At 70.7% G+C, this 101,343-nt stretch carries 95 protein-coding genes and 2 pseudogenes; 42 read left to right on the top strand and 55 right to left on the bottom strand.

Annotated features, from left to right (window positions below; all coding sequences use genetic code 11):
- Window positions 1–105: 105 nt before the first annotated feature.
- The 4 genes from ACWGJB_RS39115 to ACWGJB_RS39100 form a co-directional block, all read right to left on the bottom strand.
- On the bottom strand, window positions 106–414 hold the full coding sequence (locus tag ACWGJB_RS39115; RefSeq protein WP_453384795.1) for an SCO5918 family protein: 309 nt from the start codon (window positions 412–414) through the stop codon (window positions 106–108).
- Window positions 415–464: 50 nt separating this feature from the next.
- Complete coding sequence (locus ACWGJB_RS39110) at window positions 465–869, bottom strand: CBS domain-containing protein (protein ID WP_453384794.1); 405 nt, start codon at window positions 867–869, stop codon at window positions 465–467.
- 45 nt (window positions 870–914) lie between these two features.
- Complete coding sequence (locus ACWGJB_RS39105) at window positions 915–2,408, bottom strand: DEAD/DEAH box helicase (protein WP_453384793.1); 1,494 nt, start codon at window positions 2,406–2,408, stop codon at window positions 915–917.
- A 345-nt stretch (window positions 2,409–2,753) separates the two neighbouring features.
- Window positions 2,754–2,957: a cold-shock protein gene (locus ACWGJB_RS39100; protein WP_023586116.1), complete on the bottom strand. Its 204-nt coding sequence runs from the start codon at window positions 2,955–2,957 to the stop codon at window positions 2,754–2,756.
- 1,132 nt (window positions 2,958–4,089) lie between these two features.
- On the opposite strand from ACWGJB_RS39100, the gene ACWGJB_RS39095 reads away from it, so the two are divergent.
- The gene (locus tag ACWGJB_RS39095; protein ID WP_453384792.1) at window positions 4,090–4,368 is read left to right on the top strand and encodes an AAA family ATPase; all 279 of its coding nucleotides are present in this window, start codon (window positions 4,090–4,092) and stop codon (window positions 4,366–4,368) included.
- Between the two features lie 46 nt (window positions 4,369–4,414).
- Here ACWGJB_RS39095 and ACWGJB_RS39090 read toward each other — a convergent pair.
- Window positions 4,415–4,549, bottom strand: a pseudogene (locus ACWGJB_RS39090) (GrpB family protein); the annotation flags it as partial.
- Window positions 4,550–4,728: 179 nt separating this feature from the next.
- Window positions 4,729–5,718: a carbohydrate kinase family protein gene (locus ACWGJB_RS39085; protein WP_453384791.1), complete on the bottom strand. Its 990-nt coding sequence runs from the start codon at window positions 5,716–5,718 to the stop codon at window positions 4,729–4,731.
- Between the two features lie 352 nt (window positions 5,719–6,070).
- On the opposite strand from ACWGJB_RS39085, the gene ACWGJB_RS39080 reads away from it, so the two are divergent.
- The 9 genes from ACWGJB_RS39080 to ACWGJB_RS39040 all read left to right on the top strand — a co-directional run bounded on the left by ACWGJB_RS39080 (window position 6,071) and on the right by ACWGJB_RS39040 (window position 19,255).
- Window positions 6,071–7,069, top strand: a complete 999-nt coding sequence (locus ACWGJB_RS39080) for an aldo/keto reductase family protein (protein ID WP_168500012.1) — start codon at window positions 6,071–6,073, stop codon at window positions 7,067–7,069.
- A gap of 237 nt (window positions 7,070–7,306) precedes the next feature.
- The gene (locus tag ACWGJB_RS39075) at window positions 7,307–8,329 is read left to right on the top strand and encodes a LacI family DNA-binding transcriptional regulator (RefSeq protein WP_453384790.1); all 1,023 of its coding nucleotides are present in this window, start codon (window positions 7,307–7,309) and stop codon (window positions 8,327–8,329) included.
- 74 nt (window positions 8,330–8,403) lie between these two features.
- Complete coding sequence (locus tag ACWGJB_RS39070) at window positions 8,404–10,083, top strand: ABC transporter substrate-binding protein (protein WP_453384789.1); 1,680 nt, start codon at window positions 8,404–8,406, stop codon at window positions 10,081–10,083.
- 82 nt (window positions 10,084–10,165) lie between these two features.
- Window positions 10,166–11,143: an ABC transporter permease gene (locus ACWGJB_RS39065; protein WP_093595270.1), complete on the top strand. Its 978-nt coding sequence runs from the start codon at window positions 10,166–10,168 to the stop codon at window positions 11,141–11,143.
- A 14-nt stretch (window positions 11,144–11,157) separates the two neighbouring features.
- Entirely contained in the window at window positions 11,158–12,078 is a 921-nt protein-coding gene (locus ACWGJB_RS39060) for an ABC transporter permease (protein ID WP_067385377.1), read from the top strand.
- 3 nt (window positions 12,079–12,081) lie between these two features.
- The gene (locus ACWGJB_RS39055) at window positions 12,082–13,035 is read left to right on the top strand and encodes an ABC transporter ATP-binding protein (RefSeq protein ID WP_453384788.1); all 954 of its coding nucleotides are present in this window, start codon (window positions 12,082–12,084) and stop codon (window positions 13,033–13,035) included.
- Window positions 13,032–14,075 carry an ATP-binding cassette domain-containing protein gene (locus tag ACWGJB_RS39050; protein WP_405883817.1) on the top strand — a complete coding sequence of 348 codons (1,044 nt, stop codon included), beginning with the start codon at window positions 13,032–13,034 and terminating at the stop codon, window positions 14,073–14,075. Before ACWGJB_RS39055 ends, ACWGJB_RS39050 begins: the two co-directional genes overlap by 4 nt.
- Window positions 14,072–15,604, top strand: a complete 1,533-nt coding sequence (locus tag ACWGJB_RS39045) for a glycoside hydrolase family 32 protein (protein ID WP_453384787.1) — start codon at window positions 14,072–14,074, stop codon at window positions 15,602–15,604. The genes ACWGJB_RS39050 and ACWGJB_RS39045 overlap by 4 nt, the downstream gene beginning before the upstream one ends.
- 81 nt (window positions 15,605–15,685) lie before the next feature.
- Window positions 15,686–19,255: a GH32 C-terminal domain-containing protein gene (locus ACWGJB_RS39040; protein WP_453384786.1), complete on the top strand. Its 3,570-nt coding sequence runs from the start codon at window positions 15,686–15,688 to the stop codon at window positions 19,253–19,255.
- A gap of 387 nt (window positions 19,256–19,642) precedes the next feature.
- Here ACWGJB_RS39040 and ACWGJB_RS39035 read toward each other — a convergent pair whose 3' ends face one another.
- Window positions 19,643–19,861 (bottom strand): SAV_6107 family HEPN domain-containing protein, encoded by a 219-nt coding sequence (locus tag ACWGJB_RS39035; protein ID WP_453384851.1) that lies wholly within the window; start codon window positions 19,859–19,861, stop codon window positions 19,643–19,645.
- Between the two features lie 12 nt (window positions 19,862–19,873).
- On the opposite strand from ACWGJB_RS39035, the gene ACWGJB_RS39030 reads away from it, so the two are divergent.
- Both ACWGJB_RS39030 and ACWGJB_RS39025 read left to right on the top strand, forming a co-directional pair.
- On the top strand, window positions 19,874–20,155 hold the full coding sequence (locus tag ACWGJB_RS39030) for a hypothetical protein (RefSeq protein ID WP_453384855.1): 282 nt from the start codon (window positions 19,874–19,876) through the stop codon (window positions 20,153–20,155).
- Between the two features lie 632 nt (window positions 20,156–20,787).
- Window positions 20,788–21,981, top strand: a complete 1,194-nt coding sequence (locus ACWGJB_RS39025; RefSeq protein WP_453384785.1) for a PP2C family protein-serine/threonine phosphatase — start codon at window positions 20,788–20,790, stop codon at window positions 21,979–21,981.
- A gap of 249 nt (window positions 21,982–22,230) precedes the next feature.
- Here the strand turns inward: ACWGJB_RS39025 and ACWGJB_RS39020 are convergent.
- The 4 genes and pseudogenes from ACWGJB_RS39020 to ACWGJB_RS39005 all read right to left on the bottom strand — a co-directional run.
- Window positions 22,231–22,458: pseudogene (locus ACWGJB_RS39020) on the bottom strand (STAS domain-containing protein); the annotation flags it as partial.
- A 121-nt stretch (window positions 22,459–22,579) separates the two neighbouring features.
- Complete coding sequence (locus ACWGJB_RS39015; protein WP_453384784.1) at window positions 22,580–22,717, bottom strand: hypothetical protein; 138 nt, start codon at window positions 22,715–22,717, stop codon at window positions 22,580–22,582.
- A 312-nt stretch (window positions 22,718–23,029) separates the two neighbouring features.
- Window positions 23,030–23,401, bottom strand: coding sequence for a fibronectin type III-like domain-contianing protein (locus ACWGJB_RS39010; RefSeq protein ID WP_453384850.1), 372 nt, complete (start codon window positions 23,399–23,401; stop codon window positions 23,030–23,032).
- 345 nt (window positions 23,402–23,746) lie between these two features.
- Window positions 23,747–24,214, bottom strand: coding sequence for an ATP-binding protein (locus tag ACWGJB_RS39005; protein WP_453384783.1), 468 nt, complete (start codon window positions 24,212–24,214; stop codon window positions 23,747–23,749).
- A 550-nt stretch (window positions 24,215–24,764) separates the two neighbouring features.
- On the opposite strand from ACWGJB_RS39005, the gene ACWGJB_RS39000 reads away from it, so the two are divergent.
- Entirely contained in the window at window positions 24,765–25,727 is a 963-nt protein-coding gene (locus tag ACWGJB_RS39000; protein ID WP_453384782.1) for a helix-turn-helix domain-containing protein, read from the top strand.
- 424 nt (window positions 25,728–26,151) lie between these two features.
- Here the strand turns inward: ACWGJB_RS39000 and ACWGJB_RS38995 are convergent, their stop codons facing one another.
- Window positions 26,152–26,397 carry a hypothetical protein gene (locus tag ACWGJB_RS38995; RefSeq protein ID WP_453384781.1) on the bottom strand — a complete coding sequence of 82 codons (246 nt, stop codon included), beginning with the start codon at window positions 26,395–26,397 and terminating at the stop codon, window positions 26,152–26,154.
- 384 nt (window positions 26,398–26,781) lie between these two features.
- Window positions 26,782–26,913 carry a hypothetical protein gene (locus tag ACWGJB_RS38990; RefSeq protein WP_453384780.1) on the bottom strand — a complete coding sequence of 44 codons (132 nt, stop codon included), beginning with the start codon at window positions 26,911–26,913 and terminating at the stop codon, window positions 26,782–26,784.
- A gap of 138 nt (window positions 26,914–27,051) precedes the next feature.
- Between ACWGJB_RS38990 and ACWGJB_RS38985 the strand changes: the two genes are divergently transcribed.
- The gene (locus ACWGJB_RS38985) at window positions 27,052–27,585 is read left to right on the top strand and encodes a TetR/AcrR family transcriptional regulator (RefSeq protein ID WP_453384779.1); all 534 of its coding nucleotides are present in this window, start codon (window positions 27,052–27,054) and stop codon (window positions 27,583–27,585) included.
- A 177-nt stretch (window positions 27,586–27,762) separates the two neighbouring features.
- On the top strand, window positions 27,763–28,014 hold the full coding sequence (locus ACWGJB_RS38980; RefSeq protein ID WP_453384778.1) for a hypothetical protein: 252 nt from the start codon (window positions 27,763–27,765) through the stop codon (window positions 28,012–28,014).
- Here the strand turns inward: ACWGJB_RS38980 and ACWGJB_RS38975 are convergent.
- From ACWGJB_RS38975 to ACWGJB_RS38940, 8 genes are all read right to left on the bottom strand, one after another.
- Window positions 28,011–30,320, bottom strand: coding sequence for an SWIM zinc finger family protein (locus tag ACWGJB_RS38975; protein WP_453384777.1), 2,310 nt, complete (start codon window positions 30,318–30,320; stop codon window positions 28,011–28,013). The genes ACWGJB_RS38980 and ACWGJB_RS38975 overlap by 4 nt on opposite strands.
- The gene (locus ACWGJB_RS38970) at window positions 30,317–33,127 is read right to left on the bottom strand and encodes an SNF2-related protein (protein ID WP_453384776.1); all 2,811 of its coding nucleotides are present in this window, start codon (window positions 33,125–33,127) and stop codon (window positions 30,317–30,319) included. The genes ACWGJB_RS38975 and ACWGJB_RS38970 overlap by 4 nt, the downstream gene beginning before the upstream one ends.
- Window positions 33,128–33,224: 97 nt before the next feature.
- Window positions 33,225–33,806, bottom strand: coding sequence for a sugar kinase (locus tag ACWGJB_RS38965; protein WP_453384775.1), 582 nt, complete (start codon window positions 33,804–33,806; stop codon window positions 33,225–33,227).
- Entirely contained in the window at window positions 33,803–34,948 is a 1,146-nt protein-coding gene (locus tag ACWGJB_RS38960; RefSeq protein WP_453384774.1) for an ROK family glucokinase, read from the bottom strand. The genes ACWGJB_RS38965 and ACWGJB_RS38960 overlap by 4 nt, the downstream gene beginning before the upstream one ends.
- Before the next feature lie 143 nt (window positions 34,949–35,091).
- Complete coding sequence (locus tag ACWGJB_RS38955; protein WP_453384773.1) at window positions 35,092–35,859, bottom strand: ATP-binding cassette domain-containing protein; 768 nt, start codon at window positions 35,857–35,859, stop codon at window positions 35,092–35,094.
- On the bottom strand, window positions 35,856–36,896 hold the full coding sequence (locus ACWGJB_RS38950; protein WP_453384772.1) for an ABC transporter permease: 1,041 nt from the start codon (window positions 36,894–36,896) through the stop codon (window positions 35,856–35,858). The genes ACWGJB_RS38955 and ACWGJB_RS38950 overlap by 4 nt, the downstream gene beginning before the upstream one ends.
- Window positions 36,893–37,897: a sugar ABC transporter substrate-binding protein gene (locus ACWGJB_RS38945; protein WP_453384771.1), complete on the bottom strand. Its 1,005-nt coding sequence runs from the start codon at window positions 37,895–37,897 to the stop codon at window positions 36,893–36,895. The genes ACWGJB_RS38950 and ACWGJB_RS38945 overlap by 4 nt, the downstream gene beginning before the upstream one ends.
- Window positions 37,898–38,097: 200 nt before the next feature.
- Window positions 38,098–38,835: a GntR family transcriptional regulator gene (locus ACWGJB_RS38940; protein WP_453384849.1), complete on the bottom strand. Its 738-nt coding sequence runs from the start codon at window positions 38,833–38,835 to the stop codon at window positions 38,098–38,100.
- Window positions 38,836–38,965: 130 nt separating this feature from the next.
- Here ACWGJB_RS38940 and ACWGJB_RS38935 point away from each other — a divergent pair, with 130 nt between their 5' ends.
- Window positions 38,966–39,976 carry a Gfo/Idh/MocA family protein gene (locus ACWGJB_RS38935; RefSeq protein ID WP_453384770.1) on the top strand — a complete coding sequence of 337 codons (1,011 nt, stop codon included), beginning with the start codon at window positions 38,966–38,968 and terminating at the stop codon, window positions 39,974–39,976.
- Window positions 39,977–40,006: 30 nt separating this feature from the next.
- Here the strand turns inward: ACWGJB_RS38935 and ACWGJB_RS38930 are convergent, their stop codons facing one another.
- The 3 genes from ACWGJB_RS38930 to ACWGJB_RS38920 form a co-directional block, all read right to left on the bottom strand.
- Complete coding sequence (locus tag ACWGJB_RS38930; RefSeq protein WP_453384769.1) at window positions 40,007–41,188, bottom strand: cytochrome P450 family protein; 1,182 nt, start codon at window positions 41,186–41,188, stop codon at window positions 40,007–40,009.
- Window positions 41,189–41,263: 75 nt separating this feature from the next.
- Window positions 41,264–41,926 (bottom strand): response regulator, encoded by a 663-nt coding sequence (locus tag ACWGJB_RS38925; protein WP_453384768.1) that lies wholly within the window; start codon window positions 41,924–41,926, stop codon window positions 41,264–41,266.
- Window positions 41,927–41,988: 62 nt separating this feature from the next.
- Window positions 41,989–43,251: a sensor histidine kinase gene (locus ACWGJB_RS38920; RefSeq protein ID WP_453384767.1), complete on the bottom strand. Its 1,263-nt coding sequence runs from the start codon at window positions 43,249–43,251 to the stop codon at window positions 41,989–41,991.
- Between the two features lie 170 nt (window positions 43,252–43,421).
- On the opposite strand from ACWGJB_RS38920, the gene ACWGJB_RS38915 reads away from it, so the two are divergent.
- A complete protein-coding gene (locus tag ACWGJB_RS38915) occupies window positions 43,422–43,622 on the top strand; it encodes a hypothetical protein (protein WP_453384766.1) in 201 nt (66 codons plus the stop codon).
- Between the two features lie 66 nt (window positions 43,623–43,688).
- On the opposite strand, the gene ACWGJB_RS38910 is transcribed toward ACWGJB_RS38915, so the two are convergent.
- From ACWGJB_RS38910 to allB, 5 genes are all read right to left on the bottom strand, one after another.
- Window positions 43,689–44,084, bottom strand: coding sequence for a ribonuclease (locus ACWGJB_RS38910; protein WP_453384765.1), 396 nt, complete (start codon window positions 44,082–44,084; stop codon window positions 43,689–43,691).
- Window positions 44,085–44,213: 129 nt separating this feature from the next.
- Window positions 44,214–44,840 carry a dihydrofolate reductase family protein gene (locus tag ACWGJB_RS38905; RefSeq protein WP_453384764.1) on the bottom strand — a complete coding sequence of 209 codons (627 nt, stop codon included), beginning with the start codon at window positions 44,838–44,840 and terminating at the stop codon, window positions 44,214–44,216.
- A gap of 100 nt (window positions 44,841–44,940) precedes the next feature.
- The gene (locus tag ACWGJB_RS38900) at window positions 44,941–45,750 is read right to left on the bottom strand and encodes an AIM24 family protein (RefSeq protein WP_453384763.1); all 810 of its coding nucleotides are present in this window, start codon (window positions 45,748–45,750) and stop codon (window positions 44,941–44,943) included.
- Window positions 45,751–45,864: 114 nt separating this feature from the next.
- On the bottom strand, window positions 45,865–46,977 hold the full coding sequence (gene alc / locus ACWGJB_RS38895) for an allantoicase (protein ID WP_453384762.1): 1,113 nt from the start codon (window positions 46,975–46,977) through the stop codon (window positions 45,865–45,867).
- Between the two features lie 53 nt (window positions 46,978–47,030).
- Entirely contained in the window at window positions 47,031–48,371 is a 1,341-nt protein-coding gene (allB, locus tag ACWGJB_RS38890) for an allantoinase AllB (protein WP_453384761.1), read from the bottom strand.
- Window positions 48,372–48,656: 285 nt separating this feature from the next.
- On the opposite strand from allB, the gene ACWGJB_RS38885 reads away from it, so the two are divergent.
- Window positions 48,657–49,448 carry an IclR family transcriptional regulator gene (locus tag ACWGJB_RS38885; protein ID WP_453384760.1) on the top strand — a complete coding sequence of 264 codons (792 nt, stop codon included), beginning with the start codon at window positions 48,657–48,659 and terminating at the stop codon, window positions 49,446–49,448.
- A gap of 121 nt (window positions 49,449–49,569) precedes the next feature.
- On the opposite strand, the gene ACWGJB_RS38880 is transcribed toward ACWGJB_RS38885, so the two are convergent.
- The gene (locus ACWGJB_RS38880) at window positions 49,570–49,884 is read right to left on the bottom strand and encodes a DUF5955 family protein (protein ID WP_453384759.1); all 315 of its coding nucleotides are present in this window, start codon (window positions 49,882–49,884) and stop codon (window positions 49,570–49,572) included.
- Window positions 49,885–50,041: 157 nt separating this feature from the next.
- On the opposite strand from ACWGJB_RS38880, the gene ACWGJB_RS38875 reads away from it, so the two are divergent.
- Together ACWGJB_RS38875 and aceB are read left to right on the top strand one after the other, a co-directional pair.
- On the top strand, window positions 50,042–50,641 hold the full coding sequence (locus ACWGJB_RS38875; RefSeq protein WP_453384758.1) for a nucleotidyltransferase family protein: 600 nt from the start codon (window positions 50,042–50,044) through the stop codon (window positions 50,639–50,641).
- Between the two features lie 184 nt (window positions 50,642–50,825).
- On the top strand, window positions 50,826–52,448 hold the full coding sequence (aceB, locus tag ACWGJB_RS38870; protein WP_453384757.1) for a malate synthase A: 1,623 nt from the start codon (window positions 50,826–50,828) through the stop codon (window positions 52,446–52,448).
- A 29-nt stretch (window positions 52,449–52,477) separates the two neighbouring features.
- Here aceB and ACWGJB_RS38865 read toward each other — a convergent pair whose 3' ends face one another.
- The 5 genes from ACWGJB_RS38865 to ACWGJB_RS38845 all read right to left on the bottom strand — a co-directional run bounded on the left by ACWGJB_RS38865 (window position 52,478) and on the right by ACWGJB_RS38845 (window position 56,618).
- Entirely contained in the window at window positions 52,478–52,753 is a 276-nt protein-coding gene (locus ACWGJB_RS38865; protein ID WP_453384756.1) for a SelT/SelW/SelH family protein, read from the bottom strand.
- Window positions 52,750–53,655: a HipA family kinase gene (locus ACWGJB_RS38860; RefSeq protein WP_453384755.1), complete on the bottom strand. Its 906-nt coding sequence runs from the start codon at window positions 53,653–53,655 to the stop codon at window positions 52,750–52,752. The genes ACWGJB_RS38865 and ACWGJB_RS38860 overlap by 4 nt, the downstream gene beginning before the upstream one ends.
- A 590-nt stretch (window positions 53,656–54,245) precedes the next feature.
- The gene (locus ACWGJB_RS38855; protein WP_453384754.1) at window positions 54,246–54,506 is read right to left on the bottom strand and encodes a non-oxidative hydroxyarylic acid decarboxylases subunit D; all 261 of its coding nucleotides are present in this window, start codon (window positions 54,504–54,506) and stop codon (window positions 54,246–54,248) included.
- A gap of 37 nt (window positions 54,507–54,543) precedes the next feature.
- Window positions 54,544–55,965, bottom strand: coding sequence for a non-oxidative hydroxyarylic acid decarboxylases subunit C (locus ACWGJB_RS38850; protein WP_453384753.1), 1,422 nt, complete (start codon window positions 55,963–55,965; stop codon window positions 54,544–54,546).
- A gap of 32 nt (window positions 55,966–55,997) precedes the next feature.
- Window positions 55,998–56,618: a non-oxidative hydroxyarylic acid decarboxylases subunit B gene (locus ACWGJB_RS38845; RefSeq protein ID WP_453384752.1), complete on the bottom strand. Its 621-nt coding sequence runs from the start codon at window positions 56,616–56,618 to the stop codon at window positions 55,998–56,000.
- Between the two features lie 92 nt (window positions 56,619–56,710).
- Here ACWGJB_RS38845 and ACWGJB_RS38840 point away from each other — a divergent pair, with 92 nt between their 5' ends.
- A complete protein-coding gene (locus tag ACWGJB_RS38840; RefSeq protein ID WP_453384751.1) occupies window positions 56,711–57,643 on the top strand; it encodes a helix-turn-helix domain-containing protein in 933 nt (310 codons plus the stop codon).
- Between the two features lie 256 nt (window positions 57,644–57,899).
- On the opposite strand, the gene ACWGJB_RS38835 is transcribed toward ACWGJB_RS38840, so the two are convergent.
- From ACWGJB_RS38835 to ACWGJB_RS38825, 3 genes are all read right to left on the bottom strand, one after another.
- Complete coding sequence (locus tag ACWGJB_RS38835; RefSeq protein ID WP_453384750.1) at window positions 57,900–59,042, bottom strand: PP2C family protein-serine/threonine phosphatase; 1,143 nt, start codon at window positions 59,040–59,042, stop codon at window positions 57,900–57,902.
- Between the two features lie 167 nt (window positions 59,043–59,209).
- A complete protein-coding gene (locus ACWGJB_RS38830; protein WP_453384749.1) occupies window positions 59,210–59,608 on the bottom strand; it encodes a nuclear transport factor 2 family protein in 399 nt (132 codons plus the stop codon).
- Window positions 59,609–59,668: 60 nt separating this feature from the next.
- Window positions 59,669–60,556 (bottom strand): helix-turn-helix transcriptional regulator, encoded by an 888-nt coding sequence (locus ACWGJB_RS38825; protein ID WP_453384748.1) that lies wholly within the window; start codon window positions 60,554–60,556, stop codon window positions 59,669–59,671.
- Between the two features lie 225 nt (window positions 60,557–60,781).
- Here ACWGJB_RS38825 and ACWGJB_RS38820 point away from each other — a divergent pair, with 225 nt between their 5' ends.
- Window positions 60,782–61,687: an MBL fold metallo-hydrolase gene (locus ACWGJB_RS38820; protein ID WP_453384747.1), complete on the top strand. Its 906-nt coding sequence runs from the start codon at window positions 60,782–60,784 to the stop codon at window positions 61,685–61,687.
- Window positions 61,688–61,748: 61 nt separating this feature from the next.
- Window positions 61,749–62,402, top strand: coding sequence for a TIGR03086 family metal-binding protein (locus tag ACWGJB_RS38815; protein ID WP_453384746.1), 654 nt, complete (start codon window positions 61,749–61,751; stop codon window positions 62,400–62,402).
- Window positions 62,403–62,431: 29 nt separating this feature from the next.
- Here ACWGJB_RS38815 and ACWGJB_RS38810 read toward each other — a convergent pair whose 3' ends face one another.
- The 3 genes from ACWGJB_RS38810 to ACWGJB_RS38800 all read right to left on the bottom strand — a co-directional run bounded on the left by ACWGJB_RS38810 (window position 62,432) and on the right by ACWGJB_RS38800 (window position 65,044).
- Entirely contained in the window at window positions 62,432–62,566 is a 135-nt protein-coding gene (locus ACWGJB_RS38810; RefSeq protein WP_453384745.1) for a hypothetical protein, read from the bottom strand.
- A gap of 10 nt (window positions 62,567–62,576) precedes the next feature.
- Window positions 62,577–63,398, bottom strand: a complete 822-nt coding sequence (locus ACWGJB_RS38805; RefSeq protein ID WP_453384744.1) for an SDR family NAD(P)-dependent oxidoreductase — start codon at window positions 63,396–63,398, stop codon at window positions 62,577–62,579.
- A gap of 95 nt (window positions 63,399–63,493) precedes the next feature.
- Window positions 63,494–65,044, bottom strand: a complete 1,551-nt coding sequence (locus ACWGJB_RS38800; protein ID WP_453384743.1) for an IucA/IucC family protein — start codon at window positions 65,042–65,044, stop codon at window positions 63,494–63,496.
- 93 nt (window positions 65,045–65,137) lie between these two features.
- Here ACWGJB_RS38800 and ACWGJB_RS38795 point away from each other — a divergent pair, with 93 nt between their 5' ends.
- The 3 genes from ACWGJB_RS38795 (at window position 65,138) to ACWGJB_RS38785 (ending at window position 68,846) form a co-directional block, all read left to right on the top strand.
- A complete protein-coding gene (locus tag ACWGJB_RS38795) occupies window positions 65,138–66,670 on the top strand; it encodes an IucA/IucC family protein (protein WP_453384742.1) in 1,533 nt (510 codons plus the stop codon).
- 107 nt (window positions 66,671–66,777) lie between these two features.
- Entirely contained in the window at window positions 66,778–68,043 is a 1,266-nt protein-coding gene (locus tag ACWGJB_RS38790; protein WP_453384741.1) for a VWA domain-containing protein, read from the top strand.
- A complete protein-coding gene (locus tag ACWGJB_RS38785; protein ID WP_453384740.1) occupies window positions 68,043–68,846 on the top strand; it encodes a hypothetical protein in 804 nt (267 codons plus the stop codon). Before ACWGJB_RS38790 ends, ACWGJB_RS38785 begins: the two co-directional genes overlap by 1 nt.
- Window positions 68,847–68,897: 51 nt before the next feature.
- Here ACWGJB_RS38785 and ACWGJB_RS38780 read toward each other — a convergent pair whose 3' ends face one another.
- A complete protein-coding gene (locus ACWGJB_RS38780; RefSeq protein WP_453384739.1) occupies window positions 68,898–69,524 on the bottom strand; it encodes a winged helix-turn-helix transcriptional regulator in 627 nt (208 codons plus the stop codon).
- A gap of 81 nt (window positions 69,525–69,605) precedes the next feature.
- Here ACWGJB_RS38780 and ACWGJB_RS38775 point away from each other — a divergent pair, with 81 nt between their 5' ends.
- From ACWGJB_RS38775 to ACWGJB_RS38755, 5 genes are all read left to right on the top strand, one after another.
- The gene (locus tag ACWGJB_RS38775) at window positions 69,606–70,814 is read left to right on the top strand and encodes a pyridoxal phosphate-dependent aminotransferase (RefSeq protein ID WP_453384738.1); all 1,209 of its coding nucleotides are present in this window, start codon (window positions 69,606–69,608) and stop codon (window positions 70,812–70,814) included.
- Between the two features lie 39 nt (window positions 70,815–70,853).
- Entirely contained in the window at window positions 70,854–71,384 is a 531-nt protein-coding gene (locus ACWGJB_RS38770; RefSeq protein WP_453384737.1) for a hypothetical protein, read from the top strand.
- A 3-nt stretch (window positions 71,385–71,387) separates the two neighbouring features.
- Window positions 71,388–71,996 carry a histidine phosphatase family protein gene (locus ACWGJB_RS38765; protein WP_453384736.1) on the top strand — a complete coding sequence of 203 codons (609 nt, stop codon included), beginning with the start codon at window positions 71,388–71,390 and terminating at the stop codon, window positions 71,994–71,996.
- Between the two features lie 148 nt (window positions 71,997–72,144).
- The gene (locus ACWGJB_RS38760; RefSeq protein ID WP_453384735.1) at window positions 72,145–72,783 is read left to right on the top strand and encodes a hypothetical protein; all 639 of its coding nucleotides are present in this window, start codon (window positions 72,145–72,147) and stop codon (window positions 72,781–72,783) included.
- A gap of 85 nt (window positions 72,784–72,868) precedes the next feature.
- Complete coding sequence (locus ACWGJB_RS38755; RefSeq protein ID WP_453384734.1) at window positions 72,869–73,291, top strand: acyl-CoA thioesterase; 423 nt, start codon at window positions 72,869–72,871, stop codon at window positions 73,289–73,291.
- 55 nt (window positions 73,292–73,346) lie between these two features.
- Here the strand turns inward: ACWGJB_RS38755 and ACWGJB_RS38750 are convergent, their stop codons facing one another.
- Window positions 73,347–73,748, bottom strand: coding sequence for a winged helix-turn-helix transcriptional regulator (locus ACWGJB_RS38750; protein ID WP_360475189.1), 402 nt, complete (start codon window positions 73,746–73,748; stop codon window positions 73,347–73,349).
- Window positions 73,749–73,881: 133 nt separating this feature from the next.
- Here ACWGJB_RS38750 and ACWGJB_RS38745 point away from each other — a divergent pair, with 133 nt between their 5' ends.
- Entirely contained in the window at window positions 73,882–75,336 is a 1,455-nt protein-coding gene (locus tag ACWGJB_RS38745; protein WP_453384733.1) for an MFS transporter, read from the top strand.
- Between the two features lie 40 nt (window positions 75,337–75,376).
- Here ACWGJB_RS38745 and ACWGJB_RS38740 read toward each other — a convergent pair whose 3' ends face one another.
- Window positions 75,377–76,231, bottom strand: coding sequence for an NAD(P)H-binding protein (locus tag ACWGJB_RS38740; protein ID WP_453384732.1), 855 nt, complete (start codon window positions 76,229–76,231; stop codon window positions 75,377–75,379).
- 102 nt (window positions 76,232–76,333) lie between these two features.
- Between ACWGJB_RS38740 and ACWGJB_RS38735 the strand changes: the two genes are divergently transcribed.
- A complete protein-coding gene (locus ACWGJB_RS38735) occupies window positions 76,334–77,128 on the top strand; it encodes a helix-turn-helix domain-containing protein (protein WP_453384848.1) in 795 nt (264 codons plus the stop codon).
- Window positions 77,129–77,337: 209 nt separating this feature from the next.
- On the opposite strand, the gene ACWGJB_RS38730 is transcribed toward ACWGJB_RS38735, so the two are convergent.
- From ACWGJB_RS38730 to ACWGJB_RS38700, 7 genes are all read right to left on the bottom strand, one after another.
- Window positions 77,338–78,684, bottom strand: coding sequence for a nucleobase:cation symporter-2 family protein (locus ACWGJB_RS38730; protein ID WP_453384847.1), 1,347 nt, complete (start codon window positions 78,682–78,684; stop codon window positions 77,338–77,340).
- Between the two features lie 331 nt (window positions 78,685–79,015).
- Window positions 79,016–80,392 (bottom strand): 8-oxoguanine deaminase, encoded by a 1,377-nt coding sequence (locus ACWGJB_RS38725; RefSeq protein ID WP_453384731.1) that lies wholly within the window; start codon window positions 80,390–80,392, stop codon window positions 79,016–79,018.
- Between the two features lie 120 nt (window positions 80,393–80,512).
- Window positions 80,513–81,460, bottom strand: a complete 948-nt coding sequence (gene pucL, locus ACWGJB_RS38720; protein ID WP_453384730.1) for a factor-independent urate hydroxylase — start codon at window positions 81,458–81,460, stop codon at window positions 80,513–80,515.
- 3 nt (window positions 81,461–81,463) lie between these two features.
- Window positions 81,464–81,859 carry a hydroxyisourate hydrolase gene (gene uraH / locus ACWGJB_RS38715; protein WP_453384729.1) on the bottom strand — a complete coding sequence of 132 codons (396 nt, stop codon included), beginning with the start codon at window positions 81,857–81,859 and terminating at the stop codon, window positions 81,464–81,466.
- 4 nt (window positions 81,860–81,863) lie between these two features.
- Window positions 81,864–82,376: a 2-oxo-4-hydroxy-4-carboxy-5-ureidoimidazoline decarboxylase gene (uraD, locus tag ACWGJB_RS38710; RefSeq protein ID WP_453384728.1), complete on the bottom strand. Its 513-nt coding sequence runs from the start codon at window positions 82,374–82,376 to the stop codon at window positions 81,864–81,866.
- 126 nt (window positions 82,377–82,502) lie between these two features.
- The gene (locus ACWGJB_RS38705; RefSeq protein ID WP_360475216.1) at window positions 82,503–82,871 is read right to left on the bottom strand and encodes a helix-turn-helix domain-containing protein; all 369 of its coding nucleotides are present in this window, start codon (window positions 82,869–82,871) and stop codon (window positions 82,503–82,505) included.
- The gene (locus ACWGJB_RS38700; RefSeq protein WP_360475219.1) at window positions 82,868–83,122 is read right to left on the bottom strand and encodes a hypothetical protein; all 255 of its coding nucleotides are present in this window, start codon (window positions 83,120–83,122) and stop codon (window positions 82,868–82,870) included. Before ACWGJB_RS38700 ends, ACWGJB_RS38705 begins: the two co-directional genes overlap by 4 nt.
- Before the next feature lie 456 nt (window positions 83,123–83,578).
- Between ACWGJB_RS38700 and ACWGJB_RS38695 the strand changes: the two genes are divergently transcribed.
- Window positions 83,579–84,046 carry a zinc-binding dehydrogenase gene (locus tag ACWGJB_RS38695; protein ID WP_453384727.1) on the top strand — a complete coding sequence of 156 codons (468 nt, stop codon included), beginning with the start codon at window positions 83,579–83,581 and terminating at the stop codon, window positions 84,044–84,046.
- A gap of 58 nt (window positions 84,047–84,104) precedes the next feature.
- Here ACWGJB_RS38695 and polX read toward each other — a convergent pair whose 3' ends face one another.
- Window positions 84,105–85,844 carry a DNA polymerase/3'-5' exonuclease PolX gene (gene polX, locus ACWGJB_RS38690; RefSeq protein WP_453384726.1) on the bottom strand — a complete coding sequence of 580 codons (1,740 nt, stop codon included), beginning with the start codon at window positions 85,842–85,844 and terminating at the stop codon, window positions 84,105–84,107.
- Between the two features lie 132 nt (window positions 85,845–85,976).
- Between polX and ACWGJB_RS38685 the strand changes: the two genes are divergently transcribed.
- The 4 genes from ACWGJB_RS38685 to ACWGJB_RS38670 all read left to right on the top strand — a co-directional run bounded on the left by ACWGJB_RS38685 (window position 85,977) and on the right by ACWGJB_RS38670 (window position 90,017).
- Window positions 85,977–86,816, top strand: coding sequence for a TIM barrel protein (locus tag ACWGJB_RS38685; protein ID WP_453384725.1), 840 nt, complete (start codon window positions 85,977–85,979; stop codon window positions 86,814–86,816).
- Window positions 86,817–86,858: 42 nt separating this feature from the next.
- On the top strand, window positions 86,859–87,767 hold the full coding sequence (locus ACWGJB_RS38680) for a 2-hydroxy-3-oxopropionate reductase (protein WP_453384724.1): 909 nt from the start codon (window positions 86,859–86,861) through the stop codon (window positions 87,765–87,767).
- Between the two features lie 173 nt (window positions 87,768–87,940).
- Entirely contained in the window at window positions 87,941–89,398 is a 1,458-nt protein-coding gene (locus tag ACWGJB_RS38675; protein ID WP_453384723.1) for a catalase, read from the top strand.
- A 373-nt stretch (window positions 89,399–89,771) separates the two neighbouring features.
- Window positions 89,772–90,017 carry a hypothetical protein gene (locus ACWGJB_RS38670; RefSeq protein WP_453384722.1) on the top strand — a complete coding sequence of 82 codons (246 nt, stop codon included), beginning with the start codon at window positions 89,772–89,774 and terminating at the stop codon, window positions 90,015–90,017.
- 223 nt (window positions 90,018–90,240) lie between these two features.
- Here the strand turns inward: ACWGJB_RS38670 and gcl are convergent, their stop codons facing one another.
- Window positions 90,241–92,025 (bottom strand): glyoxylate carboligase, encoded by a 1,785-nt coding sequence (gene gcl / locus ACWGJB_RS38665; protein WP_453384721.1) that lies wholly within the window; start codon window positions 92,023–92,025, stop codon window positions 90,241–90,243.
- A 198-nt stretch (window positions 92,026–92,223) separates the two neighbouring features.
- On the opposite strand from gcl, the gene ACWGJB_RS38660 reads away from it, so the two are divergent.
- Window positions 92,224–92,895 carry a hypothetical protein gene (locus ACWGJB_RS38660; protein WP_453384720.1) on the top strand — a complete coding sequence of 224 codons (672 nt, stop codon included), beginning with the start codon at window positions 92,224–92,226 and terminating at the stop codon, window positions 92,893–92,895.
- 45 nt (window positions 92,896–92,940) lie between these two features.
- Here ACWGJB_RS38660 and ACWGJB_RS38655 read toward each other — a convergent pair whose 3' ends face one another.
- Both ACWGJB_RS38655 and ACWGJB_RS38650 read right to left on the bottom strand, forming a co-directional pair.
- Window positions 92,941–94,560 (bottom strand): AMP-binding protein, encoded by a 1,620-nt coding sequence (locus tag ACWGJB_RS38655; protein ID WP_453384719.1) that lies wholly within the window; start codon window positions 94,558–94,560, stop codon window positions 92,941–92,943.
- Complete coding sequence (locus ACWGJB_RS38650) at window positions 94,557–96,227, bottom strand: AMP-binding protein (RefSeq protein ID WP_453384718.1); 1,671 nt, start codon at window positions 96,225–96,227, stop codon at window positions 94,557–94,559. The genes ACWGJB_RS38655 and ACWGJB_RS38650 overlap by 4 nt, the downstream gene beginning before the upstream one ends.
- 128 nt (window positions 96,228–96,355) lie before the next feature.
- Between ACWGJB_RS38650 and ACWGJB_RS38645 the strand changes: the two genes are divergently transcribed.
- The 3 genes from ACWGJB_RS38645 (at window position 96,356) to ACWGJB_RS38635 (ending at window position 101,143) form a co-directional block, all read left to right on the top strand.
- Complete coding sequence (locus tag ACWGJB_RS38645) at window positions 96,356–97,189, top strand: response regulator transcription factor (RefSeq protein ID WP_453384717.1); 834 nt, start codon at window positions 96,356–96,358, stop codon at window positions 97,187–97,189.
- A 143-nt stretch (window positions 97,190–97,332) separates the two neighbouring features.
- Window positions 97,333–100,149, top strand: coding sequence for a helix-turn-helix transcriptional regulator (locus ACWGJB_RS38640; RefSeq protein WP_453384716.1), 2,817 nt, complete (start codon window positions 97,333–97,335; stop codon window positions 100,147–100,149).
- A gap of 202 nt (window positions 100,150–100,351) precedes the next feature.
- Window positions 100,352–101,143 (top strand): S1 family peptidase, encoded by a 792-nt coding sequence (locus tag ACWGJB_RS38635; protein ID WP_453384715.1) that lies wholly within the window; start codon window positions 100,352–100,354, stop codon window positions 101,141–101,143.
- The last annotated feature ends 200 nt before the right edge of the window (window positions 101,144–101,343 follow it).

The raw sequence follows: 101,343 nt of genomic DNA, 5'->3' as shown, positions 1-101,343 counted from the left end.
GGGGGCGCGGCGGCGGGCGTCCCCAGGCCGCGGGCGGCGCGCGGGCCCGCGCGCCCCCCCCCCCCACACTGCTGGTCAGGTGTCGGCTTGTGTCTGTTTACCCGGTCAGACCGTGACGGGGGCGCCGAGCATCGCGGAGGCGTGCTGCACCGCGCTGAGAATGCCCAGCGGCGCTGCCTTGGGAACGGCGCGGCAGGTGAAGCCGAGCTGAGCCATGGCCCGCAGGACTTCGGCGGCGCTGAAGTCACGACGGTCCTGGCGCGTGATGACCTCGCCGACCTGCTTGACGGGGTAGTGGCGACGACCGATGATCACCGATTCACCGGTGACCGGCTCGGGCTTGATGCCCTTCATCGATTCCAGCACGCCGCCCTTGGTGAGCTCGAAGGGGAAGCGGGCGATGACGCAGCGCATGTGGCCTCACAGAGAGAAGGAAAGAACGGCTCGACCAGGGGCGAGGTGCTTCAGCGGGAGAGGGCGAGGATGCCCAGGGCGCTGCCTTGCTCGTCGACCACCGGCAGGACACCGAGCCGACGGGTGCGCATCGCGTGCTCGGCTTCGGCCATCGTGGTCACGGGTGAGGCGAACGAACCGTGGTCGCCGAGGATGTCGCGCAGGCGGACACGGTCCGTGTAGTCGGAGTTGTCACGGACGGCGGCGAGTTCGGTCCGGCTGACCAGGCCGGTGCACTGGCCGTCCTGGTCACAGACGACCAGCCGGTCCGTGCGGGCGGCGGCCATGACGGCCAGCGCCACCTCGACGCTCATGTCGTCACAGACCTGCGGTCCGGCCGCGTCCATGACCTCCGCCGCCGTCCTGTGCACCGAATCGGCGTCCTCCGGGCGGGGCTGCGTCTGAACCAGCGTCAAAGGTGCCTCCTGCAGAGATGGGCCGGATTCCTGATCACGAAGGGCCTAGGCCGCCGCGCCGACGACAGACCGGCGCACGGGCGTGCGCCGGGTCGCCGAGGCGGGGCTGCGTCGGCCTCGGGAGGTGGCACCGCGCTTGGGGCGTTCGACCACCGGTGCGGTGATGACGACCGGGATGCCAGAGGGGGCCTGCGCGCCGGTGATCCGGTTCAGGGCCTCATCGCCCGCGCGGACCTGGGTGGTCTGCGGCCGGATTCCGGCGTCCGACATCAGACGGACCATGCCTCGGCGCTGGTTCGGCGTGACCAGGGTGACGACGCTGCCGGACTCGCCGGCGCGGGCGGTACGGCCGCCGCGGTGGAGGTAGTCCTTGTGGTCGGTCGGCGGATCGACGTTGACGACCAGGTCGAGGTTGTCGACGTGGATGCCGCGCGCCGCGACGTTGGTCGCCACCAGCACGGTGACGTGCCCCGACTTGAACTGCGCCAGCGTGCGGGTGCGCTGGGGCTGCGACTTGCCGCCGTGCAGCGCGGCGGCCCGTACCCCGCTGTTGAGCAGGTCCTGGGTCAGCCGGTCGACGGCGTGCTTGGTGTCCAGGAACATGATCACGCGACCGTCCCGGGCGGCGATCTCCGTCGTGGCGGCGTGCTTGTCGGCGCCGTGGACGTGCAGGACGTGGTGCTCCATCGTCGTGACCGCACCGGCCGACGGGTCGACGGAGTGCACGACGGGGTCGGTCAAATAGCGGCGTACCAGCAGGTCGACGTTGCGGTCCAGGGTGGCGGAGAACAGCATCCGCTGCCCCTCCGGGCGCACCTGGTCGAGCAGCGCGGTGACCTGGGGCATGAACCCCATGTCGGCCATCTGGTCGGCCTCGTCCAGCACCGTGATGCCCACGTGGTTCAGCCGGCATTCGCCTCGGTCGATGAGGTCCTTGAGCCGACCCGGCGTCGCGACGACGACCTCCGCTCCGCCGCGCAGCGCGCTGGCCTGCCGGCCGATCGACATGCCGCCCACCACGGTGGCCAGCCGCAGCCGCACGGAGCGGGCGTACGGGGTCAGCGCGTCGGTCACCTGCTGTGCCAGCTCACGCGTGGGTACGAGGATCAGCCCCAGCGGCTGGCGGGGCTCGGCACGCTGACCAGCGGTGCGGGCGAGTAGAGCGAGGCCGAAGGCCAGGGTCTTACCGGAACCGGTGCGGCCGCGTCCCAGGACGTCACGGCCCGCCAGGGAGTTCGGCAGCGTCGCTCCCTGGATCGGGAACGGTGCGGTCACACCCTGCCTGCCGAGTTCGGCCAGTAGTTGCTCGGGCATGTCGAGATCGGCGAAGCCCTCGACGGCGGGCAGCGCGGGGGTGATCGTCCTGGGCAGCGCGAACTCACCCTGCACTGGGGCGGGCCGACGTCCGTAACCGCCGGAACGGGCAGGCCCGCCGGAACGGCGCGATGTCTGCGAGCCGTAGCCGCTGCCGCCCCTTCCGGCATCGGCACGGCCGTCACGGGTGCGGGTGGAGCGATCTTTCGTGTACGTGCGGTTCATGCGGAACCTTCCTCGATGTGGCACATATCAAGGAATTCCCGCTGCGATGAACGGCACGGAAAATTACAAGTATGGACCGGTGGCAAAAGAAAGCAGATCTGGCCGGCCGAAATCTCCGGGGGCGCAGGTGCTGGAATTGGTGACGCGAGGGGGACCTTGAGATCCAGGCGCCGGCTGTGGGGCAGCCCTTCAGGATGCGCCTACGCTCTGAGGGAGGAACCGCTTGTGGTGGTACTGCGGATTCCTCCGGGAGCGTCCCGCGGGTGAAAGCCGCTGCGGAAACGCGTGCAGCTGGGGCCCGCACCCCGGAGGATGCGGGCCCCAGCTACAGATGGTGCGTGAGCGTCAGGCGGGAACGATGTTCTCGGCCGTCGGGCCCTTCTGGCCCTGCGCGATGTCGAAGGTCACCTTCTGGCCCTCGAGCAGCTCACGGAAACCCTGCGCAGCGATGTTCGAGTAGTGGGCGAACACGTCTGCGCCGCCACCGTCCTGCTCGATGAAGCCGAAACCCTTTTCCGCGTTGAACCACTTCACGGTACCAGCAGCCATGTCATATCTCCTTTGGGGCAGTGCATCGGCGTCCGCACTGCGCGAACGCCATGTCGCCGCGATGATTACCCCGCCCGGAAACGACCGGAAATACAAAAGCGCTCCCGACCGGCAGAAGCCTCGCGGGGGCACTTGAAGTTTTGGGAACCACAACTGCAACTGAGATGGACAATAGCACGCCGGAACGGCCCATGCACGTTGGATAATTCCGCTCTGCTCTTCGCGGCAAAAATTCCCGCTGCATGGCCCTCCAAAAACTGATCCCTCGGGAACAGATATTGATTCACTCGGCGTTCAACGCCTCAGGAAGGGTGGCCAATCGGCGCGCTGCGCGACGGCCGGGGAAAAGCAGCTGCCGCCAGGAAACGCAGCTGCGAGACTGTGGGGATGACCACGCAGCGGACGCCGTTCCCGGTCCCCCGTGAGCGAGCCCACCTGTTCAGTGTGGGTGAGGCGCCCGGTCATGACGGTGGACGGCCCGGGTGATCAGGCTCTCGCGGTGCTGGGATGAGCCGTTCGCACTCCCGCGCATGCCGACGGGACGCCTTCGAGTACTACTCCGACAGAGTGGCCAGGCAGGCCGGCGGTGGGACGTGTGCTGATGACCGTCAACTGAAGCGTCCGTACGCATCACATTCCGACAACCGGGCCGATAGGCCAGGACGCTTCTTCCAACGTTTGTTCGATCCAGATGGGGCGTATTCCTGCGACGATGGCGGCCGCCTTCAGCGCCTCCAGCCGTGCCTTCACGCACACCGCCGACGCCCATACGTCGGGCGGGCCGCTGCCCAGCTGCCCGTGTCGCCTCGCGGCAGGGCCGCTTCGGCGAGCACCACCACGCCACCGCCATCAGGTGTGTCGGTGACGGTGTGTCCAAGCTGGACCAGCAGTCCTACTACTGCGGTCTGCACAATCACTCTCATGCTGTCGTTGCTCGCTGCACGGCCCGCCTGGTCACGGGCGAGCGCGGTGAACCCGTCCGAGGCCGCCCAGCTGACCAAAGCCCCCGCAGAAACCTCGGTCACCCGCAGCCCCGGAACCCCGCTGTTCGCGTCGCCCAACACCTCAAAGCCGGCCTGGACCAGGCAAGAGCTCACCCGGGAAACGAGATCAGCCGGGGCCCCCAGGCAAAGTGCAACTGGTCAGAGCACACATCACCAACTACCGGTCCGTCGAGGACTCCGACATATTCGACGTCGAGAGTGACGTCACCTGCCTCGCCGGCCAGAACGAGTCGGGCAAAACGACCCTTCTCCAGGCGCTCCTCCGGGTCAACCCCGTGGAGCCCACCACCTTCGACGAGGTGGTCGACTTCCCCGCCCGCAAGATCCGCGACCGCAAGCAGCTCCGGCCGGCAAGAAGATCCCCGTGGTCCAGGCGACCTTGCGCCAGGAAATCAACTCCGACATGACGGCCTCCTCGGACACCACAATGTCGAGGTCGATGATCGGTTTGGCGGCGCACCCGGGCACGGCCGTACTGCCGACATGCTCGATGGACACAGCCAGATCCGCGACGTGAGGTGCCAATCGCCGCCGCAGTTCCTCGAACCGCTCGGACCATCGGGGGGCGTAGTCACTGACCACGATCATGCCAGTCATGTCGGCAGTCTCGCAGGATCGCCGGGACCCTCGCATCCGGCGGAGATCCCTGGCTATCGCGTACCGAGCCGTAACGTCTGGCAGGGCGCCGGCCCGTCCGGTTGTTCCGAGCGACGGATGGAAGGACGCCCGTTCCCGCAGTCATCGCGGCGGGAACAGGTACGCCGCGTTCAGGCATGTGGCAGTAGCCGTTCGATGCCGGTCTTCAGTGACGGTTCGCCTGCCCAGGGCGGGTTCGCACCGGCGACGGAACAGGTCAGGGCTGCGACGCGGGCGGCGAAGGCGCAGGCTTCGGTGACGTCTTGGAGGCTCAGCCGGTCGAGCCGCCCGCCCAGGTGGCCAAGTGCGGCGAGTCGGTGCAGCAGGCCCGCGGTGAAGGAGTCGCCGGCGCCGACGGTGTCGACGACGTTGACGGCCGGAGCCGGGACGGTGACGCGAAGGCCGTCGAGGGAAGCGAGCGCGCCGCGTGAGCCGAGGGTGATGACGACGAGGCCTGCGCCGGCGGCGTGCCAGGTGTCGCAAGCCTCTTCAGGGCTGGCGCCAGGGAGGAGCAGGGCGAGGTCGTCCTCGCTGAGGCGGAGGATGTCAGCGAGGGCACACCAGCGTGGGAGCCGGTCGCGGTAGGCGGGGGGCGGTACGAGCAGGGGTCGGACGTTGGGGTCGATGGACACGGTGACGTGCTCGTGTGCCTTGGCGAGGTGGTCCTCGATGCGGCTGCCGCCGGGTTGACGTATCAGTGCCAGGGAGCCGGTGTGCAGGCAGACGGTGCCGTCGTGTTGGGTGGCGGAGAGTTCGTCGGCGGTCCACTGCCAGTCGGCGGTGCTGTCGGCGTGGAAGGTGTAGGTGGCCTGGCCGGTCTCGTCGAGGGTGGCGACGGCGAGGGTGCTGGGCTCGGGGGCGGTCACGCTGCCGCTCAGGTCGACGCCGGAGTCGCTGAGGCGGCTGCGGAAGAGCGTGCCGAAGACGTCGTGGGAGAGCCGCCCGAGGAAGCGCGTGGGAGTACCGAGCCGGGCAAGGGCGACGGCGGTGTTGGCGGGGCCGCCACCGGGCAGGGCGCGCAGGGCGAGTTCGCTCGGGCCGGACAGGGCGGGGTCGGTGAAGGCGTCGGCGACGCACTCACCGAGGACGGTGACACCGCTGGGGGACTCGAGTCGAGCCATGGGACGGTCTGCCTCTCTGGGAAAGCGCGCGGGGCTGCCGCGGTCCGCGCATGGGCTTTGGTGGCCGGTGCCAGGCGGCCCGGGCGTACGTACGGGCGAAGGGACACCGCACGGTGGCCTAATGCAGGCCCATGCCTAGGTATTGACATGCCGTGCGAAACGCCCGTAACTTCCTGGCAACCTACCACTAACGCGCGTTATTAAAGCGCGAAACTAGAGGCAATGTCGCGCCTCCTGTGGCTTACCGGACACGAGAAGTAGCCACGGGCGAGACACGCCGTGTGGTCATGAGCGAGGGTGCGGGTGCCTCGCTGGCCACGGTCTCCTACGTCTCCAGAAAGGAACACCGAGCGTGGAGCATCGCCATCTGGGCGGCAGCGGCATGCTGGTCAGCGCCATCGCCTACGGGAACTGGGTCACCCATGGCTCGCAGGTCGACCAGGACGCGGCCACGGCCTGTGTACGCGCCGCTCTCGACGCCGGCATCACCACCTTCGACACCGCCGACGTGTACGCGGAGACCCGGGCGGAGGAGGCACTGGGCGCCGCCCTCAAGGGCGTGCGCCGTGAGGGTGTCGAGATCTGCACCAAGGTCTACTTCCCGACCGGCCCGGGCAAGAACGACCGCGGCCTGTCCCGCAAGCACATCATGGAGTCGATCAACGGCTCGCTGCGTCGCCTGGGCACGGACTACGTGGACCTCTACCAGGCTCACCGCTACGACTACGCCACTCCACTCGAGGAGACGATGGAGGCCCTGGCCGATGTCGTCCACTCGGGCAAGGCGCACTACATCGGCGTCTCGGAGTGGAAGCCGCAAGAGATCAGGGCCGCGGCGCAGCTGGCCCGGGAGCTGAAGATCCGTCTGGTGTCCAACCAGCCGCAGTACTCCCTGCTGTGGCGTGTGATCGAGCCGGAGATCGTCCCCGTCTGCCAGGAGCTGGGCATCGGCCAGATCGTGTGGTCCCCGCTCGCCCAGGGCGTACTGACCGGCAAGTACAAGCCGGGAGCGCAACCGCCGTCCGGGTCCCGTGGCACCGACACGAACGGTGGCAGCGACGCGGTGGCCGGATGGCTGCGCGACGAGGTCCTCGCCCGGGTCCAGGAACTGGTTCCGCTCGCTGCCGAAGCAGGCATGTCGCTGGCGACCCTGAGCCTGGCGTGGGTGCTGCGCAACACGAATGTCTCCGCGGCCATCGTCGGAGCATCCCGCCCCGAGCAGATCGCTGAGAACGCCAAGGCGGCGGACGTCACGCTGGACGACGCGTTGGTCAAGCGCGTCGACGAGATCCTCGATCCCGTCATCGAGCGCGACCCCGAGCGCATCGACGTGTTCGCCAAGCGACCCTGAGCCGCATCCCTCGGCGCGCTCGCCGGTGAGTCACAGCCATGCCGTGACCTTGGCCGTCTCGCGCGATGTCGATGGCACCGAGGAGGCGTGTGGTTCCGTCCCTCTTCGTTACCGGCGTGTATTGACATGCCGCATAAGGCGGCCGTAACTTCCCAGCAACACTGAAGTAACGCGCGTTATTAAAGCGCGAAACCGGAGGGGCCACAGCGCACCTCCACCGACCGAAGGGGACTGAAAGTGGCCACGAACAAGACGCAGCGCGTGACCATGAGCGATGTGGCTCAACGCGCGGGTGTCTCGCGGACCACGGTCTCCTTCGTCCTCAACGACAAGCCCGGCGCCGCCATCCCTGACGAGACCCGTCGGCGGATCCTGGAGGCGATCGAGGAGCTCGGCTACCGGCCCAACGCCGGGGCGCGGGCGCTGGCCGCCAACCGCAGCGGCTGGTTCGGTCTGATCACCGAGATCGTGACCGGCCCCTTCGCGGCGGAGGTGATCACGGGCGCGCAGAGCCGCGCCTGGGGTGACCGGAGGTTCCTGCTGATCGCCGCGAGCGAGGGCGATCCCGTGCAGGAGGCCGCCGCGCTCGACCAGATGCTGGAGCACCGCGTGGAAGGGCTGCTGTACGCCACGACCTGGCACCGGGCCGTCAGCCTGCCGAAGGCCGCCCGCGAGGTGCCGACGGTGCTCGTGAACTGCTACGACGCGGCAGGAGAGCTGCCGTGCATCCTGCCCGACGAGGTGTCGGGCGGATACAAGGCGACCCGCCGGCTCCTGGACGCCGGTCACACCCGCATCGGGTTCATCAACCTCGACCCGGCGATCCCGGCCGCCATCGGCAGGCGCGACGGGTACGAACGTGCCCTGCGCGAGGCCGGGATCACCCCCGACCCCTCCCTCGTCATCCCCGGCTGGGCCACCGCCGACGGCGCCTACACCGCCGCCTGCGAACTGCTGGACCGTCCGGCCGCCGATCGGCCGACCGCTCTGTTCTGCGGCAACGACCGGATGGCGATGGGTGCGTACGACGCGATCAAGGAACGTGGACTGCGCATCCCGCACGACGTGGCCGTGGTGGGGTTCGACAACCAGGAACTCATCGCCGCCTATCTGCGGCCGAAGCTGACGACGCTCGCCCTGCCCTTCGAAGCCATGGGCACCAAGGGCGTCGACATGCTCGCCGCCCTCGCAGCGGGGCAGCCGCTCGACACCCACCGGGTGACGATCGACTGCCCGCTGCTCGAACGCTCGTCGGTCTGACTGCGAATCAGTCCGCCGAGTAATCCCATCCCGTCTTCGTCCTGTGTGTTGAAGAGAGGAAAAGAGTCTCCATTATGGCACCCTCCATCGCCCCGCGGCGGCTTCGGCCCGCCCTGAGAGCGGTCACCGCGACCGCCGCCGCAGCCCTGGTCCTGTCCGCCTGTACGGGTGGCTCGGGCGCCGCCGGCGCCGGTGACACCTCCGGCAACCAGCTGCTCACCATCCCGCGCGAGGACCTGGCGACGTTCACGCGCAACTTCAACCCGCTCTCCCCGCAGGCCGCCCCTATGACCCTGCAGGCGGTCTACGAGCCGCTGGCGGTGCACAGCATGGCGGATGCCAAGGACACGCCGTGGCTGGCCACCAAGTGGGAGCAGGCCAAGGATGGCAAGTCCCTCACCTTCACGTTGCGCGACGGCGTCAAGTGGTCGGACGGCAAGCCGCTCACCGCCGACGACGTCGTCTACACCTTCGAGCTCCAGAAGAAGGTGCTGGGCGGCTTCGACTACCTCGACACGGTCACCGCGGTCGACGCCCACACGGTGAAGTTCTCCTTCAACAAGGCGTTCTCGACCGCCTTCTACGAGATCAGCGGCCACTACATCCTGCCGAAGCACATCTGGTCCAAGGTGAAGGACCCGGCGAGGTTCACCAACCCGAACCCGGTCGGCACCGGCCCGTACACCAAGATCGAGAAGTTCCAGAGCCAGTCCTACGAGCTGCGCAAGAACCCCGACTACTGGCAGCCGGACAAGCAGCAGATCGCCGGCATCCAGATGCTCGCCTTCTCCGGCAACGACAGCGCCAACATCGCCTTCACCAACGGCGAGGTGGACTGGACGCAGTCGTTCATCCCGGACATCGAGAAGTCCTTCGTCGCCAAGGACAAGAAGCACAACCACTACTGGTTCCCGGCCACCGGCGCCATGATCAACTGGCAGCTGAACACCACCAAGGCGCCGTTCAACGACCCGGCCGCGCGCAAGGCGCTCAGCATGGCCGTCGACCGCGACCAGATCACCAAGGTCGCGATGAACGGCTACGCCGAACCCGCCGACTGCACGGGCCTGGCCCACACCTACGACAAGTGGCGTGACACGTCGCTGGCCGCCTCCTGCACCTGGACGAAGTACGACACCGACGCGGCAGCCAAGGCCCTCGACGCGGCCGGCTACAAGGAGAGCGGCGGCAAGCGGAAGCTGAAGAACGGCAAGAACTTCACCCTCGACATCTCCGTCGGCTCCGCCTCCTCCGACTGGATCTCCGTCGCCAACATCATCAAGCAGGACCTGGCGAAGGTCGGCATCACCGCCACCGTGAAGACGCCCGACTGGTCGGCGGTCTCGTCCTCGTACAACACCGGCACCTTCGACACCGGCATCGTGTGGAGCAACAACGGCGCCACCCCGTACGAGTACTACCGCGGCGTGATGTCGACCAAGATGGTGCAGCCGGTCGGCAAGCAGGCCACGGAGAACTACCACCGCTTCGGCGACAAGAAGGCCGACAAGCTCATCGACGCCTTCGCCGCCGCCACGGACGAGAAGACGCAGCGCGAGCAGACGAACGGCCTGCAGGAGCTGTACAACAAGGACGCGCCCGTCGTCCCGCTGTTCACCGGCCCCGAGTGGGGCGCGTACACGGACGCCCGCTTCACCGGCTGGCCCACCGAAGAGAACCCGTACGCCACCCTCGGCAACCGCAACGGCAGCACGATCCTCGTGCTCACCTCGCTGAAGCCCGTCAAGAGCTGACGCACGGATCGGCGGCCGTCCTCCTCCCCGGACGGCCGCTCCCCACCGCACCCCCGCACCCCCTACGACAGGAGCACGACCCGTGCGTCTCATCCTGCGCAACCTGGGGTTCTATCTGCTCGCCTTCTGGGCCTCCCTCACCCTGAACTTCGTGCTCCCGCGCTTCATGCCGGGCGACCCGGTCTCCCGGATGTTCGCGCAGGCCCAGGGCACGATGCAGCCCGACCAGATAGCCCAGTTGCGGAAACTCTTCGGCCTCGACCACCGCCCCCTGTGGGAGCAGTACCTCAGCTACATCAAGAGCGTCTTCACCGGCGACCTCGGCATCTCCATCACCCGCTTCCCCACCCCGGTCACCGACGTGATCGGCTCGCAGATCGGCTGGACCCTGCTCCTCGGTGGCGTCGCGCTCGTCATCGCGGCCGTGCTCGGCAACCTGCTCGGCATCGTCGCCGCCTGGCGGCGCGGCGGCGTCCTCGACTCCGCCTTCCCGCCCCTGCTGATCTTCGTCGGCTCGTTCCCCTACTTCTGGCTGGCCATGGGCGCGCTGTACCTGTTCGGGGTGAGCCTCGGCTGGTTCCCCATGCGGCACGCCTACGACGTCGGACTGACCCCCGGCTTCAACGGCGAATTCCTCTCCAACGTCGCCACCCACCTGGTGCTGCCCGCGCTGACCATCGTGCTGGTCTCCATCGGCGGCTGGATGCTCGGCATGCGCAACACCATGATCGCCACTGCGGCCGAGGACTACATCACCATGGCCGAGGCGAAGGGGCTCAGCCCCTCGCGGATCATGTTCCGCTACGCCGCCCGCAACGCGCTGCTCCCCTCCGTCACCAACTTCGGCATGGCGCTCGGCTTCGTCGTCGGCGGCGCGCTGCTCACCGAGGTCGTGTTCGCCTACCCCGGCATCGGCTACCAGCTGCTGATGGCCGTCCAGGGCCTGGACTACCCGCTGATGCAGGGCATCTTCCTGACGATCACGGCGGCGGTGCTGATCGCGAACTTCCTCGTCGACCTCGTCTACGTCCGCCTCGACCCGCGCGTCCGCGTCCGCTGAAGGGGGCTGCCGACATGACCGCCATCGAGATCGCGACGGCCACCACGCCGACCACCCCCGCACGCACCTCCCGCCGACGCGGACTGGTGCGCCAGCTCATCGACAGCAAGAAGGCGTTGACCGGTCTGATCCTGCTCGCCGTCTTCGCGCTGCTGGCCCTGCTCGCACCCGTCCTCGCACCGGGCGACCCGTCGCTCATCAACTCCACGGGCAGTCAGGCCCCCTCGGCCGCACACTGGCTCGGTACGACCGCCAAGGGTCAGGACGTGCTCGCCCTCACCCTGTGGGGTGCGCGCAGTTCGCTCTTCGTCGGGTTCACCGTGGGGCTCGTGGCGACGGGCGTCGCCATCGTCGTCGGCCTCGCCGCCGCGTACTTCGGCCGCATCGTGGACGACGCGCTGACCCTGGTCACCAACGTCTTCCTGCTGCTGCCTGGCCTGCCGCTGCTCATCATCCTGGCCGCGTTCCTGCCGCCCGGGACCTCCACCGTGATCCTGGTGCTCGTCGTCACCGGCTGGGCGGGCTCGGCCCGGGTCCTGCGGGCGCAGGCCAAGTCGATCCGGGGCAAGGACTTCGTGGCCGCGGCCGTCGTCACCGGGGAGCGCCCGCTGCGGATCATGTTCCTCGAGATCCTGCCCAACATGGCGTCCGTGGTGATGACCACGCTGCTCGGCTGCGTGATCTTCGGCATTGGCGCCCAGGCCGGCCTGGAGTTCCTCGGCCTCGGCGACAGCAGCGTCGTCAGCTGGGGCACCAACCTGTACTGGGCCAGCAACGACGGCGCGCTGATGACCGGCACGTGGTGGGCCTTCGTCCCCTCCGGACTGTGCATCGCGCTCGTCGCCTTCGCGCTCGCGCTGGTCAACTACGCGGTCGACGAGATCACCAACCCGAGGCTGCGCAACCGCCGTGCCCGACGTGAGAGGAGGGGCTGAGCCATGGAACCCGTACTTGAGGTGAGCGGCCTGCGCGTCGAATACCGCAGCGACGGACGCACCGTCGTGGGCACCGACGACGTCTCCTTCTCCATCGGCGCCGGAGAGATCTTCGGCCTCGCCGGGGAGTCCGGCTGCGGCAAATCGACCATCGCCAACGCCGTGATGCGGCTGCTGAAGCCCCCGGCGGAGATCACCGCCGGCAGCATCCGCTTCCAGGGCAGGGACGTCCTCGCCCTGGACCCACGGGAGCTGCGCGCCTTCCGGTGGCAGGAGATCGCCATGGTCTTCCAGTCGGCGATGAACTCCCTCAACCCCGTCCTGACCATCGGCGAGCAGATCGTCGACATCTTCACCACCCACGAGAAGTTGAAGAAGCGGCTCGCGCGGGAGCGGGCCGGCGAGCTGCTTCAGCTGGTCGGCATCGACCCGGGAAGGCTGAAGGCGTACCCGCACCAGCTCTCCGGCGGCATGCGCCAGCGCGTGGTCATCGCCATGGCCGTCGCACTCCACCCCCGGCTGCTGATCATGGACGAGCCGACCACCGCGCTCGACGTGGTCGTGCAGCAGGAGATCATGGCGCAGATCCGCGACCTCCAGCGGGAGCTGGGCTTCTCCATCCTGTTCATCACCCACGACATGTCCCTGATGATCGAGCTGTCGGACCGCATGGGCGTGATGTACGGCGGACGGATCGTCGAACTCGCCGACGCCAAGGACCTGTTCGCGGGGCCGCTCCACCCCTACACCGAAGCGCTGATGAACGCCTTCCCGCCGCTGACAGGCCCGCGCCAAGAGCTCACCGGCCTCTTCGACGCCCCGCGCACCGCCGACAGCTGCGGCTTCCACGTCCGCTGTCCCGAGGACCGCTCGGACTGCTCCATGAACATCCCCGACCTGCGCGAGATCGCCCCCGGCCGGTGGGTGGCCCAGAGTGCCCAGGGAGCCCCGCGATGACCCAGCCCCTGCTGTCCGTACGCGGTCTGACCAAGGACTTCCAGGTCGGCACCGTCTTCTCCCGGCGCCGCGTCCGTGCCGTCAACGACGTGTCCTTCGACCTGCCGGCCGGCCGGATCACCGCCCTGGTCGGCGAGTCCGGCAGCGGCAAGTCCACCATCGCCCGCTGCCTCGCCCGCCTCGAACAGCCCTCCGCCGGACAGGTACTGCTCGACGGCCAGGACATCCTGCGCACCGAGCCGCGCCGGGCATCACGGGCGTACCGCCGCAAGGTCCAGATGGTCTTCCAGGACCCCTTCGGCTCACTCAACCCCGTCCACCGCATCGAGCACTTCCTCACCCGGGCCCTCGTCCTGCACGGCCACTCCGCCACACCAGAGGCGCTGCGCGAGCTGATAAAAACGGTCGGCCTGACCGAGGACATGCTCCAGTCCTACCCGCACGAACTCTCCGGCGGCCAGCGTCAGCGCGTCTCCATCGCTCGCGCGTTGGCGGTGGACCCGCGCCTCATCCTGGCCGACGAACCGACGTCGATGCTGGACGTCTCCGTGCGTGTCGGCGTGCTCAACCTGATGCGGCGCCTGCGCGACGAGCGGGACATCGCCATGCTCTACATCACGCACGACCTGGGCTCCGCCCGCTACCTCGCGGACACCACGATGGTCATGTTCGCCGGCGAACTCGTCGAGGGCGGAGACGCGTTGGCGGTCATGGACGCCCCCGCCCACCCCTACACCCGTCTACTGCTGTCCGCCGTACCCGACCCCGAACGGGCCGGCAGCTACGACCCCGTCGAGCGCGCGAGGCTCCGCGAGGCGATCCTCAACCCCACGTCCTGCCCCTACGGCGACGACGGCGCGTGCAGCCGCACCGAGCCCGTCCGCCACATCGTCGGTGAAGACGACGGACAGCCCCACTGGGTGCGCTGCCATCTGCGCGCACCCGCCTCCGACATCGCCCGCCGCGTCCTGAAGGCCACCGACCGGCCGGACGGCGAGGCCACCGACGACACCGAGAAAGCGGAGACCACCGCCGCATGACCCACGACCTCACCCTCCCCGCCGGCAGTCCCACCGCCGAGGGGCTGGCCGAGCGCGCCCTGCGCGACCCCCACCGCCCCTGCTTCCACTTCACCTCGCCCGGCGGCTGGCTCAACGACCCCAACGGGCTGAGTCACTGGAACGGCGTCTACCACCTCTTCTACCAGTACAACCCGCTCGCCGCCGCCCACCACCGCATCCACTGGGGCCACGCGACCAGTACCGACCTCGTGCACTGGGCCGATGAGCCAGTCGCCCTGGTGCCAGGCTCGGACGGCCCGGACCGCGATGGCTGTTGGTCCGGTGTCCTGGTGAACGACGGGGGAGTGCCTACGCTCGTCTACTCGGGCAGGCACGGAGACCACGAACTCCCCTGCGTGGCCAGGGGATCGGCCGACCTGCGGTACTGGACCAAAGACCAGGCCAACCCGGTCATCACCGCTCCGCCCGAGGGCGTCGACATCACGGCCTTCCGCGACCACTGCGTCTGGCGGGAGGGCCAGGTGTGGCGCCAGCTGGTGGGCTCGGGCATCCGGGGCGTCGGCGGAACGGCCTTCCTGTACGAATCCGACGACCTGCGCAGCTGGCGCTACGTCGGCCCCCTGCTGACCGGCGACGCCTCGCAGAACCTGGGCGAGCTCGACTGGACCGGCACGATGTGGGAGTGCGTCGACCTCTTCCGGCTCGGCGAGGACGAGGAGGCCGGCAGTACCGACGTGCTGGTCTTCTCCGCCTGGGACGAGGGCACCACCCACCACCCCCTGTACTGGACCGGCCGCTACGAGGGCGACACCTTCACCACGACCGCCCTCCACCGCCTCGACTACGGCGGCCGCTACTTCTACGCCCCCCAGTCCACCCGTGACGAGCACGGCCGCCGCATCATGTTCGGCTGGCTCCAGGAGGGCCGGACGGACGAGGCGAACGCGCAGGCCGGGTGGTGCGGCGTGATGTCCCTGCCGAGGGTCGTCACGCTCGCCACGGACGGCGGCCTGCATCAGGCCCCGGCGCCGGAGCTGACCGAGCTGCGGCGGGAACGCGTGGAGGGGGCGCCGGGCCCGCTGACGGACGCGTACACCCCGCTGCACGCCGTGCGCGGAGACCAGGTGGACATCGAGACGACCCTGCGCCTCGCCCCCGGAGCCACCGCCCGGCTCGTGGTCCGCGAAACACCGGACGGCGCGGAACGCACGGTCGTGGAGGTGAGCAGGGCCCACGACGGAACAAACGGCACCCTCCGTCTGCACCGCGAGAACAGCAGCCTCGACCCGACCGTCGACACCGAACCCAGGTACGGCGACCTGCCGTTGGGCACCGACGGCCGGGTGGACCTGCGCGTCCTCGTCGACCACTCCGCACTGGAGATCTTCGCGAACGGGCGGCCCCTGACCGCCCGCGTCTACCCCACCCGCCCCGACGAAGCCGTCGGCGTCGGCATCGGTGCCGACGGCGACGTGACCCTGGAGCGGTTCGACGCCTGGCAGATGGCGTCGGCCTTCACCGACGGACCCCGGCCGCTCTGGCCGTGACGGTCTTACAGCCGGCTACGGCCCGGGGGGACGTCCCCCCGGGCCGTGGCCCACCCTCCCCTGCTCTCCTCAGGAGCTGCCATGAGCGTGTCCCGCCGTACCCTCCTGCTCGCCGGAGGAACCGCCGCCACCCTGCTGCCTCTCGGAGGCATCCTCCCCGCAGCACAGGCCGCCCCGAGCGCCGCCGGAGCAACGCCCGCCGCCACCCCGATTCCCGACCCCATCCCCGTCACCGGCACCTGGACCCGCACCTCCGACGGCGGCCAGAAGGCGACCGCCGGCCGTCGCGGGCCCGCCCTCTCCCTGTCCGAGCAGCAACTCGCGGCCAAGGGCACGTACGCGGCCCGCGTCACGGCCCAATCCTCCTCCGCCGTAGGCGCGTTGGTGTTCCGGGCAGCCCTGGACGGCTCGACCGGATACGCGGTCGCCCTCGACCCCGGCCGCGCCCGCATACGGCTCTACGACCTGGCCGGCGGCGACACACTCGCCACCGCGCCGCTGCCGGGCGCGCGGACCGCAAGACCCTATGACCTCGAAGTGGCAGTCGACGGATCCGAGCTGACGGTGCATGTCGACGGCAAGCGGCTCCTCCACACCGAGGACCACCGCCACGACACCGGCTCGGTGGGCCTGCTCGCCCAGGGCGGCACGGTCACCTTCGGCCCGCCCTCCCTCTCCTCAGTCACCACCAACCTCACCGGCTGGACCACGAGCGGCGGCACCTGGACGGCGAGTCCGCTGGGCTGGCGCGCGGCCCCAACCCAGAAATCTACCGCCCGCGCCATCACCACGACCAGGACCTACGACACCGCGCTCCAGGCCGACCTGCTCCTGCACGACGCCTCCGCCATCGCCTCACTGCTGGTGCGCACCGACGCCACGGCCACGCACGGCTACGGCGTCCAAGTCGACGCGGACCAGGGCAGGCTGCGGCTCTACCGCATCGACGGCAACGTCACGCTCGGCACCTACGCGACCACCATCAAGGCCGACACGGTCTACCGCCTGCGCGTCGAAGCCGAACACGACGAACTGCGCGTGCACTGGCAGACCAACTTCCTCTCTCCCGACGGCTACAGCCCCGTCATCACCGCCCAGGACTCCACCCACACCAAAGGCCGACTCGCCGTCACGGCATCGGCCGGAGCGGTGTCCTTCGAGAACATCGCCGGGGCCGATCTCGCCACCGGCCTCCAGGGCTGGACGGCCCGCTCCGGCACCTGGACCCCCGACCTGCGCGGCATCCGCGGCGAGAACGGCCTGCGCACGGCCCCCTTCACCGACGGCGACCTGGTGGCGAGAGCCGACATCACACCCGGCGGCCCCTCCTCCTCGGCCGGCCTCGTCCTGCGCGCGTCCGCGAACGGCTCCGGCGGCTACGAAGCCCGCCTGGAAGCCGGCCGCAATGCCGTCGTCCTGCTGGACCGCTCCTCCGGCGCCCGCCTCGCCTCCGCCTCCGGCCCGGTCCGGCGCATCGCGTCCGGCGGCACGTACCGCGTCGAGGCCCGCGCGACGGGCAGGACGATCGAGGTGTACGTGGACGGTGTACGGGCGCTGAAAACCCGCGTGTCCCGCACCACGGGCGCCACCTTCGGCACCACGGCCGCGCACAGGGCGTCGTACTTCCAGAACGTCGAGGTCCGCAGCACCGCCGACTACTTCACCGAGCCGTACCGCCCCACATACCACTACTCCCAGCTCACCGGCTCCACCAGCGACCCCAACGGCCTGGTCTACTACGACGGCGAATACCACCTCTTCCACCAGGACCAGGGCCGCTGGGCGCACGCGGTCAGCACCGACCTCGTCCACTGGCAGGCCCTGCCGATCGCTCTGCCCTGGAACGCCTACGGCAACTGCTGGTCGGGCTCGGCGATCGTCGACGCCGACGACACCTCCGGCCTCTTCGACGGCGGCTCGGGCCTGATCGCGTACTACACCAGCTACCACCCGGACAAGCCGGGCGGAAACGCCAGCGTGCGCATCGCCTACAGCAAGGACAAGGGCCGCTCGTGGCAGTGGCACGGCGGCTCAAATCCGGCCGTGCAGAACCCGGGAGGCCCCGACGCCGGCTGGACCTTCCGCGACCCGAAAGTCATCCACGACGAGGCTCACGACCAGTGGCTGATGGTCGTCTCCGGCGGCGACCACATCCGCTTCTTCACCTCCGCCGACCTCCTCACCTGGACCCAGGTCAGCTCCTTCGGCTACGGCGACTGGGCCACGCCCGGCGTCTGGGAGTGCCCCGACTTCTTCCCGCTGCCGGTCGACGGCGACAAGGACAAGGTGAAGTGGGTCCTCACGCTGAGCACCGGTGCCGTACGCGCCACGAACGGCTCGGCCGCCCAGTACTTCACGGGTGAGTGGAACGGCACCGGTTTCACTCCCGACCAGAAGGCCGGCACGGTCCTGCGCGCCGACTCCGGCCGTGACTACTACGCCGCCATGTCCTTCTACGGTCTGCCCGACGACCGCCGCGTCTGGCTCGGCTGGATGAGCAACTGGGACTACCCGTTCAGCGCCCCGACCGGCGGCTGGAACGGCCGGCTGAGCACCCCCCGCGAACTGACCCTCACGGACACCGCCGACGGCGTACGCCTGGCGCAACGCCCGGTCCCGGAGCTGGTCACGCTGCGCACGTCCACCACAACTCGCAAGGACCTCGCCGTCGGCCCCGACTCCGCGAACCCGCTCGCGGGCGTCACTGGCATCGCCTACGAGATCGAGGCCGAGATCACCCTCGGCACCGCCACGGAGATCGGCTTCCAGCTCCGGACCGACGACGACGAGCACACGACAGTCGGATTCGACGCCGAGGCGCAGGAACTGTTCGTGGACCGCTCGGCATCGGGTCTGAGCGACTTCACGCAGTACTTCGCGGGCCGCACGACCGCGCCGATGAAGACGACCGACGGCCGCGTGACCCTGCACGTGTACGTCGACTCGTCCTCGGTCGAGGCATTCGGCGCGGACGGCCGGGCCGCCGTGACCAGCCTGATCTTCCCCACGCCGGACGCCAGCGGCATGGCCTTCTACGCCAAGGGCGGCACCGCGCACATCGACTCGCTCAAGGTGCACAAGCTGGACAGCACCTTCCGCCTGGTGGATCGGGTGAAGCCGCTGGTGGCCGCCCCGACCGGCGGTGAATTCCGCTCGGACCTCGGCAAGTTGACGATCACCCCCGCCGGCCGCTGGTCGACGGACAGCGCGGGCCGCGCCGGAAGCTTCGACAAGGACTCCAACGCGATCTCGTCCCGTATGGCGGCGGACTTCGACCTCACCACCCTGGTCCGGCTCGGCGGCTCCGACCCGGACACAGGCGGCGCCCTCTCCCTCCTCTGGCGCGCCTCCTCCGACGGCACCGATGCCTACTGCCTCAACTTCGACCCCGACCTACGCGTGATCCGCCTGGTCGCCAAGGCCAACGGCTTCTTCGACGACGGCGCCGCCCTCGCCCGCGTCCCGGCCCTGCTCCGCCGCGGCACGACCTACCCCGTCCGCATCCTCACCGAGGGCGACCGCATCCAGGTGTTCCTCAACGGTGAGCGGATCGTCGATGTGACGGACACGACGTACACGAGCGGACACATCGGCCTCAACGTGTTCGGAGGGAGGGCGGCGTACCAGGACACCTACGCGAAGGAGCTGTGACCGCCGGAATACCTAGCCAGGAGAGTTACTCCTCGTCCGGTTCATCACGCTCGGGCGGCTGGTCGTAGGCGCTCAGGAGCCCTTCGCATCGTGCGCGCCAGCGCAGCCGATCTCACTGCGACGCCGCGCCGGAGCGCTCCGGCGCGGCCTCGTGGTCTCACGGCTCCGCACAGAGGTCCCGTCAGGATGGTTCCCGGCGGGGCTTCGCCGTATCACAGCCCCTATGAGCGGGGTCCTGGCTGTAGCTGTTTGACCAGGTGGAAGACCGCCCGGGCCGCGTAGCGTTTGAGGCAAGGGACGATTTCGCGACGGGACTTACCCTCCTTGATCGGCGCTCGTAGTCGTCCTGAGCGCGTGGGGTCGACGGCCCCGCAGGAGCGATCACCATCACCATCCGCCGAGCATCCCCGCGGGGGCGCGGGGTCGACGCGGCTGATCAAAACTACGGTCGACGTGTACGGGCACCTCGTCCCATGCGCTGCGGATCCGCCTGCGGCGTCCATCGCTCGCGCCTTCCGGCGGCCGCCCTCGGGCAGCAAGCACGGCGGCGGCGGTGCGTAGTGCTGCCAGATGAGCCGTGGCGAAACGACCATTCGCAGACTCCATCGCAGATGCCTCTTGCAGTTCAGCCTCTGCCTGGGCCAGCAGCTCCAGCGCAGGACGAGGAACGGTCCCCTGACGCCTGCGGGCTCTCGCAGCGAGATCCATCAACTCTCGAAGGCGAGATATCAGCGCCTCTGGGACGCTGGTGGCTGCCAAAGCGTCATCCAGCTGGTGTGCGACCGTTCCAACCGTTCGTTCCGCATCGGCGATCTCGTCGAACGCGCGGTATACGAGCGCCACAGCCTCAACGGTCTGGGCGTCCGCACCAGCCGCGAGGTGGAGGCGAATTTCCGCTAGGCACTGTGCGACTGCCGTAGAGGTCCCAGCGACGTCATTGACGTCCTTCCCATAGGTGAAACGGATAACGGTGCCGCCATGGCCATCCGAAACAGCACCCTCTTTGACCGCAGATCGTCGACCATTGCCCGACGCCATCACACCCCCGAAGCCAACACGAATGTTGCACACGGCGCCCTCACCAGTGGTGGCGTAAGGCCGCGCGATCCGCCCGAGGTTATCGCGCGGGGAACCTCCAGGACCCGTGCGAGCCGGACATGCGACGCGGGCACTCACCGCAGGTTCCGCCGGCGGGCACCATTGCGGGACGGTGGCATACAAGCGGCCTCGTCCGAAGGGCCAGGTGCAACCGCGACTGCTCTGGTAGATACCGGAAGAGCGCGGCCTGGTACGCGACCCCGTACAGCGCATCGGCCCGTTCCCGGATCGCTCGCCATGCAGTCGACATGCTGTTTCCTCTGTATCCAGGGCCGCCGACGCACTGGCCGCACGACTGCCCACGGGCGCCGCCTGACGGACCCGGGACCTGCTCGTACCGATCTGGCCCGCTGCCCTGACCAGGAGAAATGGGCAGATCAGGTGATGCTGCGCAGACTCGGGGAAGAAGGTGCGGCAACCGACAGGAGGTTGCTGTGAAGGGTGGAGATCTGGAACTGGGCGAATTGCTGGCCGCTGCGGAAGCGGCCCCGCCCGGTGAGTCCGTCGACGTCGTGGCACACGACCTGCAAAAGCGTTTCGGTGCCGAGCACGCGTCCTTCCTGTTCGTCGACCTCATCGGCCAGCGGCTGGTACGCCTCGCCGCGGCCGGCGATGAGGCCGCCGACCCTGGCGAGCCGATCGCCTTGCAGGGCAGCGTCTACGACAGCGTTCTGCAGAGCCAGCGCCAGCATGTGGAACCGGACGGACAGGGCGGGCGGCGCGTCATCACGCCGGTCACCAACCGCGGCGACTGCATCGGCGTCCTGGAGGTGACCCTGCAGTCCGCCGACGACACCGTGCTCCGACAGGTCCGCGACGCGGCCCACGCACTGGCCTACATCATCGTCACGGACCGCCGCTTCACCGATCTGTACCACCTGGGCCGGCGCACCACCAGGACCAGCCTGGCCGCGGAGATCCAGCACCAGCTGCTTCCCTCGGCCCCCTGCTGCGAGGCGGCCCAGTTCACCCTCGCCGCCGGGCTGGTCCCGGCCGACGATATCGGCGGCGACACCTACGACTACACCCTCGACCGCGACACCCTGCACCTGTCCATCACCGATGCCATGGGCCACGACACCAACTCCGCTCTGCTGGCCACCTTGCTGGTCGGCGCGCTGCGGCGGGCACGTCGCAGCGGCTGTGACGCCCTCAAGCAGGCCCGCCACGCTCACGAGACCCTGCTGAGTCACAGCCGCGGCCTGGCCACCGGGCAGTTGCTGTGCGTCGACCTCGAAACGGGTTTGTGCGAACTGGTCAACGCCGGCCACCCCCGGCCGCTGCTGCTGCGTGACAACGCCGTCGAAGAGGTGAAACTCGCCGTCAACCTGCCCTTCGGGGTGGCGGAACCCACCACCTACCTCCTACAGGAACTGCACCTGCGTCCCGGGGACCGCCTGGTCCTGCTCACCGACGGAATGCAGGAGCGCGGTGCCGCGGCCGTCGACCTGGCCTCGGTCGTTCACGACACCCGGGCGCTGCACCCGCGAGAAGCCGTCCGGACCCTGACCGCCGCGGTGCTCGACGCCTGCCACGGCAGCCTCAAGGACGACGCTACGGTCCTGATACTGGACTGGCACGGCAATCGCAGCCGGCCAGCCGAGACCAGACCCGACCCGCAGCGATGAGCCGCAACGGCCTGCTCCTGAGTCCCTACTGAGAGCGGCGCCAGGTGACGTACCCCGGAGAGCGTCTTGAACGCGGCCGTTGGCCGTACGAAGCGAGTGTGAGCTGGGACGGGAGGGCGACTCGGCGGCAGGGGGTTGGGGAAACAGCCACTCGGGCTCTTCGCTGTCCCACAGCCGGCGAAGAGCCAGACGACCTCCCGCGCGCAGCGGCCCTCGCCCGACGCAAGACGTGACGATTCCACCATCGCCGTTCAGGGCCTGCTCGACGGTGGGGTGGCAGGGGATGAGCTCGTCGATGCCGACCAGTTGCAGCAGACGCATGACGGACCCCTGAGCTCCCGCGATGCGCAGCCATCCCTGAGCGTCGCTCACGCGCCGGTGGGCGGCCACGAAGACGTTGATCCCGCTGGAGTCCATGGAGGTCACGCCGCCGAGGTCTGCCACGATCCGGGGCGGCGGCGTGCTGTCCCCGGACATCTCGTGGCACGATGTGGTCCGCCTTTGTGCAGGCCCCCGCTATAGGGGCTTCGTGAGACGACGGAGCCCCTGTCCTCGGCGCGGACGGGCGCGTGACCTGGGCCTCTCGGGCGAGGTTCTCCTAGAGCGGGTGCTCGACGTTCCCGTCACCGAGACTGAACGTGAGCGTCTGACCGACCCTTTCGTACTCCTCCACGCCGGGCGCCTGGAAGAGGTCGAGCCGGGCCGTCTTCGTCAGCAGGTCAGTGAGCTTCCCCACGCCGGTCCCCTGGGCAGGAGCGACTTCCCCGATGGGCGCCATGGACTGAGGATCAACGCCGCCTTCCTTTGCGTATTCGGACGAGCTGACAATCTGCGGTCAGCTACCGACGCCACCGCCCGTTCAACTGAGTAGGGGCACTTCACCAGAGGGCCGAGTAGCCCCTCAGGGCCGTTTTCTCTCGGGGCCGCTTCCTTGGCGCCTATCGGCCATCGCCAGACGCACTCTGTCGCGCCTATGCAGGTCAGACAACTATTGGTCAATACGGGTCACGTCCTCAGTCGTGGTGTAGCCGATCACGACCGATGCCGCTCACGATTCCTCGCGGGCGTGCGTCGGCCACGGGCGCCTCGCTTGGCGGGTGTCAGTGCAGGAGTGAGGGTGCGAGCTTGATGGTCCGGGTCGGGCCGTCCTCGTCGAGGGCATGCGCCCCGATGCAGACCTCGTAGTCGCCGCGCCCGCGATGCTGAACGCGCCCTCGATTTCGTCCCATCGGGCGAGGACGCGGGGTTCTAGGCGCAGTTCGACCGAGCGGCTCTGGCCGGCTTCGAGGTGCACCCGGTCGAACGCGGCGAGACGCGGGACGAAGTCTGCGCCGTCCTGGCAAGCACGGCCGACGTAGACCTGGGGCACGGCCGCCCCGGCCCGCGTCCCGACCTGGCCGAAGAGGCCCGACAGGCCCATCCGGCCCTGCTCGACCACGGCACACATGGCTCCTGTGCGAACTGTTCCTCAACCACCAGCCCGGCGCCGAATACCCCGACGACCGCGCCCTGCTCCTCGCCCGCACGCACTCGCGCCGCTGACCCGCCCCACAGACGTGGCGCGAGCCGGGCGACCCAACACCTCAGGGATGGAGCCGGGCGTACCCGTCATCCGCGGCGTTTCACGCACCACGTCAGCCTTGTCCCAGCGGGTGCCGGTCTGGGGCCGCGGCTCGGGAACTTGCCGCTCGATCTCCAAAAGACGCGCTTGGGTCGAAGCGGTCGATCTTGCCCAACGATCCAGTGGTCGGCAGGACTCTTCCGCTCAGCAGCGGACGGTGTCGCTGCTGGCCGTGTCGGACAGGGCGAGGCGGGCCGTGATGCGTTTGCCGACCGGCTCCTGTTCGGTGAAGAGGTCCTGGGCGACGGCTTTGACGATCTCCAGGCCGTGCTGTCCGATCCTGTCGGGATCGGCGGCCCGGGCAGCGGGCACGGTGGGGCCGCTGCCCCACACGACGACGTCCACAGTGTGGGCGGTGATGCGCAGTTCCACCAGGACGGGGCCGGGGGCGTATTTGAGGGCGTTGGTGACCAGCTCACTGACCACCAGCTGCGTGAGGTCTCTTGCGCGAGCGGGCACGGGCAGGCGGTGATCGGCGTGGGCCTGGTCGAGGAAGGCGACAGCGTGGTGGCGGGCGTCGGCTATGCAGCCGTCGCCTCCGTCCAAGGCGTAGCCGGCTCGCATCAGGTACTGATCTCCGGTGGAGCCGACACCGTCGGCATGGGATCCCACGTATCTCGCCCTCACTCCCCCGCTGACGTGGGCAAGTACCCGCGGCAGCGTCATGCATGTCACCGGAGGTGTTGTCCGGCAGGGCTGCCTGGGCGCATACCGCCGCGGCGGTGGCGCAGGATCGTCCGGGCATGCCCTGAGTGGGCAAGCCTAGGCGCAGCCGAGGAGACGTGAGCGACATCCGCAAGGATGACCGGCCAGGCCGGCTCTCCATCCAGCAAACACTCTCAGAGTGAAGCGAGATCGCATGGAGACTGCGGGAGGAGGGCCGGTCTCCCCGATCCCTCCAAGTCGTCACCAGGGGCGAGTACCACCTGCCGCACCGACGACGGCACGACGAACCACTCCTGGAAGGGGGGGATAACCCCTCAGTCCTGTTTTCGATCCCTCGCGGTGAAACGCCGGGCGGTTCCTTCAGTGAGGCAAATTACAAGGGCAGATTCCGTTTCGGCTTCCCCGCGACACGACGGCACGGCACACGATCAACAAGTCTTGTCCCATGGCAACCTGCGGTCCAGCACGACGACTTGGAGCCGGAGGTACACCGCTCGTGGCGGCGAACATTAATCCCACTGTGAGGAGACGCCGTCTGGGCGCCGAACTCCGCCGGCTCCGCATGGCCAGTGGGCTGAAGAGCACAGAAGTGGCCGGGCGGCTCATGGTCTCCCAGCCAAAGATCAGTCACCTGGAGAACGGCAACCGTGCCATCAGCCCGCGCGACGTGCGCGACCTGTGTGCGCTCTACGGGGTGACGGACCAGCAGGTCATCGATGCTCTGATGCAGATGGCCAAGGAATCCGGACAGCAGGGCTGGTGGCATGCCTACGGCGACATCCCCCAGAGCGTCTATATCGCCCTGGAGACTGACGCCGCCTCTCTCCACACCTACGAGCCCATGGTGATCCCCGGGCTGCTACAGACTCCCGCCTACGCCCACGCGGTCATCGAGGAAACGATCCCCCAGCTCACTGTCGAACAGGTCGCCACGCGCCTCAAGGTGCGGCTGCGCCGGCAGCACCGGATCTACACCCCGGCCTGCCCGTTGCGCCTGTGGGTCGTCCTGGACGAATCGGTACTGCGCCGCGTCGTCGGCAGTCCCGACATCATGCGCGAACAACTGGATCATCTGAACGCGCTCGGCGCCGAGCCGCACATCACCGTGCAGATGCTCCCCTACACCGTGGGTGCCCACCCGGGCCTGTCAGGACATTTCTCCATCCTGCAGCTCACCGACGGCCCCGAGGCAGGGGTGGTGTACCTGGAACGGTTCACCAGCGACCTCTACCTGGAGAAGCGATCTGACGTACAGCACTACAGCATGCTGTACGACCACCTCCAGGCCCAGGCCCTCAGCCCCGACAGCACCCGCGATCTCATCACCGACGCCGCCAGGACATACTTCGACGCGGCAAGCCGCCGTGAGTGCAGTTTGCGAAGCTCCGGTGAGCATTTGCCCAGCTCAGGATCCGAACGCTGCGGAGGCGGGCCGGTGGCTGGAGTGAGGATCCGCTGACAGGCTTCGTCTGGCAATCGGTGAGAGCGCTGCACAGTTCGGGGCCCGTGTAGAGGTCCAGTTCGCCGAAGACGCCCGTCAAGGCCGTGTCACCGTCACGGAGAACCAGGTGGTGATACCTCCTGCGCATCTCATCGGGCGCCTCCCTTGTTCGCAGCGGCACCGGCAGGCACGGCGTCGGCCTTCGGCCGGCGAACTCCCCGGTACAGATGTGATCCGTGGACACACTGGCCCGACCCGCTGACAAGCCGGTTTGTGTCGTCATGTGGTGTGGTGGTGCGCATGCGCCCGAACATGCCGCTCACCTGCCCCGGCATTTGGCCTCGCCGCCTTCATGCTATCGGCAGCCGTGAGAAGTGCCTCGCCGAAAGCACACCGAGCGAGAGGGTGTACGGCTGCTGCGGGGTGGGGGTGGCAGGTGTGGTCATCGCCCCTCCTTCGGGCTAGCCACCCAGGCGATGCCGGGGCTGGTGCGGGCAAAGGTGACCACGGGCACGGTGGCGACCTGCTGGACGTCGTCCTCGCCGATCCACGTGATCTCTTCTTGGGGGTGGTCGTCGAACACGGTGGTGAACCGGAAAGCTCGACGGCCTACCTCAAGATCAGAAGAATCCATGATCCGGTTGGGTTTACTGTCGGAATTCCAGTCGCAACGGATGGTGCTGCTCATGCTCGCTGGTTGCGGCACTGTGTACGTCGCCTTCGAGCACCCGTCGTTCGGTACCCCCCTCGTCGTCGGTGTCGCCGTGGCTACTGCAACCGGAACGACCACCGCTCAATCGGGCCCGTCCCCGTACGCGGAGACCCCCGCCGGATCAAGCCGACGGGGGCCACATCGGTCACACCTGTCACGCGCGTGTCACCAACAGCCTCGACGCTCCTGAACCACAAGGCCCTGAACAGGACAAACGCTCCCGACTTGGACCACGTAGACGCCAGAACCGACCATTGTGGCGACTTCGCGAAGCTTCCCGATGGCCGGTTTCACATATCCCTTCTTTATGGCGTTCGCATTCCCGTGCGGGTCAGGCACGGCCGCCGAACCCGGCGGCGTTCACGCCGGGTTCTCCGCGACACCGGCCGCGACCACTACGAGGCCGAGGGGGTACGGACCGCCATCGCCGCTCGCGCCGTCGCGGACGACCGGACCGGTGGTGACGGCGATGCCGCAAGATGGACCCAGCATGGACCCAGCACAGGGCGGCGAACCGTACACCCGGAACCAGGGAGCGACGCGGTCGCCGGTCGACAGGAGGGCAGTACGCTGAGCGGCCGGATCGACCCGCGCATCACCCGGACCACCCAGGCCTTCGAGCGGGCCATCGTGGAACTCGCTTCGGAGCGGCCGGTCTCCCAGATCAGCGTCGCCGAACTGGCCGACCGCGCCGGGGTCACCCGAGCCACCTTCTACAACCGCTACAGCACTCCGCTGGAACTGCTCATCCAGGTCCTCGACGCCGACCTGGACCGTGGACACCGACTGGAGGACAAGAGGGCGCGGCACGGGCACCCGGCTGGCGATCTGCTGCGGCTGACCACCGCTGAAGTGGGCAACCACGTCGAACGGTTCCGGGCGGTCTACCGGCTCTCCCTCGACGATCCGGCGGCCAGCGGGGTCTACGACGCGCTCGTGCGCCACTTCAGCGAGTACGCCCTGGCGTTCATGGCACGCGGTGACCGCTCCGCGCTGCCCGACGCCAACCCGCAGGTGATCGCCCAGTTCATGGCGCACGGTTTCGCCGGTGCCATCAAGGCCTGGCTCAACGACCCCTCGGTCACCAAGGACGACATGGTCGACGCGGCCGTGGCGTGCGCTCCGGCGTGGTGGGCACCCGGGTATCTACCACGTTCGTCCTGACCCGGGCTCGGGGCACCCCTTCCCGTGATCGCCGTGCAGTGTCACCGAGCGATGGCCAATGGGTTGCCGTTCGCCTCAACTCTGGTTCCGGCGGGCTCTGTTGATACGGGATGGCGCCAGCGTTCGCCGTGCGGTCGCCGGCGAAGGGGCCGTACGACAGCCCGCTGGGGGGCGAGCGTGAGGGGACGCGGACCGGTCCTGTGCGCGACGGCGACGGCACCGCTGCTCACGGCGTGCACGGACGGCGGACAGAGCGACAAGGACGACGGCACGACGCCGAAGGCCGCGGCGAGCGCGTCGGGCGGCGCGAACGCGAGCGCCTCTCCGACCGCGGAGAGCGAGCCGTACACGCTGGCCGAGGCGGTCGCGCCCAGGACGCGGGACGAGGCGGTCGCGTTCGTGCGCGGGTCTGGCTCCCTGGGCCTCTAGAGGTCGTCCGGCGTCCCCAGTCCCGTCAGCGCGCCCACCGGGTCCAGGTCGGGGGTGCCTCTGGGCCACCAGTCGTCGTGGCCCGGTTCGGACTCGTAGGCGTACCACAGCCCGTCGCGGCCCAGCCGGAGCTGGACATGGCCGCCGGGGTGGGTCAGGTGGTTGCGCCAGGGCCGGAAGGCCGGGAGGTCGGCGGCCAGGAGCAGGGGTCTGGCCCGGTCGAAACGGCCGGCCGGCGGATCCCAGGGCTCCTCCAGCACGGCCAGCCCCTCCGGGCCGCCCTGCCGCCAGGCGGCTACCGCGCGGGCCAGGTCGCCCGGGGTGCGGCCGACGGCGTCCGCGAGCGAGGCGTAGAGGGCGCGGGTGGACGCGGTCAGGCCGGAGCCGGGGCGGGCCGCGGCGAGGCGTACCGCGTCCTGCCAGAGGGTCAGTCCGCCGACCGGGTCGCGTCCGGTGGCGAGCAGGGCGTGGGCGCGGGCGGCGGCGTCCGTGGCGAGCTGATCCAGCGTGAGGGCGTCGGGCCCGCCGGGCACGCCCGGGTACACCGGGGGCTGCTCGGGGTGTGACGGCACCGGCAACGGGGGTGGCAACGGCGGGAGTTGACGCGGCGCCAGGGCCTCGGTGGCACGGACGCCGGGCAGGGACACCGGCTGCCGCTCGCGGGCCGCGCGGGCGGCGTTGCGCCGGGACAGGGCGTCGAGGACCTCGCGCTCGCCGCGGCCGCGCAGCAGAAGCAGCACGAACGGGTCGGCGTCCAGCAGCCGCGCGGTCTGGTAGCAGAGGGCGGCCGCGTGCTTGCAGGGGTGCCCGAAGTCCGGGCAGCTGCAACGGGGTTCGAGCTCGCCGGGCCCCGGCAACAAGGGCACCCCGCTCTCGGCGAGGGTCTGCGGAAGCTCCTTGTCGAGCAACGCGGCGATGTCTCCTGGCCGGTCGGCGGCGGCCGCCAGGAACCGCTCCCACTCGTCCGCGCCGAAGGTGCGCAACCGCACCTGCACGCGATACGGCCGCGGCCGGCTCCCCTGCACATACGCCAGAACCAGCCCCGGCGTCACGGTGATGGCGTCCACGTGCCCCCGCTCGGCATAACCCCGCCCCCGCACCAGCCGCTTCACGTCCAATGCCCCCTCTTCCAACGCCCGCACCCAGGCGTTCCCCCACCAGGTCCCGGCAAAGTCCGCCCCGGATGCGCCGACCCGGGAGGGAAGTGAGGGAAAGGTCCGCCGAAGCTCGCTGTCGCGGTGGGGGGTGGCCATGGTGCGGGGCAGGCGGGGAGCGGTGGGGGCGCCCTCCGGCTCCGGGTGACCGGAGGTCGGGGCGGAGCCGGTCGGATCCGGAGGGCGAGGGACCGTGGCGGAGGCGGAGGAGAAGATCGGTTCCGGGGGGCCGGGAGGGGCGGTGGGTGCGAGGGTGTGCGGTTCCGGGGGGCCGGGAGGTGCGGTGGACGCGGGTGTGTGCGGATCCGGGGAGCCGAGGGGCGCGAGGGGCGCGGCAGCCGTCGGATCCGAGTGGTCGGGAGACGTGACGGACGCGGGGGTGCCGGACTGCGGACGCTCGGAGGCGGCAGGCGCCGGGACCGTCGGCTGCGGACGGTCGGTCGACGCAGTGGACGCACTGGACGCACTGGACGCGGCCGGAGTGGGATTCGTTTCGGAGTGTTGCGATGCCGTGGGTCGTGCCCCGTCTTCGTCGAGGTGCGCCGTGGAAGTCGCTCGGTCTGCCGGGGCGTCGGCCGGTGCCGGCTCGTTCGGCTCGGGTTCCTCTTTCGGCATCCTGAACGCGGTCGCCAGGAACTGCCTCAGGTCGTGGGCGGTGCGACCACGACCCGGCTCCGCCGGGGTCGGCGACGGCAGCCGGCGTACCGCGCGAACCGACGCTCCTTCCGAGGCTTCCGCCGCTGCCGCCTCGGCGCGCCGGGCCTCCGCGCGGGCCGCACGCAGCGCCTCGCGCGCGACGTCACCGGGGCGGGCGCCCGGTCGTCCGGCAGCGGGGGCCGGGCCGCCGGCGTCCACCGGCCCGGCGTCGGGGACAGCGGCACCACCATCCACGTCGGCCCGGCCCGCGTCGGCCCCGGCTTCGGCGTCCCGCCGCTCCACCTCCTTCGAGGCGGCGGCCGCCCGCAGCGCCAGTCGCGCCGCGTCGGACGCCCTGGATACCCGCTGCTCGGCGTCCGTACCCGGCGCGGCGGCGCCTCCGGGCCGCGCCCCGGCCGCTGCCGACTCGTCTCCCCCGGTCTCCGCACCGCGTCCCCGTGCCGCCCGCAGCGCCCGCCGTGCCGCGTCGCCCGGCCGCTGCTCGTCCTCGCTCATGACGTCCTCCGCAGCGACACCAGGTCCGACAGCTCGCGGTCCGTCAGTTCGGTCAGCGCGGACTCGCCGGAGCCCAGGATCGCGTCGGCGAGGGCGCGCTTGGCCTCGAGCATCTCGGCGATGCGGTCCTCCACCGTGCCCTCGGTGACCAGGCGGTGGACCTGGACGGGCTGGGTCTGGCCGATGCGGTACGCGCGGTCGGTGGCCTGCTCCTCCACCGCCGGATTCCACCAGCGGTCGAAGTGGACGACATGGCCCGCGCGGGTGAGGTTGAGGCCGGTGCCCGCGGCTTTCAGTGACAGCACCAGGACCGGGGTCGCGCCGCTCTGGAAGCGGTCCACCATGCGCTCCCGCTCCGGTACCGGTGTGCCGCCGTGCAGGAGGTCGACCGGGACCGCGCGGGCCTGGAGGTGCGCGGTGATCATGCGGGCCATGCCGACGTACTGGGTGAAGACCAGCACCGAGCCGTCCTCGGCGAGGACCGTGTCCAACAGTTCGTCGAGCAGGGTGAGTTTGCCGGAGCGGGCGGCCAGACCGTCGGCGCGCGTCTCCTCCTTGAGGTAGAGCGCGGGGTGGTCGCAGATCTGCTTCAGGGCGCCGAGGAGCTTGAGCACCAGGCCCCGGCGTGCGATGCCCTGCGCCGCCGTCTCGATGGCGAGCATCGACTCGCGGACCACGGCCTCGTACAGCGCGGCCTGTTCGCGGGTGAGGGGGACAGGGTGGTCGGTCTCGGTCTTGGGCGGCAGCTCGGGGACGATGCCCGGGTCGGACTTCTTGCGGCGCAACAGGAAGGGGCGGACCAGTCGGGCGAGCCGGGCCACCGCCTCCTGGTCCTCGCCGTTCTCGACGGCGCGCGCGTGCCGGGCACGGAAGGACTTCAGCGGGCCGAGGAGTCCGGGGGTGGTCCAGTCGAGCAGGGCCCAGAGTTCGGAGAGGTTGTTCTCCACGGGGGTGCCGGTGAGGGCCACGCGCGCGGGGGTCGGGATGGTGCGCAGCGCCTTGGCGGTGGCCGAGTAGGGGTTCTTGACGTGCTGTGCCTCGTCGGCGACGACCATGCCCCAGCGCTGGTCGGCGAGCCTGGCCGCGGTGGCGCGCATGGTGCCGTAGGTGGTGAGGACGAAGCCGCCGTCCAGGCCGTCCAGGGTGCGGTCGGGACCGTGGAAGCGGCGGACGGGGACGCCGGGCGCGAACCGGGCGATCTCCCGCTGCCAGTTGCCGAGCAGCGAGGCGGGACAGACCACCAGGGTCGGTTCGGTGCGGGCCCGCTTGAGGTGCAGGGCGATGACCGTGATCGTCTTGCCGAGGCCCATGTCGTCGGCGAGGCAGCCGCCGAGGCCGAGGGAGGTCATGAGGTCGAGCCACGCCAGGCCCCGCAGCTGGTAGTCGCGCAGGGTGGCCTGCAGGGCGGCGGGCGGCTCGGCAGGCCGGACGCCGGCCGTGAGGCGGTCGCGCAGGGCCGCGAGGAGGCCGACGGGGACCGCCTCGACGGTCTCGCCGTCCACCTCGGCCTCGCCGGTGAGTGCCACGGAGAGCGCGTCGACCGGGTCGAGCAGGCCCAGTTCGCGCTTGCGGGCCTTGCGGACCAGGGCCGGATCGACGAGCACCCAGCGGTCCCGCAGCCGTACGACCGGACGGTGGGCCTCGGCCAGCGCGTCCATCTCGGCGTCGCTGAGCGGGTCCCCGCCGAGCGCCAGCTGCCAGCGGAACTGGAGCAGTTCCTCACCCTCGAAGAAGCCCGTTCCGTCGGTCGCCGAGCCGGGGGCGGAGCGGATCACGGCGGCCGCGGTGAGGTCCTGGGCCAGGTCCCGGGGCCAGTGCACGGCGACCCCGGCCGCCGCGAGCCGGGTCGCGGCCACGCCGAGCAGATCACCCAACTCCTCCTCGGAGAGGGCGAGTACGTCCGGCACGTCCTGTGCGGCCAGCCGGTCCAGTGGTGGCCACACCCGCGCGGCCCGGCGCACGGCCAGCGCCGCGTCGACCCGCGCGCGGGGACCGAAGGCGGCGTCGGACCGTCCCGCCCACAGTGCCGCCGCGTCGGTCACCAGGGTGGGGTCGGCCAGGCTGTGCACCTGGACGATCGCCGCTCCCGCGCGCTGTGCTCCCTCGTCGTCGTCGAACAGGTCGTAGGCCGACAGGTCGAGGCGCAGCGAGATGCGCACGCCCGCGTCCATGCCGGCGGCGACCTCCGCGGCCCACTCCTGGGCGTCGGGCAGCCGCTGGGCCTCGCGGGCGGCGAACGGCCTGCCCGAGGTGTGCGGCGCGGCCGGGGTGCGGGGCAGGGTGTCGGCGACCGCGTCCAGGAAGGAGCGGACCAGCGCCTCCGGCTGGGGCAGCCGGAGCGGGCCGGGGCCGGGCAGCGGGACGGCGTGGCCCTCGGCGGGCAGGGCGGCGGCCACCGCGCGCAGGTGGGCGATGTCGGCGGGCTCCAGGGGCCCGGCGCGCCAGGCGTCGTGTCCGGCCGGTGTGAGGCCGGGCAGCAGGCGGCCCCGGGCGGCGAGCCGCAGCGCGTGCTGGGCGGCGGCGCCCCAGCAGGCGGTGGCGGGGTGGGCGGCCGGGTCGCGGCGGGCCCGCACGAGCAGGGGAAGGGCCTCGCCGAGTGGCAGGGTCAGCGCGGGGACCTGCCGGCGGCGGACACCGGCGCCGTGCCGTCGTACGACCGTCAGGTCCTCGGTCGTGGCGGCGGGCAGCGGGTCGCCGTCCGGGTCCCAGAAGGCGATGCGGCCCTGGCGCGGGAGGTCGGCGGGCAGATAGACCGCCGCCAGGCGCAGCGGGACGCCGTCAGGGGTCTCGGTCTCCGTGCCGCTCATACGTTCTGCCACCTCCCGCCCACATGTCGGATCAGACGTCTTCGACTGTACGGGCGGGGTCTGACAATCGGCCCCGGCGACCGGCCGGGGGCCGTGCTCACGGAACGGTGCGGGAGACGACGTAGATCATCGGGTAGTTCGGGTCGGCCGTGTTCACGACCACGTCCTGGGTGGGCGCCGGGTTCTTCTGCTTGTGCGTCAGGCCCGACCAGGGGCCGGGGCCGTTGAACTTCCAGCCGGTGATCTTCTGGTCGCGGGAGCTGATGCTGATGTCGTCCTTCTTGAGCGCGTCCCGGTTGACGCCCATGCCCTCAAGGAAGCTGTCCAGGCCGGCGCTGTTGGTCCGGAACTGGACGTAGAGACGGCTGGTCTTCCAGTTGTTCGTCTCGTAGTACGCGATCCTGTCGGCCGGGTGCGGGACCGGCACCTGGTAGAGCCGCCGCTGCACCTTCGACGGCCAGCCCTCGGTGAGGCCGGTCGCGGAGTACTTGGACTCCTTGTCCTTGCCGCTGTTGCGGCTCTGGGCGGCGGAGATCACCAGATAGCCGGCCGGTACGCCGATGAGCAGCCCGATGATCAGGAGCGTCAGCGCCCGGCGCTTGGCCTTGTGCCCCGGGGTCTCGGGCGGTCGCTTCGGTTCCTCCGGGGACGCGGCCTGGCGGGGCAGCGAAGCGGTCATGCGGTGTCCCGGGTGCGGCGGGCCTCCGCGAACCGCTCGTAGCGCTCGTACCGCTCGACCCGGCGCCGCTTGGCGCGCCGGAAGCGGCGGGCGACCAGGCGGGCGAGGTCGGCGGCGCCGACCATGCCGGCCTCGGGGCCCAGCTGGGCGCGGGCGATCCGGGCCTCGGGGCGGTAGCCGCGGCCGGTGAGCTGGCGCTTGAACGCGTCCCGCGCGGGGCCGATCAGCAGGTCGTCCGCGGCGCTCACGCCACCGCCGATGACGAAGCAGGACGGGTCGAGGGCGGCGGCGAGGTTGGCGATGCCGACGCCGAGCCACTGGCCGATGTCCTGGAGCAGTTCGATGCACATCGCGTCGCCCTCGCGGGCCAGCTCGGTGATCATCGGGCCGGTGATCTCGCCGATGTTGCCCTTGACGTGCTCGATGATCCCGTACGCCACCGGGGAGTCGGCCGCGGCCAGCTCCTTGGCCTCGCGGACCAGCGCGTTGCCGGAGCTGTACTGCTCCCAGCAGCCGCGGTTGCCGCACGCGCAGCGGTGACCGCCGGGCACGACCTGCATATGGCCGAACTCACCGGCGACGCCGTACTTGCCGCGCTTGACCTGGCCGTCCTCCAGGATGGCGCCGCCGATGCCGGTGCCGAGCGTGATCATGACCAGGTGGTCCTCGCCGCGGCCGGCACCGAACCGCCACTCCGCCCAGGCGGCGGTGTTGGCGTCGTTGTCGACGAGGACGGGGACCGAGAGCCGGCCGGAGAGGCGGTCACGCAGCGGTTCGTTGCGCCAGGACAGGTGCGGGGCGAAGAGCACGCGGTTGCGGTCGGCGTCGACCCAGCCGGCGGCGCCGATGCCGACGGCGTGCACGTCGTGCCGGTCGGACAGGTCCAGGACCAGCTCGACGATCGTGTCCTCGACGACCTTCGGGCTCTTGGACTTGTCCGGGGTCTCCGTACGGAGCTTCTCCAGGATGTTGCCGTCGGCGTCCACGACGCCCGCCATGACCTTGGTGCCGCCGATGTCGATGCCGACGGTGGGGACACGGGGGGCCGTCAGGTGGGACCGGCGCTCCCGTGTGCCGACCGTTCGCAGAACGGGGGCTCGGCGGGAGCCTATGGGGGCGGTGAGGTCGCGGTAGGTGCTCATCGGGCTTGATTCTGCCGCACGGGGAGGGGTGGCGCCGTTCGGGGGAGATAAGGAGGGGTGCGCGCCATTGCCGGGTGCGGGTGCGTCGCGGCTGGTCGCGCCCACGCGGCGGAGCCGCAAATCAACACAGCCCCGCGCCCCGCTCAGGAGCGCTGCAGCTCATGGCGTAGAGCGTCCAGGTCGCTTCCGCCGGCCATCTGGCCGGTCAGTTCTTCGAGTGTGATCTGGTCACGTGTGTGGCTCCCCACCATCGTGCCCCGCTTCAGCAGTACGAAGCGGTCGCCCACCAAGTACGCGTGATGCGGGTTATGGGTGATCAACACAACACCCAACCCCTGGTCGCGTGCCGCTGCCACGTACTTGAGGACCACACCTGACTGCTTCACTCCCAGTGCCGCCGTCGGCTCGTCCAGGATCAGGACCTTCGCGCCGAAGTAGACGGCCCTCGCGATCGCCACGCACTGGCGTTCGCCGCCCGACAGGGTGCCGATGGGCTGGTCGACGTCCCGCAGGTCGATGCCCATGCGGAGGAGTTCGGCGCGGGTGGTGCGGCGCATGAAGTCGACGTCCAGGCGCTTGAGCACACGGCCCTTGCGGGGTTCCGAGCCGAGGAAGAAGTTGCGCCACACCGGCATCAGCGGCACGACCGCCAGGTCCTGGTACACCGTGGCGATGCCACGGTCCAGGGCCTCGCGCGGGGAGGTCAGCGTCGTCTCCTCGCCCTCGACGACGAGCGTGCCGCCGTCGTGCCGGTGCAGGCCCGCGACGATCTTGATCAGGGTGGACTTGCCGGCCCCGTTGTCGCCGAGGACACAGGTGATCTCGCCGGCGTGGACCTCCAGGGAGACCCCCTCCAGGGCGCGGACGGTGCCGTAGTGCTTGCTGACGTCGGTCAGCCGGACGAGGGTCATGCGGTGGCCTCCGCGCGCTTGCGGACCCAGGTGTTGAGCAGGGTCGCGAGGAGCAGCATCGCTCCGAGGAAGAACTTGAACCAGTCGGGGTTCCATTCGGCGAAGACGATGCCCTTGCTGGTCATGCCGAAGATGAGCGCCCCGACAGCCGAGCCGACCGCGCTGCCGTAGCCGCCGGTGATCAGGCAGCCGCCGATGACGGCCGCGATGATGTAGATCAGCTCGTTGCCGACACCCTCGCCGGACTGGACGGCGTCGTACGAGAAGAGCAGGTGCTGGCCGGAGATCCAGGCGCCGAGCGCCACGCCCATGTAGAGGGCGATCCTGGTCCCGGTGACGGGGACGCCGACCGCGCGGGCCGCGTCCTGGTTGCCGCCGACCGCGAAGATCCAGTTGCCGGCGCGGGTGCGCAGCAGGATCCAGGAGGCGATCGCGACCAGGGCGAGCCACCAGAGGATCGTGATCTTGAAGTCGACGCCGCCGACGGTGAGCGTCGAGGCGAAGACCGCGTGGGCGGACGGGAAGCCCTCCATGTCGGCGATCGTCTTGGTGGAGACCGTGCCGTCGATCAGCTTGGTGAAGCCGAGGTTCATGCCGGTCAGCATCAGGAAGGTGCCCAGGGTGACGATGAAGCTGGGCAGCTTGGTGCGGGTGAGCACGAAGCCGTTGAACGCGCCGATGGCGAGGGTCACGACGAGCGAGACTCCTACGCCGACCCAGGTGTTCGCCGTCATCTGGTAGCTGAACATCGAGGAGATCAGCGCGGCGGACGTCACCAGGACCCCCGCGGAGAGGTCGAACTCGCCGCCGATCATCAGCAGCGCCACCGGTACGGCCATGATGCCGATCGTCGAGGAGGCGTAGAGGACCGTGCTGATGCTGGACGCGCGCACGAAGCCGTCGGCGGCCACGGCGAAGAAGAGGAAGACGGCGAGTGCGCCGACGACCGAGCCCAGCTCCGGACGGGAGAGGAGATTCCGCAGCGGAGAGGTCTGCAGAATCCTTTCATCAGGTGAGTGTTCCAAGGTGGCGCTCATCGGGTGCCCCGCTCGGTGTACTTCGCCAGCGCGGTCGCCTGGTCCTTGGTGATGATCTGCGGGCCGGTGAGCACCGGCTGCCCGCCGCCGAGGACGTCGCCGTTGTACTTGTAGAGCCACAGCAGGTCGACCGCCTGGTAGCCCTGGAGGTACGGCTGCTGGTCCACGGCGAAGCCGAGGGTGCCGTCCGCGAGCTCGGCGGCGACCTTTGCGTTGAGGTCGAAGGTGTCGACCTCGGCCGTGCTGCCCGCGTCCGTCTTCGCCTTCACGGCGGTGTCGGCATACGGCGCCCCGAGCGTGACGACGGCGTCGATCGACCGGTCGGCCTGGAGCTTCGCCTCGATCGAGGACTGCACGTCGGGCATGTTGGTGCCGTTGACGTAGAGGTTCTCGACCTCGCCGTCGAAGTTCTTGGCGACGCCCGCGCAGCGCTGCTCGTGGCCGACGTTGCCCTGCTCGTGCAGGACGCACAGGGCCTTCTTCCTGCCGCGCTCGTTCAGCTCGTCGCCAACCGCCTGACCCGCGATGGTCTCGTCCTGGCCGATGTGCGCGAGGGCACCGAAGGCCTTGGACTCCTCGGAACCGGAGTTCACGGTGATCACCGGGATGCCGGCCTTCTCGGCGCGGGCCACGGCCGCCTTGAGGGCGTCCGGCTTGGCGAGGGTGACGATGATCCCGTCGACCTTCTTGTCGACCGCCGCGTCCACGAGCTCGGCCTGCTGCTGGGCCTCGTCGTCGTGCGAGTACAGGAAGTTGATGTTGTCCTTGCGGGCGGCCTGCTTCGCACCGCTCTGCACGATGTCCCAGAAGGTGTCGCCGTCTCCCGAGTGAGTGATCATCGCGAAGGTCCAGCGGGGAGTGTTCACCGCCGCCCTCCCCTGGGCCGCCGCGGCGTTCCGGGCGTCCTCCGCCCGCTTGCCGCCGGTACTGCTGCATCCGGTGAGGGTGACGCCGAGCGCCCCCGCCACCGCGATGCCCACCCAGGTCCGAATCCGTGCCACGAGGCCGTGCCCTTCTTGCCGTGCTCATACGTGCGAGAGGGGCGGGCGAAGCTCACCGTGGGTGACCACCGACGGCGACCTCGCCTGCCCCAAAAGCCTCAGTATCGAACATGGGGTACACCCCTGACGGCGGCGGGCGGCACTCTGTGCTCACCTTGTCCGGACATTGCGACTAACGGAACGTCGGAAACGGGCCGCGTTCAGGACCGCACGAGCAGCTGGAACTCGAAGGAGTAGCGGGTCGGCCGGTAGATGTGGTCACCGAACTCGACGGCGCGGCCGGTGTCGTCGTACGTGGTGCGCCGCATGGTGAGCAGCGGGGCGCCCTCCGGCTCGGCGAGCCGCTCACCCTCGGCGGCCGTGGCGCCGCGCGCGCCGATGGACTGGCGGGCGCTGTGCAGGGTGATCCCGGCGGCCCGCATCAGGCGGTAGAGGCCGGTCGCCTCCAGCTGCCCGGTGTCCAGGTCGAGCAGGCCGGGCGGCAGGTAGTTGGTCAGGTACGCCATCGGCTCGCCGTGCGCCAGCCGCAGCCGCTCGATGCGGTGCACCTCGGTGTCCTCGGCGACCGCGAGCGCGGCGGCGATCTCGGCGGACGCCGGGACGACGGTGTTGACCAGTACCTTCGTCGCGGGGCGCTGACCGGCCGACTCCAGGTCGTCGTAGAGGCTGCTGAGCTCCAGGGGGCGTTTGACCTGGCTGTGCACGACCTGGGTGCCGACACCCCGGCGACGGACAAGGAGGCCCTTGTCGACGAGGGACTGGATGGCCTGACGCACGGTCGGGCGGGACAGGCCGAGCCGTGCGGCGAGCTCGATCTCGTTGCCCAGCAGGCTGCCGGGGGTGAGCGAGCCGTGCTCGATGGCCGCCTCCAGCTGCTGCGCGAGCTGGAAGTACAACGGCACCGGCGAGCTCCGGTCCACGCTGAGGTCGAGCGGCACGGTCGGGTCCACATCTGGTTTCGGCACGGGCCCGAGCGTATCCCCGTGACGGGTTGACGGGAAGTTGTGTAGTTCGATTGTCCGGACATACGGATTGACAGCGCACGGGGTGCACCCGCACCTTGTTCCCATGCGCATCGGGGTCATCGGTACGGGCCGCATCGGAACCATTCATGCGAACACGCTCAGCCGCAATCGTGAGGTCGGGTCACTGATCCTGACGGACGTGGATCCGGCGCGGGCCCAGGATCTGGCACACCGCCTGGGGGAGACGGCGGCACCCGGGACGGACGAGATCTTCAAGTGGGGCGTGGACGCCGTGGTGATCACCACCGCGACCTCGGCGCACGCCGACCTGATCGGCCGGGCCGCACGCTCCGGGATCCCGGTCTTCTGCGAGAAGCCGATCGCCCTCGACCTGCCGGGCACCCTGCACGCCCTGGCCGAGGTGGAGAAGGCCGGGACGGTGCTGCAGATGGGCTTCCAGCGGCGCTTCGACAAGGGGTACGCGGGCGCCCGTGAGGCCGTGCGCTCGGGCCGGCTCGGGCGGCTGCACACCGTGCGGGCGCTGACCTCCGACCAGTCGCCGCCTCCGCCGGAGTGGCTGCCGCTGTCCGGCGGGCTGTTCCGGGACACCCTGATCCACGACTTCGACGTGCTGCGCTGGGTGACCGGCCGCGAGGTCGTCGACGTGTACGCGACCGGTTCGGACGCCGGGCCCGCCATGTTCCGCGAGGCCGGTGACGTGGACACCGGCGCGGCCCTGCTCACCCTGGACGACGGCATGCTGGCCACCGCCACCGCGACCCGGCTGAACGGCGCCGGGTACGACGTGCGGATGGAGCTGGCCGGGGAGCTGGACACCGTGGTGGTCGGCCTGGACGACCGTACGCCGGTGGCCTCCACCGAGCCGACCGGACCGCCGCCCGCGGACAAGCCGTGGCCCGGCTTCCTGGAGCGGTTCGGACCCGCCTACGAGGCCGAGCTGTGCGCCTTCGTCGACGTGGTGCGCGGCGGGCTCGCCAACCCCTGCGACGGGCGCGAGGCGCTCCAGGCGCTGCGGATCGCGGAGGCGTGCGAGGTCTCCCGGCACGAGCGGAGACCGGTGGCCCTCACCGAGATCCCGGACCGACTGGGCTGACCGCGGCGCCACCGGCCGGCAGCCCACCGGCTACCAGCGCACCGGAAGGTTCCGCACCCCTCTCATCAGCGTGCCCGGCAGCCACTCGCCGTGCGGGCCGTCCAGGGCCAGGTCCGGGGCGCGCTCCAGGAGGGCGCGCAGGGCTGTGCGGCTCTCCAGGCGGGCCAGGGGTGCGCCCAGGCAGTAGTGGATGCCGTGGCCGAAGGCGAGGTGGCCGCGGTGGTCGCGGCGGATGTCGAAGCGGTCGGGCTCGGGGTAGCGGGCGCCGTCGCGGTCGGCGGCGGTGAGGCCGATCATCACCGGGTCGCCCCGCTCGATGGCGGTGCCGGCGATCTCCAGGGGCTCGGCGGCGTACCGGTACGTCGCGTTCTCCACCGGGCCCTCCCAGCGCAGGATCTCCTCGACCGCGCCGTCCAGGAGGCTCATGTCGGCGCGCAGGGACGCGAGTTGGGCTGGGTGGGTGAGCAGGGCGAGGACGCCGTTGCCGATCAGGTTGACGGTGGTCTCGTGGCCGGCGATCAGCAGCACGTAGGCCATGCCGCGCAGTTCCTCGACGGAGAGCCGGTCGCCGTCCTCGGTGGTGGTGCGGATCAGGTCGCTGAGCAGGTCGTCGCTCGGGCCCGCGCACCGCTTGTCCTCGATCAGCTCCTTCAGATAGTCGGCGAGCTCGGCGAACGCGTCGTACTCGTTGGCCGGACGGGCGGAGCCGACCACCTCGTTGGAGAGCTTCCGGAACCGTGCGCGGTCCAGCTCGGGGACGCCGAGCAGTTCGCTGATCACCGTGATCGGCAGCGGGTAGGCGAGGGCGTCTATGAGGTCGGCGCGGCCTCGCGGGAGCATCTCGTCGAGCAGGCGGTCGGTGATCTCCTGGATCCGCGGCTCCAGTGCGGCCACCCGGCGGGCGGTGAACGCGCGCGTGATGAGCCCGCGCAGCCGGGTGTGCCGGGGCGGGTCGGCGGCCAGCAGGTGCTTGCCGATCCGCTCCTCGTCGAGGAACCTGAAGCCGATCTTCTCGGTGTCCTTGGCCAGTCTGGGGTCGGCGAGCGCCGCGCGGGCCTCCTCGTACCCGACGACCAGCCAGGTCTCGTGGTACGCGTCGGGCAGCGGCCACCGCACCCGGTGCACCGGGCCGCGCTCGCGCAGCTGGGCGTAGACCGTGTGCGGGTCCGTGCGCAGACCGTCGCCGTACTCGCCGAGGTCGGTCACCTGCATGCTGTGCTCCCCCTTCAGGAGGTCCCCGAGGCCGTCCCGTACCCGGAGAACGTTCGGGGCGCCCGACTGGTGCCCCTACTCCTCCAGCACTCCCGCGTCGTATGCCAGCAGCGCGATCTGGACGCGGTTGTTCAGTCCGAGCTTGGCCAGGATGCGGGAGACGTGGGTCTTGACGGTGGCGACACTCATGAACAGGCCGGTGGCGATCTCGGCGTTGGCGAGGCCCTGGCCGACCGCGACGGCGACCTCGCGTTCGCGGTCGTTGAGGGCGGCGAGCCGGTCACGCGCGCGTGCCTGCCGGGTGTCGGCCCGGGTGCCCGCCGCGTGCCGCATCAGCTGGCGGGTGACGGCGGGCGACAGCACGGGGTCACCGGCCGCGACCCGGCGCACCGCGTCCACGATCTCGGCGGGCGGGGTGTCCTTGAGGACGAACCCGGCGGCCCCCGCGCGCAGGGCGTGCAACACCTGTTCGTCGGCGTGGAAGGTGGTCAGGACGACGACCTGCGGGGCGTCCGCACGCGCGCGCAGCCGCTCGGTGGCGGTGAGCCCGTCCACGGACGGCATCCGGATGTCCATCAGGACGACGTCCGGGTGGGTGCGGTCGACGAGCGCCTCGACCTCGTCGCCGTCGGCGCCCTCCCCGACGATCTCGATGTCCCCGGCCCCGCCCATCATCAGGGACAGGCCCGCCCGCACCAGGGGGTCGTCGTCGACGAGCAGCAGTCTGATCGCGGTCATGTCTCCTACGAAAGCACGCGGGTACGACATCACGTGGTCCTTCAGGCGACGGGCACGGGGGCTCAGGCGGCGGCCCCCCAGGGCAGCCAGGCCCGCACCTCGAAGCCGCCGTCGCCGGTGGCCCGGTGCTCCAGCCGTCCTCCGGCCAGCGTCGCGCGCTCGGTCAGGCCGATCAGACCCTGGCCCGAGCCGGGGACGTGCGGGGCGTCGGCCTCCGGGGCGGGGTTGTGCACGGTGATGTCCAGGCCGTCGCCGGGGGCTCCGGTGACGCGCACGGTGACCTCGGCGCCGGGGGCGTGCTTGCGGGCGTTGGTGAGGCCCTCCTGGGCGATGCGGTAGGCGGTGCGGCCGACGGAGGCGGGGACGGCTGCCGGGTCGCCGACGTGGTTGTCGAGGGTGACCTTCATGCCGGCCTGGCGGGACTCGCTGACGAGCGCGTCGAGGGCGGCCAGCGTGGGCTGCGGCCGGCCGCCCGCCTCGTCGCCGTCGGCGGCACGCAGGACGCCGATGATCTCGCGCAGGTCCTGGAGGGCCTCGTGGGCGCTCTCCCGGATCACCCCGGCCGCCCGCGCGATCTCCGCCTGGGGCGCGTCGGGACGGAACTCCAGGGCCCCGGCGTGCACGCTGAGCAGGGTCAGCCGGTGGGCGAGGACGTCGTGCATCTCCCGGGCGATGGCCTCCCGGGCCAGCCGCTGGGCCCGCTCGGCGCGCAGACCCGCCTCGGTCTCGGCCCGCTGCGCACGGTCGCGCAGGCTGACCATCAGCTGCCGCTTGGAGCGCACGAACATGCCGACGCTGATGACCAGGAGGGTGAAGAGCACGACCAGGATGACGACGGCCAGGTAGGGCAGGTCGGGGTCGGGACGCAGCCAGTAGAAGATCGGGACCAGCGCGAGGTTGACGCCGGCGATCCAGGCGACGTACCGGAACGGGCGGTGTACGGCGAGCGTGAACAGGGCGACCATGGCGGCGCCGCCCGCGGTGTCGGAGGCGAAGCCGACCGGGACCATGGCGATGGCCAGGCCCGTCGGCCAGCGGCGGCGCAGCCAGACCGCGGCGCAGGCCAGACCGCCGATCAGCTGGTCGGCGATCGCGAGGCCGTGGGAGACGTTCGGGTCCTGCCGCATGGTGTTCGCGGCGGCCACGCCCAGCAGGACGGCGAGCAGGAAACAGCTGAAGTCGACGAGCCAGTCCCGCGCGGTGCGCTTGGGCCGCCGGCCGGCCGGGCCAACTTCGGGATCGAGTTCATGGATCACGGCGGACGGGAAAAGCCACCGCCGCCGTTCGAACGTCCGTACCGAGATGTCACCGCTCACGGTCGACAAATCTACGCAGGACCCATCGGTGCCACCTCCCCGAGCACGGGATCGTCGACCAAAGTTGGGCTCGCGTGGACTTTCGGCACAGCACGCGCGCGTGCGCAGCGACTTCCGGCGGGCACGGCTCGCCCCGCGGCCGATGGCATGGGGGGAGGCCGCGGGGCGAGAGTCGTGCTGTGAAACAGCTGCTGGAACTGCTCGGATTCGTCGCTCTGGTGCAGGGTGCGCTGGGCCTGCTGCACGAGTTCACCCACTGGCACGTGGGTCTCGTGCAACGGCTCGGCTTCCTCGACGGCTACGGCGTCTACGCGAGCGTCGCACTCGTCGTGCTGGCGATCGCGCTGTTCGCCGTCGCGGAGAGCCGGAGGTCAGGCTGAACGCGGACCGGACCTCCGGCTGGTCGCGCCGTTCCTGGCGGTCGGCCGTTCGACTCGGCCGGGAACTCAGCAGCCGAAGTTGACCAGGTCGAACGTCACGTAGTGGTCCGCCGTGTAGTAGTCCTCCTGGGTCTTCTTGCCGGTCACGATGCGACGTGCTCCGCGCGTAGAAGAACCGGGCGTCTTCACGGTGTACTCGTGGTAGTAACCGCTGGCCTGGCTGGGCAGCACGCCCTCCTGGTTGCGGAAGACGACGCCGTCCTGCGAGTACGGGAACGGGCCGCCCGACGCGATCAGGTCGAGGGTGTCGTACGCCTGCGACGGCAGGTCGCTGTAGCAGATGCTGCCGACCGAGGCGGCCGCGGCGTCCGCCGTGGTGGCGGTGACCGTACCGCCGACGAGCAGGGCGCACAGGACGACGCCGGCGGCGCCGGTGCGGGTGATTCGTGGGGGGAATCTCATGGCTCCATGATGACGCGCGTAGACAGTGGCATGTCAATGACAAGTCTGAAGAATTTTCCGGCAAGTCCCGTGAGTTTTCAGGGAGTTAACCTGGGGCCCGCGGCCTTCACGGGGCGGGCCCCGGCCGCGCTAGGCGTTCGCGTCGGCGATGTAGGAACCGTAGTCGGGTCGGCCCGCCAGGTCGTACGACTGGATGGAGACGCCCGCCGCGGTGACCCGGCCGCCGGTGTGCCGGAACTTCGTCGGCACGGCGCCCTCCGCGAAGAAGCGGCGGCCGCTGCCCAGCACGACCGGGAACGTCAGCAGGTGGAGGGTGTCGACCAGGCCCAGGTCCAGCAGGGAGCGGACCAGCGCGCCGCTGCCGTGCACCTGGAGCTCGCCGTCGGTGCGCTCCTTGAGGGCCGTGACCTCCTTGGCGAGGTCGCCGCCGAGGACTGTGGTGCCGGACCATCCGGGGCCGGTGAGGGTCGCGGAGGGAACGTACTTCGGGAGCCCGTTGAGCCTGGCCGCGATCGGGTCGGCGGGGTCGGTGACCTTCGGCCAGAACGAGGCGAAGATGTCGTACGTACGGCGGCCGAGCAGGAAGGCGCCGACCCGGTCGAAGACCTCGGTGACGAACCCGCCGAATTCCGCGTCGCCGTAGGGGTGGCTCCAGCCGCCGTGGGTGAAGCCGCCGCTGGGGTCCTCCTCGGGGCCGCCGGGCGCCTGGTAGACGCCGTCGAGGGTGACGAACATGGTGGAGACGAGCTTGCCCATGAGGGGTGCCTGCTTCCTGGGGTGCCGTGCGGTCTGCTGTCGTCAGCTCAGACCCGGCGGGCGCCCGCAACTCATCGGCCGTGATCGTCCCTACGACGGCTCACCCCGCGTGCGTCGAGAACAGTCCGCCCGTCGGGCCCTGCTTGTCGCCGCCCTGGGCCTTCTTCAGGGCGTTGGCGAGGCTCTCGATGGTGAGGGACTGCAGGATCACCCGGCCGTTGCCCTCCAGGGTGGCCAGGGAGAGGCCCTCGCCGCCGAAGACGGCGTTCATGAGGCCCTGGCGGTTGAGGCCGCCGACGCGCTGGACGCCGTACTGGATGCCCTCCTCGAAGGCGACGACACAGCCCGTGTCGACCTCTATACGGCCGCCGAAGTCGGCGGGGTTGAGGTCGATGAAGTTGCCGGCGCCGGCGATGATCACGGTGCCGTGGCCGGTGAACTTCTCCAGGATGAAGCCCTCGCCGCCGCTCATGCCGGTGCGGCCGCCCTGGAAGGCGATGCCGAACTCGACGGTGGACTCGGCCGCCACGAAGGCGTCCTTCTCGGCGAACCACGCGCGTGTGCCGTTGAGCTCCAGGGCGCGCATCTCGCCGGGCAGCACGCCCGCGAAGCCGACGGTGCCTTCACCGCCCTGTGCGCTGAAGTACTGGAAGGCCAGTGACTCGCCGGCGAGCATGCGCTGGCCGACCTGCATGGCGGTGCCCATGGCCTGGCGCAGCATGCCGCCCATGCCACCGCCACCGCCCTGGGGCTGCCCGCCGCCGTTCGGGCCGCTGAGCCGGGTCTCCATGGTCACGTTCGTGGTCTTGAACAGGAACTTTCCGGCTTCGCAGTAGACGGTCTGGCCGGGGTGCAGGTTGACGACCGCCATCTGCATGGCGTTGCCGACGATTTCTTGCTGAAGGGTCACGGGAAAAGAACGTAGCCGACGCTTCAGCGGTTCCCTCGCCCGCCCACCCGACTCGTTGCCCGAGCGGCGAGCTCGAAAGGCGACCGAGTCGGGTGGGCAGGCGGGAAAGGCGGGTCAGGACAGTTCGCGGTGCCTCGCCGTCAGGGTCGCCGATCCCGTCTCTGTCGGCGTTCCGAACAGCCGCAGGCGGGAGATTCCGCCGTCCGGGAAGATGTCCACGCGCGCGTGCGTGCCCACAGCGGGGGAAGCCAGGACGAAGCGGTGGCTGGTGTCCGGCTGGAGGCGGGTGCGCGGGAGGATCTCCCGCCAGTCGCCGTCCTCGCCGTCCCGCACCGACACCGACGCCCAGCCCGCGCTGTTGCCCTTCAGGTACGCCGTGTCGATCTCGATCGCCCGGATCTGGGACTGGGCCACCAGCCGGTAGCGGATCCAGTCGTTGCCCTGGTCGCGGCGCCGGCGCGTCTCCCAGCCGTCGTCCATCTTGCGGGAGCGGCCCGGCTGGATGGTGTTGGTGGCCGGTGAGTAGAAGAGGTCGGAGGCGTCCTCGACCTGACCGCCGTTCTCCAGGGCGAGCACGTCGAAGGTGCCGAGCGCGGCGAGCCAATCGGGGTCCGGGGCGACCTCGCCGTACACGCGCAGGCGGGCGATGCCGCCGTCGGGGTGCTGGTTGACGCGGAGGTGGGTGAAGCGCTGTTCGACGGAGACGGCGAAGCCGTTCGCCGCGTGGCCGCCCACCCGCGTGCGCGGGACGAGCGTCGTCCATTTCACGTCGTCGCCGAGGAGTTCCTCGGGGGACGGCGAGCCCGGCGCCGACGTGCCCTCGACCGACACCGCCTGCGGGTAGTTGCCGCGGAAGTGGGCCGTGTCGACGACGATCCCGCGGACGACGCCGGGGGCGCCGAGGCGAACCAGCGCCCAGTCGTGGTCCTCGGCCGTCGGCCAGGGGTGCCCGGCCGAGACTCCGCGGCGGCGGCGCGTCTCCCAGCCGTCCATGATCTTGCCCTTGTGCCCGAAGTGCTCGGGGTCGAACTCGGGCCGCCCGGGCACCAGCAGGTTCTCCCGCTGGGCGAAGAACTCGTCGTTGGCGGCGATGACCCCGGCGCCGAGCTGCCGGTCGGCGAGGTTGGCGTACTGGGTGAAGGGGAGGTCGGCGGTGCGGTAGTCGGCGTACGGGTCGCCGCCGGAGTAGGGGTTCGCGTCGCCGGTGAAGGTCGGGATCGCCGTCAAAGAAGGTCTTCCTCTCAGGTGTCGGCCGCTGCGGGTGCGGAAGCGAGCGGTGGTCAGGGGGTGCGGGTCAGCAGGCGTCCCTTCGGGGCCGTGAACGCGCCGTCCGCGACGATGCGTTCGCCGCGCAGCCAGGTGGACCTCACGACGCCGTACAGGGTCTTGCCCGCGTACGCGGTGACCCGGTTGCGGTGCTGGAGGTCCGCCGGGTCCACGGTGAAGGTCGCGTCGGGCGCGAGGACGGCGAAGTCGGCGTCCCGGCCCGGGGCGATGGCGCCCTTGCGGTCGTCGAGGCCGACGAGCGCGGCCGTGCGGGCCGACATCCAGCGGACCACGTCCTCAAGACCGTGGCCGCGCCTGCGGGCCTCGGTCCACACGGCGGGGAGGCTGAGCTGGAGGCCGGAGATGCCGCCCCACGCGGTCGCGAAGTCGGCGGTCTTCAGGTCGGCGGTCGAGGGCGAGTGGTCGGTGACCACACAGTCGATGGTGCCGTCGGCCAGTGCCTGCCAGAGCAGGTCCTGGTTGGCCGACTCCCGGATGGGCGGGCAGCACTTGAACTCGCTGGCGCCGTCCGGGACTTCCTCGGCGGTGAGGGTGAGGTAGTGCGGGCAGGTCTCGACGGTGATCCGTACGCCGTCCCGCTTGGCCTCGGCGATCAGCGGCAGCGCGTCCGACGAGGACAGGTGCAGGACGTGCACGCGCGCGTGGAGGCGTTTCGCCTGCGCGATCAGCTGCGCGATCGCCGTGTCCTCCGCGTCGCGCGGACGCGAGGCCAGGAAGTCGGCGTATCGGGGGCCGCCGTGCTGCGGGGCGGCGGCCAGGTGGTGCGGGTCCTCGGCGTGCACGATCAGCAGGCCGCCGAAGGAGGTGATCTCCGCCAGGGACCGCGCGAGCCGCTCCTGGTCGAGATGCGGGAACTCGTCGACGCCGGACGGCGACAGGAACGCCTTGAAACCGAAGACCCCGGCGTCGTGCAGCGGGCGCAGGTCCTTGACGTTGTCGGGCAGCGCGCCGCCCCAGAAGCCGACGTCCATGTGCGCCTTGTCGGCCGCGACCTCCTGCTTGACCCGGAGGTTGTCGACGGTCGTGGTCGGCGGGAGGGAGTTGAGCGGCATGTCGACGAGGGTGGTGATGCCGCCGGCCGCCGCCGCGCGCGTGGCGGTCCAGAAGCCCTCCCACTCGGTGCGCCCCGGGTCGTTCACATGCACATGGGTGTCGACCAGGCCGGGCAGCAGCACGTCGTCGCCGAAGTCCTCCCGGCGGGCGCCCGCCGGGACGGGGGCGTCGTACGGCAGTACGGCGGTGATCGTCCCGGCGGACACGGCGACCGAAGCGGCCCGTGTCCCCTCCGGGGTGATGACGCGCGTCGAGCGCAGCACCAGTTCAGCGTCGGACACCCGGACCCCTCTCTCTGCCGCCGTTTTACTTCCGGGAAACGGGATTTACACCCATGTAACGGAATTCAACGTTCTGTTGAAGGAGTCTTCACTCCCGCCCCCGCGCCGTCAAGGGCACGCCGCTTCCCGGGGCCACACGGGCTCACACTCTGGACGTTTCCACAAAGTGGAATTATAATTCCGCCAAGTAGAACGTAGCTACGCACAAGAAGGGCGTCAACCGGCCGCCGGGTAGGCTTCTGCTCTTCTGCCCGGTCCGAAAGGCAGCCCCGAAAGGAACGCGCCGTGCCGACGTCCAGCGCCAGCACCACCGACTCCGCCAAGTCCAACGGCGGCGGCGTCCAGTCCCTCGAGCGCGCCTTCGATCTGCTGGAGCGGATGGCGGACGCGGGCGGCGAGGTCGGCCTGAGCGAGCTGTCCGCGAGCAGTGGGCTGCCGTTGCCGACGATCCACCGGCTGATGCGCACACTGGTCGCCTGCGGCTATGTACGCCAGCAGGCCAACCGGCGGTACGCGCTCGGGCCCCGGCTGATCCGGCTCGGCGAGTCGGCGTCCCGGCTGCTGGGCACCTGGGCACGGCCGTACCTCGCGCGACTGGTCGAGGAGACCGGCGAGACGGCGAACATGGCGCTGCTCGACGGGGACGAGATCGTGTACGTGGCGCAGGTGCCGTCGAAGCACTCGATGAGGATGTTCACCGAGGTGGGCCGGCGGGTGCTGCCGCACTCCACGGGGGTGGGGAAGGCGCTGCTGGCGAGTGTGCCGGACGCCGAGGTGCGGGCGCTTCTGGCGCGGACCGGGATGCCCGCGGCCACGGAGAAGACGATCACCACTCCGGAGGGGTTCCTGAGCGCCCTGGCGGAGGTACGGCAGCTGGGGTACGCCGTGGACGACAACGAGCAGGAGGTCGGGGTGCGGTGCCTGGCGGTGTCCGTGCCGGATTCGCCCACCGCGGCGGCCATTTCGATCTCCGGGCCCGCGGGGCGGGTCACCGAGGCGGCGACGGAGAAGATCGTGCCGGTGCTGCAGCAGGTGGCTGTTGAGTTGTCCCAGGCGTTGGCGAGTTCAGGAGCCTAGACAAAGGGGCCGACACCGCTGTCGGCGGGTGCGGGCGCGTGGGGGCCCGGCACGCCCACGCGGCGGTAGCCGCACTTCGGCACAGCCCCGCGCCCCCGGGTGGGCGACCCCGGCGGTACTTTCAAGTCCTCGGCGTCTCCCCGAACAGGTCCACCGCCTCACGCACGTCCGACAGACCCCGGGACAGTGCGCTCACCGAGCCGATGGCTCCCGCGATCAGTAACAGGGAACGGCGCAGGCGTGGGATCTCCGGCATGCCGCCCGTCGCCATCGCCGCCAGGGCGGCCAGCTCGTCCTCGGCTATCGCACGGTCCGTGAACTCGGCCGGATGCGCGGCCAGTTCGCGGCGCAGCCGGGAGACCGCCGTCCGTAGTTCCGTAACTTTCGGATCCTCGTCACTGCCGGTCACTGGTCTCTGTCCCAAGCTCCGCAACACAGCTCTCCCCCCCCTCGCCCGTCGCCCCTTGACGGTGGTCGGGCGGCTGGCGACGCGGGTCAGTAAACGCCCTCCCGTGCGCAACGCGCTACAGCGCGGACCGAAATTCAGCCCTGTGGAACCGGCCGCCCGCCCCGGCATCGGGTATGCAGGACGCATGATGGACACGCATGACCAGATCGCCGGGCTGCTGCTCGCCGCCGGCGGTGGCAGACGGCTCGGCGGGCGGCCCAAGGCGCTGCTCACGCATCGCGGGCGTCCCCTGGTGGAGTCAGCGGTCGGGGCGTTGCGCGCGGGCGGCTGCGGGCCGGTGCACGTGGTGCTGGGGGCCCGTGCGGACGACGTGCGCGAGCGGGCCGAGCTGGGCGGCTGCGTGGTCGTGGAGAACCCGGACTGGGCCGAGGGCATGGGGTCCTCGCTGCGGGTTGGGCTGGCCTCGCTCACCGGGACGGGGGTGCGGGCCGCCCTGGTGTCGCTGGTGGATCAGCCGGGGATCGGGGGCAAGGCGGTGGCCCGGGTACTCGGCGGGTACCAGGACGAGGACTCGCTGGTGGCGGCCGCCTACGACGGGGTGCGCGGCCATCCCGTGCTGTTCGGCTCCCGGCACTGGCCGGGAATCGCCGCGAGCGCGACCGGAGACCGGGGTGCCCGCGCCTACCTCAAGGCCCACGAGGCGGCCATCGCCCTGGTCGAGTGCGGGGATGTGGCCGAGCCGTTCGACATCGACACCGAAGCGGATCTGAGCCACCTTGAGTGAACGGGATGGCACGGAGCGCCACCTTGGCTCGACCCGGAGAATCTCGACATCAACAAACCATTGAACTTCCACGATGAGGAAACTAGTATCCACTGTTCAGAAGCGCCCGACCCCTGATCGGGTGTGCTTCGCTCTACCCGGAACGACTGGCACCCGGTGCCATCGCTGAAGGAAGTGACAGCTCATGTCCGCACCAGCGCCGTCTCCGCCGGCCATCGTCGACGCCGAGCCCCTGCCCCGGCAGGAGGAGGTCCTCACCGACGCGGCGCTCGCCTTCGTCGCCGAGCTGCACCGGCGGTTCTCGCCGCGCCGTGCCGAACTCCTCGCCCGCCGGGCCGAGCGCCGCGCCGAGATCGCCCGCACCTCCACGCTCGACTTCCTCCCGGAGACCGCCGCGATCCGCGCGGACGACTCCTGGAAGGTGGCCCCCTCCCCCGAGGCGCTCAACGACCGCCGGGTCGAGATCACCGGCCCCACCGACCGCAAGATGACCATCAACGCCCTCAACTCGGGCGCCCGGGTCTGGCTCGCGGACTTCGAGGACGCCTCCGCGCCGACCTGGGAGAACGTCGTCCTGGGCCAGCTGAACCTGATCGACGCCTACACCCGGAACATCGACTTCACGGACTCCGGCTCCGGGAAGTCGTACGCCCTGCGCCCGGACGAGGAGCTGGCGACGGTCGTGATGCGGCCGCGCGGCTGGCATCTGAACGAGCGGCACATCGAGGTCGACGGCGAGCAGGTGCCGGGCGCCTTCGTCGACTTCGGGCTCTACTTCTTCCACAACGCGCAGCGGCTGCTCGACCTCGGCAAGGGTCCCTACTTCTACCTGCCGAAGACCGAGTCGCACCTCGAAGCCCGGCTGTGGAACGACGTGTTCGTCTTCGCCCAGGACTACGTCGGCATCCCGCAGGGCACCGTCCGCGCCACCGTGCTGATCGAGACCATCACGGCCGCGTACGAGATGGAGGAGATCCTCTACGAACTCCGCGACCACGCCTCCGGGTTGAACGCCGGCCGCTGGGACTACCTGTTCTCCATCGTCAAGAACTTCCGGGACGGCGGGCCCAGGTTCGTCCTGCCGGACCGCAACGCCGTGACGATGACCGCCCCGTTCATGCGGGCGTACACCGAACTCCTCGTCCGCACCTGCCACAAGCGCGGTGCGCACGCGATCGGCGGCATGGCGGCCTTCATCCCCTCCCGGCGGGACCCGGAGGTCAACAAGGTGGCCTTCGAGAAGGTCCGCGCCGACAAGGACCGGGAGGCGAACGACGGTTTCGACGGCTCCTGGGTCGCCCACCCCGACCTGGTCCCGATCGCCATGGAGTCCTTCGACCGGGTTCTCGGCGCCAAGCCGAACCAGAAGGACCGGCTGCGCGAGGACGTCCATGTCGAGGCCGCCGACCTGATCGCGGTCGACTCGCTGGACGCCAGGCCGACCTACCCCGGTCTGGTCAACGCCGTCCAGGTCGGCATCCGTTACATCGAGGCCTGGCTGCGCGGTCTCGGCGCGGTGGCCATCTTCAACCTCATGGAGGACGCGGCCACCGCGGAGATCTCCCGCTCGCAGATCTGGCAGTGGATCAACGCGGGCGTCGAGTTCGAGAACGGCGAGAAGGCCACGCCGGAGCTGGCCCGCAAGATCGCCGCCGAGGAACTCGACACCATCCGCAAGGAGACCGGCGAGCAGGCCTTCGCGGCCGGCCACTGGCAGCAGGCCCACGACCTGCTGCTCACCGTCGCCCTCGACGACGACTACGCGGACTTCCTGACGCTGCCCGCGTACCAGCAGCTGCACGGCTGATCTTCAGTTGGCCGCTGATCTTCAGAGGCTCACTTGTCCGAGTGGCCCAGGGACTTCCCCGGGGCCACTCGGTCGCGTACGGCCTGTTTCACGGCCGTGGGCTCGGGGAAGCCCTGTTCCCTGCGGTCCCAGACCACCTCGTCGTTCACCCGGACGACGAAGATCCCGCCCTTGCCGGGCTTCAGGGCCAGTTCGGTCAGCTCGGCCTCGAAGGTGGTGAGCAGTTCCTGCGCCAGCCAGGCCGCGCGGGGCAGCCAGCGGCACTGGGTGCAGTATTCGATCTCGACGCGCCGGCTGTCACTCATCCGAGGTGTACCGACCAATCCTGTTGAGCCGCGGGCTTGCCGTGCAGGTCGGGAACCTGCTTCAGCCAGGCCGGGCGACCTTGCTGTGACCTGGCCGCGCGGGCGGCCTCCTCGGCCGCGAGCTGGTCGCGACCCGGGAAATCGGTGGGGAGCCACTGTGCGGAGGACCGGACCCGGGCCAGCAGATAGCCGACGTAGGCCTCGCGCATCTCCGCGGGCGTGCCGAAGTCGGTGAGCCAGGCGTCGGGGACCTCGGCGAGGGTGTCCCTGAGCAGCTTCTCGGTCACCCTGGGCGCGAGTTCGGCGTCGGCGGCCCGGGTGTCGGGGCCGTACCGGCCGAGGGCGTGGTGGCGGAAGTCGTAGGCCTTCTCCGGTGCCGAGGTGTCCCAGCGGTGGTGGAAGACGAGGGCCGCTCCGTGGTCGATGAGCCACAGGTGCGCGGGCGCGGTGCCGAACGTCGGCCAGACCATGAGGTTGGAGCTGTGCACCGTACGGTCGACGTTGACGGTGAGCGCGTCCAGCCAGACGATCCGGCCGGCCTCCAGCGGGTCCACCGGGAAGACCTCGGCGACCTCCGGGGTGAAGTCCTTCGCCCCGGGCAGGAAGTCCATCCCCAGGTTCACCCCGGCGCTGGCCGCGTGCAGCTCGCGCACCTCCTGGTGCGGCTCGTCCTCGGCGGTCGCCGGGTCGAAGTGCACGAGGACCAGTTCGGGGAAGCGCAGTCCGAGCGCCCGCGCCAGCTCCCCCACGATCACCTCGGCGACCAGCGCCTGCCGGCCCTGCGCGGAGCCGGTGAACTTGACGACGTACGTCCCCAGGTCGTCGGCCTCGACGAGCCCTGGGAGCGAGCCACCCTCGCTCAGGGAGGTGACGTAGTGGGTTGCGATGACTTCTCTCAGCATTTCCCCAGGCCATTCAGCGTTTCAGCCATGCAGTCAACAGCGGAGCCCGTCGATGGCGGTGCACCCCTTGCTTCCGGCCCCTGGCACGAAGAGAGCATAGTAACCGAGCGTGACGGCCGGCGAAAGAATGCCCGAGCCGTCGCGCCGGAGTCACCACGGACTCCCCGGCCCCCAGCATGGTCGAGGCAAGGTGTGCCGCACAAAGGCGGAAAGTAAGTCGCGAGGAACCGCGGCCCGTCGTCGCGTCGTGGGGCAGCCGGATCCTCACCCCGTTCGGTTGTGCTCGCGTCGCGCCGCGGTGTCACTGCCGTCCCACTGGAAACGGTCCGTGCCGGGCAGCCCCACGAACTGCAGCACCCGTTCGACGAACTCGTCCCCTTTCGTGGCTCGCCGGACGAACAATCGTCCATGACTCGTCCGGACCGGCACTGTCCCGCCCGCAGAGATCGAGAACCCACACACCGCCCAGATCAGGCACACACGCTCATCGCTACCTCGCCCGGTGACCGGCAAATCCTGGTGGTCACCCGACCGGCGGCTTCTCCTCCGAACTGCCCGTTGCCGGCGAGGCGCGAATCGTGACCGCTCGTTCAGGACTTCCGCAGCGGAGGGACGACAGGCAACTCCACCGCGTTGCGGATGTCCTCGATGGTCATCTTGAAGCTGTCCGGGTAGGCGTCGCGCTGGGTGCGGCGGGCAGGCTCGGAGGTGCGCCAGGTGTACAGGCACTGCCGGCAGTGGTAGATCTCCCAGACCCCGGCTACGGGCGAGGTGTGGACCAGATCCAGCTTGTCGTGGCCGCAGCGCGGACACTCGGCGGGTGTTGCGTTCTTCGTGGTCTTGGTGGCCATGGCGGTGGGATCTCCTTTCAGAGGGGTCGGCGGGTGGTCACTGCTTGGCGAGCTGCTGCAGCCTGGTGAGCCACTCGCCCATCTCGGGAAGGTCGTGGACCTGGTTTCCGTAGTTGCCGCGGTTGTCCGGCCTGGCCGGGGTGGTGGCGTCGATGATGAGCTTGGTGCCGGTGCCGGGGTTGTCCGACTGGGGAGCGAGTTCCATCAGCGACAGGTGCGGCACGACGATGAGGTCGTCGCCGGCGTTCATCTTGGTGGAGAGCGCCCACATCACCTGGGGGAGGTTGAACGGGTCGACGTCCTCGTCCACCACGATCACGGTCGCGGCGTAGCCGAGGCCGTGCGGGGTGGTCAGCACCCGCATACCGACCGCCTTGGCGAAGCCGCCGTAGCGCTTCTTGGTGGAGACGATGACGACCAGCCCGTGGGTGTACATCGCATTGACGGCCTGGACCTCGGGGAAGTCCTTCTTCAGCTGCTCGTACAGCGGGACGCAGGTGCTGGGGGCCATCAGGTAGTCGATCTCGGTCCACGGCATCCCGAGGTAGAGGTGCTCGAAGATCGGGTCGGTGCGGTAGGAGATCTTGTCGATCCGGATCACCGGCATGTTGCGGCCGCCGGAGTAGTGTCCGGTGAACTCACCGAACGGGCCCTCGACCTCGCGCTTTCGGTTCTCGATCACGCCCTCGATCACGACCTCGGAGCCCCACGGCACCGGCAGCCCGGTCAGCGGCGCGTCGGCGATCGGCGCCGGGGCACCGCGCAGGGCGCCTGCCATCTCGTACTCGTTCTGGTCGTACTCCATCGGCGTGGAGGCCACGATCGAGATCACCGGATCGTTGCCCAGGGTGATGGCGATCGGCAGGTCCTCGCCGCGCTCCTCGGCCTTGCGCAGATGCAGGCCGATGTCGTGCACCGGTCCGGGCTGGATGGCGAGCTTGCGCGGGCCCTTGACCTCGATGCGGTAGATGCCGACGTTCTGCTTGCCGGAGTTCTCCGGGTCGTCGGGGTCCTTGGAGACGATGCCGGCCTTGTCGATGTAGAAGCCGCCGTCGCCGTCGTTGAGCCGGACCAGCGGGAGGACGTCGAAGATGTTGACGTCGTCGCCCTCGACGGAGTTCTGCGCCCACAGCGGGTTGTCCCTCCGCTCCGGCTCGACCGGGAACTTCGCCCACCGGTTGATGAACTCGTCCACCTGCTCCTTGGTGCCGGTGGTCTTGGGCAGGTCCAGTGCCAGGGCGTGGTTGGCCCAGGAGCCGTGGACGTTCATGGCGATCCGGGCACTGTCGAAGCCGGCGATGTTGTCGAAGTACAGCGCCGGTGCCGCCTCCCCCATGCGGCTGGCGGCGTTCGCGGCAGCGGCGACGTCCGGCTCCGGCATCACCTCCTCGGTGATGCGCAGCAGTTGGCCTTGCTTGTCCAAAGCATCAAGGAAGCTGCGAAGGTCGTCGTAGGCCATGTCTGTTCTCCTTCAAGTGTGATGACGATGCGTCAGGAAGCCTGCACGCGGTCGGGAACGGAAGCCTCATCGGGCGCGAGAGCATGTGCGGAGCGCATCCCCTCCCAGCGCCTGGCGGCCGGAAAGGGCAGGTCGAACTGGTCGAGGATGCGGGCGGTGACGTGGTCGACGATGTCGTCGACCGATCGCGGGTGGTTGTAGAAGGCGGGCATCGGAGGCACCATCCGCACGCCCATCCGGGACAGTGCCAACATGTTCTCCAGGTGGATGTCGCTCAGCGGGGTCTCCCGGGGGACGAGCACGAGCTTGCGGCGCTCCTTGAGGACCACGTCCGCGGCGCGCCCCACCAGCCCGTCGGCGTAGCCGGCCCGGATGCCTGCCAGCGTCTTCATCGAGCAGGGCACGACCACCATGCCGTCGGTGCGGAACGAGCCCGAGGAGATCGTCGCGCCCTGGTCCTCCGGGCCGTGCACCACATCGGCGAGCGCGCCCACCTCACGGGCCGAGAAGCCGGTCTCCAACTCGACAGTGGTACGCGCCCAACGGGACAGCACCAAATGGGTCTCCACTTCGGGAAGCTGTTTCAACGCCTGCAGCAGCCGTACCCCGAACGGCGCCCCAGTCGCTCCGGTCATCCCCACAATGAGCCGCATGACTGCCCTCCTTCGTACGTCAGGTGGATTCCGTTTCGCTCTCCACGCTAGGGCGCCGTCGCGGGTCATCGCGGGTACGGTCTGGACAGGAGGTGTTCAAAATCGGACAGTCCAGGATCGTGGAGATCCCGTTCCGCCCGGCTGCCGGCGCGCTGCCCGGTCTGGAGGTGCTGCCGCTGGCCCGGCTCGCACGACGGGCCGCCGGGCACGGGTTGGATCCGCGGACGCCTGCGCGGGCCGCCTTCCACCATCTGCTGACGGTCGAGGAAGGGACCCTCCGGCTCACCGTTGACGGGGAACCGCTGCCGGTGCCGCCCGGCGCCTGGCTGTGGATCCGGCCCGAACAGGTCTACCGCTTCGACGAGGGGCTGGAGCATGCGCAGGGCACCCTGATCATCTTCCAGCTCGGCCTCCTCGACCCGGCCACCATCGCCGCCGCCGGCGTCGACCCGCCCTTTCCGTGGGGCACGCTGCTGCCGTCCGCGAAGGAGGCCGAGCCGGTCGAGCGGACGCTCCAGCTGCTCATGGAGGCGTACAAGGAGACCGGCGCGCTGCGGCTGGACGCGCAGATCGAACTCATCCGGCATCTGCTGGCGGCGCTGGTGCTGCGGCTCTCACATCTGTACGTTCGCGAGCGGGGTGCGTCCAGGACCAGCGAGGCGTTCCGGGCGTTCCACACGGCGGTGGAGCGCGACTACGCCGGGAGCCGCACGGTCGCCGACTACGCCCGGACGCTCGGGTACAGCTCGCGGACGCTGACCCGCGCCTGCCTCACGGCGACGGGAGGTACCGCCAAGCGGTACCTGGACGACCGGATCGCCCTTGAGGCCAGGCGCCTCCTCGTCCACACCGAGCTGCCGACCTCGGCGGTCGCCGGACGACTCGGCTTCCCCACTCCCACGGCCTTCTCGAAGTTCTTCAAGCACCACACCGGCGAAACCCCCACCGACTATCGTTCGCACGCCTCGGGGCGGAGCCCCGAAAGCGACGCCGTCCACCCGGCGAGCGGGCCCGCCGGCAGGTGATGCGTGCGATCGTAAGGCGGAGGCCCAGGTGCTCGATGACCTGGGCGAGAGTGTGCAGCCGGATGCCCGGCGCGGCCCGTTGCGCCGGCGGCAGCCGCACCTCGCCGGCGGCGCGCGTGATGGTGAAGCGGATGCGGTCTGCTGTCCACGGCCGAACAACCTTGGCCACGTCACGGACTCGCAGGGCCGTCTCCGGATGGCCTCATCAGTCCCGGCCCGGGGCCTCGGGTCGGCGACCGGCTATCCGAACCGGAACCTACGCATCGCGCTGGACGACGATCATGGCCATGTCGTCGATGAGCCGGCCGCCCGTGTACGCCCGGACGTCCGCGGCGAGCCGCTCGACCAGCGGACCGGGCGCCTTGTCCGCCCAGGCCGTGGCGCGCTCGGCGAGCGGATAGAAGTCACCGTCGGCGTTCCGGGCCTCGCTGACGCCGTCGGTGTACAGGACCAGCCTGTCGCCGTGCTCGAACGGGAAGGTCGCCGGCACATAGCGGGCGCCGGCACCGTCGGTGCCGTCCGCGTCGGCGGGCCACACGCCCAAGCCGAGCGGGGGCGACGGCTCGGGGGCCGTCAGCGCCAGCGCCGTCCTGGTGCAACCGCGCAGCAGGAGGGGTGGCGGGTGCCCGCAGCTGATCAGATGCACCACGGGCTCGTCGTCCGGGATGTCCAGGACGGCGGCGGTCACGAAGCGCTCGGCGGCGTCCTCCTTCGGCTCCGAGAACTCCGCGAGCCCCCACTGGACGGCGTCCTCGATGTAGGCGACCAGCTCCGGCAGCGGGATCCGGCGGTGGGCGGCGGCACGGAAGGCGCCCAGCACGATCGCCGTGTCGCTGATGGAGGGGAGTCCCTTGCCCCGGACGTCCCCGATGAGCAGCCGCGTGGAGCCGGGGATCCGGGCGGCGGCATACAGGTCGCCGCCGATGGTCGCGTCCGCTTCGGCGCTGCGGTACTGCGAGGCAAGAGTGACGGGACCGGCCTGCTGCGGCAGAGGCCGCAGTACGACGCCCTGTGCCGCGTCCGACACCGAACGCACCCGGACGAGCTCGCGGTCGCGCCGGTCCCGCAGCCGGGTGAAGAGAACGAAGAAGGCACAGACGGCGAGCAGGGCGGCCAGTTCCACGAGAACGCTCTCGGTGGTCAGTGACCGTCGTTCGAGGCCGGCGTAGACCAGTGCGAGGACCGCCAGCGCCCCGATCAGCGCGGTGGCGCGCGGCCCGGCGCCGGCTGCGGTGACCGCGACGGCGACGACGAGGAGATGGGCGAGGTGGATGTCCGGCGGCAGGAACCCGTCGGCCACCGGGATCGCGACGATCAGCAGGAGAGGCCCGACCAGCCACAGAGGGCGCGCCGAACGACGCCATGCTCGCAGGGTCTCGACCACAGATGCAGTGATCATCGCAGCGCTCACGTCGTGCTCCGGTGCTCGTCGTCCTCCTTCCGCAACACATGCCGACATGTCCCCCATTCCCGGGCACCGCCTCATGCGACCGTCCGGCCACGTTCAGCGTCGCCGTGGTCGGCGGCAGATCTCGGCCGCCGGCCGGGCCGTTCCTGGCACCGGGTTCACTCGGCGGGAAACCGGTCGCCGAACATCGGGTATCCGCTCGCGGATTCCGGTCGGGTCGCCTCTTCCTCCCAGACATCCCAGTGCTCGGCGAGTTTGCCGTCCTCGATACGGACCACGTCGGCGACCACCGAGGCGGCGGGAGCGCCGCTGCCGGCATAGCGGCCGTACAGCATGACGTAGTCGCCATCGGCGATCACGAACTGGTTCTCGTAGCGGAGGGTGTCCGGGAGACCTCGGACGAGGCCGAAAAGACCCTCACGGCCCGGCGGAATATGCTTGCTGTGCTGAATGTACTTTTCGGACCAAAACTCTTCGGCTGCCACGTAATCGCGCTTTCCGAACAGGGTGTCGAAAGCATTCAATGCCAGCTCTTTGTTCTGCGTGGGCGTTGTCATGCGAGCCTCCGGTGATCGATGCGATGCCCGTGTCCTCGCCCCGGTGAAAAGCCTCCGCGGTCAGTTGGGCGGCGCTTGGGAGGGGGCGGCCCCGGGTGTGTTCGACGGTGCGGTCCAGCTGGCGAGCAGTCGGAGTGCCTCCGCGGAGGGGGAACCGGGTTCGGTGGTGTAGAGGCAGATGCTCTGGTCGGGGTCGGCGGGAAGGGCCAGCATTTCGTAGGAGACCGTGAGTTCGCCGACCACGGGATGGGCGAGGCGCTGGGTGCCGTAGGAGCACTGGTCCACGCGGTGGCTGGCCCACCATGTGTGGAACTCGGGGACCTTGATGGACAGCTCCCCCACCAGCTCGTTCAGCTGGGGGTCGTCGGGGTGGCGTCCGGCCGCCAGACGCAGGCCGGCGACGAAGGTCGCGGCGACCTTGTCCCACTCCCGGTACAGGTCACGGGCGGCCGGCTGGAGCAGGACGAAGCGGGCGAGGTTGCGGTCGCGGTACGGCAGCGCGTCGAAGTCGGTGATCAGCGCGTCGGCTAGGCGGTTGGCGGCCAGGACGTCGGTGCGGTGGTTGATGACCAGGGCCGGTGAGACGTCGTTGAGGACGTCCAGCATGCGGTGGACCGCCGGCCGGGTACGCGGTGCGCGGGCCGGACGGCGTCGGCCCGGGCCGGGTGTCCTGGGGCGGGCGAGCTCGAAAAGGTAGTCGCGTTCGGTGTCGTCCAGGCGCAGGGCGCGTGCCACGGCTTCCAGCACCGTCTCCGAGACATGGGGATGCCGACCCTGTTCGAGGCGGGCGTAGTAGTCCGTGCTCACACCGGCCAGATGCGCGACCTCTTCGCGGCGCAGTCCCGGCACCCGGCGTGCTCCGCCGGTAAAGGCCACCCCGGCGTCTTCGGTACGCAGACGGGCACGCCGCGAGCGCAGAAAGTCACCCAATTCGCCGTTGTGCTTCATATGGCCAGTATGGCTCCCGCGGTGCGGTGCGGGCGCGGTGAAGGTGGACCAGCCAGACCTAGGTTCAGGAAGGCGCACATGAAGAGGCCGCACACGCGTAAGGAACGCAATACTGGTGGCCAGGGAATGCGCCTGTCCCGCGATAGGACCGGAAAGGTTCGTCCCATAAGAGTCCTAAGAGTCCTCTCTAATTCCTCCCGATTGGACCGTACAAAGGAGATCACCATGACCGAGTTCGCGCCTGTACCCGCCTTCGCCCTGGGTCCGGACATTCCCGAGTCCGGGTTTGTCGTCCAGGACCTGGGTGGTGGTGCCTACTTCGTGACCCAGGGGATGATCAACACGATGTTCGTGGTGACGAAGAACGGTGTCGTCGTGGTCGACGCCTCGCCGTTCCTCGGGGAGAAGCTGCTGGCCGCGGTCGAGGAGGTCACCTCGAAGCCGGTCACCCACCTCATCTACAGCCATGCGCATGCCGACCACATCGGGGCGGCTCACCTGCTGGACCGGGACGGCCTGAAGATCATCTCCCATGAGATCACCGGTGATTTCATCAAGGAAGCGAAGGACGACCGGCGCCCGCTGCCCACCGAGACCTTCAACGGCCGGCGCAAGGAGATGGACATCGACGGGGTGCGGTTCGTCCTCGACTACTCAGGGGACTGGCACCAGGCCGGCAACCTGTTCATCCACCTGCCCGAGCAGCGGCTCATGGGGGCGATGGACAGTTTCAGCCCGAAGAACGCGCCGTTCTTCCGCCTGTACTTCTCCGCGCACGTGCCCGCCTACTTCGACGCCATGGACCAGATGCTGGAGTACGACTTCGAAACCGTGGTGACCGGTCATATGGCTCTGCCCGGCACGCCCGAGGACGTCGCCACGAACCGGGAGTACATCCACGACCTGCGTAGGGCCGCCGGCGAGGCGCTGCGTACGGTCGACCTGAGGGAAGCCGCGGCCGCCGCCAAGGTGCCGGCCGACAACAAGCAGGCGGAACTCAAGGTCTGGATGGACGCGGTCGTCGCCCGCGCGGCCGAACTGATGCCGTCCTGGGAGAGGCGCCTGGGAGGAACCGACATCTTCCTCGCCGACAACCTCAACGCCACCGCGTGGAGCGTCTTCATCGACTGAGGCCGGCCGAGAGAGGCCCCGACAACACCGGTTCAACCGTACGGAGAAGGAGGGCTGTCGCATGGTGTCACCGACGAGGGCAACGTTGTTGGCGCGGAGTATCGAGCTGGCCGTGGGCGCGGTCCGTGGCGCCTCGGTCGACAAGTACGGCGGCCCGACGCCGTGTTCGGCGTGGACGGTGAAGGACCTGGTCGACCACGTCGCCATGATGCTCCTGCTGACCAGGGACGCAGGCACCCGCACGACATCGGATCCGAGCCTGCTGACCGCGCATCCGGTGCCGCTCCTCGCCGGGCGGCCGGAGTCCGAGTGGTCCCGGCTCCTGGCCGGCCAGGCCGAACCGGCGGCCAGGGCCTGGTCCGAGCCGGCGGCGTGGGAGGGAGAGGCGAGCCTCGGCGGTCCGCCCATGCCCGCTACGGCGCTCGGCGAGATCCTCATCGCCGAATTCACCGTCCACGCCTGGGACATGGCAGTGGCCACCGGACAACCGCTCGCCGTGCCCACGTCCTTGGCCCGGGCCACGTTCGAGACGTACGCGCGCGAGGCGCCCCGCATGCGCGGCCTCGGCCTCCTGGGCGCCGAGGTGCCCCAGGACGAAGGCGCGTCCCTGCTCGACCGCGCACTGGCCCTCAGCGGCAGAGACCCCCGTCCGTACAGCACGGGAAGGGGGCTCCGCCCGGGCGGACACCGGGACAGCGCCGTCGGGCCGCGCTAGGGGGGCGCGCAGGACCCCGCGTGGCCGGGTCAGGAGCGGCGCCTGCGGCCGGTCGGGGAGAGGGTGCCCGCCCCGGCGGCGACGACCAGGGCCGCGGTGCCCGCGATCAGGCCGGCCGGCGCGCTGGAGCCGGTCTCCGCCGGCGGCGGCGTGCTCGTTTCCACCCTCCGGTGCTCAGTGACCGGCGTCCCCGCCCCGGCTCTCGACGCGGAAGCCGAACGGCACGGTTCCCGGGTCGAGGGCGGTGATCCCGCCGTCCACCGTGAGGGTCGCGCCGTTGACGAACGAAGCCGCGGGCGACAGCAGCCAGCCGATCGCCTCGGCGACCTCGGCCGGGTCGCCCGGGCGGGCGCTGGGCACCAGCCGCGTGGCCTGCGTGTACGCCTCCTCGACCCCGCCGGCCATGTCCTCCTCCGCCGCGAACCGGGCCATCCGCCCGTCGGCCATCTCGGTGCGCACCCAGGTGGGGCACACGGTGTTGGCACGCACCCCCTGGCTGCCGTAGTCGACGGCCACCGAGCGGCACAGCTGGAGGAGCGCGGCCTTCGAGGTGGCGTACGCGGCGTTGCCCCACCCGTTGCGCAGCGCCGCGACCGAGGCGACCGCGACCACCGCGCCGCGGGCCTCGAGCAGGTGCGGGAGGGCCGCGCGGAGGGTCAGGAAGGGGCCGGTCAGGTTGGTGCGCAGCACCTCGTCCCAGGTCTCGTCCGAGAGGTCCCCGACCGCGCCGCTGCGGCCGATGCCCGCGTTGAGGACCAGTCCGTCGAGCCTGCCGTAACGAGCGACCGCGGTGTCGATCAGGTCCTGGACCGCCGCCGGGTCCGAGAGGTCGCCGGGGTGCGCCAGGGCGCCGGTCTCGTCGGCCACTCGCCGCAGCGGCTCGGGCCGCCGCCCGCCGATGACGACCTGGTGCCCGGCGGCTCGCAGCAACCGGGCGGTGGCGGCACCGATGCCGGTTCCGCCACCCGTGATGACGACAACATGCGCGTCGGCCATGGCCGTTGGGGCTCCTCACCAGCCGGGGATCGGGCGCCATGATCCTAGGCGGATCCGCCGGGCCGCCCCGCCGACCGCCACGGCTTCAGGCCAATTCAGGCCAAGGGGTTCGGCAGCGGCCGGTAGCGCGCGTCGGCGCCGTCCGCTCCCGTCCAGCGCAGCAGCAGGTTCGTCTTGCCCGGCAGGGTCGGCGCAGCCAGCAGTTCGGCCACCTCAGGGAGGCGATGCCGGGCCAGCTCCCGGCGGGCCGCGGGCCATGGGTCGAACCCGGGGTGGCGCTCGGCGAGCACGGCGGCGACCTCGATCAGATGGTTGACGACCAGGCAGTACACCAGCCGCTCCCACCCGGCGGCCCGCTCCACGTCGCCCAGCAGCTTGACGCCCTCGGCGTCCCGGTACAGCGCCTGCACCGGCGTACCGTCCGGGTCGACGGCGACCAGGGTGTTCTGCAGATGCGCTTCGAGGACGACGCCGTGGTCGGCGAAGGCGGTGAGCGCCGGGGGTACGACCGCGCGCAGGTACGCCTGCCACCAGGCCCCCGGATCCGCCGCCGCGGGCAGAGGGCTGCCCTCGAAGCCCTCCACCAGGCCGGCGGCGAGCAGCGGGGTCGCCCCGGGCAGCAGTGACCCGCGCAGCCCGTCCCGGACGACGACCGCGAGTTCCTCGAAGGCGAAGCGGGCGGTGCGGTAGCCATGGTCGCCGAGCCAGGCCGCGGGACCGTCCATCGCCGTGAACGCGGTGGTCGCGGCCGTGTCCGTACGGCGTAGTTTCCGCAGGTCGTGCGCCCACAGCCGACGGATGTCGTTGGTGATCCGGACGTCCAGGCTGAACTTCAGGAAGAGATCGCGCTCCGGCTCGTAGACCGTGCGGATCGCGGCCGTCGGCCAGACCGCGAAATCGGTCTCCCGCAGTCGTACCAGACGTCCGTCGGCGAAGGCCGGGGCCAGGTCACGGGCGACCAGGTCGAGCTGCCAGGGGTGGGCCGGCAGCAGCCGGTAGCCCGGCGGTGCGGCGGCCAGCGCGTCCAGCGCCGACGTGTCGCCCTCCTCGGCCACCTGGTCCTCGCGCACCCCGAGCAGCACCAGCGGGAACCGGGCGTGCGCCTCGGGCGCGTACGGCAACCAGGCGGTGACCGGGCCGCCGCCGCGCGCCTTCGGGGCAGGGTGGTAGGGATGGCCCGTGATGAGGGACTGCTCCGAGCGCAGATACGGGTCGTCGGGCGCCGTCGCCCGGGCGCGTGCCGTGAGCAGCGCGGCGACCGAGTCCCGGCTGTCGATCATCTCGGACGGCAGGTCGCCGTTGGACAGCCCGGTGTGCGCGCGCAGCTCCTCGGCGACGAGTTTCACCAGCTCGGTGTGGCCGATGCGGTGCCAGCGGCCGGCCGCGTACACCTCGGGGGCGGCCGGCCGGCGCGCGCCGCGCACCCGCAGCAGCCGTCCACCGCCGGGCAGCCGGTAGACCCGCGGTTTCCCTTCCCCGGAGTCCGGGAGCGGCTCGGCCCCGGAGTCCGGGAGCGGCTCGGCCCCGGGGTCCGGGAGCGGCTCGGCCACCTCCCGCAGCAGGCAGTTGAGCAGGGGCGCGGCAGCGTACGCGTCGGCGCGCTCGCCGATGCCGTCGCTGGGGGGCATGAGATCCACGCGTTCCATTCGTTCCCTACGTCCACACAGTCCGATCACGATCAGTATGTCTGCCGTCATCAGCCATCATGACCGTCGAACCCGTACCCGAGGAGCCCTCCCGTGCACCGTCCCTCCCCCATCGAGACACAGCTCGCCACGGAGCTGGCCGAGGCGCGGCCGGACCTGGTGTCCGGGTACACGGCCGAGCTGGCCGGTGCCCGGGCGGCGGTGCTGACCCGGCTGTGGCGGGCGCTGGCGCACGAGCCGCTGCCGTGGGTGACGCGCCGGATGCGCGGGGCGCACAGCCTGGCCCTGTGGCTGGCCGACGGACGCGCGCTGCACGGCCCGCGCGCGGATCCGTACGCCACCGACGCGTATGTGACCGCCGTACGACTGGACGGGGTGTCGTACGACGATCCGGCGCGGTTGATGACCGATCTGGGGTGGCCGCACTCGGCGGGGTTCGCTGCCGAACTCGGCCACAGCGCGGCGTCGTTGGCGCTCTCGCGGGCGGACCGGGAGTTCCCTCCGCAGGAGTGGCCCGTGGGGGTCCCCCCGGCCGAAGGCTGGGGGAGGGACTGGGAGTGGGAGCAGCGGATGGTCGACGGGCATCCCTTCCACCCCAACTGCCGCTCCCGGCCAGGCTTCTCGGCGGCGGAGCAGCTCGCGTACGGGCCGGAGCACCGGCCGGTGGTGCGACTGGAGACGGTTCCGGTGGCGGCCGGGGACTGCCTGCTGACCGGCGAGTGGCCGGACGAACTCCGGGACGCCGGGCGGCTGTTGATCCCGGTGCATCCGTGGCAGACCGCCCATGTCCTCAAGGGCGGCCCCGGCGAGCCCTGGCGGACCGCGCACCCCCTGATGTCCCTGCGCACCCTCGCCCTGCCCGGCGGACCGCATGTGAAGACCGCGCTGAGCGCCCGGCTGACCTCGTCCGTCCGGGACATCTCGACGTACTCGATCGACGCGGCCATGACCCTGTCGTCGTTCGCCACGGATCTGGCGTCCCGCACGGACGGGCTCCTGCACATCACCCGCACCCTGGGCGCGGCCACCGCCGACTCCCCCGACCTGGCGGCCGTGTTCCGCGAGTCGCCCGAGGCGTACGCTGCGCCGGGCGAGCGGGTCCTGCCGGTGGCCGCCCTGGCCACCACCGCCCTCCCGGAATCGCCCTCCTGGCTGGCCGAGTTCACCCGGCTCGCCCTGACCGTGGGGCTGCGGCTGCTGGACCTGGGCGTGGCCCTGGAAGCACACGGCCAGAACCTCCTGGTGGTGCTGTCCGGGACCGGCGTACCGCTGCGGCTGGTCTACCGCGACCTGGCCGACATCCGCCTCAGCCCGGCCCGTCTGACCCGGCACGGCATCACCCCGCCCGAGCTGACGGGACGCCTGGTCACGGACGACGAAACGACTCTGCGCCGCAAGCTGTTCGGCTCCCTGGTCGCGGGCGCCCTGGCGGCCACGGCGGGTTCCGGACCGGCCCTGGCGACGGCGCTTGAGACGGCCGTACGGGACCTTCCCGCCGCCCCCGACCTGACGGCCCTCCTCGAAGGCCCGGTGCCGGCGAAGGCGTTGACGCTGATGCGGCTGTCGCCGGAGGCACCCGGCGACCACTGGGCGGCACTGCCGAATCCGCTGGCCGACGGGCGGTGAGCGCTCACCTTCCCGCCCGCCACCCTCCGTTGGCCTGCCGGCCGCTCTCCTTTTGACATCCGGACCTCGTTTTGGAGCCCGGCCCCTCTGATCAATAGGATCCGCCGATGATCAGAACACAACGGACGGCGGCGGGAGTCTGCGCTCTGCTCGCCGCCCTGGCGGCCGGGATCGCGTTCCCCGGCGGAGCGGCCGCCGACGAGACCGACCAGGCCGCTCCCAAGGTGGAGCTCGTGCTGGACGTCAGCGGTTCCATGCGGACGGCGGACATCGACGGCGGGACGCGGATGGCCGCGGCCAAGCAGGCGTTCAACGAGGTGCTGGACGCGACGCCCGAGGGGGTCCAGCTCGGCATCCGCACGCTCGGCGCCAACTACGCCGGAAACGACAAGAAGACCGGCTGCAAGGACACCGCGCAGCTCTACCCGGTCAGCACCCTGGACCGCACCGAGGCGAAGACCGCCGTCGCCACGCTCACGCCGACCGGGTGGACCCCGATCGGCCCCGCTCTGCTCAAGGCGGCCGACGATCTCGAAGGCGGTGCCGGGACCCGCCGTATCGTCCTGATCAGCGACGGCGAGGACACCTGCCAGCCGCTGGACCCGTGCGAGGTGGCCCGCGAGATCGCCGCCAAGGGCGTCGGACTGACCATCGACACACTCGGACTGGTGCCGGACGCCAAGACCCGGGACCAGCTGAGCTGCATCGCGGACGCGACCGGCGGCACCTACACCTCCGTCCAGCACAAGGAGGAACTGACCGACCGGGTCGGGCAGTTGGTGGACCGGGCCGCCGATCCGGTGGTGACGCCGGTGGCCACGGACGGCACCGACCAGTGCTCCTCGGCGCCCGCGCTGAAGTCCGGGCTGTACACCGACCGCGAGGAGTTCGGGCAGCAGCGCTGGTACAAGGTCGACGTCAACCCCGGCCAGGAGCTGCGGGCTTCGGTCAGCGTCGCCGCCGACCGGGCCGTCAACCCGGACTACGGGGTGCTGCTGCGCGCGGTGACGGCGCAGGGACGCGAGATCGTGCGCGGCGAGGCGTCGGGCACGGGCCGTACGGATGTCATCTCGACCGGTCTGCGGTACCCGAAGGCCGAGAGCGACGACGACGAGGACACCACCCCGGAGACCGTCTGTCTCCAGGTGACCAACTCCTTCTCGGCCGCGTCCGGCGTGAAGACCAGCCCCGGTCTGCCCGTCGAGCTGACGGTCGACGTGGTGGACGGACCGTCGAAGGCGTCCGACGTCGCCTCCTTCGGTCTCGGCCGCGGCTGGTGGCTGCTCGGGGCGCTGGTGCTGACCGGCTTCCTCGCGGGTCTGGTGTGGGGCTGGGTGTCGCGCTGGCGGGTAGCGGTCTGGAGGACCAACTGATGTCGATCACACGTGTGTTGAGCGCCGCCCTGCTGGCGGTGGGCCTGGCCGCGGGCCCGGCCGCCGCCGACGACGCCTCGCCCTCCCCCAGCGCCTCGGAGGACAGCGGCGCGCCCACCCAGGCGGGCACGTCCTTCCGTACGGCGACCGAACTCGACCAGGGACAGCAGGCCACCGCCGGCGGATCGACCGGCGACTACCTGTACTGGTCCTTCCCCGCCGACGCCGGCCAGCGCCCCGACGTCAAGGCGACGGTGAAGCTGCCCGACTCGCACGCGGCGCAGACCTGGCAGCTCGACGTGTACGACGGGCTGCGGCGCCGCCAGGCCTGCCAGTACGGCGCGGGGACCCGCACGGCCGCGCAGGGCACCACCTCGGTGCAGCTGGCCTGCGTGACGCGCACCGTCCGGGCCTGGTCGGAGCCGTGGGCCAACGACCCGCTGCCCGGCACGTACTACGTCCGGCTGACGGTGGTGGACCTCGGCAACGCGGACCTCGGCCAGCCGGTGAGCGCCGAGGTCCGGGTGGACTCGAAGGACATCGGCGGTTCGGCGGCGGTGGACGGTTCGCTGGCGAAGCCACTGGTTCCCGGGATCGCGGTCAGCTCCGGGAAGAGCGAAGACGACAGCAAGGCCGCGGTGCTCTCCAGCTTCGGCTCGGACGACGGCTGGTCCTCCGGCTGGTGGACCGACCGCTGGGTGTGGACCGGGATCGGCGGGGTGCTGGCCGCGCTGGCCGGCATCGGCGGATACGCGTTGACCCGAGGGGCGGGACGGCCGTACCGGGTGCCGCCGGGCGCCTGACCTGACGTATCCGGTGACCGGGCACCGTTCGCGGCGGGCCCGGTCGCCGTTTCAGGCGTCCCGCAGCCCCTTGGCCGGCGCACCGTCCCCGGTCACCGTCACCCGCCCGGCCCGTACCGCGTCCGCAAGGGTCAACTCCCCCCGGGCCAGGGCCGTACACGTCCCGACGTCGAGCACGAGCCGGGCGTCCGGTTCGCGCGGCGCGGGACCGTCGCCGTACACCGGGCCGTCCTCCGCGCCGGCATACAGATGGAAGTCGCCGTCCCCGAGCCGGACTTCGACCAGCCCCTCGCCGTCGAGAGCCCGCAGCAGCGGCAGCGCGAACCAGTGGGCGCGGACCGCGTCGGTGGGCCGGCGCTCGCCCAGCTCGGGCTCCCCCCACCTGCCCAGCGCCTGGATCACCGGGAGCAATTCCCGCCCACGCGGGGTGAGTTCGTAGACGTACGCCGCAGCCGGCGGGGGCAGCCGCCGCCGGGTCGTGACCCCGTCCCGCTCCATGTCCTTCAGCCGGGAGGCGAGGACGTCCGTGCTGACCCCCGGCAGATCCGCGTGCAGGTCGGTGTAGCGGCGGGGACCGGCGAGCAGCTCCCGGACGATCAGCAGGGTCCAGCGGTCGCCCACCACGTCGAGGGCGCGGGCCGCGGAACAGTACTGGTCGTAGCTTCGGCGAGGTGACATGCGACGCAGTCTAGACAAGATGTTGGACTTTCCAAGCTGCTACTTGGTAAAACCAAGCAACACGAGTTTCCGGAGGGGCGCATGGAGTTCCGGCAGTCCAACAAGCTCAGCGAGGTCTGTTACGAGATCCGCGGGCCGGTGATCGAGCACGCCAACGCGCTGGAGGAGGCGGGCCACAGCGTGCTGCGCCTGAACACCGGCAACCCGGCGGTCTTCGGCTTCGAGGCACCGGAGGAGATCCTCCAGGACATGATCCGGATGCTCCCGCAGGCACACGGCTACACCGACTCACGCGGCATCCTCTCCGCCCGCCGGGCCGTGGCCCAGCGCTACCAGGCACTCGGCCTGGAGGTGGGCGTCGACGACGTCTTCCTCGGCAACGGCGTCTCGGAACTGGTCTCCATGGCCGTACAGGCGCTGATCGAGGACGGCGACGAAGTCCTCATCCCGGCCCCGGACTTCCCCCTCTGGACGGCCGTGACCACCCTCGCCGGCGGCAAGGCGGTGCACTACCTCTGCGACGAACAGGCGGACTGGTACCCGGACCTGGCCGACATGGAGTCGAAGATCACGGACCGCACCAAGGCCGTGGTCATCATCAACCCCAACAACCCCACGGGTGCCGTCTACCCGAAGGAGATCGTCGAGGGCATCCTCGACCTGGCCCGCCGGCACGGCCTGATGGTCTTCGCGGACGAGATCTACGACCAGATCCTGTACGACGACGCCGTCCACCACTCGGCCGCGGCCCTCGCCCCCGACCTGGTGGTCCTCACCTTCTGCGGCCTGTCCAAGACCTACCGGGTGGCCGGCTTCCGCTCCGGCTGGCTGGTCGTCACGGGCCCCAAGCAGCACGCGAAGGACTACCTGGAGGGCCTCACCATGCTGGCCTCCATGCGGCTGTGCGCCAACGCGCCCGCCCAGTACGCCATCCAGGCCGCGCTCGGCGGCCGCCAGTCCATCCGCGAACTCGTCGTCCCCGGCGGCCGGTTGCACGAGCAGCGCACGGTGGCCTGGGAGAAGCTCAACGAGATCCCCGGCGTGAGCTGCGTGAAGCCCAAGGGCGCCCTGTACGCCTTCCCTCGCATCGATCCCAAGGTGCACCCGATCCACGACGACGAGAAGTTCGTCCTTGACCTGCTCCTCCAGGAGAAGATCCAGGTCGTCCAGGGCACCGGCTTCAACTGGCCCGCCCCGGACCACTTCCGCATCCTCACCCTCCCGTACGCGGACGACCTCGAGACCGCGATCGGCCGGATCGGGCGGTTCCTGAGCGGATACCGGCAGTAGGACCGTGCCCGGGCCGGGCAACCCGGGTAACCCATCCCCATGACCCAGCGCCCGCTGCTCCTCCTCGACGTCGACGGACCCCTCAACCCGTTCCGGGCCCGGCTGCTGCGGCATCGCGGGTACGTGACCCACAGACTGCACCCGGCGAACTGGTCCGCCCGCCAGCGGCCCGGCTCCCGCAGGCTGCGCCGCGGCCTGCGGGTGCGGCTGCACCCGGGGCACGGGGCTCGGCTGCTCGCGCTGCCGTACGAGCCGGCCTGGGCCACCACCTGGATGCATGAGGCCAACGAGATGATCGGTCCGGCCGTCGGGCTGCCCGAGCTGCCCGTCATCGAGTGGCCCGAGCTGTTCGCCAAGGATCCGGACGGGCTGTACTGGAAGACGCGGTCCGTCGTGGCGTGGGCGGCCGGGCGGCCGTTCGTCTGGGTGGACGACATGGTCACCGACCTGGACGTCCGCCATGTCGCCGACCATCACGACGCCCCCGCGTTACTCCTTCCGGTCGACCCCCGCCACGGCCTACGGGCGCGTGAGTTCGCCGAACTGGAACGCTGGGCTCATAGCCTCTGACCTATGGCTGATGTCTTTCTCGTCCGGCACGGTGAGACCGAGTGGTCGCGGTCCGGACGGCATACCGGGTGGACCGACGTGCCCCTCACCGAGCACGGGCGGGAGGAGGCACGGCGGCTGGTGCCGCTGATCCGCTCGCACCGCATCGGCGCCGCCTTCGTCAGCCCGCTCCAGCGGGCCCGGGAGACCGCCGAGCTGATCGGCGTGCCCGACGCCCGGGTCGACGCCGACCTGCGGGAATGGGACTACGGCGGCTACGAGGGCGTGACCACCGTGGAGATCCAGCGCACCCGGCCGGGCTGGTTCCTCTTCACCGACGGGGTCGCGCCCGGTCCGCCGGAGCACCCCGGGGAGACCCCGGAGCAGGTCGGTGAGCGGGCCGACCGGATGCTGTCCAAGGTCGAGGCGGCCCTCGCCAACACGGAGGGGGTCGTGCTGCTCGTCGCCCACGGCCACTTCCTGCGCGTGCTGACCGCCCGCCGTCTCGGACTGCCCCCGTCCGACGGCGCCCTCTTCCAACTGGCGACCGGCACCCTGTGCCGCCTCGGCACGGAACACGACCGCCCGGTCATCGCGGGGTGGAACATCCGACCGGGCGAGCCGGGCCGGTAACGGCGGTCGGCGGTCGGCGGTCGGCGGTCGGCGGTCGGCGGTCGGCGGTCGATGATCTTCGTCCGGTCGAGTGTCAGTGTGCGGTCGTAGCCTTCGAGGCACGGAACCGTACGCGTCCGTACGGACCGACGCCGGAGAGGAGCCCGCCGTGACCCGACCGCCCACCGCCGCGCAGCGGCGGGTCATCGATGCCGCCGATCCGGTGAGCGGGCGGCTGCGGGGTACGGAGGCGCAGTTGGCGGCGCTGGTGAAGCGGGGGCTCGCCTTTCGGCATCCGCGGCCGCCGCACGACCACTTTCTGACGCCCGCGGGGCATCGGATACGGGAGGAGGAGGCGGCTCCGCAGCCCCCGACGGTGGCCCCGGCGGTGGCCCCGGCCGAGCCGGACCGGGTGTTCGCCGCGCGGGTCGGCGGTGAGGAGGTCGCCGCCGACGGGCCCGCCCGGGCACGGGAGGTGCACAGCGCCTGGCAGGGGCTTCTGGAGCTGCGCCGGATGACCAATCCCGACGGCGCCACGGACCGGCCGTGCGGCTGGGAGCGTACGCATCTGGTGCGGGCCGCCGCGCTCGCCCTGGAGGCGGCCGGGCACCCGCCCGAGGGACCGGCTACCGCCGGCTACCGGGTGCGGGCCACCCCGCAGCCCGAGGCGGTCGCCGTGTACGCGCCGGCGGGCGAGCCGCTGCGGGCGTGCGCGGCCACCCTGGAGCGGGCGGGGTGGCAGACCGGCGAGTACACGGAGCCGCGGACTCGAACGCGCTATCTGCTGGCATCGCCGCGCCGAGTGTGACGGCCGTGCCAGGATGCCGACAAAGGATCAGTGCGTCGTACACGAGACGTCGTGCACGAGACGTCGTACGCGAGAAGGGGAAGTCGTGAGCGAACCGTATTCCGTCCGCGTGACGGTCCGTGGCTACGAGACCGATGTGCAGGGCCATCTGAACCAGGCGGTGTACCTCAACTACGCCGAGCACGCCCGCTGGTCGCTGCTCCAGGCCGCCGGGATCACCCAGGCCGGGCTGGGCAGGCGAGGCCTGGGCCCGGTGGCGCTGGAGACGACCATCCGGTACAAGCGGGAGCTGCTCGCCGGTGACGAGGTCGATGTGACCTGCGTGTTCGAATGGAGCCAGGGCAAGACGTTCCGGCTGCTCCAGTCGATCACCAAGGCGGACGGCACGCTGGCCGCCGAGGTGGACGCGGTGGGCGGGCTGCTGGACCTCGAGGCCAGGCGGCTGATCGACCGTCCGAGCGAGGTCTTCAAGGAACTGGCCTCGGCCCCGGACCTGTTCGGCTTCTGAGGGTCCGGCGCACCGCCACCGCCCGGTGCGACACCGGCCACGCGGTCAACGCCGTCTACGCGTCGAGCAGTTCGGGCTGGTGCTCGGCGTCGTAGGCCGCCCGCGCCTGCGCGATGTAGCCGCGGTTGCGCTCGGCCCAGTCGGTCAGCCGCTGCAGCGTCTCGTGCAGTTCCAGGGCCACCGGAGTGAGTCCGTACTCCACCTTCGGCGGCACGGTCGGATACACGGTGCGGGTCACCAGCCCGTCGCGCTCCAGGTTGCGCAGGGTGAGGGTCAGCATCCGGCGGCTGATGCCCTCGATACCGCGCTCCAGCTCGGTGAAGCGGATGGGGCCGTGCGAGGCCGCGACCAGGATCTGGACGCTCCATTTGCCGGCGACCCTGTCAAGAACCTCGCGGACCGGGCAGGTGCCCGCGTTCACGACCTGGACGGTTACACCGGTGTTCCTCTGGGACATCGAGCTGCCTCCTTACGTCTCCCCCCCATGGTCACTCACCATGAACTCCGTTACAAGTCATGCACCTTGTGCACGATCGGTTCCTGTTCAGCTGCCTGGTGAGTTTCTACGGCGATTGCGGAGGCCTGAGGCCATGTCGACCACGACCGGAACACCGAAGCCGACACCGCCGACACCGGCGGCCCCGGTGGCACTCCCACGAACATACCCCCGTTGGGCGTCCCTCGCCGTTCTGTGCGCGGGGACCCTGATGACCGTCCTCGACGGCAACATCGTCACGGTGGCGATGCCGGCCATCCAGGGCGACCTGGGTTTCAGCGGTCCCGGGCTGGCCTGGGTCGTCAACGCGTACCTGATCCCGTTCGGCGGGCTGCTCCTGCTGGCGGGGCGTCTCGGCGACCTGCTGGGCCGCAAGCGGATGTTCACGACGGGCCTTGCGCTGTTCACGGTCGCCTCCTTGCTGTGCGCGGTGGCGACCGGGCAGGGGGTGCTGATCGCGGCGCGGGCGATGCAGGGCGTGGGCGGCGCGATGACCTCCGCGGTGGTGCTCGGCATGCTGGTCGCCCTCTACCCGCAGCCGCGTGAACAGGGCCGGGCCATCGCGGTGTTCAGCGCGGTCGGCGCGGCGGGCGGCGCGCTCGGCACCTTCCTGGGCGGGGCGCTCACCCAGGCGCTGAGCTGGCACTGGATCTTCCTGATCAACCTGCCGACAGGGCTGGCCGCCTGGTTCGTGGCCACCCGGATCCTCGCCCCGGAGCGGGGCGCCAGCCTGCGCCAGGGCGCCGACTTCCCGGGCGCCGCGCTGGTCACAGGCGCCCTGATGCTCACGGTCTACGTCATCGTCGGCGCCGGCGACCGCGGCCCGCTGGCCACTCTCCTCCTGACGGCTCTGGCCGTCGCCCTGTTCGCGGCGTTCACCCTCCGGCAGGCACGTGCCCGACGCCCGCTGTTGCGCCTGCGGCTGCTGCGCTCCCGGCTGCTCGCCGGTGCCAACTCCGTACAGGTGCTGATGATCGCGACGATGTACGGCTTCCAGTTCCTCGGCGCGCTGTACCTCCAACGTGTCCTCGGCTACGGTGAGTTGGCGACCGGCACGGCGTTTCTGCCGGCGCCGGTCGTGATCGGGCTGCTGATGCTGGGGCTGTCCGCGCGAACGATCGCCCGCTACGGCGCGTACCGGGTCCTGCTCTGCGGTCTGGTGCTGATCGTCGCCGGGACGGCCCTGTTGAGCCGGCTGCCGGTCGGGGCCTCTTACGCCGTCGACGTGCTGCCGCCGCTGCTGCTGCTCGCCGCCGGATTCGCCGCGGCGATGCCGGCGCTGACCGGGCTGGCGATGTCCGGGGCGCGCGCGGAGGACGCGGGCCTGGCGTCCGGGCTGTTCAACACCACGCAGGTGGTGGGCGGTTCGCTGGGGCTGGCGGTACTGAGCACGCTGGCGGCGAGCCGCACCGGCGGACTCCTCGACCGGGGTGCGGAGTTGATCCCCGCCACCGCGGAGGGCTACCGGCTGGCGTTCCGGGCGGCCACCGGGATCACGCTGGCCGCCCTGGTGCTGGCGGCGGCGGTACTGCGACCGCGGAACCGGTGAGCCGGTACCACGGCCGCTGCGGGCCCTGCGCCGGAGCGCCTCAACTCGACTCGAAGAGGCTTCTGTTGTCCTCGGCCCAGGTACGGAAGGTCCGGGCCGGGCGGCCCAGCGCCTCGGCCACGTCCTCGGTGACCGACGCGTTGCCTCCGGCGCGGACGAACGCCAGGCCGGTCAGGACGCCTTCCACCCGGCTCCCGTCCATGCCCCAGGCCGTGCGGAGGAAGTCACGGGTCTCGTCCGGTGACAGGTCCCGGGTCGGGACCGGGCGGCCGAGGACCTCGGCGAGCACGGCGGCCTGGCCGGGCACGGTGATCGCCTCGGGACCGGTCAGGACGTACGTCCGCCCGGCGTGCCCGGCATCGAGCAGGGCCCGCACCGCGACCTCGGCGATGTCGCGCGGGTCGATCACGCCCGAGGCGCCGTCCCCGGTCATGTTGGGCACCGGCTGGCCCGCCCCGAGCGCTTTCGTCCAGGTCAGCGTGTTGGAGGCGAACGACGACGGCTGGAGGACCGTCCAGGCGAGCCCGCTGTCCCGCACCGCCCGCTCGCCGTCGACATGCCACTGCGCGGAGGGGCCGGAGGCGGGATCGCCGGTGGCGATGGCGGAGAGTTTCACCAGCCGCTGCACGCCCGCGGTCCGTGCCGCGGCGACCAGCGCCGCGTCCGCTCCCCCGTCGGGACCGGGCGGCCGGAGCAGGAACGCGGCCGTCGCCCCGGCCAGCGCGGCGTCCAGGGAGGCGGGGTCGCCGTAGTCCCCGCGTACCACCTCCACCCCGGCGGGCACCCGCGCCTTCGCCGGGTCGCGGGTGAGCGCGCGCACCTTCGTACCGCGCGCGGCCAACTGTCGTACGACGTCACTGCCGATGGTGCCCGTGGCACCCGTCACCAGAATCATGCGGACCACGATGGCCGGGTCCGGGTGGCCGGCTCTTGGAAATTCCGGCACGGCCGGGCCGCCCGGACGGTGGCGCGGCCCGCTTACGGTGGAAGCGTGCCGATGACCATCGCCCAGTCGCTTCCGACCCCGCCCGAGGGGCTGCGCCCGTGGGTCGCCGAGGTGCGGACCATGTCCTTCGCCGAGCGGCCCGAGGGGACGTTCGTCCATTTGCCGGACGCGGTGACCAAGGTGGTGCTGCGGGTGACGGGGGACGGGACGCGTGACGTCCTGGCCGTCGGGCCACGGGTGCGGGCGACCTACCACGAGGGCAAGGCGCACATCGCGTGTGTGGAGTTGCGCCTCGCTCCGGGAACCGCCCGGCCCCTGCTGGGTGTTCCGGCCGCGGGGCTGGTCGGCCGGGTGGTGCCGCTGGACGCCCTGCCGGGCGGGGTGGCCCGCCGGTTCGCACGTGAGGTGCGGTGGCTGGACCCGCGGGAGGCACTGCCGCGCATCACCGAGGTGCTGCCCGGGATGCTGTCGGAGCAGTCGGATCCGGCCCGGACGGCGCTGCTGCGGGCGGGCGTCGAGGCCCTGTCGGTGCGGCTGGACCGGGCGCCCGCCCAGGTACGGGACGTGGCCCGGGAACTGGCGGTGAGCGAGCGTCAGTTGCGGAACCTGTTCACCGACGGCGTCGGTGTCTCCCCGAAGCACTACGCCCGTATCGACCGTGTCCGCACCCTCGCCGCCCGGGCGGGCAGCGCGGGCTGGTCCGAACTGGCGGCCGCCACCGGCTACTTCGACCAGTCGCACATGACGACCGACTTCCGTGCCCTGATGGGTGTCCCGCCCCGCTCCTACCTGACCGGCCGCCTCCCCGCACTCAGCCCCTGCCGGGCTGCCCGGACCGCGGGCTGAAGTCGGATGCGCGACGGCGGTCGTGGCTGCCGTGCTGCGGGATCATGTCCGCCCCGGCCGTGGCGCGCGCCGAGAAGGACGGTCTCGGCACGCTCGGCCCGTTCGTCTGCTACGCCGCGATGGTCATGCGCGGCCCCGGCAGAAGTATCTCGACGCCTTCCTCGACGCCCGCGTGTGAATCCCCTCGAGTGGAAGGTGTACGGGGATGGTTACGAGATCGACTGAGGCGATATGAGTGGCACGGCCCCCGGGGTCTTTGGGGCTTCGGAGGCCGTCCCCTTCGATTCCGCGTGCCGCCGGCCCAGGTGGTTGAAGACGAGGTTGAGCAGTACGGCCGCCACGCAGCCCGTCGAGATGCCCGAGTCCAGGACGATCCGGGCGGTCTCCGGGAAGGCGTGGTAGAAGTCCGGCACGGTGATCGGGACGATGCCTACGGCGAGCGAGACGGCGACGATCAGCACGTTCTCGTCCTTGTCCAGGCCGGCCTTGACCAGGGTCTGGATGCCGCTGGCCGCCACCGAGCCGAAGAGGACCACGCCCGCGCCGCCCAGCACCGGCCGGGGTACGACGGCGATCAGCGAGGCGGCCGTCGGGCACAGGCCCATCAGCACCAGGAAGCCGCCGCCGACCGCGACCACGAACCGGCTGCGGATCCGGGTCATCGCGACCAGGCCGATGTTCTGGGCGAAGGCGCTGCACATGAACCCGTTGAAGAACGGGCTGATCGCCGAGCCGAGGGTGTCGGCGCGCAGCCCGGCCGCGATCGTCCGCTCGTCCGCGGGCCGTTCGACGATCTCGCCCAGCGCCAGCATGTCCGCGGTCGACTCGGTCATCGAGACCACCATCACCACGCACATGGACAGGATCGCGGCGATGTGGAACTGCGGGGCGCCGAAGTGGAAGGGGGTCGGGAAGCCGACGACGTCCGCGTCCGCGACCGGGCCGAAGTCCGTGACGCCGAACGGCAGCGCGATGACCGTGCCGGCGACCAGGCCGATCAGCACGGCGACCTGCTTGACGAAACCCCGGGTGAAGCGGCGCAGGAGCAGGACCACGAGAAGGGTCACGGCGGCCAGGCCCAGGTACTTGGCCGCACCGTAGTCGTGTGCCGCCGGGTCGGGGCCCTGTGCCCAGCCGAAGGCCACCGGGAGCAGTGAGACGCCGATGAGGGTGATGACCGTGCCGGTGACGACGGGCGGGAAGAAGCGGACCGCCTTGCTGAAGAAGGGGGCGGCGAGGAAGCCGAGGAGGCCGGCGACGATCACCGCGCCGAAGATGACCGGCAGGGCGTCGGACTTGTCGTGGGTGGAGGCGGCGATCGCGGTCATCGGGGCGACCCCGGCGAAGGTGACGCCGTTGACGAAGGGCAGCCGGGCGCCGATCTTCCAGATGCCGAGGGTCTGCAGGAAGGTGGCGAGGCCCGCGGTGAAGAGGCAGGCGCCGGTGAGGAAGGTCAGTTCGGTGCCGGACAGGCCGATGGCCGCGCCGACGATCAGGGGCGGGGCGACGACTCCGGCGTACATGGCGGCGACGTGCTGAAGGCCTGTGGTCGCCATTTTCAGGGCGGGGAGTTTCTCATCGACGGGATGCACTTGTTGGTCGGACACTGCGGCTCTCCTCCGGTCGGTTACACGTCGGCTCTGACGCGGGGTTCAGGGAGGTGGTGCGTGTGCGGTCGTGCGGGACCGACTGGGGGGGACGGTGACCGTTCCCGGGCGCGCGCGAGGAAGCACGCGCCCAGGAGACGGCCGCCATGGACCCTGCCGGGGTCCACGGCCGCCGGCCGGGAGCCGTCCCTCCTGGCCGGAGCTGAGATGCCGTACCGCTGAAATGCCGTACCGCGAACTCCGTACCTCAAGTGCCGTACGGAGGAGAGGAGTCAAGGAGTCAGTGTGCTGCGATGTGTGCCAGCCGCCGGGCCTCGGCACGCGTGGTGCGGGCGATCGCGTCCTCGTCGACGTGCAGCAGGCGGTTGTCCTCGACGATCTGACGGCCGTTCACGAAGGAGGCCGTGACCGGGGCGGCCGCGCCGAAGACCAGGGCGGTCACCGGGTCGGCGATGGAGGCGTGGGCGAGGGTGTCCAGCTTCCAGAGCACCAGGTCGGCGAGCTTGCCGGGTTCCAGGGAGCCGATCTGGCTTGCGCGGCCGAGGACCTGGGCGCCGCCGAAGGTGCCGAGGCGCAGCGCCTGGCGGGCGTTGAGGGCGGCCTCCCGGTGCGCTCCGAGGCGGTTGATCAGCAGGGCGTTGCGCAGTTCGGTGTGGAGTTCGCCGGACTCGTTGGACGCGGTGCCGTCCACGCCGAGGCCGACCGGGACGCCGGCGGCGAGCATGTCGGGGACGCGGGCGATGCCGGCCGCGAGGCGGGCGTTGGACGACGGGCAGTGGGCGACACCGGTCCTGGTGCGGGCGAAGGCGGCGATGTCGGAGTCGTTCATGTGGACGCAGTGCGCCATCCACACGTCCTCACCGAGCCAGCCGGTGGACTCGAAGTAGTCGGTCGGGCCCATCCCGAACAGCTCCTTGCAGAACTGCTCCTCCTCGACGGTCTCCGAGCCGTGGGTGTGCAGGCGCACCCCCAGGCGACGGGCCAACTCAGCACCCTGCCGCAGGAGTTCGGTGGAGACGGAGAATGGCGAGCAAGGGGCGACGGCCACCTGGGTCATCGCGTCGAAGGAGGGGTCGTGGTGCTCCTTGACGGTCGCCTCGGTGGCGGCGAGGGCGCCTTCGAGGGTCTCTACGGCGAAGTCCGGGGGCAGTCCGCCGTCCTTCTCGCTGCGGTCCATGGAACCGCGGGCGAGGGTGAAGCGGACGCCGGTCTCGCGGGCGGCGCGGATGATGGCGCCGGAGAGGTCGCCGGAGTCCTTCGGGTAGACGTAGTGGTGGTCCATCGCGGTGGTGACACCGCCGCGGGCCATCATCGCGAGCGAGCCCTGGGCGGCCGCGTACACCATCGGCTCGTCGATACGCGCCCAGGTCGGGTACAGCGCGACCAGCCAGTTGAAGAGGTTGTGGTCGGTGGCCAGGCCCCGGGTGATCCACTGGTAGTAGTGGTGGTGGGTGTTGACCAGGCCGGGCGTCACCAGATGGCCGGTGGCGTCGATACGGCGTACGACGTTCTCCAGGCCCTCGGGTGCCCGGCCCGCGCCGAGCGACTCGATACGGTTGCCGGCGATGACGACGTACCCGCTCGCGTACTCGGTGTCGTGGGCGTCGACGGTCGCGATCGAACAGTTCTCGATGACGGTGCGCTGGTCTGCTGCCATGATTCGTCCTTTTCGCTCAGTGGACTTGTGGTGAGGGCACGGCAGGACCCCGGGGATTTGAGTGCCGCGGCCGGATCGCTGGGCGTCACCGGCCGCGGGTGCCGAGAATGCGGGGGTGGATCAGAGGTTGGTGAGGTCCACCGGGATCTTCGCCGCGCAGCCGTCCCGGAGGATGGTCGCCTCGATCAGGCCGTAGGGCCGGTCGGCGGCGTAGTACACCTCGTTGTCGTTCTTGAGCCCGAACGGCTCCAGGTCGACCAGGAAGTGGTGCTTGTTCGGCAGCGAGAAGCGGACCTCGTCGATCTCGCCGCGGTTGTTCAGGATGCGCGAGCCCATCTGGTACAGCGTCTGCTGGAGCGAGAGGGAGTACGTCTCGGCGAAGGCCTGGAGCATGTGCTTCCTGGTCTGCTCGTAGGACTTCTCCCAGTTGGGCATCTGCTGCTCGTCGTCGGTCCAGTTGAACCGCCAGCGGCCGGAGACCTGGGTGGCGAGGATGCGGTCGTAGGCCTCGGGGAGGGTCGTGTACTTGTCCTTGACGTACCCCCAGAACTCGGAGTTGGTCGAGTTCATCACGACCAGGTCCTTGAGGCCGGATATCACCTCCCAGGACTCACCGTCGTAGGTGATCTGGGTGAGCCGGGTCTCCTGGCCCTTGCGTACGAAGGAGTGCTTGACCTCGTCCGCGCCGATGAATTTGGAGTTGGCGTCGGAGGCCTCGATGCGCTCCCAGGCATACTCCTCGATCCGGATCCGGGCGGTCTGGATCGGCTCCTGGCTGGTCACGAAGTGCCGGGCCAGATGGATGCCGAACTGCTCGGCCGACTCGATGCCGTGCTCCTTGGCGAACGCGAACACCGTGTTCTTGGTGGTGTCGGTCGGCAGGACGTTGGCGTTGGAGCCGGAGTAGTGGACCTCGTCCATGTCGCCGGAGAGCGCCACCGACACGTTCAGGTCCTTGATGTGGTGGGTGGCACCGTCCCGCGTGATCTTCACGACCCGGTTCTCGGCCTTGCCGTACTGGTTCTGTCCCAGGATGACAGAGTGGGCAGGGCGTGAATTGGCGGTCATTAGCTAGCTCCCTCGGTAAACGGAGTAGCCGAACGGGTTGAGCAGCAGCGGTACGTGGTAGTGCTCGCCCGGTACGACGGCGAACGTGATCGCCACCTCCGGGAAGAACACGGCCGGTCCGCTGTCCCGATTCGCGGGGGCGTCCTGCTGCGCATCGGCTTGCTTCTTCTCGAAATACGGCTCCACGGCGAAGTCGAGCCGTACGTGGGTGGTCCCCTCCGGCAGCGCCGGCAGGTCCTTGCACCGGCCGTCCGTGTCGGTCGCGCTGCCGCCGAGCGCCTGCCAGCCCGCATCACGGCCCTCGCGGGCGGACAGCTGGACGGCGACGCCCCCGGCGGGACGGCCGAGCGAGGTGTCCAGGATGTGGGTGGACACGGAGGCGGTGGTGCTGGTGCTCATGGTGTCAGGCGTCCTCTGCGACGAGTCGGGCGAGCCGGATGCGGTTGATCTTGCCCAGTTCGGCGCGGACGATCTCCCGCTCCTGCTGGGGCGCGTTGCCGATCCGCTCCTTGACCGCGTCCCGCATCTCCTCGGCGCCGCGGCCGGTGGCGCAGATCAGGAAGACATGGCCGAACTTCTCCTGGTACGCCAGGTTGAGTTCGAGCATCTCCGCCTTGAGCGCTTCGGCGGCGCCGGCCATGCCGGACTGCTCGCGTGCCGAGGTGGGGTCGCCGGGCTTGGGGCGGCCGATCGGCGGGTGTCCGGCCATGGCCTCCGCCAGGTCCGCCGGGCCCAGTGCGGCCATGGCCGCGTCACTGGCCGAGTAGAGGGCTTCGGGGGTGGCGTAGGGGCGGGTGGCGAGCAGTCGCCGGGCCCATGCGGTGGAGGCACACGCCTCGTGGAGGGCGGCGAGAGCCGCCTGCTCCTCCAGATCATTGAACCGGGCCAGACCCGGGGGCGTGGAAGTCGACGTCACGGGAGCCTCCGTGGCCGTAGGCGGCCTTCGTGCTGAACGGGCTGCCGTTAGCTAACGCCCTCCGGAACCCAGCGTCAACACTTTGTTGAAAATTCCGCGTAACAACCCCCGGGCCCAACCCGCGGGTCAGCTCTCCTTCTCGCGGTTCAGGTAGTTGTAGACGGTGAAGCGGCTCACGCCGAGCGCACCCGCCACGGTCTCCACACCGTGCCGTACGGAGAAGGCACCCCGCGCCTCCAGTATGCGCACGACCTCCTGCTTGGCCTTGCGGTCCAGGTCGGCCAGCGGCTTGCCCTGCTTGCGCTCCATGGCGGCCAGGATGTGGTCGAGCGAGTCGGCGAGCTGCGGCAGCCGTACGGCGACCACGTCGACGCCCTCCCAGGCGAGCACGACGTCGTCGGCGCCGGCCTCGTCGGGCGGGAGCAGCTCCCCGCCCATGGCGTCGACCAGCGGCTTGACAGCCGTGATGAAGGGCTCGTCCGCGTTTCCGGTCACTTGTCGCCGTCCTCCCCCACCACGTTGACCTGGAGCGAGATCCGGGTGGCCCCGGCCTCCAGGGTCTGACGCAGCAGCGCGTCCACGGCGGTGAGCACGGCGTCGGCGCCGCCCTCCGCCGTGTTCCCGAACGGTCCGACATCCACCGCGTCCAGCTGAGCACCCTCGATGACCTCACGGGCGACCAGCGCGTGTGCGGGTGCCTCGTCGAGATCGAAGGGCTCGGTCGTGAACTCCACTCTCAATCGCATTGCGCCCCCAGAAAACGTCCCTGACCTGCGCTTCGCCGACCGCTGCACAGCCGCGACGCATCCCGGGCCAGTCAATTCCACCGCGACGGAGCCGCTGCGTCCGCCACGAGCCGACCCTAGCCGACCGGGGCGCCCCTGCGCCCGGCCGTCTGTCAGGCCGTTCGCCCGGTGGTTCAGCCCTGGGCCCGCTCGAACGTGCCGTACATGGTGGCCCTCGCGATCGCGTGGCTGAACAGGAGGAAGTCCATGGCGGCAGAGGTCGATGTCTCGGACACCCCCAGTTCTTCAGCTCTCCAGATCTTCGATCACGCACTGCTCCCTCGGTTCGCCGCATCGCATACGACCTCTGACCGGCTCCGAGTTGCCGGTCCCAGGCGGCCCGCTCAGACTTGGTGTTCCGTTGTTCGCGGGTCAGAACCCGGCGTCCGCTGGTCCTGACGAAAACGAGGCCGCCCGATGCAGATGCGGGCAGCTCGGATGCACGGCTACCGCAGGTTGGACGTGGCGAAGGAGAACGGCGCGGACTACGGGATCAACGTCAGGGACAAGTCCACCGAGGCCATCCAGGACGAACTGGAGGGGCTGACCGGCCGGCGGACGATCCACGCCGTCCTGGACTGCGTCGGCAGCGAGGCGTCCATCTCCATGGGGTTCGACCTGCAGGGCCCGGAGGGCGCGCCGGCGGCCGTCGGCCTCATGAGCGACCGCGTCGAACACCGCCAGTTCCCCTTCGTCGGCACGGAGTTGTCGTATCTCGGCTCCTTCTGGAGCAACCACCTGGACCTCGTCGAGGTGCTCTCCCTCGCCGAAGCCGGTCTCGTCACGCACAACGTCACCGAGGTCCGGCTCGAAGACGTCAACGAGAACCTGGAGGCCCTGGGCCACGGCGACGTGGTCGGACGCCGGGTCATCGTCTTCGACTGAACTCCGCGTCCGCGGCCTCGGGAGAATCCGGCGGGCTCATCAGGGGCAGCCTCCCGGCTCAGCCGCGGTTGCGCAGAAAACTCCGCAGGCGCCGCTCCGGCCAGGTGTTGATCACGTCGTCCTTGGTGAGCCAGCCGCGCTGGGCCGTGCCGATGCCGTAGCGCATGACGGCCAGATGAGGGACGGCGTGGGCGTCACTGTTCACGGCGAACTTCACGCCGTGCCGCCGGGCCCGCAGGATGTCCTCGTCGCGCAGGTCGAGGCGGTCCGGGTGGGCGTTGATCTCCAGGGCCGTACCGGTGCGGGCGCAGGCCGCGAAGACCGCGTCGAGGTCGGCGTCGACGCCGGGCCGCCTGCCGATGAGGCGGGTGGTGGGGTGGCCGATGATGTGGACGTAACGGTTCTCGCAGGCCCGCACGAGCCGCCGGGTCAGCGCGTCGCGCCCCTGGTTGAAGTGCGAGTGGATCGAGGCCACGCACAGGTCGAACCCGGCGAGGAAGTCGTCCGGCCAGTCCACCTCGCCCTCGGGGCCGATGTTCAGCTCGGTGCCGTGCAGCAGCCGCAGGCCGCCGCGCCGGCCCCTGGTGGGGTACGTGCCGTCCAGCTCGCGCACCCGTTCCCGCTGGGCCAGCATCCGCTCGTCCGTCATGCGCTGCATGGCCAGGTCGGGCGCGTGGTCGGTGATCGCGTAGTACGCGTAGCCGCGCCGGGCGGCCGCCTCGGCCATCTCCTCCAGCGGAGCGAGCCCGTCGGTGAGGTCGGTGTGGGTGTGCAGGTCACCGCGCAGGTCGGCCTCGGTGACCAGCTCCGGCAGCTCGTCCCGCATCCCCGCCTCGATCTCGCCGCGGTCCTCGCGCAGGGGCGGCGGGATCCAGGGCAGGCCGAGGCGGCCGTACACCTCCTCCTCGGTCTCCGAGACGATCTTCTCGCCGCTCTCGACGTCGAAGAGCCCGTACTCGGAGAGCTTCAGCTTCTGGTGCACGGCCCGCTCACGGGTGCGGATGTTGTGGGCCTTGGAGCCGGTGAAGTACTGGAGTGCCGCGCCCCAGGAGTCCGGCGGTACGACCCGCAGGTCGACGTTGAGCCCTTTGCCGGTGCGGACCGACGTTTTGGTCTCGCCCTGCCCGATGACCTCGGTGACGTACGGCAGTTCGGTGAACGCCCGCATGATCGGCGCCGACTTCTTCGCCGCGACGAGGATGTCGATGTCACCGATCGTCTCGCGGTAGCGGCGCAGTGAACCGGCGTAGGTGCACTTCTCGCAGCCGGTCACCGCGGACAGCGCTTCGACGATGCCCTCCGCCAGGTCCATCGCGACGTCGATCCGCACCCGGCCCCCGGCCGACCGGAGCAGCTCGATGCCGTGCAGGAGGTTCTCCTCGGTCTTCGGCCCGAAGCCCTTGAGGTCGCGCAGCCGCTCCTGGTGGATGGCCTCGGCCAGTTCCTCGACCGAGGAGACGCCCAGCTCCTCGTAGACCGCCATCGCCTTCTTGGGGCCGAGCGTGGGGATGGCGGTCAGCCGCCGCACCCCGGCGGGGATCTTCGCCCGCAGCTCCTCCACGGCGGACACGCTGCCCTGGTCGAAGAACTCCAGGACCTTCTGGGCGATCGACTTCCCGACGTTCGGGATGTCCTGGAGCCCCTTGAGGTCGAGCGTGGCGACATCGGCGTGGTGACCGCCGACCGCCCGGGCGGCCTTCTCGTAGACCCGCGCCCGGAAGGCGTCTCCACCGGTGATGGAGATCAGGTCCGCGTACTCCTGGAGCAGCGCGGCGACCTCGTCGTTGGACCGTGCCATGCCTTCAGGGTAGGGCGCGGCTTTTGCGCGGGCGCTCTTGACAGCTCTCCCCGGTCACAGGCAGTCTTCCATTAAGCAGAAACCAACTTCCGTAATACGGAATACAGACAGCGGAAGGGAGCGCCGACCCCCATGGGATTTGCAGAGCAGCGCTTCAACGTCAACCTGTCGATCCTCTTCACGGAACTCCCGCTCCTGGAGCGCCCCGCGGCCGCCGCCGCGGCCGGCTTCGGCGCGGTCGAGCTGTGGTGGCCCTGGGTCGACTCCCCTGCCCCCGAGCGGTCCGAGTTCGACGCACTGCGGAGCGCGATCGAGGACGCGGGCGTGCAGCTGACGGGCCTGAACTTCTACGCCGGACAGCTGCCCGGCCCCGACCGGGGCGCCCTGTCGATCCCGGGCGCGGAGTCGGAGAGGTTCCGCGCCAACATCGAGGTGGCGGCCGACTTCGCGCAGTCGCTCGGCTGCAAGGCGCTCAACGCGCTGTACGGCAACCGCGTCAAGGGCGTGGACCCGGCCGAGCAGGACGCGCTGGCCCTGGAGAACCTGGTACTCGCGGCCCGCGCGGCCGACCGGATCGGCGCGGTGCTCCTGATCGAGACCCTCAACCGCCCCGAGTCGCCGCGGTACCCGCTGGTGAGCGCACCCGCCGGTATCGCCGTCGTCGACAAGGTCAACGAGGCCACGGGACTCGGCAACGCGCGCTTCCTCATGGACCTTTACCACCTGTCCATGAACGGCGAGGACCTGCCGTCGGTGATCGAGCGGTACGCCGCGAAGACCGGCCACGTGCAGATCGCCGACAACCCCGGCCGCGGCGCCCCGGGCACGGGCTCGCTCCCCCTGGAGGAGCTGCTCGACCGGCTGCGGAAGGCCGGTTACGACGGCTGGGTCGGCCTGGAGTACAAGCCGGGCGACCGTCCGAGCGCCGAGGCCTTCGACTGGCTCCCGCGCGCCGCCCGCGCCGCCCGCTGAACCCCCCGACTTCGCAGAGCAGTTGAGAGAGGCACCTCCATCATGAGCACCCATTCCTCCAACCCGACCCACCCGGCCATCGCCTGGATCGGCCTCGGCATCATGGGCTCCCCCATGTCCGAAAACCTGATCAAGGCGGGTTACGACGTCACCGGCTTCACCCTGGAGCAGGAGAAGCTGGACCGGCTGGCCGCCGCCGGCGGAACCGCGGCCCCCTCGATCGCCGAGGCCGTGCGCGACGCCGACGTGGTCATCACGATGGTGCCCGCGTCGCCGCAGGTCGAGGCCATCGCCTACGGTCCCGACGGCATCCTGGAGAACGCGAAGCCCGGGGCGCTGCTGATCGACATGTCGTCCATCACCCCGCAGACCTCCGTCGACCTGGCGAAGGCCGCCCGGGACAAGGGCGTCCGGGTCCTGGACGCGCCGGTGTCCGGCGGCGAGGCCGGTGCGATCGAGGCCGTGCTGTCCATCATGGCCGGCGGCGAGCAGGCCGACTTCGACACCGCGAAGCCGATATTCGAGGCGCTGGGCAGGACCATCGTGCTGTGCGGTCCGCACGGCTCCGGCCAGACCGTGAAGGCCGCCAACCAGCTGATCGTCGCCGTGAACATCCAGGCGTGCGCCGAGGCCGTGGTCTTCCTGGAGAAGTCCGGCGTGGACCTGACGGCCGCGCTGGACGTGCTGAACGGCGGCCTGGCCGGCTCGACCGTGCTGACGCGGAAGAAGGACAACTTCCTGAACCGCGACTTCGTCCCGGGCTTCCGGATCGACCTGCACCACAAGGACATGGGCATCGTGACCGACGCGGCCCGCAACGTCGGCGCGGCCCTGCCGGTCGGTGCCGTGGTGGCCCAACTGGTCGCCTCCCTGCGCGCGCAGGGCGACGGCGGCCTCGACCACTCCGCGCTGCTGCGCGCGGTCGAGCGCCTCTCCGGCGCCCAGGTCTGAGCCGTACCCCATGACTTCCGGGCGGCGCCGTCGCTGACAACTGTCCTGTCGCGCCCAGGCGGCGGCGCCGCCCGGAAACCACTTCAACAAACTGTTGACGCCCCAGCCGACCCGATCCTAGGCTCCACAAAGCGGAAATGGATTTCCGCTGACACCCGCACGGAAGGTCCACGATGTCGAAGCGCGTGCTCACCACCGAGTCCGGCGCCCCGGTCGCCGACAACCAGAACTCCGCCTCCGCCGGCATCGGCGGCCCCCTGCTTCTCCAGGACCAGCACCTCCTCGAGAAGCTCGCGCGCTTCAACCGCGAGCGGATCCCGGAGCGCGTGGTGCACGCGCGTGGCAGTGGCGCGTACGGCTACTTCGAGGTGACCGACGACGTCACCGGCTTCACCCACGCCGACTTCCTGAGCACGGTCGGCAGGCGCACCGAGGTCTTCCTGCGGTTCTCGACGGTCGCCGACTCCCTCGGCGGCGCCGACGCCGTACGCGACCCGCGCGGCTTCGCCGTCAAGTTCTATACGGCGGAGGGCAACTACGACCTCGTCGGGAACAACACCCCGGTGTTCTTCATCAAGGACCCCATCAAGTTCCCGGACTTCATCCACTCGCAGAAGCGCGACCCCTTCACGGGCCGTCAGGAGCCGGACAACGTCTGGGACTTCTGGGCGCACTCCCCCGAGGCCACACACCAGGTGACCTGGCTGATGGGCGACCGCGGCATCCCGGCGTCGTACCGCCACATGAACGGCTACGGCTCGCACACCTACCAGTGGACTAACGCCGAGGGCGCGGCCTTCTTCGTGAAGTACCACTTCAAGACCAACCAGGGCGTGCGCAGCCTCAGCGCCGAGCAGGCGGCGGAGCTCGCGGGCAAGGACCCCAACTCGCACCAGACGGACCTGCTCCAGGCCATCGAGCGGGGCGTCAACCCGTCCTGGACCCTGTATGTCCAGATCATGCCGGCGGCCGAGGCGGCGGACTACCGTTTCAACCCGTTCGACCTGACCAAGGTGTGGCCGCACCGGGACTACCCGCTCCAGCGGGTCGGCCGCCTGGTCCTGGACCGCAACCCGGACAACGTCTTCGCCGAGGTCGAGCAGGCCGCCTTCGCCCCGAACAACTTCGTGCCGGGCATCGGCCCCTCGCCCGACAAGATGCTCCAGGGCCGGCTGTTCGCCTACGCGGACGCGCACCGCTACCGGCTGGGCGTCAACCACACCCTGCTGGCCGTCAACGCCCCGAGGGCGACGACCGCGCAGAACTACGGCCGGGACGGCTTCATGGCCGTCAACGCGCAGGGCCGGCACGCCAGGAACTACGAGCCGAACTCGTACGACGGCCCGGTGGAGACCGGCCGTCCGCTGGCGGCCCCGCTGGCCGTCTCCGGTCACACCGGCACCCACGAGGCTCCGCCGCACACCAAGGACGACGACTTCCACCAGGCGGGCGAACTGTACCGGCTGATGTCCGAGGAGGAGAAGCGGCGTCTGGTCGCGAACATCGCCGGCGGCCTCTCGCAGGTCTCCCGCGACGACGTGATCGAGAAGAACCTGGCCCACTTCCACGCCGCCGACCCGGAGTACGGCAAGCGCGTGGAGGAGGCGGTCCGCGCCCTGCGCGAGGACTGACACAGACGGCCCGCGCACAGCCGGGCGGCCCGGATGAGGGGTGGCCGCCGGAGGTGCGCGGGCGTGGCAAGGACCGCGGCGGCGTGCGAGCCAGTGCGGTGGTGAAGGAACCGAGCGCCCTTCTCGACCTGAGGGAAGGCCGCCCCGGCTCCGTCGCACCCGCCGCGGTCCCAGCCGTTCCGGACCCCGTCCGGCGGCGCGAACGACTTGTCGCGCCCAGCCTCGCGCCGTCGGACGGCCACAGCCCAAGAAGCCCCACCGAGCGCCGGAGCGCCGGATGCGGAACCGTCCGCGTCCTCAGCTCCGGCGCTCCGGCGTACCCGCATCCGCGCTTCGGCGTGCGCATCCGCCCCGGCCGCAGCACGCTGAAGGCATGACAGCACACCCACCCACGGAGTTCCCCCATATCGTCGTGCACGCTCCCGCCCTGGACGGCTCCCGGCGGGTCACCGAGGCAGACGTGACCCTGGGAATCGCCTCACATCTCGACGACGTGATCGAGATCCTGCGGATGGCCGATCTGGACCGGATCGAGGTCGAGGAGAGCGACCTCATCGAGTGGCAGGGCGGCGGACCGGACGACTGGCCGGGCCTCACCGAGCATCCCGAAAGCCCCTGAACCCAGCCAAAGCGGATGGCGAATCCTCAAATCAAGCTCTGAATCATGTTCAACATGCTTCAACCACCCCAGCCGTGGGGCATATTCACTGCACACGGAGCCCGTCGGCACGGGGGCGGCGGGCCCCGTGTCACCCACAGCGCGAAACGGGCGGCCCATCCTTCCGGATGGACCGCCCGCTTTGTTGTGCCCCGGTTCTCGTGCCCTGCTGTTGTGGGGGGGCTCAGACCTTCAGCGTCCTGATCGACGTCGGCGCATGCCCGGGCTCGGTCGCGATCTCCTCGAACTCGACGACGTTGCCGATGTCGTTGGTCGTGGACATCGAGATGTTGGTGACCCGCTCCAGGATCGCCTCCACCACCACCGGCACCTGGTGCTCCTGCGCCAGCTTCTTCGCCTGCTCGAAGGCCGCGCCCAGCTCGTTGGGGTCGGTCACCCGGATCGCCTTGCAGCCCAGACCCTCGGCGACCTTGACATGGTCGACACCGTAGACGCCCAGCTCGGGCGAGTTGATGTTCTCGAACTCCAGGTTGACCTGGAAGTCGATGTCGAACGCCCGCTGCGCCTGGCGGATCAGGCCCAGGTAGGAGTTGTTGACGAGGACGTGGACGTACGGGATCTTGTGCTGCGCGCCGACCGCCAGCTCCTCCAGCATGAACTGGAAGTCGTAGTCGCCGGAGAGGGCCACCACGGAGGCCTCCGGGTCGGCCTTGGCCACGCCCAGCGCGGCCGGGATCGTCCAGCCGAGGGGGCCCGCCTGGCCGCAGTTGATCCAGTGCCGCGGCCTGAAGACGTGCAGCATCTGGGCACCGGCGATCTGCGAGAGGCCGATCGTGGAGACGTACCGGGTCTCCGGACCGAAGGCCTTGTTCATCTCCTCGTAGACACGCTGCGGCTTGATCGGGATGTCGTCGAAGTGGGTCCGGCGCTGGAGGGTCGCCTTCTTCTCCTGGGCCGCGGCGGCCCACTCACTCCGGTCGGGGAGCCTGCCCGCCGCCTTCGACTCCCGTGCCACCTCGACGAAGAGCTCCAGCGCGGCCTTGGCGTCCGAGGCGATGCCGTAGTCGGGGGCGAAGATCCTGCCGATCTGGGTGGGCTCGATGTCGACGTGCACGAACTTCCGGCCGGCCGTGTAGACGTCCAGCTTGCCGGTGTGGCGGTTGGCCCAGCGGTTGCCGATGCCGAGGACGAAGTCGGACTCCAGGAAGGTCGCGTTGCCGTAGCGGTGCGAGGTCTGCAGGCCCACCATGCCGGCGTTCAGCTCGTGGTCGTCGGGGAGCACGCCCCAGCCCATGAGGGTGGGGACCACCGGGATCCCCGTCAACTCGGCGAACTCCAGCAGCAGTTCGGCGGCGTCGGCGTTGATGACTCCGCCGCCCGCGACGATCAGCGGCCGCTCGGAGGCGTTCAGCAGACCGATCGCCTTCTCGATCTGGGCGCGGGTCGCGGCCGGCTTGTAGACCGGGAGCGGCTCGTAGGTGTCCGGGTCGAACTCGATCTCGGTGAGCTGGACGTCGATCGGCAGGTCGATCAGGACCGGGCCGGGGCGGCCGGAGCGCATCAGATGGAAGGCCTGCTGGAAGACGCCGGGGACCTGGGCCGCCTCCAGCACGGTGACCGCCATCTTCGTCACCGGTTTGGCGATCGAGGCGATGTCGACGGCCTGGAAGTCCTCCTTGTGGATCACCGCGGTCGGCGCCTGGCCGGTGATGCAGAGGATCGGGACGGAGTCACCGGTGGCCGAGTACAGCCCGGTGATCATGTCGGTGCCGGCCGGACCGGACGTGCCGATGCAGACGCCGATATTGCCGGGGCGGGTCCGGGTGTAGCCCTCGGCCATGTGCGAGGCGCCCTCCACATGGCGGGCGAGGGTGTGGTTGATGCCTCCGGAGGCCTTGAGCGCCGCGTAGAACGGGTTGATCGCCGCGCCCGGCACCCCGAACGCGGCGCCGACGCCCTCGCGCTTGAGGATCTCAACTGCCGCACGGGCAGCGGTCATTCGAGCCATGGAGTACTCCTGCTTCGGCTGTCGGATGCCTGCTCCCGTCGCGCCCCGCGGTGAGCATAATTCCGCAATACGGAAACTAACTTCTACTATCTGAAATCAATGTAGGCGCGGGGGCGAACGTCGTCAAGGGACGGACAACCGGGCCCCGGCGGGAGCACCATGGGACCGCTGAACCGACGCGACGCCTGGGGTGGGGCCATGTCCGAGACCGTGCCGGTGCGCTGTCCGGCCTGTCGGCGCGAGCACGTCTACACCGCGCCGTCGTACCCGTGCGCCTGCGGTGCCCCGGTCACCCCGTCCCTCGACGGCAGGACCGCGCCGACCCCGGTGGCACACCGCGCCTGGGACGAGGACTGGGTGACGGTGAGCTGCGGCTCCTGCGGCCGCCGGGACCAGTGGCCACAGCCGGAGCTGGGCTGCCCGTGCGGGGCGGTGCTGCGCGTCCCGGTCGCCGGGACCGAGTCCGCGCCCGCGCCGGCCCCCGAGCCGCGGTCGCCCTTCCAGCCGGTCACGATCCGGACCGCCCGGGACGCGGTCACCGCCGCCGCGCTCTATCTGCGCTGGCTCGGGTACCGGGACATACGCCGCGCCGACCAGCGGCCGCCGTCCGGCATAGGCCTGGCCGCGCGTGGCCTGGTCGCCCAGGTGGACCCGACCGTGCGGCCGGCCTCACTGCGTGACGTGGAGTGCCTGTGGCTGACGGCGATGACGGAGGACTCCGGCTGCGTGTACTTCTCCCTCGCGGGGTACGCCGAGGACGCGCGTGAGCGGGCCGACGCGCTCGGGATACCGCTCTTCGTGCTGGACCTCACGGGGACGCCGCAGCCCATGAATGGGCACGCCGATGAACTGCGCAGCTCGGCTTCATGACCACCTACAGGCCGGTGGGGGCTTGTCGCGCAGTTCCCCGCGCCCCTATGGGGCGCTCTGGTCCCCGGCGTACTTTGCTCGCAGCTCGATCTTGCGGACCTTCCCCGACACCGTCATCGGGAAGTCGGCCAGGATCTGGATCCGGCTCGGCACCTTGTAGTGGGCCAGGCGGCCCTCGCAGAAGGCCCGCAGCTCCTCCAGGGTGAGCGGTTCGGCCGGGTCGTGCGGGATGACGCAGGCCAGGACCTCCTCGCCGTACCTCTCGTGCGGCACCCCGACCACCTGGACGTCACGGATCTTGGGGTGGCCGTAGAGGAACTCCTCGATCTCGCGCGGGTAGATGTTCTCGCCGCCCCGGATGATCATGTCCTTGATCCGGCCGACGATCTCCACGTATCCGTCGTCACGCATCATCGCCAGGTCGCCGGTGTGCATCCAGCGCCCGGCATCGACGGCCTCCGCGGTCTTCTCGGGCTCGTTCCAGTAGCCGAGCATCACGCTGTAGCCCCGGGTGCACAACTCGCCTGCCCCTCCCCTGGGCTGGGTGACACCGGTGGCCGGGTCGACGATCTTCACCTCCAGGTGCGGCAGCACCCGGCCGACCGTGCCGGTGCGGTGTTCCAGGTCGTCGTCGATACGGGTCTGCAGGGACACCGGGCTGGTCTCGGTCATGCCGTAGCAGATGGAGACCTCCGCCATGTGCATCTCCGCGACCACCCGCTTCATCACCTCGACCGGGCAGGGCGAGCCAGCCATGATGCCGGTGCGCAGCGTGGAGAGGTCGTACGAGGCGAAGCCGGGGAGGTTCAGCTCCGCGATGAACATGGTCGGTACGCCGTACAGCGAGGTGCAGCGCTCCCGCTGGACCGCCTCAAGAGTGGCCTCGGGGTCGAAGGACGGGGCCGGGATCACGATGCAGGCGCCGTGCGAGGTGGCGGCCAGGTTGCCCATCACCATGCCGAAGCAGTGGTAGAAGGGCACCGGGATGCAGATCCGGTCCTGCTCGGTGTAGGAGATCAACTCTCCGACGAAGTAGCCGTTGTTGAGGATGTTGTGGTGGGAGAGGGTGGCCCCCTTCGGGAAGCCGGTCGTCCCCGAGGTGTACTGGATGTTGATCGGGTCGTCGCAGGACAACTCCGCTGTGCGGGCCGCCAGTTCAGCACTCCGGTCCGCAGTTCCGCGCGCGATCAGCGCATCCCAGCCGGGATCCCCGATGTACACGGTCTCCCGCAACTGCGGGCACCTGCCGCGCACTTCCTCCACCATGGCCCGGTAGTCGCTGCTCTTGTGGCTGAGGGAGGCGAACAGCAGGGAGATCCCCGCCTGGTTGAGGACGTACTCGACCTCATGGGTGCGGTAGGCCGGATTGATGTTCACCATGATCGCGCCGATCCGGGCGGTGGCGTACTGAACGAGCGCCCACTCGGCGCAGTTGACCGCCCAGATGCCCACCCGGTCGCCCTTGGCGATACCGCTCGCCAGCAGGGCGTACGCCAACCGGTCGACGTCGGCGGCGAATTGGGCGTAGGTCCAGCGCCGCCCGGACGGCACGTCGACGAGTGCCTCCCGGTCCGGCCAGGCCGTGACGGCCCGGTCGAGGTCGGCGCCGATGGTGTCGCCGAGCAGCACGGTCCCGCTCGTGCCGTGTGTGTACGAGGTGCTCACCGGAAATCCTCCTCGCGGTACTCGTCCGCAGACCCGGCCGCCGTGGCCTCACGCAGTTCGATCCGGCGGATCTTGCCGGAGACGGTCTTGGGCAGCGGGGCGAACTCCAGCCTGCGGACCCGCTTGTACGGCGCCAGGACCTGACGCGAGTGCTCGAAGAGCACCTTCGCGGTGTCCGGGCCGGGCTCCCAGCCCGCCGCAAGGACGATGTACGCCTTGGGCACGGCCAGCCGCAGCTCGTCCGGCGCCGGGACGACGGCCGCCTCGGCCACCGCCTCGTGTTCGAGAAGCGCGCTCTCCAGCTCGAACGGGCTGATCTTGTAGTCGGACGCCTTGAACACGTCGTCGGCGCGGCCGACATAGGTGATGTAGCCGTCCCCGTCCCGGGCGCCGATGTCACCGGTGCGGTAGAAGCCGCCGGCCATCGCCTCCGCCGTACGGTCCGCGTCCCCGTGGTAGCCGGTCATCAGGCCCACCGGCCGCGCCGACAGGTCGAGGGCGATCTCGCCCTCCGTCGCCCCCGGCGCGCCCGACACCGGGTCGAGCAGCTCGACGCGGTATCCCGGACTCGGCCGGCCCATCGACCCGGTCTTCAGCGGCTGGCCGGGGCTGTTGGAGACCTGTACGGCCGTCTCAGTCTGCCCGAATCCGTCCCGGACGGTGACGTTCCAGGCCCGCCGGACCTGCTCGATCACCTCGGGGTTGAGCGGCTCGCCGGCCGCCACCACCTCACGGGGCGGGGTGCGCAGCTGGGTCAGATCGGCCTGGATCAGCATCCGCCACACCGTCGGCGGAGCGCAGAAGGAGGTCACCCCGTGCCGGTCCATCTCGGCCATCAGCCGGCCCGCGTCGAACCGGCTGTAGTTGTGGATGAAGACGGTCGCCTCCGCGTTCCACGGCGCGAACAGGTTCGACCAGGCGTGCTTGGCCCAGCCCGGCGAGGAGATGTTCAGATGGACGTCGCCGGGCTTGAGGCCGATCCAGTACAGGGTGGCCAGATGGCCGATGGGGTACGAGGTGTGGGTGTGCTCGACCAGCTTGGGCCGGGCGGTGGTGCCCGAGGTGAAGTAGAGCATCAGCGGGTCGTCGGCGAGCGTCGGCCCGTCCGGCAGGAATTCGGCGGACGCCACGTACGCGTCCTCGTACGCCTCCCAGCCCTCCGCCGGCCCGCCCACCGCGATCCGGGTGTACACCCCCGGCACCTCGGCGAACTTGGCGGCGTCCGCGGCGCGCGTGATGACGTGCTTCACCCGGCCCCGGTCGACACGGTCGCGCAGGTCGGCCGGGCCGAGCAGCGGGGTGGCCGGGATGACGACGGCGCGCAGCTTCATCGCGGCCAGCGCGGTCTCCCACAGCTCGGCCTGGTTGCCGAGCATGACGAGGACGCGGTCCTCCGGCTCGACACCCCGCGCCCGCAGATGGTTCGCGACCCGGTCGGAGCGCTCGGACAGCTCGGCGAAGGACAGCTTCGTCTCGGTGCCGTCCTCCTCGACGATGTGCAGGGCGGTGCGGTCGTTGCCCTCGGCGATGACGTCGAACCAGTCGAGCGCCCAGTTGAAGTGGTCCGGCCGCGGCCACGCGAAGCCCTCGTAGGCGGCGGCATAGTCCGCCCGGTGTTCCAGCAGGAAGTCCCGTGCCCTGCGGAAGTCCTCCGTCGCACTCGTCATACGCGTCTCCTTCGGTACCGGACCATTGCCGGGCGGCTCTCTGGCATCGTGTAATCCGTGATGCAGGTCTCACTACCCCCGAACGGGGGTGTGTGCAGCACGAGGCCGGGGTCGAAGGGGCAGCACAGATGGCAGCAGAGGTCGCGGGGGCGGTGGAGATACGCGGTGCGCTGGCCAGACTCCGGCGCGCCACCGGGCTCCCGATCGCCTTCGGCGGGCTCGTCGACGCCGACCGGCCGCAGGTCCGGATCAGCGAGCTGACCGGCGCCCACACGGCCGCCCTGCGCTCGCTCGCGGTCAGCTCGGGCAACGGCCTGGGCGGCAAGGCGGTCATGCTGGCCCGGCCGTGCGCGGTCACCGACTACTCCGTCTCCCGGCAGATCAGCCACGAGTACGACATCCCGGTGGCGGCCGAGGGCATCCGCTCGGTGCTCGCGGTGCCCGTGGTGGTACGGCGCCGGGTGCGGGGCGTCCTGTACGGCGCGCTGCGCACCGCCCAGCCGCTGGGTGACCGCACGCTGGGCGCGGCGGTGGCGGCCGCGCGGGACGTGGAGCAGGCCCTCGTCGTACGGGACGAGGCCCGGGGCCTGCTGGCGGCGGCGCGGCCGGAGCCCGCCGCCGTGGCGGACCCGGGGGCCGCCTGGGAGCAGGTGCGGGAGGCGCATGCCGCGCTGCGGGCGCTGGCCCCGCGGATCGCCGACCCCGGGCTGCGCGCCGAACTGCTCGCCGCCTGCGGGCTGCTGACCACCCCGGTACCTGCGGCCGAGAGGACGCTGGCGCCCCGGGAGCTGGATGTGCTGGCCTGGGTGGCGGCCGGTGCCACCAACGCGGCGGTGGCCGAGCGGCTCGGGCTGCGGCCCGAGACGGTCAAGGGGTATCTGCGCTCGGCGATGCGGAAACTGGGCGCGCACACCCGGGGGGAGGCGGTGTCGGCGGCTCGTCGGACGGGGTTGTTGCCGTAGCGGAGGGAAGCAATTCCATTCATGCATGCGCGCTTTGAATTACCCGATGCAAGGCCGCTGTTATTTCCCTCACCATGCCGTTCGGCCGGATTTCAGGGTTCGTTGCCTAGAATTTGGCCCGAACACGACACACGAGGGGAGCGGTGACCGTGCGACGGGACTTCCAGGAGCCTGCCCGATGCCGCCCCGACCTGGTCATCGGCCGGGCGGAGCTGCTCTCGGCCGCGCGTGAACAGCTCGCCTCGGGCGGCAGCGTGCTCCTGCACGGGCCCGCCGGAATAGGGAAATCGACCGTCCTGCGGGCTTTGGACGCCGAATACGCCGGCGCCGCCCGCACCGTCTTGCGCTGCTCGGCCACCGAGTCCGAATCCCATCTTCCGTTTCTGGCCCTCGCCGACCTCTTCGGACTGGTCCTCGACGAGGTCGCGCCCCACCTGCCCGGCGCCCAGCGCACCGCCCTGGAGTCGGCGCTCACCGGCCGCGGCGAGTCCACCCTCCAGCGCGACGGCCTCGCCCTGCGCCTCGCGGTGCTGTCGGCGCTGCGCGCACTGGCCGCCGAGGGCCCCGTGCTGATCGTCGCCGACGACCTCCAGTGGCTGGATCCGGCCAGCGCCGAACTCCTCGGCTTCGCCGCCCGCCGCCTCGGCGGCATCCCGGTCCAACTGCTGTGCGCGGTCCGCACGGAGGGCCAGGAGTACGACCGTCACCTACGCGCGTCGCCCCCCGACACCGTCGCCGTCCGCCTCGGCCCCCTCACCCGCAGGCAGGTCGCCGACCTCCTCGACCACCGCGGCCACGCGGCGCTGACCCGGGCCGCGGTCCGGGAGATCCACCGCACCAGCGGCGGCAACCCCCTGTTCGCCCTGGAGCTCGGCCGCGCCCTCGCCGAGAACCCCACCCCGCCCCGGCCCGGCGAGCCGCTGCCGGTGCCGACCTCGCTGCGCGCCCTGGTCCTCACCCGTCTGGACATGCTCTCCGTCGAGGCCCGCCGCACCCTCCTGGTGGCCAGCGCCGGCGCCCGGCCCACGCACGCCCTGCTGCACGCGGCCGGCCGGGAGAACGCCGAGGCCGAGTGCGCCCAGGCGGCCGAACTCGGACTGCTCGCCACCGAGCCGGAGGGCCCGGCCGTCCGCTTCGCGCACCCCCTCATCTCCGCCGCGCTGTACGCCGAGGCCCCCGCGCAGGAGCGCCGGGCCGCGCACGCGGCGCTGTCCACGGCCGCCTCCGACCCGATCGAACGGGCCCGGCATCTGGCCCTGGCCGCCACCGGCACCGACCCGGAGGTGGCCGCCCGGCTCGCCGAGGCCGCGGCCCAGGCCCGGGACCGGGGCGCGCCCTCGGTGGCCGCACAGCTCGGGCTGCTCGCCGCCCGGCACACCCCCGGCGACAACAGACCGGGCCCGGACGAGCGCCGGCTGCTGGCCGCCGAGGACGCGATCAGCGCCGGCGAGGTCGACCTCGCCCAGGACATCGCCCGCGAGGTGCTCACCCGGGCCACCCGGCCCGCCGACCGGGTGCGGGCCTGGATCCTGGTGATCGACTCCGCCGGCCACACCATGACCGAGGTCGACGCGGCCTTCCCGCACGCCCTCGCCGACGCCGGCGACGACCCGCGGCTGCTCGGCAAGGTCCACTACCAGCTGGCCTGGCGGGCACTGATCGTGGAGGGCGACTTCACCGAGGCCCGGCAGGCGGCCGCGCACTCCGCCGGCCTCGCCGCGCGCGGCGACGACCGGCGCACCGAGCTGCTCGCGCTGTCCCTGCAGGCCCAGGTCGAGACCCTGATGGGCCATCCGGCGGCACCCGCCACCATCAAGCGCGCGCTGAAGGAGCCGCAGGACCCGAACGTGTCGTGCCATCACAACGGGGCCGGCAGCGCCCGGTTCCGCTGGCTGGTGATGGGCGACCAGCTGGCCGAGGCCCGGGCCACGGTCACCGCGCTGCTGCGCGAGGTCCGCCGGCGCGGCCAGGTGGAGAGCGAGGTGCACTTCCTGCGCGGGCTCGCCGAGACCGAACTGCGCTCCGGGCACTGCGGCCGGGCCCTCGACCTGGCCCGCGAGGGCCTGCACCTGGCCCACGACTGCGGGATCGGCGAGACCGCCTCCGCGATGCTCACCTCGCTGGCCGAGGCCTCCGGCGGTGACGTGGACCGGGGTCTCGCGCTGGCCCGGGAGGCGGTGGACCACGCCGAACAGGACGGCGACACCATGTACCTGTCCCGGGCTCTCGGCGCCCTCGGATACGCCCAGTTGGTGGCGGGCGACCCGGCGGGCACCGTGCGCTCGCTGCGCCGGGTGCGGGAGCTGGAGCAGAGCCTCGGCATCACCGACCCGGCGCGCGGCCGCTGGCAGGGCGATCTGGCCGAGGCGCTGGTCCGGGTGGGTGAGACGGCCGAGGCGCAGGACGTCATCGACGTCACCCGGGAGCACGCGCTCAGGCTCGGCCGGGAGAGTGTTCTCGCCGTACTGGACCGGGCCGAGGCACTCGTCCGGGCGGCGCACGGGGAGCACGAGGCGGCCGTCGCCCAGCTGACCTCGGCTCAGGACCGGTTCGCCAAACTGGGCTACGGACTGGAGGAGGCCCGGGCCGCGTTCGCCCTGGCCTCGTTGGGCGAGCGGCGTTCCCCCACGGCGTACGACGAGGCCACCCGGCTGTTCCGGCGGTGCCGGGCGCTGCCGTGGCTGCGCCAGGTGGACGAGGCCGTCTCGGTGCCCGAGTCCGAGCCCGAGCCGGCGGTCGGGGCGCCGGCCGAGCCGGCCGCGACCCTGGAGGGGCTGGCCGCGATGGAGCGTCAGGTCGCCGCGCTGGTCATGGAGGGCGCCACCAACCGGGAGATCGCCGCCCGGCTGTTCATCAGCGTCAAGACGGTGGAGGCGACGCTCACCCGGGTCTACCGCAAGCTGGGCATCCGATCGCGCGTGGACATAGTCCGTTTGGCGGCAGGGCGGCGCGCGAAGTGAGAGCGCTCCCGGTTAACTGAGGCGGACCGAGGGTTTTCCCTCCCCCATCCCCCTAGGGGGTTCCCTCATTGGGAGGGTGGGGTTCCGGGTTCTAGCTTATGGATGTGCCGCTCGCCCGGGCATACGGGGGTCGGTCCCGCGACCCCCGTGCACCCCCCACACCCGCGCGACCCCCCACCGGCAACCCCCACTGAGGAGACTCATGTTCGGGCTCAACCGCGCCAGAAAGGCCGCCGCCGTCCTGGCGGCGACGGCTGCCGCCGCAGCGACCGCGCTGATCGCGTCCCCCACCGCGTCAGCCGCCCCCCAGCCGATCGTCGGCGGCACGACGACCACGACCACCGCGTACCCGTTCATGATGCAGATCACGGACGCGTCCGGCAGCCAGTTCTGCGGCGGCACCCTGGTGTCGGCCACCAAGGTGGTGACCGCCGCCCACTGCATGGAGGGCGAGACCACCAGCGGCGTCCGCGTGGTCGGTGGCCGTACGAACCTGAACGGCACCAACGGCACGGTCAGCCGGGTCAGCAAGATCTGGATCAACCCGGACTACACGGACGCCACCAACGGCGACGACGTGTCGGTCCTCACCCTCTCGACGGCGATGTCGTACACCCCGGTGTCGTACGTCAGCTCCTCCCAGACCGGCGTGTACGCGGCCGGCACCACGGCCCGCATCCTCGGCTGGGGCACCACCTCGGAGAACGGCAGCTCCTCCAACCAGCTGCGGACCGCGACCGTCCCGATCGTGTCCGACACCAGCTGCAAGAGCTCCTACGGTTCGGACTTCGTCCAGACCGACATGGTTTGCGCCGGATACACATCCGGCGGCGTAGACACCTGCCAGGGCGACAGCGGCGGTCCCCTGCTCATCGGGGGCGTCCTGGCAGGGATCACTTCTTGGGGAGAGGGGTGCGCGGAGGCCGGTTACCCGGGTGTCTACACCCGGCTGGCCACCTTCTCGAACCTGGTGACCGCGCAGGTCAACTCGTAACCAGAAGACCTCCCGAGCCTCGCTCGGGTGAGTGACCAGGGGGCGGTGGGGGGGGCGCCCACCCCACGCGCCCCCCCCCCCCAAACAGTGTCTCAGAGACGCACCCACGGCGTGTGCGCGACCCCGCAGGGCCCCCCCCCGGGGGGGGGGCGTGTTGGGGGCGCGCACACGGCTGAGCGCCCGGGCTGAAGGCGCGTGGT

This window comes from Streptomyces sp. NPDC054813, assembly GCF_053611365.1.
Note: the sequence above shows the minus strand (reverse complement) of the source record. Positions and strands in the feature narration are given on the sequence as shown.

Coding starts and splice junctions, on each gene's coding strand:
- ACWGJB_RS39115 (WP_453384795.1), bottom strand. CDS start 414: ATGCGCTGCGTCATCGCCCGCTTCCCCTTCGAGCTCACCAAGGGCGGC.
- ACWGJB_RS39105 (WP_453384793.1), bottom strand. CDS start 2,408: ATGAACCGCACGTACACGAAAGATCGCTCCACCCGCACCCGTGACGGC.
- ACWGJB_RS39100 (WP_023586116.1), bottom strand. CDS start 2,957: ATGGCTGCTGGTACCGTGAAGTGGTTCAACGCGGAAAAGGGTTTCGGC.
- ACWGJB_RS39085 (WP_453384791.1), bottom strand. CDS start 5,718: ATGGCTCGACTCGAGTCCCCCAGCGGTGTCACCGTCCTCGGTGAGTGC.
- ACWGJB_RS39070 (WP_453384789.1), top strand. CDS start 8,404: ATGGCACCCTCCATCGCCCCGCGGCGGCTTCGGCCCGCCCTGAGAGCG.
- ACWGJB_RS39060 (WP_067385377.1), top strand. CDS start 11,158: ATGACCGCCATCGAGATCGCGACGGCCACCACGCCGACCACCCCCGCA.
- ACWGJB_RS39055 (WP_453384788.1), top strand. CDS start 12,082: ATGGAACCCGTACTTGAGGTGAGCGGCCTGCGCGTCGAATACCGCAGC.
- ACWGJB_RS39050 (WP_405883817.1), top strand. CDS start 13,032: ATGACCCAGCCCCTGCTGTCCGTACGCGGTCTGACCAAGGACTTCCAG.
- ACWGJB_RS39045 (WP_453384787.1), top strand. CDS start 14,072: ATGACCCACGACCTCACCCTCCCCGCCGGCAGTCCCACCGCCGAGGGG.
- ACWGJB_RS39040 (WP_453384786.1), top strand. CDS start 15,686: ATGAGCGTGTCCCGCCGTACCCTCCTGCTCGCCGGAGGAACCGCCGCC.
- ACWGJB_RS39035 (WP_453384851.1), bottom strand. CDS start 19,861: ATGGAGTCTGCGAATGGTCGTTTCGCCACGGCTCATCTGGCAGCACTA.
- ACWGJB_RS39010 (WP_453384850.1), bottom strand. CDS start 23,401: ATGGGCCTGTCGGGCCTCTTCGGCCAGGTCGGGACGCGGGCCGGGGCG.
- ACWGJB_RS38995 (WP_453384781.1), bottom strand. CDS start 26,397: ATGAGCAGCACCATCCGTTGCGACTGGAATTCCGACAGTAAACCCAAC.
- ACWGJB_RS38990 (WP_453384780.1), bottom strand. CDS start 26,913: ATGCTGGGTCCATCTTGCGGCATCGCCGTCACCACCGGTCCGGTCGTC.
- ACWGJB_RS38975 (WP_453384777.1), bottom strand. CDS start 30,320: ATGAGCGAGGACGAGCAGCGGCCGGGCGACGCGGCACGGCGGGCGCTG.
- ACWGJB_RS38970 (WP_453384776.1), bottom strand. CDS start 33,127: ATGAGCGGCACGGAGACCGAGACCCCTGACGGCGTCCCGCTGCGCCTG.
- ACWGJB_RS38965 (WP_453384775.1), bottom strand. CDS start 33,806: ATGACCGCTTCGCTGCCCCGCCAGGCCGCGTCCCCGGAGGAACCGAAG.
- ACWGJB_RS38960 (WP_453384774.1), bottom strand. CDS start 34,948: ATGAGCACCTACCGCGACCTCACCGCCCCCATAGGCTCCCGCCGAGCC.
- ACWGJB_RS38955 (WP_453384773.1), bottom strand. CDS start 35,859: ATGACCCTCGTCCGGCTGACCGACGTCAGCAAGCACTACGGCACCGTC.
- ACWGJB_RS38950 (WP_453384772.1), bottom strand. CDS start 36,896: ATGAGCGCCACCTTGGAACACTCACCTGATGAAAGGATTCTGCAGACC.
- ACWGJB_RS38935 (WP_453384770.1), top strand. CDS start 38,966: ATGCGCATCGGGGTCATCGGTACGGGCCGCATCGGAACCATTCATGCG.
- ACWGJB_RS38930 (WP_453384769.1), bottom strand. CDS start 41,188: ATGCAGGTGACCGACCTCGGCGAGTACGGCGACGGTCTGCGCACGGAC.
- ACWGJB_RS38925 (WP_453384768.1), bottom strand. CDS start 41,926: ATGACCGCGATCAGACTGCTGCTCGTCGACGACGACCCCCTGGTGCGG.
- ACWGJB_RS38910 (WP_453384765.1), bottom strand. CDS start 44,084: ATGAGATTCCCCCCACGAATCACCCGCACCGGCGCCGCCGGCGTCGTC.
- ACWGJB_RS38905 (WP_453384764.1), bottom strand. CDS start 44,840: ATGGGCAAGCTCGTCTCCACCATGTTCGTCACCCTCGACGGCGTCTAC.
- ACWGJB_RS38875 (WP_453384758.1), top strand. CDS start 50,042: ATGATGGACACGCATGACCAGATCGCCGGGCTGCTGCTCGCCGCCGGC.
- aceB (WP_453384757.1), top strand. CDS start 50,826: ATGTCCGCACCAGCGCCGTCTCCGCCGGCCATCGTCGACGCCGAGCCC.
- ACWGJB_RS38865 (WP_453384756.1), bottom strand. CDS start 52,753: ATGAGTGACAGCCGGCGCGTCGAGATCGAATACTGCACCCAGTGCCGC.
- ACWGJB_RS38860 (WP_453384755.1), bottom strand. CDS start 53,655: ATGCTGAGAGAAGTCATCGCAACCCACTACGTCACCTCCCTGAGCGAG.
- ACWGJB_RS38855 (WP_453384754.1), bottom strand. CDS start 54,506: ATGGCCACCAAGACCACGAAGAACGCAACACCCGCCGAGTGTCCGCGC.
- ACWGJB_RS38850 (WP_453384753.1), bottom strand. CDS start 55,965: ATGGCCTACGACGACCTTCGCAGCTTCCTTGATGCTTTGGACAAGCAA.
- ACWGJB_RS38845 (WP_453384752.1), bottom strand. CDS start 56,618: ATGCGGCTCATTGTGGGGATGACCGGAGCGACTGGGGCGCCGTTCGGG.
- ACWGJB_RS38835 (WP_453384750.1), bottom strand. CDS start 59,042: ATGATCACTGCATCTGTGGTCGAGACCCTGCGAGCATGGCGTCGTTCG.
- ACWGJB_RS38830 (WP_453384749.1), bottom strand. CDS start 59,608: ATGACAACGCCCACGCAGAACAAAGAGCTGGCATTGAATGCTTTCGAC.
- ACWGJB_RS38825 (WP_453384748.1), bottom strand. CDS start 60,556: ATGAAGCACAACGGCGAATTGGGTGACTTTCTGCGCTCGCGGCGTGCC.
- ACWGJB_RS38820 (WP_453384747.1), top strand. CDS start 60,782: ATGACCGAGTTCGCGCCTGTACCCGCCTTCGCCCTGGGTCCGGACATT.
- ACWGJB_RS38815 (WP_453384746.1), top strand. CDS start 61,749: ATGGTGTCACCGACGAGGGCAACGTTGTTGGCGCGGAGTATCGAGCTG.
- ACWGJB_RS38805 (WP_453384744.1), bottom strand. CDS start 63,398: ATGGCCGACGCGCATGTTGTCGTCATCACGGGTGGCGGAACCGGCATC.
- ACWGJB_RS38800 (WP_453384743.1), bottom strand. CDS start 65,044: ATGGAACGCGTGGATCTCATGCCCCCCAGCGACGGCATCGGCGAGCGC.
- ACWGJB_RS38790 (WP_453384741.1), top strand. CDS start 66,778: ATGATCAGAACACAACGGACGGCGGCGGGAGTCTGCGCTCTGCTCGCC.
- ACWGJB_RS38785 (WP_453384740.1), top strand. CDS start 68,043: ATGTCGATCACACGTGTGTTGAGCGCCGCCCTGCTGGCGGTGGGCCTG.
- ACWGJB_RS38780 (WP_453384739.1), bottom strand. CDS start 69,524: ATGTCACCTCGCCGAAGCTACGACCAGTACTGTTCCGCGGCCCGCGCC.
- ACWGJB_RS38775 (WP_453384738.1), top strand. CDS start 69,606: ATGGAGTTCCGGCAGTCCAACAAGCTCAGCGAGGTCTGTTACGAGATC.
- ACWGJB_RS38770 (WP_453384737.1), top strand. CDS start 70,854: ATGACCCAGCGCCCGCTGCTCCTCCTCGACGTCGACGGACCCCTCAAC.
- ACWGJB_RS38765 (WP_453384736.1), top strand. CDS start 71,388: ATGGCTGATGTCTTTCTCGTCCGGCACGGTGAGACCGAGTGGTCGCGG.
- ACWGJB_RS38750 (WP_360475189.1), bottom strand. CDS start 73,748: ATGTCCCAGAGGAACACCGGTGTAACCGTCCAGGTCGTGAACGCGGGC.
- ACWGJB_RS38745 (WP_453384733.1), top strand. CDS start 73,882: ATGTCGACCACGACCGGAACACCGAAGCCGACACCGCCGACACCGGCG.
- ACWGJB_RS38740 (WP_453384732.1), bottom strand. CDS start 76,231: ATGATTCTGGTGACGGGTGCCACGGGCACCATCGGCAGTGACGTCGTA.
- ACWGJB_RS38735 (WP_453384848.1), top strand. CDS start 76,334: ATGACCATCGCCCAGTCGCTTCCGACCCCGCCCGAGGGGCTGCGCCCG.
- ACWGJB_RS38730 (WP_453384847.1), bottom strand. CDS start 78,684: ATGGCGACCACAGGCCTTCAGCACGTCGCCGCCATGTACGCCGGAGTC.
- ACWGJB_RS38725 (WP_453384731.1), bottom strand. CDS start 80,392: ATGGCAGCAGACCAGCGCACCGTCATCGAGAACTGTTCGATCGCGACC.
- pucL (WP_453384730.1), bottom strand. CDS start 81,460: ATGACCGCCAATTCACGCCCTGCCCACTCTGTCATCCTGGGACAGAAC.
- uraH (WP_453384729.1), bottom strand. CDS start 81,859: ATGAGCACCAGCACCACCGCCTCCGTGTCCACCCACATCCTGGACACC.
- ACWGJB_RS38700 (WP_360475219.1), bottom strand. CDS start 83,122: ATGCGATTGAGAGTGGAGTTCACGACCGAGCCCTTCGATCTCGACGAG.
- ACWGJB_RS38695 (WP_453384727.1), top strand. CDS start 83,579: ATGCAGATGCGGGCAGCTCGGATGCACGGCTACCGCAGGTTGGACGTG.
- polX (WP_453384726.1), bottom strand. CDS start 85,844: ATGGCACGGTCCAACGACGAGGTCGCCGCGCTGCTCCAGGAGTACGCG.
- ACWGJB_RS38685 (WP_453384725.1), top strand. CDS start 85,977: ATGGGATTTGCAGAGCAGCGCTTCAACGTCAACCTGTCGATCCTCTTC.
- ACWGJB_RS38680 (WP_453384724.1), top strand. CDS start 86,859: ATGAGCACCCATTCCTCCAACCCGACCCACCCGGCCATCGCCTGGATC.
- ACWGJB_RS38675 (WP_453384723.1), top strand. CDS start 87,941: ATGTCGAAGCGCGTGCTCACCACCGAGTCCGGCGCCCCGGTCGCCGAC.
- ACWGJB_RS38670 (WP_453384722.1), top strand. CDS start 89,772: ATGACAGCACACCCACCCACGGAGTTCCCCCATATCGTCGTGCACGCT.
- gcl (WP_453384721.1), bottom strand. CDS start 92,025: ATGGCTCGAATGACCGCTGCCCGTGCGGCAGTTGAGATCCTCAAGCGC.
- ACWGJB_RS38660 (WP_453384720.1), top strand. CDS start 92,224: ATGTCCGAGACCGTGCCGGTGCGCTGTCCGGCCTGTCGGCGCGAGCAC.
- ACWGJB_RS38650 (WP_453384718.1), bottom strand. CDS start 96,227: ATGACGAGTGCGACGGAGGACTTCCGCAGGGCACGGGACTTCCTGCTG.
- ACWGJB_RS38645 (WP_453384717.1), top strand. CDS start 96,356: ATGGCAGCAGAGGTCGCGGGGGCGGTGGAGATACGCGGTGCGCTGGCC.
- ACWGJB_RS38635 (WP_453384715.1), top strand. CDS start 100,352: ATGTTCGGGCTCAACCGCGCCAGAAAGGCCGCCGCCGTCCTGGCGGCG.